At 61.0% G+C, this 111,855-nt stretch carries 112 protein-coding genes, 7 pseudogenes and 1 riboswitch (2 of these 120 only partly in view); of the genes and pseudogenes, 59 read left to right on the plus strand and 60 right to left on the minus strand.

The annotated features are described in order from the left end of the window. The 3 genes and pseudogenes from GA0061105_RS12635 to GA0061105_RS12645 form a co-directional block, all read right to left on the minus strand. On the minus strand, positions 1–282 hold the 5' portion of the coding sequence (locus GA0061105_RS12635) for a DUF1349 domain-containing protein (RefSeq protein WP_245304311.1). 243 nt of this gene lie to the left of the window's left edge; only the first 282 of its 525 coding nucleotides appear in the window; its start codon is at positions 280–282; its stop codon lies off the left edge, out of view. A gap of 417 nt (positions 283–699) precedes the next feature. Continuing rightward, positions 700–909: pseudogene (locus GA0061105_RS33355) on the minus strand (lipase family protein); the annotation flags it as partial. Positions 910–1,061: 152 nt separating this feature from the next. After that, on the minus strand, positions 1,062–1,352 hold the full coding sequence (locus GA0061105_RS12645; protein WP_092750426.1) for a DUF1330 domain-containing protein: 291 nt from the start codon (positions 1,350–1,352) through the stop codon (positions 1,062–1,064). Between the two features lie 115 nt (positions 1,353–1,467). On the opposite strand from GA0061105_RS12645, the gene GA0061105_RS12650 reads away from it, so the two are divergent. The 10 genes from GA0061105_RS12650 to GA0061105_RS12695 all read left to right on the plus strand — a co-directional run bounded on the left by GA0061105_RS12650 (position 1,468) and on the right by GA0061105_RS12695 (position 11,595). Then, entirely contained in the window at positions 1,468–2,067 is a 600-nt protein-coding gene (locus GA0061105_RS12650; RefSeq protein ID WP_167358548.1) for a TetR/AcrR family transcriptional regulator, read from the plus strand. A 196-nt stretch (positions 2,068–2,263) separates the two neighbouring features. Further along, positions 2,264–3,211: a LysR family transcriptional regulator gene (locus tag GA0061105_RS12655; protein WP_092750430.1), complete on the plus strand. Its 948-nt coding sequence runs from the start codon at positions 2,264–2,266 to the stop codon at positions 3,209–3,211. A 176-nt stretch (positions 3,212–3,387) separates the two neighbouring features. After that, a complete protein-coding gene (locus GA0061105_RS12660) occupies positions 3,388–4,215 on the plus strand; it encodes a shikimate dehydrogenase family protein (RefSeq protein ID WP_092750432.1) in 828 nt (275 codons plus the stop codon). 82 nt (positions 4,216–4,297) lie between these two features. Further along, the gene (locus tag GA0061105_RS12665; protein ID WP_064692892.1) at positions 4,298–5,434 is read left to right on the plus strand and encodes an ABC transporter substrate-binding protein; all 1,137 of its coding nucleotides are present in this window, start codon (positions 4,298–4,300) and stop codon (positions 5,432–5,434) included. A 58-nt stretch (positions 5,435–5,492) separates the two neighbouring features. Next, the gene (locus tag GA0061105_RS12670; RefSeq protein WP_064692891.1) at positions 5,493–6,371 is read left to right on the plus strand and encodes a branched-chain amino acid ABC transporter permease; all 879 of its coding nucleotides are present in this window, start codon (positions 5,493–5,495) and stop codon (positions 6,369–6,371) included. Then, the gene (locus tag GA0061105_RS12675; RefSeq protein ID WP_167358549.1) at positions 6,368–7,354 is read left to right on the plus strand and encodes a branched-chain amino acid ABC transporter permease; all 987 of its coding nucleotides are present in this window, start codon (positions 6,368–6,370) and stop codon (positions 7,352–7,354) included. The genes GA0061105_RS12670 and GA0061105_RS12675 overlap by 4 nt, the downstream gene beginning before the upstream one ends. After that, positions 7,351–8,097, plus strand: a complete 747-nt coding sequence (locus tag GA0061105_RS12680) for an ABC transporter ATP-binding protein (RefSeq protein WP_064692889.1) — start codon at positions 7,351–7,353, stop codon at positions 8,095–8,097. Before GA0061105_RS12675 ends, GA0061105_RS12680 begins: the two co-directional genes overlap by 4 nt. Before the next feature lie 2 nt (positions 8,098–8,099). Further along, positions 8,100–8,828, plus strand: a complete 729-nt coding sequence (locus GA0061105_RS12685; protein ID WP_064692888.1) for an ABC transporter ATP-binding protein — start codon at positions 8,100–8,102, stop codon at positions 8,826–8,828. Then, the gene (locus GA0061105_RS12690; protein ID WP_167358550.1) at positions 8,818–9,684 is read left to right on the plus strand and encodes an SMP-30/gluconolactonase/LRE family protein; all 867 of its coding nucleotides are present in this window, start codon (positions 8,818–8,820) and stop codon (positions 9,682–9,684) included. The genes GA0061105_RS12685 and GA0061105_RS12690 overlap by 11 nt, the downstream gene beginning before the upstream one ends. 21 nt (positions 9,685–9,705) lie before the next feature. Further along, positions 9,706–11,595, plus strand: a complete 1,890-nt coding sequence (locus tag GA0061105_RS12695) for a bifunctional sugar phosphate isomerase/epimerase/4-hydroxyphenylpyruvate dioxygenase family protein (RefSeq protein ID WP_092750436.1) — start codon at positions 9,706–9,708, stop codon at positions 11,593–11,595. Positions 11,596–11,763: 168 nt separating this feature from the next. Here GA0061105_RS12695 and GA0061105_RS12700 read toward each other — a convergent pair whose 3' ends face one another. From GA0061105_RS12700 to GA0061105_RS12745, 10 genes are all read right to left on the minus strand, one after another. Beyond that, positions 11,764–12,657, minus strand: coding sequence for an amidohydrolase family protein (locus GA0061105_RS12700; RefSeq protein WP_092750438.1), 894 nt, complete (start codon positions 12,655–12,657; stop codon positions 11,764–11,766). Positions 12,658–12,726: 69 nt separating this feature from the next. Continuing rightward, the gene (locus GA0061105_RS12705) at positions 12,727–13,704 is read right to left on the minus strand and encodes a substrate-binding domain-containing protein (protein ID WP_092750440.1); all 978 of its coding nucleotides are present in this window, start codon (positions 13,702–13,704) and stop codon (positions 12,727–12,729) included. 43 nt (positions 13,705–13,747) lie between these two features. After that, positions 13,748–14,758, minus strand: a complete 1,011-nt coding sequence (locus GA0061105_RS12710) for an ABC transporter permease (protein ID WP_092750442.1) — start codon at positions 14,756–14,758, stop codon at positions 13,748–13,750. Beyond that, complete coding sequence (locus GA0061105_RS12715) at positions 14,755–16,257, minus strand: ATP-binding cassette domain-containing protein (protein ID WP_092750444.1); 1,503 nt, start codon at positions 16,255–16,257, stop codon at positions 14,755–14,757. Before GA0061105_RS12715 ends, GA0061105_RS12710 begins: the two co-directional genes overlap by 4 nt. A 10-nt stretch (positions 16,258–16,267) precedes the next feature. Next, positions 16,268–17,527 carry a TRAP transporter large permease subunit gene (locus GA0061105_RS12720; RefSeq protein WP_092750446.1) on the minus strand — a complete coding sequence of 420 codons (1,260 nt, stop codon included), beginning with the start codon at positions 17,525–17,527 and terminating at the stop codon, positions 16,268–16,270. Beyond that, the gene (locus tag GA0061105_RS12725) at positions 17,524–18,054 is read right to left on the minus strand and encodes a TRAP transporter small permease (RefSeq protein WP_092750448.1); all 531 of its coding nucleotides are present in this window, start codon (positions 18,052–18,054) and stop codon (positions 17,524–17,526) included. Before GA0061105_RS12725 ends, GA0061105_RS12720 begins: the two co-directional genes overlap by 4 nt. Before the next feature lie 25 nt (positions 18,055–18,079). Further along, positions 18,080–19,087: a TRAP transporter substrate-binding protein gene (locus GA0061105_RS12730; protein WP_092750905.1), complete on the minus strand. Its 1,008-nt coding sequence runs from the start codon at positions 19,085–19,087 to the stop codon at positions 18,080–18,082. A 59-nt stretch (positions 19,088–19,146) separates the two neighbouring features. Further along, a complete protein-coding gene (locus GA0061105_RS12735) occupies positions 19,147–20,184 on the minus strand; it encodes a transketolase family protein (protein ID WP_092750450.1) in 1,038 nt (345 codons plus the stop codon). Further along, on the minus strand, positions 20,181–21,020 hold the full coding sequence (locus GA0061105_RS12740; protein WP_092750452.1) for a transketolase: 840 nt from the start codon (positions 21,018–21,020) through the stop codon (positions 20,181–20,183). The genes GA0061105_RS12735 and GA0061105_RS12740 overlap by 4 nt, the downstream gene beginning before the upstream one ends. A gap of 32 nt (positions 21,021–21,052) precedes the next feature. Then, complete coding sequence (locus GA0061105_RS12745; RefSeq protein WP_092750454.1) at positions 21,053–21,814, minus strand: SDR family NAD(P)-dependent oxidoreductase; 762 nt, start codon at positions 21,812–21,814, stop codon at positions 21,053–21,055. A 140-nt stretch (positions 21,815–21,954) separates the two neighbouring features. On the opposite strand from GA0061105_RS12745, the gene GA0061105_RS12750 reads away from it, so the two are divergent. Both GA0061105_RS12750 and GA0061105_RS34055 read left to right on the plus strand, forming a co-directional pair. Continuing rightward, positions 21,955–22,818, plus strand: a complete 864-nt coding sequence (locus GA0061105_RS12750) for a LysR substrate-binding domain-containing protein (protein WP_092750456.1) — start codon at positions 21,955–21,957, stop codon at positions 22,816–22,818. A gap of 71 nt (positions 22,819–22,889) precedes the next feature. After that, positions 22,890–23,036: pseudogene (locus tag GA0061105_RS34055) on the plus strand (hydrolase); the annotation flags it as partial. Between the two features lie 223 nt (positions 23,037–23,259). Here the strand turns inward: GA0061105_RS34055 and GA0061105_RS12760 are convergent. From GA0061105_RS12760 to GA0061105_RS12785, 6 genes are all read right to left on the minus strand, one after another. Further along, on the minus strand, positions 23,260–24,054 hold the full coding sequence (locus GA0061105_RS12760) for an inositol monophosphatase family protein (RefSeq protein ID WP_092750460.1): 795 nt from the start codon (positions 24,052–24,054) through the stop codon (positions 23,260–23,262). 97 nt (positions 24,055–24,151) lie between these two features. Continuing rightward, positions 24,152–24,793 carry an HAD family hydrolase gene (locus GA0061105_RS12765; RefSeq protein WP_141130203.1) on the minus strand — a complete coding sequence of 214 codons (642 nt, stop codon included), beginning with the start codon at positions 24,791–24,793 and terminating at the stop codon, positions 24,152–24,154. 109 nt (positions 24,794–24,902) lie between these two features. After that, positions 24,903–25,964, minus strand: a complete 1,062-nt coding sequence (locus tag GA0061105_RS12770; protein ID WP_092750462.1) for an ABC transporter ATP-binding protein — start codon at positions 25,962–25,964, stop codon at positions 24,903–24,905. Beyond that, positions 25,961–28,183 carry an ABC transporter permease gene (locus tag GA0061105_RS12775; protein WP_092750464.1) on the minus strand — a complete coding sequence of 741 codons (2,223 nt, stop codon included), beginning with the start codon at positions 28,181–28,183 and terminating at the stop codon, positions 25,961–25,963. The genes GA0061105_RS12770 and GA0061105_RS12775 overlap by 4 nt, the downstream gene beginning before the upstream one ends. A 68-nt stretch (positions 28,184–28,251) precedes the next feature. Beyond that, positions 28,252–29,280, minus strand: coding sequence for an ABC transporter substrate-binding protein (locus GA0061105_RS12780; protein ID WP_092750466.1), 1,029 nt, complete (start codon positions 29,278–29,280; stop codon positions 28,252–28,254). A gap of 118 nt (positions 29,281–29,398) precedes the next feature. Then, on the minus strand, positions 29,399–30,421 hold the full coding sequence (locus GA0061105_RS12785) for an ABC transporter substrate-binding protein (RefSeq protein ID WP_092750468.1): 1,023 nt from the start codon (positions 30,419–30,421) through the stop codon (positions 29,399–29,401). Positions 30,422–30,619: 198 nt separating this feature from the next. Here GA0061105_RS12785 and GA0061105_RS12790 point away from each other — a divergent pair, with 198 nt between their 5' ends. From GA0061105_RS12790 to GA0061105_RS12835, 10 genes are all read left to right on the plus strand, one after another. Continuing rightward, positions 30,620–31,378 carry a response regulator gene (locus tag GA0061105_RS12790; protein ID WP_425348765.1) on the plus strand — a complete coding sequence of 253 codons (759 nt, stop codon included), beginning with the start codon at positions 30,620–30,622 and terminating at the stop codon, positions 31,376–31,378. Then, positions 31,375–33,468 carry an ATP-binding protein gene (locus tag GA0061105_RS12795; protein WP_092750470.1) on the plus strand — a complete coding sequence of 698 codons (2,094 nt, stop codon included), beginning with the start codon at positions 31,375–31,377 and terminating at the stop codon, positions 33,466–33,468. The genes GA0061105_RS12790 and GA0061105_RS12795 overlap by 4 nt, the downstream gene beginning before the upstream one ends. Before the next feature lie 191 nt (positions 33,469–33,659). Further along, a riboswitch (guanidine-I (ykkC/yxkD leader) is annotated at positions 33,660–33,771 on the plus strand. A 74-nt stretch (positions 33,772–33,845) separates the two neighbouring features. Then, on the plus strand, positions 33,846–34,919 hold the full coding sequence (locus GA0061105_RS12800) for a putative urea ABC transporter substrate-binding protein (RefSeq protein WP_092750472.1): 1,074 nt from the start codon (positions 33,846–33,848) through the stop codon (positions 34,917–34,919). Positions 34,920–34,975: 56 nt separating this feature from the next. Continuing rightward, entirely contained in the window at positions 34,976–35,794 is an 819-nt protein-coding gene (locus GA0061105_RS12805) for an ABC transporter permease (protein ID WP_092750474.1), read from the plus strand. After that, complete coding sequence (locus GA0061105_RS12810; RefSeq protein ID WP_064692865.1) at positions 35,791–36,615, plus strand: ABC transporter ATP-binding protein; 825 nt, start codon at positions 35,791–35,793, stop codon at positions 36,613–36,615. The genes GA0061105_RS12805 and GA0061105_RS12810 overlap by 4 nt, the downstream gene beginning before the upstream one ends. Beyond that, a complete protein-coding gene (locus GA0061105_RS12815; protein WP_092750476.1) occupies positions 36,612–37,433 on the plus strand; it encodes an urea amidolyase associated protein UAAP1 in 822 nt (273 codons plus the stop codon). The genes GA0061105_RS12810 and GA0061105_RS12815 overlap by 4 nt, the downstream gene beginning before the upstream one ends. A gap of 10 nt (positions 37,434–37,443) precedes the next feature. Next, positions 37,444–38,094 (plus strand): urea amidolyase associated protein UAAP2, encoded by a 651-nt coding sequence (locus tag GA0061105_RS12820; protein ID WP_092750478.1) that lies wholly within the window; start codon positions 37,444–37,446, stop codon positions 38,092–38,094. A gap of 2 nt (positions 38,095–38,096) precedes the next feature. Continuing rightward, on the plus strand, positions 38,097–41,636 hold the full coding sequence (uca, locus tag GA0061105_RS12825; RefSeq protein WP_092750480.1) for an urea carboxylase: 3,540 nt from the start codon (positions 38,097–38,099) through the stop codon (positions 41,634–41,636). Between the two features lie 3 nt (positions 41,637–41,639). Then, complete coding sequence (gene atzF / locus GA0061105_RS12830) at positions 41,640–43,451, plus strand: allophanate hydrolase (RefSeq protein ID WP_092750482.1); 1,812 nt, start codon at positions 41,640–41,642, stop codon at positions 43,449–43,451. Between the two features lie 335 nt (positions 43,452–43,786). Further along, a complete protein-coding gene (locus tag GA0061105_RS12835; protein ID WP_092750484.1) occupies positions 43,787–44,584 on the plus strand; it encodes a creatininase family protein in 798 nt (265 codons plus the stop codon). Between the two features lie 21 nt (positions 44,585–44,605). On the opposite strand, the gene GA0061105_RS12840 is transcribed toward GA0061105_RS12835, so the two are convergent. Further along, a complete protein-coding gene (locus tag GA0061105_RS12840) occupies positions 44,606–45,556 on the minus strand; it encodes a LysR family transcriptional regulator (protein ID WP_064693207.1) in 951 nt (316 codons plus the stop codon). A gap of 182 nt (positions 45,557–45,738) precedes the next feature. On the opposite strand from GA0061105_RS12840, the gene GA0061105_RS12845 reads away from it, so the two are divergent. The 6 genes from GA0061105_RS12845 (at position 45,739) to GA0061105_RS12870 (ending at position 51,792) form a co-directional block, all read left to right on the plus strand. Continuing rightward, on the plus strand, positions 45,739–46,755 hold the full coding sequence (locus tag GA0061105_RS12845) for an ABC transporter substrate-binding protein (protein ID WP_092750486.1): 1,017 nt from the start codon (positions 45,739–45,741) through the stop codon (positions 46,753–46,755). Positions 46,756–46,823: 68 nt separating this feature from the next. After that, the gene (locus tag GA0061105_RS12850) at positions 46,824–47,651 is read left to right on the plus strand and encodes an ABC transporter ATP-binding protein (protein WP_092750488.1); all 828 of its coding nucleotides are present in this window, start codon (positions 46,824–46,826) and stop codon (positions 47,649–47,651) included. Beyond that, complete coding sequence (locus GA0061105_RS12855) at positions 47,648–48,490, plus strand: ABC transporter permease (RefSeq protein WP_092750490.1); 843 nt, start codon at positions 47,648–47,650, stop codon at positions 48,488–48,490. The genes GA0061105_RS12850 and GA0061105_RS12855 overlap by 4 nt, the downstream gene beginning before the upstream one ends. Further along, positions 48,490–49,803: a cytosine deaminase gene (locus tag GA0061105_RS12860; protein ID WP_092750492.1), complete on the plus strand. Its 1,314-nt coding sequence runs from the start codon at positions 48,490–48,492 to the stop codon at positions 49,801–49,803. The genes GA0061105_RS12855 and GA0061105_RS12860 overlap by 1 nt, the downstream gene beginning before the upstream one ends. Position 49,804: 1 nt before the next feature. Continuing rightward, on the plus strand, positions 49,805–51,214 hold the full coding sequence (locus GA0061105_RS12865) for an FAD-binding oxidoreductase (RefSeq protein ID WP_092750494.1): 1,410 nt from the start codon (positions 49,805–49,807) through the stop codon (positions 51,212–51,214). Beyond that, a complete protein-coding gene (locus GA0061105_RS12870; RefSeq protein ID WP_064692854.1) occupies positions 51,211–51,792 on the plus strand; it encodes an NAD(P)H-dependent oxidoreductase in 582 nt (193 codons plus the stop codon). The genes GA0061105_RS12865 and GA0061105_RS12870 overlap by 4 nt, the downstream gene beginning before the upstream one ends. An 18-nt stretch (positions 51,793–51,810) precedes the next feature. Here GA0061105_RS12870 and GA0061105_RS12875 read toward each other — a convergent pair whose 3' ends face one another. After that, positions 51,811–52,200 (minus strand): RidA family protein, encoded by a 390-nt coding sequence (locus GA0061105_RS12875; RefSeq protein ID WP_064692853.1) that lies wholly within the window; start codon positions 52,198–52,200, stop codon positions 51,811–51,813. 89 nt (positions 52,201–52,289) lie between these two features. After that, positions 52,290–52,982 (minus strand): GntR family transcriptional regulator, encoded by a 693-nt coding sequence (locus GA0061105_RS12880; RefSeq protein WP_092750496.1) that lies wholly within the window; start codon positions 52,980–52,982, stop codon positions 52,290–52,292. Positions 52,983–53,321: 339 nt separating this feature from the next. Here GA0061105_RS12880 and GA0061105_RS12885 point away from each other — a divergent pair, with 339 nt between their 5' ends. The 7 genes from GA0061105_RS12885 (at position 53,322) to GA0061105_RS12915 (ending at position 59,900) form a co-directional block, all read left to right on the plus strand. Further along, entirely contained in the window at positions 53,322–54,449 is a 1,128-nt protein-coding gene (locus GA0061105_RS12885) for a BMP family ABC transporter substrate-binding protein (RefSeq protein WP_092750498.1), read from the plus strand. A gap of 21 nt (positions 54,450–54,470) precedes the next feature. Beyond that, positions 54,471–55,601 carry an ABC transporter permease gene (locus GA0061105_RS12890; protein WP_092750500.1) on the plus strand — a complete coding sequence of 377 codons (1,131 nt, stop codon included), beginning with the start codon at positions 54,471–54,473 and terminating at the stop codon, positions 55,599–55,601. Further along, positions 55,601–56,527, plus strand: coding sequence for an ABC transporter permease (locus GA0061105_RS12895; RefSeq protein ID WP_064692849.1), 927 nt, complete (start codon positions 55,601–55,603; stop codon positions 56,525–56,527). The genes GA0061105_RS12890 and GA0061105_RS12895 overlap by 1 nt, the downstream gene beginning before the upstream one ends. Before the next feature lie 104 nt (positions 56,528–56,631). Further along, positions 56,632–57,333, plus strand: a complete 702-nt coding sequence (gene biuH, locus GA0061105_RS12900) for a biuret amidohydrolase (protein WP_064692848.1) — start codon at positions 56,632–56,634, stop codon at positions 57,331–57,333. Then, on the plus strand, positions 57,330–58,880 hold the full coding sequence (locus GA0061105_RS12905; protein WP_092750502.1) for an ABC transporter ATP-binding protein: 1,551 nt from the start codon (positions 57,330–57,332) through the stop codon (positions 58,878–58,880). Before biuH ends, GA0061105_RS12905 begins: the two co-directional genes overlap by 4 nt. Continuing rightward, a complete protein-coding gene (locus GA0061105_RS12910; RefSeq protein ID WP_092750504.1) occupies positions 58,880–59,548 on the plus strand; it encodes a cysteine hydrolase family protein in 669 nt (222 codons plus the stop codon). Before GA0061105_RS12905 ends, GA0061105_RS12910 begins: the two co-directional genes overlap by 1 nt. Then, the gene (locus tag GA0061105_RS12915) at positions 59,541–59,900 is read left to right on the plus strand and encodes a cupin domain-containing protein (RefSeq protein WP_064692845.1); all 360 of its coding nucleotides are present in this window, start codon (positions 59,541–59,543) and stop codon (positions 59,898–59,900) included. Before GA0061105_RS12910 ends, GA0061105_RS12915 begins: the two co-directional genes overlap by 8 nt. 196 nt (positions 59,901–60,096) lie before the next feature. On the opposite strand, the pseudogene GA0061105_RS12920 reads toward GA0061105_RS12915, so the two are convergent. From GA0061105_RS12920 to GA0061105_RS12955, 8 genes and pseudogenes are all read right to left on the minus strand, one after another. Beyond that, a pseudogene (locus GA0061105_RS12920) lies at positions 60,097–60,558 on the minus strand (electron transfer flavoprotein subunit alpha/FixB family protein); the annotation flags it as partial. A 249-nt stretch (positions 60,559–60,807) separates the two neighbouring features. Beyond that, entirely contained in the window at positions 60,808–61,794 is a 987-nt protein-coding gene (locus tag GA0061105_RS12925) for a sugar kinase (RefSeq protein WP_092750506.1), read from the minus strand. Positions 61,795–61,812: 18 nt separating this feature from the next. Further along, on the minus strand, positions 61,813–62,628 hold the full coding sequence (locus tag GA0061105_RS12930; RefSeq protein WP_033183241.1) for a carbohydrate ABC transporter permease: 816 nt from the start codon (positions 62,626–62,628) through the stop codon (positions 61,813–61,815). Beyond that, positions 62,628–63,566 (minus strand): carbohydrate ABC transporter permease, encoded by a 939-nt coding sequence (locus GA0061105_RS12935; RefSeq protein ID WP_092750508.1) that lies wholly within the window; start codon positions 63,564–63,566, stop codon positions 62,628–62,630. The genes GA0061105_RS12930 and GA0061105_RS12935 overlap by 1 nt, the downstream gene beginning before the upstream one ends. Next, positions 63,566–64,894, minus strand: coding sequence for an ABC transporter substrate-binding protein (locus GA0061105_RS12940; RefSeq protein ID WP_092750510.1), 1,329 nt, complete (start codon positions 64,892–64,894; stop codon positions 63,566–63,568). The genes GA0061105_RS12935 and GA0061105_RS12940 overlap by 1 nt, the downstream gene beginning before the upstream one ends. A gap of 58 nt (positions 64,895–64,952) precedes the next feature. Continuing rightward, entirely contained in the window at positions 64,953–65,630 is a 678-nt protein-coding gene (locus GA0061105_RS12945) for a GntR family transcriptional regulator (RefSeq protein WP_208601643.1), read from the minus strand. 7 nt (positions 65,631–65,637) lie between these two features. After that, complete coding sequence (locus tag GA0061105_RS12950; protein ID WP_064693206.1) at positions 65,638–66,522, minus strand: dihydrodipicolinate synthase family protein; 885 nt, start codon at positions 66,520–66,522, stop codon at positions 65,638–65,640. A 388-nt stretch (positions 66,523–66,910) separates the two neighbouring features. Next, positions 66,911–68,155 (minus strand): LysR family transcriptional regulator, encoded by a 1,245-nt coding sequence (locus GA0061105_RS12955; RefSeq protein WP_245304313.1) that lies wholly within the window; start codon positions 68,153–68,155, stop codon positions 66,911–66,913. Here GA0061105_RS12955 and GA0061105_RS33360 point away from each other — a divergent pair. Beyond that, positions 68,147–68,452 (plus strand): cupin domain-containing protein, encoded by a 306-nt coding sequence (locus tag GA0061105_RS33360; RefSeq protein WP_245304315.1) that lies wholly within the window; start codon positions 68,147–68,149, stop codon positions 68,450–68,452. The two genes, GA0061105_RS12955 and GA0061105_RS33360, sit on opposite strands and share 9 nt — an antisense overlap. A gap of 194 nt (positions 68,453–68,646) precedes the next feature. Further along, positions 68,647–68,784: pseudogene (locus GA0061105_RS33365) on the plus strand (IS481 family transposase); the annotation flags it as partial. Here the strand turns inward: GA0061105_RS33365 and GA0061105_RS12965 are convergent. From GA0061105_RS12965 to GA0061105_RS12980, 4 genes are all read right to left on the minus strand, one after another. Next, positions 68,781–69,626, minus strand: a complete 846-nt coding sequence (locus tag GA0061105_RS12965) for a metal ABC transporter permease (protein WP_092750516.1) — start codon at positions 69,624–69,626, stop codon at positions 68,781–68,783. The pseudogene GA0061105_RS33365 and the gene GA0061105_RS12965 sit on opposite strands and share 4 nt — an antisense overlap. Further along, complete coding sequence (sitC, locus tag GA0061105_RS12970; RefSeq protein ID WP_092750518.1) at positions 69,623–70,483, minus strand: iron/manganese ABC transporter permease subunit SitC; 861 nt, start codon at positions 70,481–70,483, stop codon at positions 69,623–69,625. Before sitC ends, GA0061105_RS12965 begins: the two co-directional genes overlap by 4 nt. Further along, on the minus strand, positions 70,480–71,385 hold the full coding sequence (locus GA0061105_RS12975; protein ID WP_064692836.1) for a manganese/iron ABC transporter ATP-binding protein: 906 nt from the start codon (positions 71,383–71,385) through the stop codon (positions 70,480–70,482). Before GA0061105_RS12975 ends, sitC begins: the two co-directional genes overlap by 4 nt. Positions 71,386–71,449: 64 nt before the next feature. Further along, the gene (locus GA0061105_RS12980) at positions 71,450–72,364 is read right to left on the minus strand and encodes a metal ABC transporter substrate-binding protein (RefSeq protein WP_092750520.1); all 915 of its coding nucleotides are present in this window, start codon (positions 72,362–72,364) and stop codon (positions 71,450–71,452) included. A 344-nt stretch (positions 72,365–72,708) separates the two neighbouring features. Here GA0061105_RS12980 and GA0061105_RS12985 point away from each other — a divergent pair, with 344 nt between their 5' ends. Beyond that, on the plus strand, positions 72,709–73,413 hold the full coding sequence (locus GA0061105_RS12985; protein WP_092750522.1) for an SDR family NAD(P)-dependent oxidoreductase: 705 nt from the start codon (positions 72,709–72,711) through the stop codon (positions 73,411–73,413). A 14-nt stretch (positions 73,414–73,427) separates the two neighbouring features. After that, positions 73,428–73,916 (plus strand): 2,4'-dihydroxyacetophenone dioxygenase family protein, encoded by a 489-nt coding sequence (locus tag GA0061105_RS12990; RefSeq protein WP_245304316.1) that lies wholly within the window; start codon positions 73,428–73,430, stop codon positions 73,914–73,916. A 72-nt stretch (positions 73,917–73,988) separates the two neighbouring features. Here the strand turns inward: GA0061105_RS12990 and GA0061105_RS12995 are convergent, their stop codons facing one another. The 6 genes from GA0061105_RS12995 to denD form a co-directional block, all read right to left on the minus strand. Beyond that, positions 73,989–74,888, minus strand: coding sequence for a carbohydrate ABC transporter permease (locus GA0061105_RS12995; protein WP_092750526.1), 900 nt, complete (start codon positions 74,886–74,888; stop codon positions 73,989–73,991). 10 nt (positions 74,889–74,898) lie between these two features. Further along, the gene (locus tag GA0061105_RS13000) at positions 74,899–75,825 is read right to left on the minus strand and encodes a carbohydrate ABC transporter permease (RefSeq protein ID WP_064692825.1); all 927 of its coding nucleotides are present in this window, start codon (positions 75,823–75,825) and stop codon (positions 74,899–74,901) included. 183 nt (positions 75,826–76,008) lie between these two features. Then, the gene (locus GA0061105_RS13005; protein WP_064692824.1) at positions 76,009–77,313 is read right to left on the minus strand and encodes an ABC transporter substrate-binding protein; all 1,305 of its coding nucleotides are present in this window, start codon (positions 77,311–77,313) and stop codon (positions 76,009–76,011) included. Between the two features lie 182 nt (positions 77,314–77,495). Then, positions 77,496–78,563: an ABC transporter ATP-binding protein gene (locus GA0061105_RS13010; protein WP_064692823.1), complete on the minus strand. Its 1,068-nt coding sequence runs from the start codon at positions 78,561–78,563 to the stop codon at positions 77,496–77,498. Between the two features lie 65 nt (positions 78,564–78,628). Further along, positions 78,629–79,402: an SDR family oxidoreductase gene (locus GA0061105_RS13015; protein ID WP_092750528.1), complete on the minus strand. Its 774-nt coding sequence runs from the start codon at positions 79,400–79,402 to the stop codon at positions 78,629–78,631. Further along, a complete protein-coding gene (gene denD, locus GA0061105_RS13020) occupies positions 79,399–80,385 on the minus strand; it encodes a D-erythronate dehydrogenase (RefSeq protein WP_092750530.1) in 987 nt (328 codons plus the stop codon). Before denD ends, GA0061105_RS13015 begins: the two co-directional genes overlap by 4 nt. 438 nt (positions 80,386–80,823) lie before the next feature. Between denD and GA0061105_RS13025 the strand changes: the two genes are divergently transcribed. Further along, positions 80,824–81,822: a LacI family DNA-binding transcriptional regulator gene (locus GA0061105_RS13025; RefSeq protein WP_082928941.1), complete on the plus strand. Its 999-nt coding sequence runs from the start codon at positions 80,824–80,826 to the stop codon at positions 81,820–81,822. Between the two features lie 10 nt (positions 81,823–81,832). Here the strand turns inward: GA0061105_RS13025 and GA0061105_RS13030 are convergent, their stop codons facing one another. Then, positions 81,833–82,306: an NUDIX hydrolase gene (locus GA0061105_RS13030; RefSeq protein ID WP_092750532.1), complete on the minus strand. Its 474-nt coding sequence runs from the start codon at positions 82,304–82,306 to the stop codon at positions 81,833–81,835. A 96-nt stretch (positions 82,307–82,402) separates the two neighbouring features. On the opposite strand from GA0061105_RS13030, the gene GA0061105_RS13035 reads away from it, so the two are divergent. The 5 genes from GA0061105_RS13035 (at position 82,403) to GA0061105_RS13055 (ending at position 86,061) form a co-directional block, all read left to right on the plus strand. Next, complete coding sequence (locus tag GA0061105_RS13035; RefSeq protein ID WP_092750534.1) at positions 82,403–83,224, plus strand: DUF1206 domain-containing protein; 822 nt, start codon at positions 82,403–82,405, stop codon at positions 83,222–83,224. 47 nt (positions 83,225–83,271) lie between these two features. Continuing rightward, positions 83,272–83,769 carry a metallophosphoesterase family protein gene (locus GA0061105_RS13040; RefSeq protein WP_064692818.1) on the plus strand — a complete coding sequence of 166 codons (498 nt, stop codon included), beginning with the start codon at positions 83,272–83,274 and terminating at the stop codon, positions 83,767–83,769. 90 nt (positions 83,770–83,859) lie between these two features. After that, a complete protein-coding gene (locus tag GA0061105_RS13045; protein WP_064692817.1) occupies positions 83,860–84,786 on the plus strand; it encodes a manganese catalase family protein in 927 nt (308 codons plus the stop codon). A 115-nt stretch (positions 84,787–84,901) separates the two neighbouring features. Then, entirely contained in the window at positions 84,902–85,441 is a 540-nt protein-coding gene (locus GA0061105_RS13050) for a GXWXG domain-containing protein (protein WP_064692816.1), read from the plus strand. A 101-nt stretch (positions 85,442–85,542) separates the two neighbouring features. Beyond that, positions 85,543–86,061 (plus strand): hypothetical protein, encoded by a 519-nt coding sequence (locus GA0061105_RS13055; protein ID WP_064692815.1) that lies wholly within the window; start codon positions 85,543–85,545, stop codon positions 86,059–86,061. A gap of 45 nt (positions 86,062–86,106) precedes the next feature. Here GA0061105_RS13055 and GA0061105_RS13060 read toward each other — a convergent pair whose 3' ends face one another. The 3 genes from GA0061105_RS13060 to GA0061105_RS13070 form a co-directional block, all read right to left on the minus strand. Next, positions 86,107–86,292, minus strand: a complete 186-nt coding sequence (locus GA0061105_RS13060; protein WP_064692814.1) for a hypothetical protein — start codon at positions 86,290–86,292, stop codon at positions 86,107–86,109. 100 nt (positions 86,293–86,392) lie between these two features. Further along, positions 86,393–86,749 (minus strand): response regulator, encoded by a 357-nt coding sequence (locus tag GA0061105_RS13065; RefSeq protein ID WP_064692813.1) that lies wholly within the window; start codon positions 86,747–86,749, stop codon positions 86,393–86,395. After that, entirely contained in the window at positions 86,746–88,440 is a 1,695-nt protein-coding gene (locus GA0061105_RS13070) for a sensor histidine kinase (protein ID WP_092750536.1), read from the minus strand. The genes GA0061105_RS13065 and GA0061105_RS13070 overlap by 4 nt, the downstream gene beginning before the upstream one ends. A gap of 152 nt (positions 88,441–88,592) precedes the next feature. Here GA0061105_RS13070 and GA0061105_RS13075 point away from each other — a divergent pair, with 152 nt between their 5' ends. Next, positions 88,593–89,894 carry a GGDEF domain-containing protein gene (locus GA0061105_RS13075; RefSeq protein ID WP_092750538.1) on the plus strand — a complete coding sequence of 434 codons (1,302 nt, stop codon included), beginning with the start codon at positions 88,593–88,595 and terminating at the stop codon, positions 89,892–89,894. 14 nt (positions 89,895–89,908) lie between these two features. Here GA0061105_RS13075 and GA0061105_RS13080 read toward each other — a convergent pair whose 3' ends face one another. Next, positions 89,909–90,394 carry a DUF2243 domain-containing protein gene (locus GA0061105_RS13080; protein WP_092750540.1) on the minus strand — a complete coding sequence of 162 codons (486 nt, stop codon included), beginning with the start codon at positions 90,392–90,394 and terminating at the stop codon, positions 89,909–89,911. Beyond that, positions 90,391–90,591: a hypothetical protein gene (locus GA0061105_RS13085; protein ID WP_064692809.1), complete on the minus strand. Its 201-nt coding sequence runs from the start codon at positions 90,589–90,591 to the stop codon at positions 90,391–90,393. Before GA0061105_RS13085 ends, GA0061105_RS13080 begins: the two co-directional genes overlap by 4 nt. 212 nt (positions 90,592–90,803) lie before the next feature. On the opposite strand from GA0061105_RS13085, the pseudogene GA0061105_RS33890 reads away from it, so the two are divergent. Then, a pseudogene (locus GA0061105_RS33890) lies at positions 90,804–90,905 on the plus strand (GntR family transcriptional regulator); the annotation flags it as partial. Position 90,906: 1 nt separating this feature from the next. Further along, positions 90,907–91,241 (plus strand): annotated as a pseudogene (locus tag GA0061105_RS13090) (FAD-dependent oxidoreductase); the annotation flags it as partial. 21 nt (positions 91,242–91,262) lie between these two features. Here GA0061105_RS13090 and GA0061105_RS13095 read toward each other — a convergent pair. The 5 genes from GA0061105_RS13095 to GA0061105_RS13115 all read right to left on the minus strand — a co-directional run bounded on the left by GA0061105_RS13095 (position 91,263) and on the right by GA0061105_RS13115 (position 96,270). Continuing rightward, the gene (locus tag GA0061105_RS13095; RefSeq protein WP_092750542.1) at positions 91,263–92,297 is read right to left on the minus strand and encodes an L-idonate 5-dehydrogenase; all 1,035 of its coding nucleotides are present in this window, start codon (positions 92,295–92,297) and stop codon (positions 91,263–91,265) included. Between the two features lie 9 nt (positions 92,298–92,306). Next, positions 92,307–93,713, minus strand: a complete 1,407-nt coding sequence (locus tag GA0061105_RS13100; protein WP_092750544.1) for a TRAP transporter large permease — start codon at positions 93,711–93,713, stop codon at positions 92,307–92,309. Between the two features lie 4 nt (positions 93,714–93,717). Then, the gene (locus tag GA0061105_RS13105; RefSeq protein WP_064692805.1) at positions 93,718–94,290 is read right to left on the minus strand and encodes a TRAP transporter small permease; all 573 of its coding nucleotides are present in this window, start codon (positions 94,288–94,290) and stop codon (positions 93,718–93,720) included. Between the two features lie 222 nt (positions 94,291–94,512). Next, a complete protein-coding gene (locus tag GA0061105_RS13110; protein WP_092750546.1) occupies positions 94,513–95,487 on the minus strand; it encodes a sialic acid TRAP transporter substrate-binding protein SiaP in 975 nt (324 codons plus the stop codon). Positions 95,488–95,511: 24 nt separating this feature from the next. Further along, the gene (locus tag GA0061105_RS13115; RefSeq protein ID WP_064692803.1) at positions 95,512–96,270 is read right to left on the minus strand and encodes a FadR/GntR family transcriptional regulator; all 759 of its coding nucleotides are present in this window, start codon (positions 96,268–96,270) and stop codon (positions 95,512–95,514) included. Positions 96,271–96,587: 317 nt separating this feature from the next. Between GA0061105_RS13115 and GA0061105_RS13120 the strand changes: the two genes are divergently transcribed. Continuing rightward, entirely contained in the window at positions 96,588–96,848 is a 261-nt protein-coding gene (locus GA0061105_RS13120) for a hypothetical protein (RefSeq protein WP_092750548.1), read from the plus strand. Positions 96,849–96,932: 84 nt separating this feature from the next. Next, positions 96,933–97,184, plus strand: coding sequence for a hypothetical protein (locus tag GA0061105_RS13125; RefSeq protein WP_245294314.1), 252 nt, complete (start codon positions 96,933–96,935; stop codon positions 97,182–97,184). Positions 97,185–97,207: 23 nt separating this feature from the next. Here the strand turns inward: GA0061105_RS13125 and GA0061105_RS13130 are convergent, their stop codons facing one another. Continuing rightward, the gene (locus tag GA0061105_RS13130; protein WP_092750550.1) at positions 97,208–97,939 is read right to left on the minus strand and encodes a Crp/Fnr family transcriptional regulator; all 732 of its coding nucleotides are present in this window, start codon (positions 97,937–97,939) and stop codon (positions 97,208–97,210) included. 234 nt (positions 97,940–98,173) lie between these two features. On the opposite strand from GA0061105_RS13130, the gene GA0061105_RS13135 reads away from it, so the two are divergent. Next, positions 98,174–99,544 (plus strand): sensor histidine kinase, encoded by a 1,371-nt coding sequence (locus GA0061105_RS13135; RefSeq protein WP_092750552.1) that lies wholly within the window; start codon positions 98,174–98,176, stop codon positions 99,542–99,544. A 471-nt stretch (positions 99,545–100,015) separates the two neighbouring features. Here GA0061105_RS13135 and GA0061105_RS33895 read toward each other — a convergent pair whose 3' ends face one another. Together GA0061105_RS33895 and GA0061105_RS13145 are read right to left on the minus strand one after the other, a co-directional pair. Next, complete coding sequence (locus GA0061105_RS33895) at positions 100,016–100,174, minus strand: DUF6894 family protein (RefSeq protein WP_342587645.1); 159 nt, start codon at positions 100,172–100,174, stop codon at positions 100,016–100,018. A gap of 131 nt (positions 100,175–100,305) precedes the next feature. Beyond that, the gene (locus GA0061105_RS13145) at positions 100,306–100,575 is read right to left on the minus strand and encodes a hypothetical protein (protein WP_092750554.1); all 270 of its coding nucleotides are present in this window, start codon (positions 100,573–100,575) and stop codon (positions 100,306–100,308) included. A gap of 278 nt (positions 100,576–100,853) precedes the next feature. On the opposite strand from GA0061105_RS13145, the gene GA0061105_RS13150 reads away from it, so the two are divergent. From GA0061105_RS13150 to GA0061105_RS13165, 3 genes are all read left to right on the plus strand, one after another. After that, complete coding sequence (locus tag GA0061105_RS13150; RefSeq protein ID WP_064692798.1) at positions 100,854–101,225, plus strand: hypothetical protein; 372 nt, start codon at positions 100,854–100,856, stop codon at positions 101,223–101,225. A gap of 98 nt (positions 101,226–101,323) precedes the next feature. Continuing rightward, positions 101,324–101,764: a hypothetical protein gene (locus tag GA0061105_RS33900; protein ID WP_342587646.1), complete on the plus strand. Its 441-nt coding sequence runs from the start codon at positions 101,324–101,326 to the stop codon at positions 101,762–101,764. A gap of 60 nt (positions 101,765–101,824) precedes the next feature. Beyond that, positions 101,825–102,253: a DUF983 domain-containing protein gene (locus GA0061105_RS13165; RefSeq protein ID WP_092750556.1), complete on the plus strand. Its 429-nt coding sequence runs from the start codon at positions 101,825–101,827 to the stop codon at positions 102,251–102,253. A gap of 28 nt (positions 102,254–102,281) precedes the next feature. Here GA0061105_RS13165 and GA0061105_RS13170 read toward each other — a convergent pair. From GA0061105_RS13170 to GA0061105_RS13180, 3 genes and pseudogenes are all read right to left on the minus strand, one after another. Further along, positions 102,282–103,002, minus strand: a pseudogene (locus GA0061105_RS13170) (Crp/Fnr family transcriptional regulator). 118 nt (positions 103,003–103,120) lie between these two features. Next, the gene (locus tag GA0061105_RS13175; protein WP_092750909.1) at positions 103,121–104,065 is read right to left on the minus strand and encodes an alpha/beta hydrolase; all 945 of its coding nucleotides are present in this window, start codon (positions 104,063–104,065) and stop codon (positions 103,121–103,123) included. A gap of 26 nt (positions 104,066–104,091) precedes the next feature. Further along, the gene (locus GA0061105_RS13180; RefSeq protein WP_092750558.1) at positions 104,092–104,589 is read right to left on the minus strand and encodes a DUF4142 domain-containing protein; all 498 of its coding nucleotides are present in this window, start codon (positions 104,587–104,589) and stop codon (positions 104,092–104,094) included. A gap of 147 nt (positions 104,590–104,736) precedes the next feature. Here GA0061105_RS13180 and GA0061105_RS13185 point away from each other — a divergent pair, with 147 nt between their 5' ends. The 4 genes from GA0061105_RS13185 to GA0061105_RS13200 all read left to right on the plus strand — a co-directional run bounded on the left by GA0061105_RS13185 (position 104,737) and on the right by GA0061105_RS13200 (position 107,554). After that, positions 104,737–105,249, plus strand: coding sequence for a ferritin-like domain-containing protein (locus GA0061105_RS13185; protein WP_092750560.1), 513 nt, complete (start codon positions 104,737–104,739; stop codon positions 105,247–105,249). Positions 105,250–105,433: 184 nt separating this feature from the next. Continuing rightward, positions 105,434–106,147 (plus strand): Crp/Fnr family transcriptional regulator, encoded by a 714-nt coding sequence (locus tag GA0061105_RS13190; protein WP_092750911.1) that lies wholly within the window; start codon positions 105,434–105,436, stop codon positions 106,145–106,147. Between the two features lie 217 nt (positions 106,148–106,364). After that, positions 106,365–106,913 carry a sigma-70 family RNA polymerase sigma factor gene (locus tag GA0061105_RS13195; protein ID WP_064693201.1) on the plus strand — a complete coding sequence of 183 codons (549 nt, stop codon included), beginning with the start codon at positions 106,365–106,367 and terminating at the stop codon, positions 106,911–106,913. Next, positions 106,910–107,554 carry an NrsF family protein gene (locus GA0061105_RS13200; RefSeq protein WP_092750563.1) on the plus strand — a complete coding sequence of 215 codons (645 nt, stop codon included), beginning with the start codon at positions 106,910–106,912 and terminating at the stop codon, positions 107,552–107,554. The genes GA0061105_RS13195 and GA0061105_RS13200 overlap by 4 nt, the downstream gene beginning before the upstream one ends. Positions 107,555–107,870: 316 nt before the next feature. On the opposite strand, the gene GA0061105_RS13205 is transcribed toward GA0061105_RS13200, so the two are convergent. Together GA0061105_RS13205 and GA0061105_RS13210 are read right to left on the minus strand one after the other, a co-directional pair. Then, entirely contained in the window at positions 107,871–109,208 is a 1,338-nt protein-coding gene (locus GA0061105_RS13205) for a cytochrome P450 (RefSeq protein WP_092750565.1), read from the minus strand. 133 nt (positions 109,209–109,341) lie between these two features. Next, a complete protein-coding gene (locus GA0061105_RS13210; protein ID WP_064692790.1) occupies positions 109,342–109,869 on the minus strand; it encodes a sigma-70 family RNA polymerase sigma factor in 528 nt (175 codons plus the stop codon). Between the two features lie 280 nt (positions 109,870–110,149). On the opposite strand from GA0061105_RS13210, the gene GA0061105_RS13215 reads away from it, so the two are divergent. Continuing rightward, complete coding sequence (locus GA0061105_RS13215) at positions 110,150–110,653, plus strand: YciE/YciF ferroxidase family protein (protein ID WP_064692789.1); 504 nt, start codon at positions 110,150–110,152, stop codon at positions 110,651–110,653. Between the two features lie 78 nt (positions 110,654–110,731). On the opposite strand, the gene GA0061105_RS13220 is transcribed toward GA0061105_RS13215, so the two are convergent. After that, positions 110,732–111,855 carry the 3' portion of a GH32 C-terminal domain-containing protein gene (locus tag GA0061105_RS13220; RefSeq protein ID WP_092750913.1) on the minus strand. The gene runs 589 nt beyond the window's last position, so 1,124 of the gene's 1,713 nt are visible here — the last part of the coding sequence; the start codon falls outside the window, past its right edge — the gene reads right to left on this strand; it ends in the stop codon at positions 110,732–110,734.

Here is a 111,855-nt window from a genome sequence, read left to right on the forward strand (position 1 = left end):
CGGTCCGTCACAATCGTCCGAGGTCGTCCTCGTAACGACGCTTACGATCGTCGGCTTCTTGGCAGCCGAATATTCGAACGCCAACTTTGCCCAGTTGTCGTCATCGACCTGCACAAAAATCGCGCCGGCGTCGTAAGGAGCTGCGAATTCGACAGAGACCCTGGCAGTGATTGCAAATGTCTCTTCGACGACTTCCGTAGCCAAGGAAAGTACGTCGTTTCGGCGAAAGTTGTCTGCGGGATGATGGAACCAATCGGTGCTTCCATTGGCAGTCAGCGTCAAGCTCCTATCGCCGAACACCGCCGTTCCGTAGTTTTCGCCCCTAATCTGCAATCTATTTACGTTCATGTATGACTTCCGCTCATTATAAAAGGTCTGCTGTATTCTGAAGGGCGACACGAACCTGGTCCAGAACCGCAGCGCTCCTTGCAGAGAGATTCAACCAACAAGACAAGATAATAATCACATGGACTTCCACGGCCACAATTTCGCAAAGCCGTTAAACCTGACGCGATGTGACGTTGACCGCTGGCCTGTTGCGAATGGCGGATTTTGTGACACCGGAATTGTCGGCATCGTGGACCAACCTACTCGAGACCGCCGATGGCGGCGGGCTATGTTTTTGATGGAGCCGGCGCCGCCTCTGTCGGATCTTCAAAGCTGTTGCGCGGCCCGCACAATGACGTCGGCGACGGCCTAACGCCGGGTGACTGCGACATCGTCGGCTAGTGAAGTCAGCGGGTTCTGCACTGCGGTGACATTGTAGCCCCTGGACTGAAGTAGCGGAATGATGTCTTTCCAACTTGACCCGTCAGAGAAGGCGCCATGGACTAAGACAATATTTCGTACCGCCTCGGGCTGCTCGGCAGCACGGACAGGGTCTGCCGAGGCAGCAGCCGCCAGGGCCATGGCAACACCGAGCGCTCTTCCAAATACCGGCAACCGCGTCTCACCGAAGCGAATGAGTTTGGGGGGTGTGAAATGCTCTGATGATGTTCCAGCCTTGGCCGCCAGACTGCCTTTCGCGTCGCTGATACGGCCCAGGGTCCTAAGCACGCGCCTCATCCGGCAACCTCGTACAGGCGAAAGCTCATGTCCGCGGCCTCTTCCCGGAGCGGCACGATCGCTTGGTACTCAGGGGACATAAACCAGTGTTTTGCCGCCTGCACGTCCGGAAAACGGATAATGCCGAGGCCATGCGCGGTCGTTGAACCGGAAAGCGCTTCAATGAATTTGCCCCGATCAACGAACTCACCGCCAAATGCAGCAATCGTAGGTCCTGCGGCGGCTGAATACTCTCCCAATTTCTCCGCCGCTCTGGGGCGGACTTCAACGATAACAAGCGCTGGCATTCGGATCTCCTGTAGACATAAGGGAATTTTGAACACATATGTACATAACGAAGGGCAATTGTTTTGTCCATAGGTGACCAAAATAAAAAACGAGGCTTTCGAGATGGCGCGACCGATGAAGTTTGACCTCGATCAGGCAATAGAGATCGCAACTGAGGCAATTCGCGCAGAGGGTTACGAGCAGGCCTCCGTGAAGGCGTTGTCGGAGCGATTGGGAATATCCCGCTCGAGTTTTTACAATACGTTTGGATCACGCGAGGAACTGTTCGCCGAAGTCATCCGTCGCTACGCCCCGTCGGCTCCCGATGCGCCGCTTTATGGTCGGGTAGAGGGGCGGATCCTTCCTTTGATTGAGGGCGTCGCTCGAAACATCTGCCGGGTTCGGAGCCGCGATAAGCAAGGTCACGGGTGCATTATTGTCAATTCGATCTGCGAGCTTTGCCCTTCGCCGGCGGGTCCGGCCCAAATGCTGGCGGACTTGGCCACCGCTTCGGTGGAGCGGATTGAGGAGCTGCTTGCAACGGCTCAGACCCAGAACGAGATCCCTCCGGAGGCCAACCTCCGTGCCCTGGCGCTTGCACTGCAAAACATGATGATCGGGTTGAACGTATTGTCCAAGGTGGTGAGATCGGAGGAAGAATTGTGGCTGCTGGCGGAGACCACTTTGAAAGGGCTGGGACTGTATCCAACGCCCGGAAACCGCCCGTCCGTCTGATCAGGCAGGGTAAGGTAAGCCTGGTGAGGAGGAATGCCCAGTAGCGAAACAGCTGAAGGCCACCATAGCAACCGCGTCGCTTTGGGCTGTTTGGGACAGGTAAAGGCAGACGACCGAATATGACGCTGGCCATGCCCTTGTCCGGCTGGTTACATCTGACGGTTTCAGCATTCAATGACGAGGAGATTGGATTGCGATGCTTACGCTGCGGCAGATCGAGGTAATACGCGCCATTATGGTCACCGGAAGCATTGCAGGCGCCGCTCGGCTGCTGAACGTCTCGGCACCAGGGCTCAGCCGGCTGATGAAATACACCGAGGATTCGCTCGGTATCAGGCTGTTCGACAGACGAGCCGGACGGTATGTGCCGACCTCACAGGCACGAAACATCTTCGACCTTCTCGACACAGTGCATCGAAAGATCGACGATCTTCAGTCAGCGGTCGCCGGTCTCGGGCGCGGGCAGAGCCAGGAGCTTTGCATTGCATCGGTGCCAAGTATCGCCAACGTCATGGTTCCCCGGGCGATTGCCAAGCTGCGACAACGCTTCCCGGATCTTGCCCTAGACGTAAACATTCTCAAGATCGAGGAGGCAATCGACTATCTGCTCCTCGGGCGCGGCGAATTGGTCGCCATTTCTTCCCGCTTCGATCATCCGCTGATCGAATTCGAGCCGCTGGCGAGCGGCAAGCTGTTGTGCATCGTTCCGGAAACGAGTCCGTTAGCCGCCAAGGACAAAATCACGCCCCGGGAAATGTCCGGACACCCCTTGATAGGGATCAATCCGAAGGATCCTTACGGAGCGATCATGGCCGCAATGTTTACGGACAATGGCATCGACTACCAGATGAACATCAAGGCCCGTTTCGGCACGACGGTTTGCAGCCTTGTCGCTGCCGGGCTCGGTATCGCCATCATTGACGAATTCACCGTGGCGCATGGCATGGTTCGGGGACTGAAGCGCATCGAGATCGACGCCGACAGTATCTTTCACACTTACATCGCCTACCGCAGGGACCTCCCCCTGTCTGCCTATGCCGAGCAGTTTCGCCAGCTTTTGCGTCATGAAATGAAAAGTGCGAGTTCGATCAAGGCGATCGACTCCTCGAAAGGAAGAAAGCCTCTTCAGCAACACCGCCGATAAGCGAAGCGGCTGCCCCGTCCGTTCACGCCGGCTCACCGGCACCATTAACATGATGTTACGGAAGGCTGCAAAAATGATACTCGATATACCGGTCAGCGACCGCTAGATTTGTCTCGGGAGTTACATCGGCAACCGCACATGGATCGATAAACTCCCTGGGATGAGATGGACGATCGATGACAGGTTTCATTCCTTCGGGAAGCACAAAGCTTTTTTCAGTGGTGGGTGACCCCATCGACCAGGTGCGTTCGCCTGGTGTGCTCACCCGTCTTCTGGCCGAGCGGGGTGAAGACGCCGTCGTCGTACCGATGCACGTGGCCTCCTCCGATCTCAGTGACCTTTTCAGCGTGCTGCACGCCGTTCGCAATGTCGGCGGCATCCTCGTTACCATTCCGCATAAGCAGCATGCCTTCGGCTTATGCGCGACGACAACGGATCGTGCTGCCTTCGTCGAGGCGGCTAATGTCTTACGGCGCACCGCAGATGGCTGGCACGGCGACAACACTGACGGGATGGGATATCTTGATGGGATCGAGAAGCAGGATTTCACCGTCGCCGGACGCAACTGCCTTCTGATCGGATGTGGGGGCGCGGGTTCGGCTATCGCTCTCGAGATCATGAGGCGCGGTGCCGCATTGCTTGCGATCCATGACATCGACAGCGCACGGCTCCACCATGTCATCGCAAAGCTTGATCGGCTTTATCCCGGCCGGGTGATCGTTGGCAGCGCCGATCCGACGGGTTACGACCTCGTGGCCAACGCCACTCCGCTTGGTATGCGCAGCGACGATCCGCTGCCGGTAGACATATCCAAGCTGGAATCGCCGCAGTTCGTGGCCTGTGTGGTAACGAAACCCGAAGTTCCGCCGCTGATCGAAGTAGCGCGACTCCGCGGATGCCGGACTATGACAGGTGCCGGAATGTTCGATGCACAGGCTGCGACACTTGTGGACTTCCTTCTGACACGACCGAACGGACGGGAAGGACACTTGAAAACAGACTAGCTTTCGTCTCCTGCTGACGAAGGGCCGGCGGCGCGTGGAGACGGCGCCTGGAGAACCGGTCTGCTTTTATTGGGAGGACTACATGTACCGCAATTATTTGCTCGCAATCTCGACCACCCTTCTTGTTGGGCTGGGCGCGGCCCAGGCCGAGGACACCGTGAAGCTCGGGATGGTCGCCGAATTGTCCGGGGCGGGGGCTCCCTCGGGCACCAATTGGCGCGACGGCGTCAAGATCGCCGTCGAGGAAATCAATGCCGAAGGCGGCATCCTCGGCAAGAAGATCGAACTCGGCGAATATGACACTCAAACCGATCCTCAGGTTTCCCGCGCACTCGTTCAAAAGGCGATCGACGAAGGCGCTTACGCGATCCTCGGTACGATCTATTCCGGCTCGACGATGGTGAACATGCTGGTCGCGCAGCAGAACAGTACGCCGCAATTCGTCGGCTCGGAGTCGCCAAGTATCGTTCAAAAGGGCAATCCATTCGTGTTCCGCACGTCCTCAGGGTCCCAGAAAGGCATTCCCGCGCTGACGACCTACTTCACCGAGACGCTCAAGGCCAAGAAAGTGGCTATTGCCTGGGTCAACAACGAGTTCGGCAAGGGTGGGCATGACGTTTTTGCCGCCGAGATGAAAAAGGCTGGCATCGATGTTATCGCCGATGTTTCCTCGGAGCAGGGCCAGGCAGATTATGCCGCCGACGTCGCCAAGCTGAAAGATGCCAAGCCGGATGCCGTCTTCGTCTACATGAATCAGGAGGAATCCGCCCGCTTCCTGATCGAGGCCAGGAAACAATCCCTGGCCATGCCGCTTGTCGGGGAGGTTACGCTTACCGAAGCCAAAGTCGTGGAACTGGCTGGGCCGGCCGCTGATGGAGCGATCGCCCATGTCGGCCTCACTGCTGCGGCGACGGACGTTCCGGGTATCGGGGCTTTCGATAAGAAGTTCGAGGAGACTTTCAAGCGCAAGCCCACTCATGACGCGATCAAGGGCTATATCGGCGCATGGACAACCAAGTACGTCACCGAGATGGTTGGCGAGCTGGACGGCGAAGCCTTCGCCGAAAAAATGCATGGCCTATGCTTGAAGGCGGCGGACTACCCGAAGATTCTTCTCGACACCTGCTGGGATGAGCACGGAGAAATGTCGCGCCCCAGCTTTATGGTGCAGGTGAAGGACGGCAAGGCTGCCGTTATCGGCACGGTCCCCGCCAACTGATCAACCTCCGCGTCGCCGCGGCGGCCTCGGCTGCCGCGGCCATCGAAAGAGTGGCACGATGTCCCAATTCCTACAGGTCCTCCTATCCGGTCTGGCGACCGGCTCCATTTACGCGCTCGTCGCCATCGGCTTCACGCTGGTATGGCAGGCCGCGCAAACCGTGAACTTCGCCCAAGGCGAGTTCGTGATGTTACCAGCCTTCTTTGTGCTCGCCTGTATCAGTATCCTCGGCATGCCGTTCTGGGCGGCTCTGGTTGCTGGCCTTGTTCTGTCGATGATCGTCCTCGGCCTCCTGTTCAAGAAGCTGATGGTGGAGCCTATCCTTCCCCACGGAGGAATAACCTTGATCATCGCCACCATGGCACTGGGCATCCTCCTCAAGGAAAGCGTCAAGGAGTTCTACTCGGCGGAAGCCCAGCCCTTCCCCGCCATGTTTCCGAACGATCCGGTCAACGTCTTCGGCGCAATCCTCTCGATGCAGGACATCCTCAACCTGGTGCTCTGCCTCGGAATCGTTGTTCTGCTAACCTTGTTCCTGAACCGCACGCGCACCGGGCGCTGCATGCAGGCCACGGCACAAAATCCCGCGGTCGCCGAGATCCTCGGTGTAAACGTCAAGCGGATGATCCTCTACACCTTCCTGATCAATGCTGCGCTCGCCGCACTCGCCTCCTACCTGATCACGCCGGTCTATCTTGCCAAATTTTCGAATGGCGAAACCCTCGGCCTGATCGCCTTCATCGCGGCTATCGTCGGCGGCTTCAACCAGATAAGGGGCGCAATGGTCGGAGGCCTGTTAATCGGCGTTCTCGACAATCTGACCGCCGCTTACGTAACGGCAGAGTACCGCGCCGCCTTGCCCCTCGTTCTCCTGATCGTGATCATCCTCGTTAGACCGCAGGGCATTCTCGGCACGTCGGAGGGAAGGACGGTATGACGATGGCTCCTAAACTGCGCACATTGGTCATCTTCGCTCTTCTGGCGCTCGCCATCGCCGCGCCGATTGGCCAGAAGAACTACATCATCTATGTCCTGACCTCTTGGATGATCTTTACGATAGCATCCATGGGCCTGAACCTCACTCTCGGCTACGCCGGCCAGATTTCCCTGGCGCAGGCGTCATTCATGGCGATCGGCGCCTATGTCACCGCGCTGCTAACCCTGGCGGGCTGGCACTGGATCGTTGCGATGCCGCTGGCGCTCCTGCTTTGCTTCGTCGTCGGCCTGTTGCTCGGCTATCCGGCGCTACGCGTCAAGGGTCACTTCCTCGCCTTCGTAACTCTCGCCTTCAACACGCTTGTTTTCCTCGTTCTTAGAAACGAGGACTGGTTGACCGGTGGCAGCATCGGCTTGGTCGGCATGCCCCGTCCTGACTTCGGCCTGTTCTCGACGATGAAGCAACTGCCGTTCTACTATTTCACACTCACGGTGACGGTGCTCGCGGGCCTTGCCATGTGGGGTATCGTTCGTTCGCCCTGGGGGCGCGCCTTCAAGGCGTTGCGCGAAAATCCCGTACGTGCCGAAAGCCTCGGCGTCGATACTCGCCGCATCACCCTGCTCGCCTTTGCCATCGGTTCCACCTATGGCGGGCTTGCCGGAACCTTGATCACTCCGCTTGTACAGTTCATCGAGCCCGGTTCATTCGCACTCGCACATTCTCTGCGCATTCTGCTGATGGTCATCGTCGGCGGGGCGGGCTACTTCTTCGGGCCGCTGGTGGGAGCCGGTGTGGTCATTCTGCTTCCGGAAATCCTTCGTTTTACTCAAGGTTACTATCTCATCATCTATTCGGCGCTGGTCATCGTCATGCTCATTTTCGTGCCTTCGGGACTGATCGGCGTCGGCTCCAGGATCCGCGATAAACTTTGGCCTAAGAAGCAGGTCCGTGCAGATATGGCGGAAGGAGCAACCCTGAAATGAACGCGCCCATCCTCTCCGTTCGCAATATCGGCAAGAGCTTCGGCGGGATCCGCGCCGTAGACGGTGTTTCCTTCGAAGTGAGCAAGGGCGAGATCCTCGGGCTCATCGGCCCGAACGGGTCCGGCAAGTCGACGCTCTTCAATTGCATCCTCGGCCAATTGACGCCGGATGCCGGCGAAGTGACGGTCAACGGCAAGAAGGTCTCCGGCATGCGCGCCTCCGACCTTAACAAGCTCGGGGTCGGGCGCACCTTTCAGCAATTGTCGGTGTTTCCGAAAATGTCCGTGCTCGACAATATCATCCTTGCCGGACAGGAACATCATGGCACGATGTTGTCGCGGCTGTTCGGACCGAATGATGCGGGCCTGACGGTAGAGGCGGAGAAGATGATTTCCTTCTTCCGACTCGCTCATCTGAAAGATGCGCTAGCCGGCTCTCTTTCTTACGGTCAGCAGAAGCTGGTTGATGCTGCCATGGCCTTTATGGCGGGCCCGAGCCTCGTCTTGCTCGACGAACCGGCCGGCGGCGTCAACCTGACCATGCTTGCCAACCTGAAGGACCGGCTTGTCGCCTACAATGCCGAGCATGGGACGACTTTCGTCGTCATCGAGCACAATATGGAATTCGTCATGAGCCTGTGTTCCCGCATCATCGTGCTGGCCGAAGGCAGCATAATCGCAGAGGGCACGCCCGACGAAATCCGCTCGAACCAGGCCGTCATCGACGCCTATCTCGGAGGCTGAGAATGCTTGAACTGAAAAACATCCAAGGCGGCTACGGCAAGATCACCATCCTGAACGGCGTGTCGTTTTCCATTCCGAAAGCTTCGATTACCACCGTCATCGGACCGAACGGCGCTGGCAAATCGACCGTCTTCAAGGCGATCTTCGGCCTCCTGAATATCCACTCCGGCCAGATTCTGCTCGACGGCCAGGATGTGACCAGGCAAACGCCGCGGCAGATGATCGCCCACGGCGTCACCTATGTTCCCCAGGGGCGCAACGTTGTTCCGCAGCTCTCGGTCTACCACAATCTGGAGCTCGGCGGCATTACTGCAAGCGACCAGACGCGGGTGCGGCGGCGCATCGACATGGTGATGGATCAGTTCCCGATGCTGCGCAAGTTCAGCAACCGCAAGGCGATCGAACTGTCCGGCGGACAACAGAAGCAATTGGAGGTGGCTCGTGCCCTGCTGCTCGACCCGAAGCTGATCCTCATTGACGAACCGTCGATCGGCTTGTCTCCCAATCTCGTCCAGGAGGTCTTTCAGACGCTGATCCGACTGCGTGACCAGGGGGTCACTATCCTGATGGTGGAGCAGAACGCTAAGTCGGCTCTTGCAATGTCAGACTACGGCCTCGTTCTCGAACTCGGCCAGACCCGCATGCATGACAGGGCAGCCGCCCTGCTTGCCGATCCGCGTGTCGGACAACTTTTTCTCGGCGGCCACGTCGAGGCTCAACATGCACATTGAAGCGCTTGGCACCGCCGCAAGATTGGGAGAATGTCCGATCTGGTGCGGCGCGAGCCAGCGGCTTTGGTGGGTGGATGTCCTGACGCCGGCGCTATGGAGTTACGATCAGAAACGAGGGGTGATTGCCGAACATAAGGTGGCAGCCCGACGTATCGGTTCGCTCGCTCTGCGCAAGAAAGGTGGCCTGCTGCTCGCCTGCGACGACGGCTTGTACCAGTACGATCCAGAAGCAGAAACGCAGCTTTTTCTCGTCGATCCAGAGCCGGGACGACCCGGTCACCGGAAGAACGACGGAAGGGCGGACTGGGCGGGGAACTTCTGGATCGGCACATTACGGGAAACTGACTACGCACCGGTCGGCGCGATCTACTTGGTATCCCCGGAACTTTCAGTCGCCAAGCAATTCAGCGGGCTAGCTATTCCGAACGCCCTGGCTTTCGACCAGGAGCGGAGACGGGTCTATTTCGCCGATACGCGCGCCTACACGATCTGGATGAGCGATTATGAAGCCGAAACAGGCCAAATCGGAGAGAGACGGGTCTTCGCGAGAACAGCAGCTCCTGCGCGCCCTGACGGAAGCTGTGTCGATGCCGAAGGGTTCCTCTGGAACGCTGAATATGCCGGGGGCCGGCTCGTGCGCTACAGCCCTGATGGAAGAATCGATCGTGTACTCGACTTGCCCGTCAGCCATCCCACCAGTTGCTGCTTTGGAGGCGAGAACCTGGAGCAGCTCTGGGTTACGTCGGCAAGCGAGCCTCTTTCGACGGCCGAACGGCTGGCTGAGCCGCTTTCGGGCCGGCTGCTGGTCCTCGACGTCGGACTTCGGGGCAGGCCTGAATATCTCACCGACTTATAGTCCATCGAGAGGAGCTGCCGGATGAAAACTTCGATTGCGACAGTGTCGATTAGCGGAGAACTCCCGGAAAAGCTAGAAGCGATCGCCAGAGCCGGGTTCGACGGTGTGGAAATCTTCGAGAATGACTTTCTTGCTTTCGCCGGCAGTCCGGGCGATGTCGGCCGGATGGTCCGCGATCGCGGACTGGAGATCACGCTCTTTCAGCCCTTCCGTGATTTCGAGGGCATGCCCGAACCCCTGCGCAGCCGCACCTTCGATCGCGCCGAGCGCAAATTCGACGTGATGCAGCAACTGGGCACCGAATTAATCCTCGTTTGTTCCAATGTTTCTTCCGCCGCGCTCGGCGGCATCGATCGGGCAGCGGCAGATTTTCACGAACTCGGCGAGCGGGCAGCCAAGCGTGGCTTGAAGATTGGCTATGAGGCCCTCGCCTGGGGAAAGCACATCAACGATCATCGCGATGCCTGGGAAATCGTGCGCAGGGCCGGTCACCCGAATGTCGGCCTGATCCTCGACAGTTTCCACACGCTCTCGCGCAAGATAGATATCAATTCGATCCGATCGATTCCCAGGGAAAAGATCGTCATGGTGCAGCTTGCCGACGCGCCCCTGATAGATATGGATCTGCTTTATTGGAGTCGGCATTTCCGCAATATGCCCGGCGAAGGCGATCTCCCTGTTGCGGCGTTCGCGGCCGCCGTCGCCGATACTGGCTATGACGGCTATTTTTCGCTGGAGATATTCAATGACCAGTTCCGCGGAGGCTCTACGCGTTCGATTGCCGCCGACGGACACCGTTCGCTGATCTTTCTCGGCGATCAAGTCCGGCGTTCAGGCGCCGCCCCGAGTCTTTCGGTACGGCCGATGCCCCCGCGCGCGACCGTCGAAGGCATTGCCTTCGTGGAGTTTTCGGCAGACGAGGAAGAGGCTGCCGCTCTGATCCGCATGTTGGAAACCTTAGGTTTCCACAAGGAAGCAATCCATCGGAGCAAAGACGTAATCCTTTACCGGCAAGGCGATATACGTCTTATCATCAATACCGATCGCGACGGTTATGCCGGCTCCTCATTTGCCATCCATGGAACGTCGGCCTACGCGATCGCACTGAAGGTCGACGATGCAACGGATGCTTTTGAAAGGGCCGTCGCGCTCGATGCTGAGCCCTTCAGCCAACCCGTCGTGCCGGGGGAGGTGGAAATACCGGCAATCCGCGGCGTAGGTGGAGGGGTGATCTACCTGATAGATGACAAAAGCAATCTCGGCCGTTTTTCGGAAATCGACTTCATGCCTGTTGAAGACGAAACCGAGCCTGCTTCCGCCCATTTGCTCTATGTCGACCACATTGCGCAGACGGTCGCCTATGACGATATGCTGACCTGGCTGTTATTCTACACCTCGATATTCGAAGCGCGGAAAACGCCGATGGTCGACATCATCGATCCCGCCGGCGTGGTACGCAGCCAAGTGGTCGAGAATACATCCGGCTCGTTGCGCATTACGCTGAACGGCGCGGAAAACCGGCGTACGCTGGCGGGCCATTTTATTGCCGAGACTTTCGGCTCCGGCGTGCAGCATCTTGCCTTCCATACCGACGACATTTTCGCAACAGCAGCCAGGCTGCGGCAGAACGGTTTCAAACCACTCGCGATTTCGCCGAATTATTATGACGACCTCGAAGCCCGCTTCGGCTTGGATACGCAACTCAGTGATCGCCTGAAGGCGGATAACATCCTGTACGACCGGGATGAACACGGAGAGTACTTCCAGCTGTATAGTCCGACCTTCGGCGACGGTTTCTTCTTCGAGATCGTACAACGCCGGGGCTATACGGGCTACGGAGCGGCCAATGCAATTTTTCGCATTGCAGCCCAGAAGAAGCATCTGAGGCCGGAAGGCATGCCAAGGCTTTAGTTTTTCGATCTGGCACAGGCTTCAAACCATTGAGACGGAAGCGCTCTGAAGCCATTCGACCCGCCGGCAGATGCATCGCTCTTGGCAAGATGTATGTTTGTGATGCTACGTTCAGCGAACCCTCGGACGCAAGAACTTACGGCGACATTTCGGCGGCTGCCGCCATTCCTATATCCGATAGACTCTTGCGGCGTTGTCGTGGAACAGCGCAATACGTTCGTCTTTAGAATAGCCGGCTGTGATGGACTTGAAGCTGTCCATAATCTTGTCATAGCTGCCGAACAGCTTGTCGACCGGGAAATTCGAAGCGAACATGCATCTTTCGACGCCGAAAGCCGCGAGTGCCTCTTCCACGTAAGGTCTGACGCTATCCACCGTCCACGTCCAATCTCCCATGCCGAGGCCGGAGATCTTGCAGGCAACGTTGGGCGCCTGGGCCAGCATGCGCATTCCTGTTCGCCACCCTTCGAAGTGGCTCGGGCCATCGACCTGCATACCGGTGTGATTGAGAATGATCTGCACGTCCGGAAAGTCCCGCGCGAGTTCGAGGAATTCTTCCATCTGCCAGTAGTAGATCTGAAGGTCGAAGCTGAGGCCTCGCCGCGCCAGTTCCTTGAAGCCTCTGCGCCAGCCCGGCGTCCGACTGACTTCCGGTTCGGTCAGATAGGTTTTTGCGGCATCGTCATGAAAGTTCATTGACTGTCGGATACCGCGGAAGTTCGCATACGACATGTGCTCGTCCAGGAGATCGCCGACGTCGCGCTTGCGCAAGTCGGCATATCCGACAATCCCGTGAGGGAAGCCGTGCTTGTCGGCGACATTTTGCAGCCAACGCGTCTCGCCTGCCGGATCCCTTGGATCATAACCAACATCCAGATGAACCGACTTCACAAGATTCTGGTTCTTCGCATCGGCAAGGAAGTCTTCGATGAGGTAGGTCTTGTTGATCGCAGTATAGTCGCCGAACGCGGATGGCTTCACGCCATCGGACAGCCATGGGTAATAGTTGTTGTCGAGATCCCAAATATGGAAATGCGGATCGATGATTGGTAGGTCGTCCATAATTGCTGCCCTTGAATATGATCACGCTTGGGAGGACGCCGGAGATGGTCGCCGGCGCCCGATCCCATGTTAGTTCGCCGGCGGGAACACACGCGCTATGACGGCCTTTGCTTCCGGCGTATCGACCTTATCGGCCGTTACGAGCGGCATGACGAGAGCGAGATCCTTTTTGACCGGGGTGCCGGAGATGGCGTTGAAGACCTGCTGCGTCCCATCTACTCCCTGCCCGACGGCTTCCTGGAAGAAGATGCCTTGAATGGCGTTCGATTTCAAAAGCGCGATCGTCGTCGGGCTGCCGTCCGCGACTGCGATGCCAACCTTGCCCGTCAGTCCACGGGTTTGCAGAACCTTCGCCGCACCAGTCCCGGCTTCGTCGTACATGCCGTAGATCGCCTTGATATCCGGATGTGCGGTGAGCATGTCGTTCGCTTGCGTGACAGCTTCATTCACCGTAAGGCCCCGCGTCTCCAGCATCTGCGCCAGATCGCATCCGCTTGCCTTGAGGGCCTCTTCCGCGCCCTTCAGATACTTCTGGGCGTTCTCGCGGTCCTGGGGCAGGGACAACATGCCGACCTGATTGCCGCCGCGTTCCTTGGCAAGCTTACAGACAAATTCTCCCTGCGCCTTGCCGGTCTCGTAATTGTTCGCCGTAACCGACGAGGTGTAGTCGGTCTGGCCGGGCTGCGGGCCGATGCCGGCAAAGGCGATCGGAATGTTCTGTGACTTGAGATAGGCCAAAAGCGGCGGTGTGCTGGTCGAGCTGACCGGGCCGATAACGATCGCGTCGACGCCCTTTGTCACCGCGGTACGCGCATTGTCCATTTGTTTCGCCGGCGAGTTCTCAGACGTGTACTCGACATAGTCCATGCCAAGTTCCTTCGCCTTTTCCTTCACGCCGTAACCGACCCACTGCCAGTACGAGATGTCGAGCGATGGGGCGAGATAGGCAACCGTTTTCTTGTCTTCCGCCTGCGCTGCCGAAAAAATTGACAGGGCTGCGATTGCGACACCCGCAGCGAGCCTCAGCCCCTGTTTAAGATTTTTCATTTTCGTTCCTCCTCCACGTGTCCGGCGACATGCCGGGTTAAGATCAAACGGCCCCCCGCCGCGATTTGCTGAAGCGGTCGATAAGCACCGCGATGAGAATGGCGACACCGGTGACGGAGCCCTGCCAGAAGCTGTTGATGCCGATGAGGTTGACGCCGTTCTGGATGACGGTGATCATCAAGGCGCCCAGCACGGCGCCGACCGCGGTTCCCGTGCCACCCAAAAGGCTCGCGCCGCCGATCACGACCGCGGCGATAGCCTGCAGCATAAGGCTCGATCCCGCCGTCGATTCCGCATTCAGGATGTACGAGATCGTAAGAAGTCCGGCAAATGACGCCAGCAGCGACGAGGCGACATAAGCCATGAACTTCGTGCGCTTGACGGGAATGCCGAGCAGGTACGCGGCCGTGAAACTGCTTCCGACCGCATAAAACCAGCGGCCTGCAACCATCTTCTTGAGGAAGAGCTCGATCAGGATCAGAAGAACGACGCAGAACAGGATGTAGTTCGGAACGCCGGGTATCATGCTGCCGCTGTTGAGCAGCCAGAAATCAGGATCGCCGATCGGCATCGACCTTCCGTTCGTAACGATGAAGGCCAAGGACCCGGCGACTGCGAACGTGATCAGCGTGACGACAAAAGGCGCCAGGCCTGCGATCGTCACCAAGAAGCCGTTGGTGGATCCAAACACGAGCCCGACGCAGAGCCCGATGAGACTTGCCGAGACGCCGCCGAAACCGCCCGCCATCGCCTGCGCTGTCACCATGCCGGTGAGCGAGAAGACCGATCCGACCGACAGATCGATGCCGCCGGTTACAACGACCAGAAGGACACCGAGCGACATGATGATTAGCGGTGCCCCGGCCTGGGTGATGTTCGCAAAATTGCCCCAGGTGAGCGCCTGGGGGACTTGAGAGCCCACCGCGAGCGCCAGGAGCACGATCGCAATGGCAATGGCGATCTCCGTCCGATAGCCGCTGACGAGGCTTTCCCGTCGTCTGATGTCCGGTGCCGGCGCCTCGGTCGGAACGATTTGTGCCTGTGTCCTGGTCATGCTGCCATTCCCGTCAATGTAACGAGTTTCTCTTCGCTGAAGTCGTCCTGTTCCATGACGCCGGCGCACCTTCCTTCGGTATCGAAGGCGACGACGCGGTCGCACACTTCCAGCAGTTCGGCATTCTCGGTCGACCACCAAACGATGACCGTACCGCTGGCAGCCATCTGCCTGATGAGCTGGTAGATCTCACGTTTCGTGCCGATGTCGACGCCTCTTGTCGGCTCCTCGAGTACCAGCAGTCGTGAGGGAACGCCCAGCCAGCGGGCGATCAGGAGCTTTTGCTGCGTCCCGCCGCTCAGCGTATTGGGCAGGTCCCATACCGAGGCCGCCTTGACCTTGAGAGCTTTCAAAAGATCAAGACACTCAGCTCCTTCGGCCCCGCCCGCGATCGCTGCACCGCGTACGACCCGTCGCGACGCCATGACGTTGTCGATGATGGGAAGGCTATGAAGAACGCCCTTATGCGCCCGGTCGCCCGTGATGTAACCGGCGCCCAGACGTGCAGCCCGCCTGGGCGACTGAAGGCGATCCGGCCATCCGGCGCGGACAACCGTCCACCTTTTCGTCCCTGCAGCCCCGGTCAATTCCTCGATCAACGCTGCGGGTCCGGCGGGGGCTCCGGCCACTCCGAGAATTGTGCCCGGCCGCAGCTCCAGACTGAAGCCCGGCTCCTGGACAGTGATGCTGTCCGTTGCGGCGAAGGCCTCGAGGATCATCGCTGACACACGCGTGGGTTCAGTCGCGTGAGAAGCCGTCACCTGCCCCATCTTCTCGATGATTTCTACGTCGGACAGCTCTCGGATCGCCTGCCGATCAACCACGGTCCGTCCGTCACGAATAATGGTACATACGCTCGCAATCTGCCTGATCTCCTTCATGCGATGGGAGACGAACACCACCGACAAGCCGTTTTCCTGAGTGAGCTTGCGCAGGACCGCAAAGAGCCTTTCGGTCTCGAGAGCTGTGAGGTTCGCTGTCGGTTCATCGAGGAGGATCAGTTCCGCGCCTGACGAGAGCGCCCTGGCGATCTCCACCATCTGGGCCTCGTGAAGGCTCAGGCTCCCGACCAGCCGGTGCAACGAGGTGGCCGCGGAGTCCTGGTCGATCATCCGCAAAGCATCGAAAGCCTGTCTCACGGCGGCCGAGCGTCTGAACAGACCCATGCCTTTCCGGTGATGCGGCAGGGCTATGTTTTCGGCGACGGTCAGATGGGGCAAAAGCGCCAGCTCCTGGTGCACGACCGCGACCTTCGCCCTACCCTCGCTCTCGCTGCGCTGCCCGCCCTCGCCGTCGAAGAAGTGGATTTCGCCGTCGTTCTTCGACGCCGCGCCGGTGATGATCTTGATCATCGTCGACTTCCCGGCGCCGTTCCCGCCAAGCAGTGCATGAACTTCTCCACGCGCAACCGAGAACTCCACGCCCTTGAGTACCGACGTCGCACCATAGGACTTTGTAAGTCCCCGCACCGTCATGACGTTTGTTGAAGTTTCGCTCACCGAACACTCCTCAGTAGATCGTCAGCGCAGGCACGAAACTGACCGCCAGCAGGAGAAGCATGGCCATGCCGAAGTATGGCCACAGCTCGTTGGTTGTCTTTCCCAGAGGGGTTTGTGCGATGGATGAGGAGATGAACAAGGTCGTCCCGATCGGCGGCGTGTAGAGACCGATCCCGAGATTGATCACCATCATCAGGCCGAGCTGTACCCGGTCGAGACCAATAGAGTCGGCGAGAGGAACGAAGATCGGTCCGAGCAGGAGGATGGCGGGAGGCATGTCGAGCGGCATACCGACGACCAGCATGATCACGTTCATCATGAGAATGATGATGATCGGACTGGAAATATGAGCAGAAACCCACTCCGCCATATGCTGCGGCGCCTGGTCGAATGTGAGCACCCAGCCCACCGCCGCGCTTCCCATGATCACAAGCATGACTACGCCCGTCGCGACGCCCGCCTCGACCATGTTGTCGCAGAAGCGCTGCCAGGTCAGGTCGCGGTAAAAAAGAATGCTCAGCAGGAGCGAGTAGACCACCGAGAGCACCGAGACCTCGGTCGGCGTCGCAAGTCCGAAACGAAGGAAGACGATGATCAGGATCGGCAGTAGGATCGCCGGAAGGCTCTGGAGAGCCAGTCGCGCCAGCTCGCGCTTGCGGACCTTCACGGCCGCTGCGGCATAACCTCGCCTGACGGAGATGTACCAGCATACGAACACGAAGCTCGTCGCCATTATAAGACCCGGAATGATGCCCGAGATAAAGAGGTCGCCGACGCTGACGCCACTGATCAGCGCGTAGAGGATCATCGGAATTGATGGGGGTATCAGCACATCGATTACGGCTGAGGTCGCGTTATTGGCGGCACAAAGCGCGGGAGGAAAGCCGTGCTTCTTCTGCCAGGGGATAAGCACGGATCCCAGAGCGCTCGCATTCGCGACGGCGGAGCCGGAAACGCCGCCAAACACGACCGAAGACACGACCGTAGTCGAGAGCGGTCCGCCCCTCCAGCGCTGCATCGCACGAGAAGCGAGCTCCAATAACTGACGGCCGAGTTCGCCGCCCAGCATCAATGTTCCCGCCAGCATGAAGAATGGAAGCGCCAGCATCGGGAAAGACTGAGTCTGATCGTAGACCTGCTGCGCAACGACCGACAGCGGAACGTAGCCGTTGAACAGCACCCCGAGACCGGCTGCGATGATGAGCCCATATCCGACAGGAACTGCCAGAACCATCAGGATGCAGAAGGAAATGATCATGACGAGGGTCATAGCGCGATCTCCTCGGGCTTGATTTCAAGTCGATGTTCCCAGCCCAGTCGGAGAACACGCGCGGTCGCAGCGATCGTCACGATGGAGACGAGAACCGCACCGATGGAAAGCGAGTAGTAACCAATGCTGTTCGGAAGCTGCAGCACGGCGCTGTGTTCGGCCCCAGCGATTTCTGCCACCAGGGTCGCCTGGTAAGCCAGCACGAGAAATGCGGCGACGCTGATGCCGTTCGCCACGATCAAGGCCGACGTCCGGACACCGCCATCCAGCTTTTCGTACAGCCACTCGACGGCCATGTGCCCGCCGACATGGGCGGCCATGACGATCCCCGCTATGATGAACCATGGGAACATCAGCATCGGCAGTTCCTGGGCGAAGGAAAGGCCTCCGCTTGTCGATATGTATCGAATGACGACATTGGCCGTGGTGACCACCGTCAGGGCGATGCCGCTGACGATGATAACCAGACGTGCAAATACGACGATGATGCCGGCGACCAGATCGATGGCCGAATATAACCTGCTCATGAGGCCTCCATGTCGTAAGAGGGCGTCAGCCCTTCGCTGCAGCTTCAACCTGAGCGACAAATTCGCCGAACGGCTTCTTCTTCCAGATGTCCGCGACAGAGGCGGTGGCCTTCACAAATGCATCGTGGTCGACTTCCACGACTTCGACAGCGGTGTTCTTCTTGAAGTTTTGAAGCACTTCGGCGGCCTTCTCGCTCGAGAGCTTCCGCTGCAGGTCCCCGGCTTCCTTAGCCGCCGACTTCACAGCTTCCAGGTCGGCTCCGAGCCGCGCCTGAGCGATCTTCGACATCAGGAAAGGCGTCGATTCCCACTTGTGGGCCGTTAGGCTGATGTACTTGTTGACTTCATGAAGCTTCGAACTTTCGATATTGGCGAGTGGGTTCTCCTGCCCGTCCACGACGCCCTGCTGCAAGGCGATGTAGAGTTCGCCGAAGGCGATCTGTTCGGTCCCCGCACCCAGGGTCTTGAAGATGTCGATCGTCATCGGATCAGCAGGCGTCCGGATCTTCATGCCGGCAAGGTCTGCCGGCGCTGCCACCTTCCGCTTCGAATTGGTGAGGTGGCGGATACCATTGTCCCACCAGTCGAGCGGAACGACGCCGACGGCTTCGAAGCGCTTGTTAAGCTCAGCACCTACCGGCCCGCTGAGGACGTCCATCGCTTTGTCGGTATTCTCGAAGAGGAACGGCAGTCCGAGCGCGCTCAGCTCCGGAACGATCGCCGAAGTGGCGCCCTGGCTGTTGGCAGTAAAGTCGAGCGCGCCGGTCCGCAGGCTCGTCAGCATGGCGGAATCGCTACCGAGCGTCTCCGCACCCGCGACGTTGATCTGGATGCGCCCTTCGGTCTTTTCCTTGACGAGCTGGGCGAATTTGTCGGCCGCGATGGTTCTGGGGTTGCCTGGCGCTGCCCCGTGACCGAGTGTGAGTGTCGTTGCGGCCGCGCTGGTGGATCGGCTCGATAGCACGATCGCCGGGGCTGCAAGAGCCACGGCGGCAGTCGCCAGGAAAGTGCGTCTCTTTAATTGAAAGCTCATATCATCCTCCGTCATAAGCTTATCCTTGCCGGCCGGCTCTCCTCAGCCGACCATTGTCGTCACGTCGAAAGCCAGGCTTTCACCGCCTCCGTGACCTTGAGCGTCGAGAGGCCGTACTGGTCGTGGAGAGTGGGCAGAGCGCCTGCCTCCAGAAACTGGTCCGGCAAGCCGATCTGGCGGAAGGCCGGGGGTGCGACGCCGGCGCGCATCAGTGTCCCGGCCACGGCTTCACCGAGCCCGCCGATAACAGTGTGGTTCTCCGCTACAACCACGAGGCGCCCGCTTTTCCGGCATTCGGCGATGATCGTTGCCTCGTCGAGAGGCTTGATTGTCGGAACGTGCAGTACGGCGGCATCGACGCCGTCCTTCTCAAGCTGCCTGGCAGCCTCGAGCGCCCTCATCGTCATCAGGCCAGACGAGATGATCAGAGTATCCTTGCCGTCTCGGATGAGCTTCGCCTTGCCGAGCTCGAACTTGTAGCCGTACTCCTCCAGAACCAACGGCACGTTGCCGCGCAGAAGACGCATGTAGACCGGCCCCTTATGGGCGGCGATCGCCGGAACGGCTTGCTCGATTTCGCTTGCGTCGCAGGGATCCAGGATCGTCAGGTTCGGCATTCCTCGGAACATCGCTAGATCTTCCGTCGCCTGGTGGCTCGGGCCATAGCCCGTGGTCAGGCCAGGAAGAGCGCAGACGATCTTCACGTCGAGCATCTCCTCGGCGATCGCCAAACAGATGAAGTCGTAGGCTCGTCGAGACGCGAAGACGGCGTAAGTCGTCACCCAGGGCTGAAAGCCTTCGCGCGCCATTCCAGCCGCTGACATCATCAATAGCTGTTCCGCCATGCCCATTTGGTAGAAGCGGTCCGGATGCGCTGCACGGAACACATGCAGGTCGGTGTATTTTGCGAGGTCGGCAGACATGCCGACAATACGCTCGTCCTTCCGCGCCAAGGCGGCAAGCGCGTTGCCGAAGGGTGCCGGTCTCGTCGGCTGATCGGGTCCGGCGATCGATGCGATCATCGCCGACGTCGTCAGGCGGGGCTTGTCGCTGCCGCTTACAAGATGCGCCGGCCGAATGTATTTTGAACGCCTCATGCTTCCACTCCCGCATCGATGATCCTGAGGGCCTCAGCCCATTCGTGGGGTTCCACGCGCAGGAAGTGGTTTCGATCGCGCGCCTCGAGGAATGGCACACCCTTGGCCATCTTCGTGTCGCATATGATGATGCGAGGCTTTGCCTCTGTGTGGTGACGAGCGGCGTCGAATGCCCTTACGAGCGCGTCGATATCGTTGCCGTCGACCCGCTGGACGAACCACCCGAAGGCTTCGAATTTGGGGCCCAGCGGTTCGAAGTTGAGTACGCCAACAGATGGGCCGTCAGCCTGCATCTGGTTGACGTCGACGATGCCGATCAGGTTGTCGAGCTTGTACGATCCGGCCGACATCGCTGCTTCCCATGTCGAGCCTTCGTCAAGTTCGCCGTCGGAAAACAGGTTATAGACGAAGGACGACGACTTCTTCCGCTTCAGAGCGAGAGCCATTCCGACGGCGATACCGAGGCCATGTCCGAGCGAGCCTCCGGTGATCTCCATGCCGGGCGTGTATGCCGCCATGCCGGACATGGGTAGGCGGCTGTCGTCCGTGCCGTAGGTCTCCAACTCGTCCTCAGGAACGATCTTGGCCTCGATCAACGCTGCATAGAGCGCGATGGCATAGTGACCGATCGACAGCAGGAACCTGTCGCGTCCTTCCCATTCCGGGTCCTCCGGCCGGTAGTTCGTTGCATGGAAATATGAGACGGCGAGCACGTCGGCGACGCCGAGCGCCTGCGCGATATAGCCCTGCCCCTGAACTTCACCCATGCGGAGCGCATGATGTCGGATGCGGCGGGCCCGCTCGGCTAGGCTGATGTTATGTCCAATCTGGGTCATGTGGGTGTTCCCTGGTCGGTTGGCGGCGGATCTCAGTGGATGAGCATGCCGCCGTTGACGTCGATCACCGCACCCGTGACGTAGGCCGACAGGTCTGATGCGAGGAACAGGTAGATGTTGGCGACGTCGATCGCCTCGCCGAGCCGACTTAAGGGAATGCCCTTGATGATGTCAGCACGCATCTGGTCGGTGAGCTTGCCGCCGGTGATGTCCGTCTGGATGAGGCCGGGTGTTACCGAGTTGACGCGGATTCCCGCCGGCCCGAACTCGCGCGCCATTGCCTTGGCGAGGCCAAGGACGCCTGCCTTGGCGGCGGAATAGTGAGGGCCGCCGAAGATCCCGCCGCCACGCTGCGCCGAGACCGAAGACATGCAGGCGATCGATCCGCCGCCGTTGTCGCGCATATAGGGAATGAAAGCCTGACTCAGGAACAGCACACCGGTCATATTGACGGCGACAATCCGTTGCCAATCAGCATCCGTGATATCCAACGTCGTGACTGGCTGAGTGATGCCAGCGTTGTTGATCAGCGCGTTGACGGCTCCGAAGGATGCAATGACCTCGGAGGCAGCCCTCATGCAGGAGTCCTTGTCGGCGACGTCGCAGCGGAGGCCAATGTGAGAGCCGGCGTCAACCGCTGGCAACGCGGCAGCGGCTTCCGCAGCGGCTTCTGCGTCAATGTCGAGGATCGCGACGCGGGCGCCGTGCTCGGCGAAAAGCTGTGCGGTCGCACGGCCGATACCGCGCTTGCTCGCCGCGCCCGAAACGACCGCGGTTTTCCCATTCAGTAACATGTAATCTCCTCCCGATGCTTCCCGAGCATCTGGCAAATCATGAACAAGTCAGTCGGCTTGCGAGGCCGAAACTGCCGGAGTTGATGACGTTCGACAAACGCGAAGTTTACAACGGTAGGTGAATCTGGTTCACTAATCAGATGTTGCAGATGGCTTCCCTCTCCGCAGTCCGCATTTTTGAAGCTGCGGCCCGACTTGCTTCTTTCCGGGCTGCTGCGGAAGAGCTGCATCTGTCGCCAAGTGCCGTCAGCCACGCTATTGCAAAGCTGGAGCGGGATCTGGGCACATCTCTCTTTGAACGCAGCACACGCAAGGTCACCCTTACGCTCGCAGGGCAGACACTCCTCTCCCATGCATCCAACGCGTTCGAGGAGCTCCGGCGTGGTGTTGAGATGATTTCATCGAACAAGGCGCATCTTTTGCGGGTTCATTGCGCGCCGAGCTATGCAGCACAGGTGCTGTCGGCACGGCTTCCTGACTTTCTCAGCAAGAACGAAGGGGTAGAAGTCAGAGTGGCGGCGAGCACGAATTACGCACGGTTCGTCGACGGTCTTTTCGACGTTGATATTGTTTACGGCGAGCCTTCTAACCGAGAGGATCTCATCGTCGTGCCTTTGGGGGAAGAAATAGTGTCGCCCCTGTGCAGTCCAAAAATGGCAGAACGGCTGAAAACGCCCCGCGATCTTGAGCGCTTGCCGCTCATCAGAAGCGATCTAAAACGCATTCAGTGGATCGACTGGTTCGAGCTCAACAATCTCGGCCCCCCTCCTCTTCCCGCGATGAGCTTCGACCGCAGTTTTCTTGCGGTTGACGCGGCGGCAAATGGTCTGGGGGTCACTTTGGAATCCAATACTCTCGCAAATCGGGAATTGAAAAGTGGTCGGCTCGTGCGCCCCTTCGGCAACAGCAGGGACAATCGTTACATTGGGCATTATTTGGCTTATCCGAAAGCTGGTAGCCAACGGCGGCTCTCGAAGATCTTTGCGGACTGGATCACGTCGTAGTTATCACTGCACTGCAGTGACGAAGTGCCGCTCATCATAACCGGTCTTAGGGAGCACAGGTGAATTCTTACAATGCACCGATGTTTGGTCTCATCCGGAACTTTTTCAGCGTCAGCGATCTTTCCGTTCTTGCCCATCTGCAACATGCGCCGAAATGGATCTCCTCCGAGCTCGCGGGACTTGGTTTCGCCGACATGGCAAGGACGATCTTGAGTGCCAGGCCCCTCCGGCGAATGAAGCGCGATCTCTCCCGCGCGCCGCATGCCGGCCGTCAGTTACCATCTAGTTCGGTTCCGACTTTCTTGCGGCTGTGCCAATTTTCGACGGTCTGCATGAAGGCGTCCATGGAAACGCCTCCCTTCTTGCCTCATACCGGACCGCGTGTTTTCGGTCCGCCTTGAGTGATCGAGCCAGAATCCTGCGCCGGGCTGTATAAAAGGTTCAGCCGGTATGGATTCCCAGCAACTCGGCATAGACCGTCTGATTGCTCGCCAGCACCGGATGGCCCTGCAGCAAGGCTTCACCTTCAGCCGGGAAGGCCAGATGGGTTCCACCGGCCTCCTTGACAAGGCAATAGCCGGCCATGCAGTCCCAGGCACGCATGTGGGGCTCGTAATAGCCGACAAGCCGGCCAGCGGCCACATAGGCGAGCATCAGCGCACCGGAACCATTGCGGATGAAGTTCCCACCTTTGCCGAGCAGGGCAGAAACGATCGCGCCTACCCGTTCGGGGGTGACATAGGCGTTGCAGCCAATGCCGGTCATCGCATTCTGCAAAGTCCGTGACGGATCGAGGCTGAGGGTTTTGCCGTTCAAGCTCGCGCCCATGCCCGCTGCCGCTGCATAGAGCTCATCATCGCATGGCACATGGATGACACCGATCACCGGCACGCCGCGATAGAGCACTGCAATCGACACACACCATGTCGGCATGCCGTTGACGAAGGGTGCCGTTCCGTCAATCGGATCGACTACCCATGTCAATCCTGACTGCCCCTCCTGATACCCGTGTTCCTCGCCAAGAAATCCGTCTGTCCCAAAAGCTTCCGCCACGCGCTGTCCGATGAACGTCTCGACGTTGCGGTCCGCAATGGACACGACATCCTGCAAATCACGCTTCGTTTCGATCACGAGCCTGTCGCGACCGTTGAAATAATCGAGCGCCATGGCACCTGCCTCCTGTGCAATCGCTTTGGCAAAGGCGAAGCGTGTATCAATTTCCGTCTCGTGCGACATAGTGCTAGTACTCCGTATAATGGTTCTGGTCGTTGGCTGCTTTAGAGGTCGGCGCCGCAGGCGAAGGGGAGCGAAAGCCCCCGCACCGACCGAATTCTCAGGCATTTATCCGCAAGCTGTCGCGCCCGTTCATCTCGCATTGCTGCCCATCAAGTTCGATCTGGCTTACGTCGATGGCGCTCATACCCGCCCGTCGCGCTGCTTCAAGGCCCTGTTCGCTGTCTTCGAACACGACACAACGGGCTGGTGTTATTCCCAACAAAGCGGCTGCCTGCAGAAACAGGTCTGGCGCCGGCTTTGGATTTGTCACGTCTTCGATCGTGACGACGTGATCGAAATACGCCCGCAGTCCCGTTGCTTGCAGCGTCGCTGTTACAATTTCTCGCGAACCGCCGGATGCAACAGCCATGGGAAGGAAGCCGGCCAACCGGCGAACGGTTGCAGCAACCGCACGAGTTTCACGCACCTTGTGTACATTCTGGAGAAAGTTCGATCGCATGGTGGCGATGACGGCTTCGCGATCGAGCACAACCTCAAATTCCCGCTCGAAGGCCTCCATGAGAACCCCTTCGGACATCCCCGCCCGAACCAAATACCAGGCCGGGTTCAACGGTTTGCCGGAGAGTGAAAAGCCGGCGGCCCATGCGTCGGCAAAGATCGGCGGCGTGTCGACAAGTGTGCCATCGCAATCAAAAATCACGGCCTCGAAATCTTTTTCGAGCGACAGAATATCAATCATACTTACTCCTTCAGGCGAGCGGGACGTCGGCTTGAGGGTCCCATATGGGCGCAACCGTGGTGGACCGACATCGAACGCCGACCGGCCCAGAGCTTTGCCTTAGAGGCTCTCACATGCTGATAAGGGCGATACCGCGGCTTCGAAAGCCGAGCGTGGCATCGGAGGCGACCGGCAGGATGCGGTCGACGGCGTGGTCGACGATAAAAAGCGTGCCGACGTCGGTTTCGACCTCGTACTCGACATGATCTCCGAGATAGGCTGAATGCAGGATGCGGCCGGCAAGCCCGTGCCCTCGCCCCTCGGACAGCGCGATGGCGCCTGGACGGACGGCAAGGCTCGCCGCACCCGCCGTCGCCCGGCCCGCCGGCACGCGATGCTTAAAACCACCGATGCGGATTTCAGCATCGGCGCCATCGATGCCGACCACCTCGCAGGGGATGACGTTCGCCTCCCCCATGAAATCGGCGATGAAGGCGGAAGCCGGGGCTTCATAGAGATCGCGCGGGGCGCCGGACTGGGCGATTTCGCCATCCTTCATGACGATGATGCGGTCGGACACGGCAAGCGCCTCGTCCTGATCGTGCGTGACATAGACAGCCGTGAAGCCCAGACGTTGCTGGAGCTGGCGGATATCCGTTCGCACCTTGCGGCGCAAGCGCGCATCGAGGTTGGAGAGCGGCTCATCGAGCAGCAGCACCTGCGGCTCCAGCACCAGCGCGCGGGCGACGGCGACGCGCTGCTGCTGGCCGCCGGAGAGTTCGGCGGGAAGGCGATAACCCATGCCGGCAAGGCCGACGAGCGCCAGCCCCTCTTCTGCCTTCTCGCGCGCTTCCTTGCGGCTGAGGCCGGAGGATTCCAGGCCATAGGCGACATTTTCGCGCGCATTCATATGCGGAAACAGCGCATAGGACTGGAAGACCATCGAAACGTCGCGCTCGTTGGCCGGCAGCATGGTGACGTCCTTGCCGCCGATCAGGATTTTTCCGGCCGAAGGATGTTCGAGGCCGGCAAGCATGCGCAGCGTCGTCGTCTTGCCGCAGCCGGAGGGGCCAAGCAGGGTAACGAGTGTACCGGGCTCGATGGTGAGCGAGAGGTCGGAAATGGCGGTGAAGGCGCCGAACGTTTTCCGCACGTTCTGGAAGACGACGGAACCGGCTTTCTGGTTGATCATGCGATTTTCTCCTGACGAGAGGAAGCGGGGGTGGCGAGGCCGGCGACGCGGTTTTCACGGCGCAGGCGCCGTTCGCCCACGATGAGCTGGAAGCCGGCGATGACGGTGATCATCACGACGATGAGCATGGAGGAATAGGCGATCGCCACGCCGTATTCGCCATTCTCGACGAGGCCGACGATGTAGGAGGTCGCCATGTTGTACTCGGCGCTGACGAGGAAGATGACGGCGCTAATGGAGGTGATGGCACGCACGAAGGAATAGACGAGCGCGGCGGTGATGGCAGGACGCAAGAGCGGCAAAATGACCTTGCGGATCGTGCGGAAGCTGTTGGCTCGGAGCGTCAGCGACGCTTCGTCCAGGCTCTTGTCGAGCTGGCTCATCGCGGCAATGCCGCCGCGCACGCCGACCGGCATGTTGCGGAAGACGAAGCAGGCGATCAGGATTAGCGCCGAACCGGTCATTTCCAGCGGCGGCAGGTTGAAGGCCATGATGTAGCTGACGCCGATGACTGTGCCCGGAATGGCAAAGCTCATCATCAGGGCGAATTCGAAGGCATTCTTGCCGGCGAATTTTTGACGCACGATGATGTAGGCTGTCAGCAGACCGACGACGGCCGTCAGCGGGGCGGAGATCAGCGCGATCTCCATCGTCGTCCAGAACGAATTCCAGGCGACACCCGTCCAGGCGATCCCGTTTTCGAAGCTGATCGAGAAGGCCTTGGCGTAGTGGTCGAGCGTCAGCGAATTGTCGAGGCCCCAGGTCTTCACGAAGCCGCCGATCAGGATCATGCCATAGATGACGAGGGTGAAGAGGATCCACGGGATGACGACGGCGTGAACGCCGATCGACAGCGCCCGCGGCAGGGCGATATGCGATCCGCTATCGCCCTTGCCGGTGACGGTGGCAAAGTTCTTGCCCGACAGCCAGACGCGCTGGGCAAGAAAGGCAGAAAGCGTGAAGGCGAGCAGCACCATGGCGAGCACGGCGGCGCGCGAGGGATCGTTCTGCGACCCGACCACGGCGAAGAAGATTTCCGTCGAGAGCACGCCGTGGCTGCCGCCGAGTACCAGCGGATTGCCGAAATCGGCCATGCTTTCGATGAAGCCGATGAGGAAGGCGTTGGCGAGACCGGGCTTCATCAGGGGCAGCGAGACGCGCCAGAAGGTGCGCCAACGGTCAGCACGCAGTGTCGTGGAGGCCTCCTCCATCGATGGGCTGACGCCTTCGACGACGCCGATCAGCACGAGAAAGGCGATCGGCGTGAAGGACAGCACCTGCGCGATCCAGATCCCGGTGAGACCATAGAGCCAGCGGCCGGGCTCAAGGCCGAACACTTGTGACAGCCCCTGCGTGACGACACCGGCGCGGCCGAAGAGCAGCGTCAGCGCCAGACCGATGACGAAGGGCGGCGTGATGATCGGCAGGATCGTCAGCAGCCGCAGGCCCTTCTTGAAGGGAAAGCGCGTACGGGTAGCGACGAGCGCGAAGGCAAGGCCGAGCAGGGTCGAGCCGAGGCCGGTCATGACGGCAAGCCACAGCGTGCGCCAGGCGACCCCGCAGCGGCCTGTGCCGATCACGCAGTTGAGGCTCCAGAGGCTCGGATCCTGTATATTGCGGATGAAGTTATCCGCATTGAACGAGCCGTCGAAATCCTGCACCGAACCGACGAACATGCTGCCGATGGGGTAGAAGACGAAGACGGTGACGAGGAAGACGAGCAGCGCGATCGCGCTGACGACGAAGGCATCGCCCTTCATAACACCGCGCTCGGCAAGGCCGAAGGCGAAGAGCAGCACGAAGGTGATGGAAGAGAGGACCGCACCCGCCCCCATGGCGGGCTGGCCGTTCGAGAGCGGGCCGAAGAGCGTGTCGCTCACCGTCCAGTTCCAGCCGGAAAAACCGATGGCGAGGCCCTGGAGCGAGAGGAAGAGAACGCCGATCGCACCGGACCATGCGAGCACGGCGCCGCGGCGCATGGGGTCTGCCATGCGGCGAGCCGCGAGAGCCAGGAGAAGGAGCAAGAGCGCACCGGCAAGCCACAGCCGGCCATGCACGAAAATCTGCACGAGACCTGGGGCGGCCTCCGGGGAAAGGGGGAAACCGGCCAGCCAACCGAGTTCGAAGAAGCCGTTCTCGATCCTATACCAGGGCAATAGGGTCAATGCGACCACGCCGAGGATCAGGACCACGTCCAGCCTGCGATTGCCATGTCTCATGGCTGACCTCGCTGTTTTTGAGTGTGGGGAGGCGGCGCCCGGGGAGACAGGCGCCGCCGGTCAGAACATCAGTTGGCGGTGGCGCCGATTTCGCGGTCCCAGCGTTCCAGCAGCCCCTTGCGTTTTGCCGGGTCACCATAGGTCTTGAAGTCGTAGTCGATCAGCTTGATGTCCTCGAAGCGGGGCGCCTCCTTCGGAATGACCGCGCTCTTGTTGGAAGGCAGCTGGAAGGACTTCGCATCCTTCATGCGGGACTGGACCTCTGCCGTCAGCGCCCAGTCGTACCAGATCTTCGCATTGTCGAGGTTCCGCGCCCCCTTGATGATCGACATCGAGCCGATCTCATAGCCGGTGCCTTCGCAAGGCGTGATCGACTTGACGGGGAAACCTTCTGCCGTCTGCGCCACCGCGTCGTGAACGAAGACGATGCCGAGCGCCGTCTCGCCGCGTGCGGCCGCCTTGACGGGTGCCGAACCGGACTTGGTATATTGCGAGATGTTGCCGTTCAGCTTCTTCAGGTAGTCGAAGGCCTGGTCCTCGCCCATGATCTGCACGAGAGAGGCGAGCGCCGTATAGGCGGTGCCGGAAGAATTCGGGTTGGCGATCTGGATCTCACCCTTCAATTCCGGCGCCAGAAGGTCGGCCCAGCAGACCGGCTCCTTGTAGCCCTTGGTCTTAAAGATTTCCGTGTTGTAGCCCCAGCCGAGCGCGCCGGCATAGACGCCGACCGTCTTGTAACCGGAGCTTTCGGCCTGCTTCTTCGCCCAATCGTTGAGTTCATCGAGCTTCGGCGACTTGTATTCCAGCGTCAGATTTTCCGACGCTGCCTGAAGATGCGGGTCTCCCGTGCCCGCCCACCAGATGTCGGTCTTGGGGTTGCGAGCCTCGGCGCGCACCTTGGCATAGGTCTCGCCGGACGAGAGGCGAACCATGTTCACCTTGATGTCGCTGTGCGCCTTCTCGAAATCGCCTTTCATCTGCTCACAGATGACGACGTCGGCTGAGCAGATCAGATTGAGTTCGCCAGCGGCCTGAGCCGGTAGCGCCCCGAGCGCCGTGCCGGCGAAGAGCATGAGGGAAAGGGTGTTGATTTTCATGGGGGCATCCTCCTGTTGCCTGGGTTTGATTTCGCATGACCAAGACGCAGCGGGGCCTCCGGCCTGCCCGCGGCGGCGCGTTCACGATTTCGCATTTCGCTTTGTCTAAAGGGCTCGATCAGTTCGTTGCGGCGATTTCCGCACCGAACCTGCGGAGCAGTCGACTTCGTTCTTCCGGCGACCCGAAGGTGGCGAAGTCATAGTCCACCATCTTGATCATCGAAATGTCAGGGGCTGCTAGCGGCAGCCTGGATTTCGCGTTGGATGGCACCTGGTTCTGCCCGGACGCCGCGCCCGTCCCCTGGCCTTCCGGGCTCAGCGCGAAATCGACGAAGCGCTTTGCTTCCTCGATGTTCTTCGCGCCTTTGACGATGCTGACGGCACCGATCTCGTAGCCGGTGCCTTCGCAGGGTGCGACGATCACAAGCGGAAAGCCCGCCTGCTTCTGCGTGACGGCGTCATGCATGAAGGAAATGCCGATAAGCGTCTCTCCGCGCGCCGCCGCCTTGATGGGCGCAGATCCGGAGGGAGTGTAGCGCTCGATATTGCGGTTGAGCGCAGCGAGATAGCGGAAAGCCTCATCCTCGCCGAAGAGCTGCACCAGCGTCGCAAGCGTCGTGAAGGCGGTGCCGGACGAATTCGGATTGGCGCTCTGGACGCGGCCGCGATAGGCGACGTCCGTCAGGTCCTTCCAGCAGGTCGGGGCCGGCAACTTCAGCTCGCGCAGCAGATCGGCATTGTAGGCAAAGCCGAGTGCTCCGGCGTAGATGCCGGCCGAGCGGCCGCCGGACATGGCGAAGAAATTCTGCGCCCAGGGCAGCATGTCGCGCTGATGGGCGGGTTGGTAGGGTTCGAGGAGGTTTTCAGAGCCGGCCTGCAGATGGGTGTCGCCCGTGCCGCCCCACCAGACATCGACGGTCGGCGCTGATTTCTCCGCGCGAATCTGATTGAGGATATCGCCGGTGCTCTTGCGCGTCACCGAAATTTCCAGCCCGCTCTTCGTCTCATAGGCCGTCTTCATCGCGGCACACCACATCTCGTCCACACCGCACAGAACGGTGAGCGACGAGGCCGCCATGCCGGTGCCGGCGCTCGCCAGCCACAATGCCGCGACCGCGCTGAAAGCGGTGATGCTTCTCACGATTTCCTCCCAGTGGACCTTGCGTCCTGATCTCCGCAGTCAGGATGTCACATCTGCCGCCCTGCGCAATCGAAGAATGGTTACGGTTCTTACAGCTTTGCCGGCGACGAGCCCCTCAAAAATGACAAAGGTTACAATTGTGACAAAGCGCATAACACGAGCCCGCTTTGAAGATCGTGACGGCCCTGCCTATAATGGATGCGGGAGGACGTGCATGTGTTGAATGAGAGGATCAGCATTCTGATCGTCGAGGACGATCCGGACATGGCGGAGCTCATATCCGACCTCGTGGAAGCGGAAGGCTGGACGCCGCTCACCGCGCCGTCGGCGGAGGAGGCGGCGATCGTGCTTTCGCGCGAAACGGTGCACCTCGTGCTCGTCGACCATAATCTGCCCGGGACCTCCGGCCGCACCTTCGCACAGCGCCTGCGGGCGCAGACCAATATCGGCATCGTCATGGTGACGGCTGCCGGCAGCGCCGCGGACCGGGTGCTCGGCCTCGAAACAGCGGCCGACGACTATGTCGTCAAACCCTTCGAACCCATCGAACTGACGGCCCGTATCAAGGCCGTGCTGCGCCGGACGATCCCCTCGCTGAAGCCGGAGCGGGACAGTGAGCGGGACCACGATCCAACATCCCTGAAGCTCGGCGACTGGTCTGTGGACCTCAAGAGCCGTCGTGCCGTCTGCCGCACCGACCCCGCCAAGTCGCTCACCAGCGCCGAATTCGCGCTGCTCGAAATCCTCGCCGAAACACCCAACACTCCCGTCAGCCGCGCGCATATCCTCGACCGGCTGGGCGCGGAAAGCGAGCGCTATATCGACCGCAATGTGGACGTGCTCGTGCTGCGCCTGCGTCGCAAGATCGAGCGCAATCCTGACCTGCCGCGCCATATCAAGACGCGCCGCGGCAAGGGCTATGTTCTCGACACCGACGATGGCGAGATCGCGCCGTGATCAGCCGTCCCTTCCTCTCCTCCATCGCCTTTCGCCTGCCTTTCGCAATCGCCTTCATCTGCGTGCTCGTCTTCAGCCTGGCGACCATCGCCATCTACGGCCTGCAGCGGGCGCGCCAGGAGATGACCGCCTATGGCCTGCAGGCATTTTCGAGTCTCGCCAGGGCCTCGCTGGTCTCGCGGCAGGTTTCCGACCTCGTTTCCAGCGCGCCCTTTCTGATGAACGCGACCTCGCCCTATCGGGTCTCCAGCGAAAGTCGCTCGGTCGTGGTGCAGGTCGATGCGTTGCTGCACGCTATGCAACCTGAAAACGACGCGGCTGCCATAAAGGGTTTTGCCAGCGGTCGCATCGTCGAGCTGCTGGAAACGATCCGCACGCAGACGACGGCGCTTGCAGGCGACGCGGAATCCGCCCAGCAGCACAAGGCTGAGGCTGCGGCAGCGCTCGGCGAGATCGCGACCGGCAGCGGCATTGCGGACGCCGATTTCCGCGGCCGGCTGAACGCCGTCGTGCAATCCGCCTCCAATTCGGACAGCCTCTTCCAGCTCGGGGAGTTGCGCCGGCGCTACGTCTCCGAAACCGCCCCGCGCCTCGAACCCGCCGCGACGGACAACCGGATCGCCGCCGCCGAGCTTGCCCCTTACGAACGGGTGTTCGAGGCGCAGACGCGCTATCTCCTCGAAATGTTCGCCATTCGCGCCGCCGTCTCGCGCTTGCATACCGTCTCGCGCGATCTGTCGCATGCGACGGAAACCCAAAGCGAGGCCGTTGCCCGCAGCCTCAGCGACGACCTCGTCTCTACCTCCGATGCCTTGAGCCGCATCCTCGTCATCGTCGCCGCCGCTTCGCTGCTCGTGCTGGCTATGGCCGTCGTCTCCATCCGCTCCGTCATGCGCGTCTCACGTGGCATCGTCTCCCTCTCGAACGGCATGAACGCACTGGCCGAAGGGCGCAAGGACGTTGACGCGCCGCGCTACGAAGGCACCGAAACCGAGCTGGTGCGCCTGCTCGAAGCCTTCCGTGCATTCCGCGAGAGCGTCGAGCGCGTGACGCGGTTGCGGCGCACGGCGGAGGCCGCCGCCCGCACCATCCGCTCCACCTTCCGCAGCATGAACGAGGGTATTGCGCTGTTCGATGCCAGCGGTCGGCCGATCACCATGAACCGGCGCGTCATCGAGCTCGTCGGCTGGTCTGGTTCGGCCAGGAAATTGCCGCTCCGCAGTTTTGTGACGCCGCTGCCGGAGATCGATCCGGCACTCCTGCCGGCCGAAAACGATCCCGGCCTGCTCTCCGACCGGTCCGTGCTACGCCACCGCTCCGACGCCGGGCGGGTGACGGAAGTGTCGCTCTCGCGCCAGCCCGACGGTGGCATCGTGCTGCTGGCGCGCGATATCACCGACATGGACCGGCAGGAGGCGGAGGCAGCAAAGATCCAACGCCTCGACGGCATCATGCGGATGACCCACCAGGTGAGCCACGAGGTCGGCAACATGATCGGCATCATCACCGGCAGTCTCGGCCTGCTGGAGCGCGAAACCGGCTTTAACGACCGGCAGAAGCGGCACCTGGCCCGCATCCGCAAGGCTGCCGACCGCGGCAGGTCGCTGGCCGGGAGCATGCTTTCCATTGGCAGCCAGCAGCCGATCCATCCAGGCCCGGTGGAGATCGGCGCGGTACTGCGCGGCATGGCCGACGTACTGGAAATCGCCATTGGCGAAAAATGTCGGCTTGCCTTCGAGATAGCCGACGACCTGCCCACCGTCGTCATTGATACAGCGCTCTTCGAACAATCGATCCTCAACCTCTGCCTCAACGCCGCCGCAGCCATGCCGGCTGGCGGAACCATCGTCATCCGTGGTTCCCGCAGCGAAGCCGGCGTGAGCGTCAGCGTGACGGACAGCGGTATCGGCATGACACCCGAGGCCGTAGACAAGGCTTTCGAGCCCTATTTTACCACGCGCAACGCCGAGGGCGGCGCGGGCCTTGGCCTGGCCATGGTCTATGGCTTCGTCCGCCAAAGCGGCGGCGACGCCCGAATTGCCTCGCTACCGGGCAAGGGAACGGTTGTTGAACTTCTGTTTCCGGTGTGAATCTGCGTTTTACGCCAGCTTGTCAGGAATCGGATTACGCCCCAGCTTTTCATGGCCCGTCGTTCGCCCTAGGTCGACGCTCAGATATTGGGCAAAATGCTGCAAGTGTACACAATGCCAAACCACTCAAGGAACTGAGACCAGAAAAATCAACACGTTAAAAGCTGGCACACCTCTTGCAAGGATTGTGCTGAGTTGGTGGCTAGGGTTCCGGCGCTTTTCAGAAGTGCGGCTGGTCCGAGAGCCACCACCGGCGGGGGAGAAATCCTGTCGGGTGCACGGCGGGACAAAAGCCCGGGAGACCTCGTAAGCCAAGGGATTGGCGGCACGATGGTCATTGCCGATCCCTTTTGAAGAAAAGCAGAAGGGGAATTTCAATGCAGACTTTTTCGAAGATTGTTTCCGCCACAGCGCTAACGGTATCCTTGGTCTTTGGGCTTGCTTCCGTCGCGAAGGCTGAACCGAAGACTGATTTCAAGGTCGCCTGGTCCATCTACGTCGGCTGGATGCCCTGGGGCTATGCGGCCGACCACGGCATCGTCAAGAAGTGGGCCGACAAATACGGCATCAACATCGAGGTCACGCAGTTCAACGACTATGTGGAGTCGATGAACCAGTACACGGCCGGCGCCTTCGACGCCGTGACCCTGACCAACATGGACGGCCTGTCGATCCCGGCAGCCGGCGGCGTCGATACGACGGCCGTGATCGTCGGTGACTTCTCAAACGGCAATGACGCCGTGATCCTGAAGGACAAGGCGAGCCTTGCTGATATCGCGGGTCAGACCGTCAATCTCGTCGAATTCTCCGTCTCGCATTATCTGCTCGCCCGTGCGCTCGAAAGCATCAAGCTGACGGAACGCGACGTGAAGGTGGTCAACACGTCTGACGCCGACATGGTCGCGGCCTACAAGACGCCTGATGTCACCGCCGTCGTCACCTGGAACCCGCTGGTCTCCACCATTCTCGAACATCCCTCGGCCAAGAAGGTTTTCGACAGCTCTCAGGTGCCGGGCGAAATCATCGACCTGATGGTCGCCAATAGCGGCGTACTGAAAGACAATCCGAACTTCGGCAAGGCGCTCGCAGGCATCTGGTATGAGACCGCCGCACTGCTGCGCGCCGACACCGCGGAAGGCAAGGCAGCCCGCGAGGCCATGGGCTCGGCTTCCGGCACCGATCTCGCCGGCTTCGAAGCCCAGCTTGCCGCCACCGAGCTCTTCGACAAGCCGGCCGATGCCGTTGCCTTCACCGCTTCGCCGAATCTGCCGAAGACCATGGATCTGGTGCGCAACTTCCTTTTCGAGAAGGGACTGCTCGGCAATGGGGCGCCGTCGGCTGACGTCATCGGCATCGAAATGCCGGATGGCAAGGTGCTGGGCGACACCGGCAATGTGAAGCTGCGCTTCACCGAGACCTACATGAAGGCAGCCGCCGACGGTTCGCTCTGATCGCAAGGAGGCGCGGTCTGCCCGCGCTCCCTCCCCTCATCAGCGGAGCACATCCCATGCGTTGGATCAACACGAGGCCGAGCCGGGGCACGCAGTTCGCCTTGATGATGCTGCCCTTCGTGCTGCTCGCCCTTGCCTATGCCTTCGGCTCGGCCGCGCGACTGGCGGATAACGCCAATGACAAGCTTCTGCCGAGCCTTGCCGGCTTTGCCGATGCGATCAATCGTTTGGCCTTCGTCGCCGACCAGCGCACCGGCGAATTTCTGCTCTGGTCGGATACGGGCGCAAGCTTGGTCCGCCTGCTCTCCGGCCTCGGCATCTCGACGGCGACCGCGCTCGTTATCGGCATGCTGATTGGCATGCTGCCTTATCTGAGGGCGCTACTTGCCCCTTTCATCGCTGTCATTTCCATGGTGCCGCCGCTGGCGCTGCTGCCGATCCTCTTCATCGTCATGGGGCTTGGCGAGACGTCGAAGATCGCCCTCATCGTCATCGGCGTTGCGCCGACGATGATCCGCGATCTGGCGTTGAAGGCGCTGGAATTGCCGCGTGAGCAGATCGTCAAGGCCGAAACGCTTGGCGGCTCCTCCTGGCAGATCGGCCTGCGTGTCGTGCTGCCGCAGATCCTGCCGCGGCTGATCACCTGCCTCAGGCTGCAGCTCGGCCCGGCCTGGCTGTTCCTGATCGCGGCCGAGGCGATCTCGTCGGACTCCGGCCTCGGCTATCGCATCTTCCTCGTCCGCCGCTATCTCTCGATGGATATCATCTTTCCCTATGTCGTCTGGATCACCCTGCTTGCCGTGGTCATGAACGCCCTGCTCGATCGCCTGCGCATCGCCGTCTTCCCCTGGTCGGAGCTGGAGAAGCAGGCATGAGCGAACTGAAGATCGAAAGGGTCTGGAAGGAATATGGCGACCAGATCGTGCTCGAAAACGTGTCCTTGACCGTCGCCTCGCGCGCCTTCGTCGCCCTCGTCGGCCCTTCCGGCTGCGGCAAGACCACCTTCCTGCGCATGCTGCTCGGCCAGGAGCAACCGACGAAGGGCAAGATCCTGCTCGACGGCGAGCCGCTGCCGGCGGAGCCGGGACCGGATCGCGGCGTCGTCTTCCAGCGCTATTCCGTCTTTCCGCACCTGACGGTGCTCGGCAACGTGCTGCTCGGCAAGGAATTTTCCGCTGCGCGGTACAAGGCTAGGCTTGTCGGCGCGGCACGCCGCAACGCCATTGAGGAAGCAGGCGAACTGATCGCCGAGGTTGGGCTCGCCGGTTCGGAGAGCAAATATCCCGCGCAGCTTTCCGGCGGCATGCAGCAGCGCCTGGCGCTCGCCCAGGCGCTCATCATGAAGCCGAAGGTGCTGCTGCTCGATGAACCGTTTGGCGCGCTCGATCCTGGCATCCGCGCCGAGATCCACGCGCTGATGAAGCGGCTCTGGCACGAAACGCAGATGACCGTCGTCATGGTCACGCATGACATGCGGGAGGCTTTCACGCTGGCCAACCGCGTCGTCGCCTTCGAGCGCCGCCGCGACCGGCCGGAAGAGAAGGAGCGCTACGGCGCCACCATCACCAACGATATTTCCATCTGGCCGCCGCGCCTTGCCGGCCAGCCATCGATCTTCAGCCCTGACCGGGACGGCCCGGTCTCTTCCCTGGGGCACGGCCGGGACGACCTGGCATCATCAGGAGAGACGCTATGATGCATGTGAGACGATCGCCCGAAGAAATCGCCGCTAATCGCGCACGCTACGAGGAGCACCAGAAGAAGGGTCTGGAATTCGCGCCCAAGTCCCTGCCCGGCCCAAGCCCACTGCCGGCACCGGCCGTCGATGCCGCTGCCGTCATCCATCAGGAGACCATTCCCGGCGGCTGGTACTGGTCGACGAAACTCTTGCGCGGCGAGGCGATCCGCATCGATCAGGCGGAGGGCAATTCCACCGTGGCGCTCGTCGCCTGGAATGCCGAGGATACGAGCGAGCGGATCAATCTCGTCGACACCGCCAAGGTCCAGTGGACGACCGCACTCGGCAAGGGGCGCGTGATCTTCTCCGATATGGGCCGCGTCATGTTCTCGATGATCGAAGACAGTTCCGGCGCCCATGATTGCTTGATGGGCGGCTCGACGGCCGTCTCGAACGCAACGAAATATCCTGGCGAGAAGACCCGCAACACCCGCGACAATCTGATCCTTGTCGCCGTCAAGCTCGGCCTCGACAGACGCGATATCCCTGGCATTCTCAACCTTTTCGCGCCCGTCCGGCTGGCCGAGGACGGAGGTTTCGGCTGGCAGGGCAAGCGCTCCAACAGCGGCGATTACGTCGAGCTGCGCGCCGAGATGGACATGTTGGTCGGCTTTTCCACCTGCCCGCATCCGCTCGATCCCGATCCCAGCTATCAGCCGAAGCCTGTCGTCATCACACGCTACCGGGCGACCGTCCCTGCTGCCGATGATCTTTGCCGCACGGCGACGGCCGAGGCCGTGCGCGGTTTCGAAAACAACACCTTGATGCAGGCCTGAGGAGACGACGATGACCGATTTCATCCAAACCTCGCCTGCCCGCAATGTTCAAAATGCCGCGCAGGAGCACTTCATTCCGGCCGAAGCTCCATGGTCCGGCATCGTGCGCAAGGGCCAGACGATCCGCATCGAAGACAGTCTTGGCCAGCAGGCGATCGATACGCTCTTCTACCGTGCCGATGATTTTTCCGAGCGTTATTCCAATCAGGATACGATGCGCCTGCAAGGCGCTGCCTATATTGGCAGCGGCACGAAAATCATGTCGAACGAAGGCAATGTCATGCTGACCATGACGGCCGATAGCTGCGGTCGCCATGACACATCCGCCGGTGCCTGCTCCTGCGAGAGCAATACGGTGCGCTTCGGCCATGGCACGAAATACCTGCATGCCTGCCGCGACAACTTCATCCTCGAGGTCAGCAAACACGGGATGAGCAAGCGCGACATCGTGCCGAACATCAATTTCTTCATGAACGTGCCGATCAAGCCGAATGGCGAAATGACGATCGTCGACGGCATTTCCGCACCGGGCGACTATGTCGAACTCGTCGCGGAGATGGACGTGCTCTGTGTCATCTCCAACTGCCCGCAGATCAACAATCCCTGCAACGGTTTCGATCCGACTCCGATCCGGGTGCTGATCTGGGATGGCGAGGACTGAGCATGTTCAAGAAAGTCCTGATCGCCAACCGGGGCGAAATCGCCATCCGGGTCATCAAGACGCTGCGACGGATGGGCATCGCCTCGGTCGCCGTCTATTCCGATGCCGACCGTTTCGCTAGGCCTGCGATGATGGCTGATGAAGCGGTGCGTCTGGGCCCGGCGCCGGCCATCGAAAGCTATCTCAATATCGACGCCGTCATTGCCGCCTGCAAGGCGACGGGGGCCGAGGCAGTACATCCCGGATACGGCTTCCTGTCAGAGAATATCAGTTTCGCAGAGCGCCTCGCCGCCGAAGGCATCGCCTTCATCGGCCCTCGGCCCGAACACCTCTCCGCCTTCGGCCTGAAACATACGGCGCGGGAACTGGCCAGGTTAAGCGGCGTGCCGCTGCTGCCCGGCACCGGCCTGCTGTCGAACACCGATGAAGCACTTTCGGCAGCAGAGACGATCGGCTATCCCGTCATGCTGAAAAGCACGGCCGGCGGCGGCGGCATCGGTATGCAACTCTGCGCCGATGCCGAGGGCCTCAAGGCGTCCTTCGAAAGCGTGCAGCGCACTGCGCGGGCAAGCTTTGGCGATGCGCGCGTCTATATCGAGCGGTTCGTAGCCGAGGCCCGGCACGTCGAGGTGCAGATTTTCGGCAATGGCAAGGGCAGAGTGATCGCGCTCGGCGAACGCGACTGCTCGCTGCAGCGGCGAAACCAGAAGGTGGTCGAGGAAACCCCCGCGCCCGGCCTTTCCGACGCAATCCGCGCCCGCCTGCACCAGGCGGCTGTCGATCTTGGTGCTGCGGTTTCCTACGAATCCGCTGGCACCGTCGAGTTCATCTATGATCCGCTACGCGAGGAATTCTATTTCCTTGAGGTCAATACCCGCCTGCAGGTCGAACATCCCGTCACCGAAGCTGTCTTCGGGATCGATCTGGTCGAGTGGATGATCCGCCAGGCCGCAGGCGAGGATGTGCTGTCCGGTTCGGAGGCTCTGCAGCCGAAAGGGGCCGCGATCGAAGTGCGCGTCTATGCCGAGATGCCTCACGCCGATTTCCGCCCGAGTGCCGGCCTGCTGACAGAGGTGGCGTTCTCCAGGGACGCACGCATCGACGGCTGGATCGAGACCGGCACGGAGATCACACCCTTCTACGATCCGATGCTCGCCAAGGTGATCGTGTCGGCCGAGGACCGCCTGGCGGCGATCGAAAAGTTGAAGGCGGCCCTTGCGGGCACATCGATATCGGGCATCGAAACCAATCTCGACTATCTCAAGGCCATCGCCAGCTCCGAGCTTCTGGCGAGCGGCAAGGTGGCAACCACTGCACTGCGGGATTTTTCCTTCGTGCCTGACGTCATCGAAGTGATCGCGCCGGGCGCCCAATCGAGCCTTCAGGAACTGCCTGGCCGGCTTGGTCTTTGGCATGTCGGCGTGCCGCCGAGCGGCCCGATGGACGAGAGGTCCTTCCGTCACGCCAACCGTCTCGTCGGCAATCGCGACATGGTCGCAGCACTGGAGCTGACGGTTTCCGGCCCAGTGCTGAAATTTCATACCGACACAGTGGTCGCCCTTGCCGGCGCCAGGATGGTGATGACCGTCGACGGGATAAGAATGCCGCATGACAAAGCCGTCACCGTCCGCGCCGGCCAGATCCTCGTGATCGGCACCATCGATGGACCGGGTCAGCGTGCCTATCTCGCCGTGGCGGGCGGTTTTGCCGCTCCCGTCGTACTCGGCTCGCGTGCCACCTTCGGCCTCGGCCAGTTCGGCGGCAATGCCACCGGCACGCTGAAAACCGGCCATGTCCTTCATCTCGCTCGTCAGGCCACCGCCGATGTGCCTAAGCCGGCGACCGAGCCGGCAGAGCTGACGCGCGAATGGGAAGTCGGCCTCGTCTACGGTCCGCATGGTGCGCCCGATTTCTTTCAGGAGGACGATATCGAGATACTGTTCTCGACCGGCTATGAGGTGCATTTCAACAGCGCGCGAACCGGAGTGCGCCTGATCGGCCCTGCGCCAAAATGGGCGCGCAGCGATGGCGGCGAGGCTGGACTCCATCCCTCCAACCTGCATGACAATGCCTATGCGATCGGCGCGATCGATTTCACCGGCGATATGCCGATCATTCTCGGGCCCGATGGTCCAAGCCTCGGCGGCTTCGTCTGCCCGGCAGTCATTGCTCGCGACGAACAGTGGAAGATGGGCCAGTTCAAGCCGGGTGATCGTATCCGCTTCCATCCAATCGCGCGACCTGACGATCCGATTGCCGGCCCGGTCGTGCATCGCGGGAAGCAAGAAGCGGGATCGCCGATCATCGGCAAACGTGACGACGGGCTTGTCTCGGTCGTCTACCGCCGGCAGGGCGATGACAATCTGCTGGTCGAATATGGACCGATGACGCTCGATGTCGCCCTGCGGCTGAGGGTGCATCTATTGATGGAGGCCGTCTTGCAGGCGCGCCTGCCGGGTATCATCGATCTCACCCCCGGCATCCGCTCGCTGCAGATTCACTACGACGGGACGACGCTGACCCGTAAACGCCTGCTCGGCCTGCTGGCCGAAATCGAAGCGAGCCTGCCCGCAGCCCAGGACGTCAAGGTGCCGAGCCGCATCGTGCATCTGCCGCTTTCCTGGAACGATCCGGATGCGGAACTTGCCATGCGCAAGTATCAGGAACTCGTGCGGCCGAATGCGCCCTGGTGCCCTGATAATATCGAGTTCATCCGCCGCATCAACGGGCTGGCAGACGAACAGGCCGTGCGCGACGTCGTCTTCGATGCGAGCTACCTCGTGCTCGGCCTCGGCGACGTCTATCTCGGCGCACCGGTGGCGACCCCGGTCGATCCGCGCCATCGACTGGTGACGACGAAGTACAATCCGGCCCGCACATGGACGCCTGAAAATGCCGTCGGCATCGGTGGGGCCTATATGTGCATCTATGGCATGGAAGGCCCGGGCGGCTACCAGCTCTTCGGCCGCACCATTCAAGTATGGAACACCTGGCGCCAGACGCCGGTCTTCGCCAAGGGCAAGCCCTGGCTGCTCGATTTCTTCGATCAGATCCGCTTCTTTCCGGTCAGCCACCAGGAATTGGCGGAAGCCCGCAGCGCCTTCCCGCATGGCGGTTATCCCGTCAAGATCGAGGAGACGGAATTTTCCTATGCCACCTATGAGCAGGAATTGCAGGCGAATGCCGCCTCGATCGCGACCTTCAAGGTGCGCCAGCAGGCCGCCTTCGATGCCGAGCGCCAGCGCTGGAAGGAGGCAGGCCTCGACAGCTTTGTCACCGACGAAGGCTCCGGCGAAAGCCCGGACGGGGACATTCCCGAAGGCTGCTTTGGGGTTGCCACCTCGGTGCCCGGCAATATCTGGAAACTGCTGGTGGAGCCGGGCGCACCGGTTATGGCCGGTGATACGCTTGCCATCATCGAATCCATGAAAATGGAAATCAACGTTACCGCACATGCGCCAGGCCGAGTCCGCCACCTGCGCGCCGGCCCCGGACGAAACGTCAAAGCGGGCGATATCATTGTTGTTCTGGAGGAGTGCTGAACCATGCTGCCGACCATTCTTGATCTGACCAGCCTTCGTGCAGCATATGAGGCAGGCAAAAGCCCGCTCGATGTCATGGAGATCGTCATCGCCCGCCGGGCCGCCTCGACGGATCCCGCTATCTTCATCACCCCGACGCCTGACGAGATATTGCGGGCCGAAGCGCGCGCTCTGACGGAGCGTGCACCGGAGCCGAACAGCCTGCCGCTTTGGGGCATTCCCTTTGCGGTAAAGGACAATATCGACGTGGCGGGCCTGCCGACGACAGCTGCCTGCCCTGCCTATTCCTACCAGCCGCAGAAGGACGCAACTGTCGTTGCGAGGCTTAGGGCCGCGGGCGCAATCGTCATCGGCAAGACTAATCTCGATCAGTTCGCGACCGGCCTCAACGGCACACGCTCGCCCTATGGAGCGCCGCGCTCGGTCTTCGACAAGAATTATGTGTCGGGCGGCTCGAGCTCCGGCTCGGCAGTTGCCGTCGCCTCGGGCCTGGCGAGCTTCGCGCTAGGCACCGACACAGCCGGCTCCGGCCGTGTGCCGGCGGCTTTCAACAATCTCGTCGGCATTAAACCGACACCCGGACTGGTGCCGAATGTCGGGGTCGTGCCTGCCTGCCGCAGCGTCGATGTCGTCACCGTCTTTGCCCCAACGGTCGGCGACGGCGTCGCGATCCGCAAGGTGATGGAAGGCTATGATGCCGCCGATCCCTTTTCGCGCAAAGCGGTTCCAGCAAGCCTGCCCGCCTCCGGTCTGCGGATCGGTGTGCTCGACGCAGGCGAGCGGGAATTCTTCGGCAACAGGCAGGTCGAAGCTCTCTACGACGCCGCGATCGAAAGAGCGCGCGCGCTCGGCGCCACCATCGTTCCCTTCGACTACGCGCCGTTCCGGCAGGCGGCTGAACTGCTCTACAACGGCCCCTGGGTCGCCGAACGGCTTGCGGCGGTCAAAGAGTTCCTGGCAACAAATGGCGATGACTTTGAACCCACGGTACGGGCGATCATCGAAGCGGCCAGAGCTTATGATGCCGTCGACGCCTTCGAAGGCCGGTACAGGCTGGAAGCGCTGCGGCAGAAAACCCGGTCCGAATGGGAGAAAGTTGATTTCCTGGTGCTGCCGACCTCCCCCACAACCTACACCGTCGAGGAAATGCAGACGGACCCGATCGTCAAAAACAGCCATTTCGGCCGTTATACCAACTTTGCCAACTTGCTTGACTGCGCGGCGATTGCCATTCCCGCCGGTTTTGACGCCGACGGCCATCTGCCCGCAGGTGTAATGCTGGTGGGGCCTGCCTTCACCGACGATGCGATGGCGGCCTTTGCCGACGCCCTGCACCGGGCGGCAGAGACCGGCATGGGTAAGGACCGCAAAGCCGCGCTGCCGGAGGCAAGCCACGTGATACCTCCTGCTGATGACTTCGTTCCGATCGTGGTCGTCGGCGCGCATCTGACGGATATGCCGCTGAACCATGAGCTGACGCGCGCGGGCGGATACATGTTGAAAGCAGCCCGGACGGAGGGCAGCTATCGGCTCTTTGCCCTCAATGGCACGATCCCGCCCAAGCCGGGGCTGGTGCGAGATCCGGACTTTTCCGGCAATGGCGTGGAAGTTGAAGTTTGGGCCCTGCCACCGGCGGCATTCGCCCATTTCGTCCAGAACATTCCGGCTCCGCTTGGTGTGGGCAAGATCACCCTCAGTGATGGAACTTGCGTAACCGGATTTCTCTGCGAGGGGCATGCGGTGAGCGGTGGACGAGAGATCACCGAGTTCGGCGGCTGGCGCAACTATATCAGGGCGGCCAGCCCGGTGGCCTGAAGGGAGATCGGATGCAAAAACTTCTATCAAAGGTAAAGCAGCTGGTTTTTGCCGGTCTGATTGCCAGGACCCGCGCGGTCTGGACGGGCAGGCGATAGGAACAGCGTGCATCCGCCCGCCCCAGTTCATTGATTTCTGTGCGCCGTTGTCTGAAACCGACGCACACTTTCTTACGGCATGCCCTCATTTCATAAATTGCCGCGATAGGCAGAGGCGCTAAAGCGCGATAAGGCCTCACTAGCCTCTAAAAGGCATCGGTATGGGCGCAAATTGATGCTTTTCGTGCGCAATGATTTTCCCTACTCACTGCTAGATGAGCAATGAGAGGTGCGGCGATGGCAATGCCATTCTACTGGAATGAACTGAACACCTACGACTTTGCCGGACTTTCCGCTGACACCACGATCGCCGTGCTTCCCATCGCCTCGACCGAACAGCATGGCCCCCATCTGCCTGTTGCAACCGATGTCGCCATCGCCAACGGCATGCTTGCCGAGTTGCGGAAGCAGAAGCCCGCCGACCTCGATTGTCTGGTCCTGCCGACACAGGAGATCGGCAAGGCCAACGAACATATTTACGGACCGGGAACGCTATCGCTCGGCGCCGAACTGCTCATTCCGGTCTGGACCGCGATCGGCGCCAAGGTTGCCGAAGCCGGCATCCGCAAGATGGTGATCGTCAATTCGCATGGGGGCAATGTCGATATCATGAGCATCGTCGCGCGAGAGCTGCGCGTGCGCTACGCAATGGCGGTCGTCTCCACGCAATGGGGTCGCTTCGGCCATCCCCAAGGCATGATCAGCGAACATGAACTGAAATACGGCATCCATGGCGGTGAGGTGGAAACGTCGCTCATGCTCTACTTCCGGCCCGATCTGGTACGGATGGACAAGGCTGAGAATTTCACGTCCAAAGGGGAACGGATGCGCGAACACTCGAAATACATGCAGCCGTTGCCGCCGCATTCGCTGGCCTGGATCGCCCACGACCTTAATCCTTATGGCGTCGTCGGCGACGCATCGCTCGGCACGGCCGAAAAAGGCGAAGCCATCTGCCGCCATCAAGTCAAGGGTTTTGTCGATCTGCTTCATGACCTGAAGAGCTATCCGCTTTCCAATCTTTATTCGAAGTAAAGCCTTGTCGTGAACCGTGGCTCACATCGCGACGGACGTATCCGCCGCGATGTGGCCCTTGGCCTGCAGCTCCTGCACCAGGCCGGCCAGTTCGGCCAGCAGATATTCGACGAACAGGCTGGTGGCGGAATCAAGCGGCGCCCGTGCGCGGGCAAAAAGCTTCATCGGCTGACGGCGCGCATGCGGCTCCGCGATCGGTCGGAAGACCAATTCGCCCTGCCGGCATTCGTTGATGACATCGAGCGGGTTGAGGATCGTCAGCCCGGCCCCCGACTTAACCAGCTTTTTCAGCATCTCCGATGCATTGGTTTCGAGGACCGGTTCGACATGCACGTCCAAGCGCGCCAAGGCCAGATTGATCACGTCACGCAGGCTGGTCCCCTGCTGGGCCAGCACCAGGCGCTCCTGGACGATATCGGCCAGGTTGATCGGGCCGGGGCCGATCAGATGATGCCCGGGCGGCAGAACCACGCCGATCGGAATGTCGAAGTTGCCGAGGGTGCGGATGCCGGGCGTTGCCGGAATATTGAAGCCGAGGCCGATATCCACCTCGCCTGACAGCACCGGATTGACCGTCATCGTGCCGGCGTCGTTGCGCAATTGCATGAAGACGCGCGGATGCTCCGACTGGAACCGCGCAATGATTTCCGGCAGCGGCCCTGCCGCCAGGCCGACCGTCGTCACCAGCCGCACCTTGCCCGCCTGTTGCATCTTCAGGCTGCGGATGCGCCCCTCCAGCCGCTCGTAATTCTTCAAGACGTCGCGAATATGCTCGATGCAGAGTTCGCCTGCTGCCGTCAGGCGCAGACCGCGCGGCAGCCGCTCGAACAGCGGCGCTCCCATTTCTTCTTCCAAAGCGAGAATCTGCCGGTTGATCGCCGAAGACGCCACATTCAGCCGCGCCGCTGCTTTGCGGATTGAGCCCGAGCGTGCGATCTCGTTGATATAGAGAAGTTTTCTGGAGTGCAGCATCACAACCTCGTTGCACAAAAATAAAGCACGCAGCGTAAAATAGGCACAGGCATTCTTTGAGATGCCGAAAAGGCATCGTTGCGCACGAAATTTGATGCTTTTCAAAGAGCAAAGCAATCGCTCCTATGAAGAAAATCGAGCGTCGCCTCAGACGTTGCGAATTCAGAAGGGGAACGTCGACAATGTCCAATATATTGAAGCACAGCGTCTCTTCCGCACTTATAGGTCTTGGCGGAATGTTGGCCTGCATTGCTGGCGCGCACGCGGCCGATAAAGTCAGCTATGGCACCAACTGGCTGGCGCAGGCCGAACATGGCGGGTTCTATCAGGCGGTTGCCGATGGCACTTATGCGAAACACGGCCTCGATGTGACGATCGTCCAGGGAGGCCCGAATGCGGCGAACAGCGCACTGCTGATCTCCGGCAAGATCGATTTCTACATGGGTGGGCCACAGGGCGAGATCTCGGCCGTCGAACAGGGCATTCCGCTCGTTGATGTCGCAGCGATCTTCCAGAAAGATCCGCAAGTGCTGATCGCGCATCCCGATGCCGGCATCGAAAAATTCGAAGACCTTGCGAAGCTCACGACGCTGTTTCTCGGCAAGGACGGCTATCTCACCTACTTCGAGTGGATGAAGGCGAACTTCAAAGGCTTCAGGGACGAGCAGTACAAGCCTTACAATTTCAGCCCCGCGCCGTTCCTCGCGGACGAGGAGTCTGCGCAGCAGGGCTACCTCACCTCCGAGCCCTATGAGATCCAGAAACAGGCCGGCTTCGAGCCAAAAGTCTTCCTGCTCGCCGACAACGGATACTCGCCATATTCGACGATGATCACCACGACGCAGGCGATGATCGACGGCAGGCCCGATGTCGTCCAACGCTTCGTCGATGCCTCGATCGAAGGCTGGTACCACTATCTATACGGCGACAACACCAAGGCCAACGAGCTGATCAAGAAGGACAATCCTGAAATGACGGATGGCCAGATCGCCTACTCCATCGCCAAGATGAAGGAATACGGCATCATCGAATCCGGCGACAGCCTCGACAAGGGCATCGGCTGCCTGACGGACGCACACTACAAGGCGTTCTTCGATGAGATGGTAGCGATCAAGGTGTTCAAGCCAGAGACGGATTACACCAAGGCTTTCACGACGAAATTCGTCTGCAAAGGCACCGGAATGGCGATGAAGAAGTAAGCCGCAAATGCCATCTGGATCCGCTGCGAACGCGGCGGATCCCGTTCTTTGGATGAATGAGACAGGCAATGCCCCCAGCAGAAGCTCAGGCCCTATCCCCGAAAGAGATGCGCAAGCGGCCGTTGGTCGTCATGCAATCGGTCTCGAAAGCCTTCTCCAGCGGAACCATCGCCCTTTCGGACATGTCGCTCATGGTGGAAAGCGGCGAGTTCATCAGCCTGCTGGGTCCTTCCGGCTGCGGCAAGTCGACGGCGCTGCGCATCATCGCCGGCCTCGGCGATGTTACCTCGGGCTCGATCGACTGGCCGAGTTCACGCATCAATCCCAAAGGGCTCCCGGAGGGCGATATCGGCTTCGTCTTTCAGGAGCCGACGCTGATGCCCTGGAAGAACGTGTTCGACAATGTGCATCTGCCGCTGAAGCTGAGGCATATTTCGAAGACGGCGGCGCACGACCAGATCCTGGAGGTGCTGACAACCGTCGGTTTGCAGGATTTCGCCAACGCCTATCCGCGCGAACTATCAGGCGGCATGAAGATGCGTGTATCGATCGCTCGCGCGCTGGTGACGAAACCGAAACTGCTGCTGATGGACGAACCCTTCGCGGCCCTTGACGAGATCACCCGCCAGAAGCTGAACGACGATGTGCTCCGGCTTTGGAAGATGACCGGCATCACCGTCATCTTCGTCACCCATTCGGTCTTCGAATCCGCCTATCTCTCGAACCGCATCGTCGTGATGAAGGCAAGGCCGGGGCGCGTGCATGCCGACCTGCCGCTGACGACCAGGCTTGAGCGCGACGCCCATTACCGCACTTCGGAAGAATACCGCAAAGCCTGCGAGACGGTCTCGCATTCGCTGATCGGGGCGATCAATGCGGTGGAGGACTACCGATGAGTGACGAAAAATCCGCGGCGCCGCTGTTTGTCAAGGCGACAGCAAGCGCCCGACGCCGCGATCTGGCACTACGCATCTTGATCCCCCTCCTGGTCATCGCGGCGCTGATCCTCATCTGGTATGCCTATGTGGCGCTGTCCGGCGTTCCGCCCTATATCCTGCCGGGTCCGGCGGCGGTCGCCGATGCTTTCGTGACCGACTGGGGCACGCTTGCCCCTGCGCTCTGGGTCACCACCAAGATCACGCTGATATCGCTGCTGTTGGCGCTCGTCGGCGGCGTCGGGTTTGCGATCTTCCTCGTTCAGTCGCGCTGGATCGAACTCGCCTTCTATCCGCTCGCGGTCATCCTGCAGGTAACGCCAGTCGTGGCGATCTCGCCGCTGATCCTGATCTATGCGCCGTCGACCCAGGTTGCGCTGCTGATCTGCGCGTTCCTCGTCGCCTTCTTCCCGATCCTTTCCAATATGGCCCAGGGGCTGAAGAGCGTCGACCACAACCTCATCAACCTGTTCGAGCTCTATGGCGCCTCCCACTGGCAGACGCTGTTCTTTCTCAAGCTGCCGGCGGCCCAGCCCTATTTCATGACCGGCCTTCGTATCGGCGGTGGCCTTGCACTGATTGCCGCCGTCGTCGCCGAATTTGCCGCTGGCTCGGCGGGCGCCGGCTCCGGCCTTGCCTTCCGGCTGCTCGAAGCACAATACCGGCTCAATATTCCGCGCCTCTTTGCGGCGCTGCTGATGCTCTCGCTGCTCGGCGTGGCGATCTTCGCTGTCACCTCCTTCATTTCGTGGCTTGCCCTGCACCGCTGGCACGAGAGCAGCCTGAAACGGGAAAACTGATGACCTATTCCTTCATCTCCCCGCCCAATGCCGGTCGCTTCGTGCTGAGCAACGCAACCCTGCCTGCCGCCGCCGTCGCCAGTTATGAGGCGCCCGTTGTCGAGGGGCTCGTCCGAGCCGATATCGTCATCGCCGACGGCATCATTGCTGGTATACTGCCGCCCGGGGACGCGCCCGTGGAACTGGCGAAGTCCGACCTGAAGGAGGGCATGGTCTGGCCCTGCTTCGCAGACATGCACACGCACCTCGACAAGGGCCACATCTGGCCGCGCAACGCCAATCCGGACGGCACATTCCCGGGAGCGCTGGAGGCCGTGCGCGCAGACCGCGAAGCGAATTGGTCGGCTGGCGACGTGAAGAAGCGCATGGAGTTTTCCCTGCGTTCTGCCTATGCGCACGGCACCAGCCTCATTCGAACCCATCTCGATTCCCTTGCGCCGCAGCACCGCATTTCCTTCGAAGTCTTTGCCGAAATGCGCGAGACCTGGAAGGACAGGATCGCCTTGCAGGCGGTGGCGCTCTTTCCGATGGAAAACATGGCGGACGCGGCCTATTTCGCCGATCTCGTTACGGTGGTCCGCGAAAAGGGCGGGCTGATCGGCGGCGTTACCCGGATGAGCGCCGATATCGACAGCCAGCTCGACATGCTGTTCAGAACCGCAGCCGATCACGGCCTCGATGTCGATCTTCATGTCGATGAGACCGATAATCCGACTGCCGAAACCCTGAAGGCCATTGCGCGGGCCGTGCTGCGCAACCGCTTCGGCGGCAAGGTGACGGCCGGCCATTGCTGCTCGCTCGCCCGCCAGGACGAGGAAACGGCAAAGCGCACCGTCGATCTCGTCGCGGAAGCCCGCCTCGCCATTGTCTCACCGCCGATGTGCAACCTGTATCTGCAGGACCGCTATCCCGGCCGCACACCGCGCTGGCGCGGCGTAACGCTTTTCCATGAATTGACGGCAGCCGGCGTCGTAACCGCTGTCGCCTCCGACAATACCCGCGATCCCTTCTATGCCTATGGTGATCTGGATCCGGTGGAAGTGTTCCGCGAGGCGGTCCGCACCCTGCATCTCGACCATCCGCTGGATACGGCCGCGCGTGTCGTCACCACCTCCCCCGCCAGTATTCTCGGCCGGCCGGATATGGGGCGCATCGCCGTCGGCTCCGCGGCCGATCTCGTGCTCTTTAGCGCCAGGCGCTGGAGCGAATTTCTTTCCCGTCCGCAGTCCGACCGCGTCGTCCTTCGCCGCGGCAAGGTGATCGACCGCAGCCTGCCGGACTATCGTGAACTCGACAGCGTCGTTGGAGCCTGACATGCCGGATTATCAGACGATCAGACAAGAACTCGAAGGCATCGCCATCGAAGACAATCCGGCGCTGGTGCGCCAGAAGAGCCGCGATTTCTACTGGTATTCGCCGATACTGAAGGCGCAGCTCGACAACGTCACCGCCGATCTCATCGTCACGCCGAAAAACGAAGAAGAGGTCATCCGGACGTTGAAGGTCGCCTTCGCGCACGGCGTGCCGGTCACGCCCCGCGGCGGCGGCACCGGCAATTACGGCCAGGCGATGCCGCTTTCCGGCGGGATCGTGCTGAACCTTGCCGCCATGGACAAGATCAAGGAAATCCATCCTGGCCGGGTGATCTGCGAGCCCGGCATCATTATTGCCCAGCTCGACAAGCAGACAAAGGCTCATTCCGGCCAGGAGCTGCGGTTCCATCCCTCGACGGCGCAGATGGCGACCGTCGGCGGTTTCGTCGCCGGCGGCTCCGGCGGCGTCGGCTCGATCACCTGGGGTGGCTTGCGCGATCTCGGCAATATTCTACGCCTGCGCGTCGTCACCATGGAAGCCGAGCCACGCGTGCTCGATCTCACCGGCTGGGATCTGCAGAAGGTCAGCCATGCCTACGGCACCAACGGCGTTATCACCGAGATCGAAATGCCGCTGGCGCCCGCCTATGACTGGGTCGACGTTCTCGTCGGCTATGACGACTTCATGGCGTGCGTGCGCTTTTCGGATGCGCTCGCCAAATGCAACGGCATCCTCGTCAAGGAAATCGCGCCGATCGCCGCTCCGATCCCGCACGACTATTTCACCCGCCACAGGCCCTATATTCGCAATGGGCAGTCGGTGGTGGTGCTGATGATCGCGCCGCATGCGATGGATGCCTTCCTCGCCTTCACCTCAGCCCACAAGGGCGAGGTGATCTTCCGCTCCGACAAGGTCGAGAGCATGAAGGGTATCCCGCATGCCTATGAACTCGCCTGGAACCATACGACGCTGCGGGCGCTGAAGGTCGATCCCGGCTTCACCTATCTGCAGGTCCAGTACCCGGGCCCGGATCACGTGGCCAAGGTCGCCAAGATGGTGGAGATCTTCGGCGACGAGGTCCCCGGTCATCTCGAATTCATCCGGTTCGACGGGCAGATCCAGTGCTCCGGCCTGCCGCTGGTGCGCTACACCACAGAGGAGCGGCTCGAAGAGATCATCAAGATCCATCAGGATCACGGCTGCCCGATCTTCAATCCGCACCGTTACACGCTGGAGGAAGGCGGCATGAAGCGCACCGACAAGGTGCAGCTCGCCTTCAAGCACGAGACCGACCCCAAGGGGCTCCTGAACCCCGGCAAGATGATCGCCTGGGAGAACCCGGACTTCGATTTCGATGCCGGCAAGAACTATCTCTTCCCAGGCCTTGCGGCTGTCATGGAGGCCTCATGAGGGTTCTCGTGCTGCATTCGCATCCGGTCGAGGAAAGCTACGGCAAGGCGCTCTACCAACAGACGCTGGAAAGCCTCCGGAGAGGCGGCCACGAGGTGGATGCCTGCGATCTCTATGCCGAGAATTTCGATCCCGTGCTCTCTCGCCACGACCGGCTCACCTATCACGACTATCCCGGCAATACCGATCTGGTGAAACCCTATGTTGAGCGGCTGAAACGGGCCGAAGGGCTGGTGCTGGTGACGCCGGTCTGGAATTTCGGTTTCCCGGCAATCCTCAAAGGCTATTTCGACCGCGTGTGGCTTCCGGGCGTCTCCTTCGAACTCGTCGACGGCAAGGTGGAATCGCGGCTACGCCATATCAGCAAGCTCGCGGCCGTGCTGACTTATGGAGCAACGCCATTCCGTGCCTTCGTCGCCGGGAACCCGCCTAAGAAGATCGTCAAGCGCGTGCTGAGAGCACAGATCAACCCGCTGCGGCCCGTCACCTTCCTTGCTCATTATGACATGAACAACTGTACGCAGGAAACGCGGGCAAGGTTTCTGACGAAGGTGAAGACGTCGATGGAACGGTTCTGAAGCATCGCGCCACCGACATCATAATACTTTGGCGGCTGTGACCTCGACTTCGACGAGGAAATCCGGCCGGGTGAACCCGCTGACGATGATCAAGGTCGAGACGGGCTTCGGGTCGAGCGTGTAGCGATCGCGCACCGCCATATAGGCTCGAAAATCCTCCCGTTTCGTCACGAACCCTGAAATGCGGATGACGTCCGCAAAACTCATCTGCGCATCGGCAAGAATGGCCTTGATCGCTTCGAAGCATAGCTCGGCCTGTTTGCCGATATCTTCCGGCACCTCGTCGTCGAGACTGATACCGAGCTGACCTGAGGTGACCAGCAGCGAAGCGCCCGGCGGCACAAGCAACCCATGATTATAATTTCCGAACGGACGGCGGACCGAGGGCGGATTGAAAATTTTCTTCATCGGCATTTCCTCGTCTGAGCGGAAGACGACGCGTCATTGCATCTGTTGGGTAACGAGATCGGGAATCGTCGCGATGAGCGTGCACGACCTCAGGTACTTCGCCCGCTCGGCTCGCCAGTTGCGGCAAACACCGCGCTCGCATCACTGACCGTCTCCACATGAGAATAGGCTGCCTGTGCGGCGGCAGTGCCGTCTGCTCGCATGATTGCGATCACGATCCGGCCATGCTCCTCGTAGGATTTCGCCAACCGGCCGGGCAGCCGAAACTGCGCGCGTCGAAATGGAGCGAGCCGTGCCCGCGTCTGCGTCACCATCTCGAAAACATGATCGTTATGCGCGCCGCGATAAAGGCGGGTATGGAATTCGATGTTGTGAGCCGCATAGTCCTCTTCCGCGCAGGTATGTACCAGCTTCATCGATGCCTTGTGCTCCAGCTCCAGCGTGCGCCGCTCATCGACCGTCATGCGCTCGGCCGAGAGCCTGGCGCAGATCGCTTCGAGTTCCGCCATCGCCTCGAACATGGAATGCAGATAGGTTTCGGTCACGGTGGTGACGACGGCGCTGCGGTTCGGCTCCCGGTCGACAAGCCCCATCGCCCCAAGTTCACGGAGCGCCTCGCGCACAGGTGTGCGCGACACTTCGAAACGAGCAGCCAGCGAAACTTCATCGAGCTTCTCGCCCGGCAGCATCTGCCCGGTGACGATCATGTCGGCGATCGCCCGCACCATCTGCTCGACGGTTGTCCCCGCCCTGATGATTTCTCTGCGCCTGACTTGCTTCAAGGAATGATTCTACATTGTTACGGCTGCATACACATGCCCGCTCAAGCCTGTAAAGTCAAACATGAGTATACATTGTTGATGTCACTAGCAAAAATGTATCTCAGACTGTCGGCCTTGTCAGCCCTTCAAGAACAGTGACACAGATATCCGACAATTTTATAGGCTGTGCATATTTTTTCATCTAACTTCAAGATGAAATTGCATGCACTTCTCGTATCTTTGCCGGGGGGGGTGACAAGGTCATCAATAAAAGCAACGACATAGAATCTGGCATAATCATTGCATACACTTTGCCGTAACCAATTGAACCGGCAGAACCGCCGTCAGGGGAGCATTCCTATGACCAAACTCCTTTCCATGAAACGCCGCCATTTCCTTCAGGCTTCCGCCGCCGCCACTCTCGTCGGCGCGGCGCACGGCCTTCTCTCCTCGCGCGCGCTTGCGCAGACGGCTCTCACCGTCGGCTTCATTTATGTAGGCCCCAAGGATGACTACGGCTACAACCAGGCGCATGCCGAGGGAGCCGCTGCCATCAAGGCGATGCCTGGCATCACCGTCGTCGAAGAAGAGAACGTGCCCGAAACGGTCGACGTGCAGAAGACGATGGAATCGATGATCAATCTCGATAGCGCCACGCTGCTCTTCCCGACCTCCTTCGGCTATTTCGATCCGCACATGCTGGCCATGGCTGCCAAATATCCCGATATCCAATTCCGTCATTGCGGCGGGATGTGGCAGGAGGGCAAGCATCCGGCCAATACCGGCTCCTATTTCGGGTATATTTTCCAAGGGCAATATCTAAACGGCATCGCCGCCGGCCATGCGACGAAGAGCAAGAAGATCGGCTTCGTGGCCGCCAAGCCGATCCCGCAGGTGCTGCAGAACATCAATGCATTCCTGCTCGGCGCGCGGACAGTCGATCCTGGTATCACCTGCCAGGTGATCTTCACCGGCGAGTGGTCGCTCGCCGTCAAGGAAGCCGAAGCCACCAATGCGCTGGTCGACCAGGGCGCCGACGTCATCACCTGCCATGTCGACAGTCCGAAGGTTGTGGTCGAAACGGCCGCCGGCCGCGGTGCTTTCGTCTGCGGCTACCATGCCAACCAGAGCCCTCTTGCGCCGGAGAAATATCTCACAGGCGCTGAATGGGCCTGGGGCAATGTCTATAGCGACTCCGTCAAGAAGGCGCAGGCCGGCGAGAAGCTTGGCAACTTCGTGCGTGGCGGCCTGAAGGACGGTTTCGTGAAGATGAGTGCCCTCGGCCCCGGCGTTTCCGAGGCAGGCCGCAAGGCATTCGAAGCGACCCATGCCGACATGATGAAGGGCGGCTTCTCGGTCTTCAAGGGCCCGCTGAAGGACAACAAGGGCGACGCTGTCGTCACGGCCGACAAGGCTTACGCGGAAGATGCGATCGAACTCGAGAGCATGAACTACCTGGTTGAGGGCGTCGTCGGGTCGACGGCTTAAACCGGGCGAGGGAGAGGCGCCATGACCGTTGAGGCCAATGATCCCGCAATATCAGTCGTCTCCGGCAACGCGGCCTCGCTGCGTCCGCTGCTCGAATGGTCGGCGCGCAGGACCGAACCCGTGGTCATCGGCCTTGCGGCCATCCTGATCGGGCTCGGGCTTTTTTCCCTCTTCATCCTGGCGATCGGCAAATCGCCGGGCATGCTCTTCCAGCTCATGTATACCGGCGGCTTCGGCAGCTGGTTTTCGGTGCAGAACAGCTTAAGCCGTGCCGCACCCCTTCTCCTGACGGCACTCTGCGTCGCCCTGCCCGCCCGCCTCGGCCTCGTCATCATTGGCGGGGAAGGAGCGGTCGTGCTGGGCGGCGTTGCCGCTGCGGCCATGGCCATGCCGCTTGCCGGCACCGCCCCTGTGTTTCCCACCCTTATCTTGATGGCGATTGCCGCCATGGTCGTCGGTGGTATCTGGATCGGCCTTGCCGGTTTCCTGCGCCATTACCGCGGCGTCAACGAGACCATCTCCTCCTTGCTGCTTTCCTATATTGCCATCGCCCTGATGAACCAGTTCGTGGAAGGGGCGCTGCGCGATCCCGCCAGTCTGAACAAGCCCTCGACCAAGCCGTTGCCGGCCGAATACATGCTCGGCAACATTCCCAGTATGGATGTGCATTGGGGTCTCGTCATCGGCATCCTCGCCTGCATCCTCTCCTGGATCCTGATCGAGGCGACGAGCTACGGTTTTGCGGCGCGCATCGCTGGCGGTAACATGCGCGCCGCCCAGATCCAAGGCTTGCCGGTCGGCAGGCTGATCGCCGGCTTCACCGCGATCGCCGGCGGCTTCGCAGGGCTTGCCGGCATGATCGAGGTCGTGGCAGTCCAGGGAAGCGCCAATGCCTCGCTCGCTGCGGGTTACGGCTATACCGGCATCCTCGTTGCCTTCCTCGCCCGCCACAATCCGCTGGCGATCATCCCTGTTGCGATCCTGCTTGGGGGCATCGATGCTTCCGGCGGCCTCATCCAGCGCCGAATGGGCCTGCCCGATGCCACGGTGCTGGTGCTGCAGGGCACGCTCTTCATCGTCATCCTCTTCTGCGAAACCTTCTACGGGCGCTTCAAGATCTTCAATCCCGACCTGTGGAAAAGGAGCCTCTGATGGAAGAAGCGGGCATCGGCATCTGGGGCGTCCCACTCGCGATCCTCGCGGGCGCCATCCGCGTCTCCACCCCCTTCATCTTCGTCAGCCTCGGCGAGACGATCACCGAGCGCTCCGGCCGCATCAATCTCGGCCTTGAAGGCACGCTCGTGTTCGGTGCGATGACGGCTTACGCCGTCGCCGTCATGACCAATTCGCCCTGGCTCGGCGTGCTCGCCGCCATGGCGACGGGAGCCGTCTTCGGTCTCGTTCACGGCTGGATCTGCAAATGGCCGAAGGTGAACGACATTGCGATCGGCATCGCCATGATGCAGTTCGGCCTCGGCCTGGCCTTCTTCCTTGGCAAATCCTTCATTCAGCCTGCCGCGCCGCATCTGCCGTCCATCCCCTTCGGTTTCTGGTCGAGCCTGCCGCAACTACAGGCCGCGCTGAACATCAATGTGCTCTTCATCCTGGGCGCCTTTCTTGCCTTCGTCCTCTGGTGGGCCTTTGGCAATACGCGGGTGGGTCTCATCCTGCGTGTCGTCGGCGACAGCACGGATGCCGCCCGGGCGATGGGCATCAGCCCGGATCGGGTGCGTCTGCTGGCTACCGCCGTCGGCGGTTCGTTGGCGGCAATCGGCGGCGCATATCTCTCGCTCTATTATCCCGGCTCCTGGAACGAGGGTATTTCTTCAGGTCAGGGCCTGATGGCCGTGGCGCTCGTCATCTTCGCCCGCTGGAATCCGATCGGCTGTTTCCTGGCTGCCTTGCTTTTCGGCGGCGCCGGCGCGCTCGGTCCGGCGCTGCAATCGATCGGCGTGACCCAGGGCTACTATCTGTTCTACGCCGCGCCCTACGTGCTCACCCTCGTCATCATGGTCGCAACCTCCTCGCCGACACGTTCGCTTGCCGGTGCGCCGGGCGCGTTGTCGCTGACGAAATGATGAAGGAGCAGCTGATGTCCAGCCTCGGCGCATTGAAAGGACGACAACGGTCCAACCGCGACGGCAAAACATTCAGTCTTGCGGGTGAATAGGAGAAGAAGACGATGGACGCCATGGTCGAGACCAAAGGACATTATGTCGACGCCGATCCCTATCCCTGGCCCTATAATGGCGCCCTGCGGCCGGACAATACGGCCCTCATCATCATCGACATGCAGACCGATTTCTGTGGCAAGGGCGGCTATGTCGATCACATGGGTTACGACCTGTCGCTTGTTCAGGCGCCTATCGAGCCGATCAAACGCGTGTTGGCCGCCATGCGCGCCAAGGGCTATCACATCATCCACACCCGCGAGGGTCATCGACCCGATCTCGCCGACTTGCCGGCCAATAAACGCTGGCGTTCGCAGCGCATCGGCGCAGGCATCGGCGATCCGGGCCCATGCGGGCGCATCCTCACCCGCGGCGAACCCGGTTGGGACATCATTCCAGAACTCTATCCGATCGAAGGCGAGACGATCATCGACAAGCCCGGCAAGGGTTCTTTCTGTGCCACTGACCTGGAGCTGATCCTCAATCAGAAGCGCATCGAGAACATCATCCTGACCGGCATCACCACCGATGTCTGCGTTTCCACCACCATGCGCGAGGCGAACGACCGCGGCTTCGAATGCCTGTTGCTGGAAGACTGCTGCGGCGCGACCGATTACGGCAACCATCTCGCCGCCATCAAGATGGTGAAGATGCAGGGCGGCGTCTTCGGCTCCGTCTCGAACGCCGAAAAGCTCGTGGGCCAGCTGCCATGAGCACGATCCGCGACACGCCACTCCCGCAGGCCGGCAAGGCCGTCGGCATCGATACGATCGACATGACGATGCGCTTCGGCAGTTTCACCGCACTCGACCAGGTCTCGATCAAGGTGCCCGCCGGCACCTTCCATGCCCTGCTCGGTGAAAATGGCGCCGGCAAATCGACGCTCGTCAAATGCATCATGGGTTTCTATCACGCGACCTCGGGCTCGCTCTCCGTCGATGGTCGCGAAGTGGCGATCGCTTCGCCCAAGGACGCTGCGACCTATGGCCTCGGCATGGTCTATCAGCATTTCACGCTGGTTCCCTCGCTGACAGGTGCCGAAAACCTCGTCATCAGCCGCGCTGAAGTCCCCGCTGTCATCAACTGGGTGAAGGAGCGGAAGGATCTTGCCGCCTTCATGGAGCGGATGCCCTTCAAGATCCCGCTCGACCGGCCGGTGAGCGAGCTTGCCGCTGGCGAAAGGCAGAAGCTCGAAATCGTCAAGCAGCTCTATCTCGGCCGCTCCTTCCTGGTTCTCGATGAGCCGACCTCGGTGCTGACGCCTGCAGAAGCCGAAGAGATGCTCGGCCTCGTGCGCGGAATGACGGAGCGCAGCGAGCTGACCGTGCTGATGATCTCCCACAAGTTCCACGAGGTGACGAAATTTGCCGATGCCGTCTCGATACTGCGGCGCGGCAAGCTTGCCGGCACTGGAAAAGTCGGCGAACTTTCCACAGCCGAGATGGCGGCGATGATGATTGGTGACGTCAAACTCGCCGAACTCGACACCCGCGTCCCCGTCCCGGAAACTGCAAAGCCGGTGCTCGAAGTGGAGCAGGTCAAAGCGCCGGATCGTTCCGGCCTCAAAACCATTGAGATCGACAATCTCATGGTGCGCGCAGGCGAGATCGTCGGCATTGCCGGCATCTCCGGCAATGGCCAGAAGGAGCTGACGGAAATCCTTGCCGGCCAGCGACCCACCTATACCGGCCGTGTCAGCGTCAAAGGCGAGGCTTATAGCGCAACGCGTCGCGAGACCCGCAAGAACAATGTCCGTTTCATCCCAGAGGAGCCGCTGCAGAATGCCTGCGCTCCGAGGATGAGCGTCAGCGAAAACCTCGCCTTCCGCACCTTTGACCTGAAAACGGGCAGCAAGAATGCGATCTGGCTGAACAAGGGCAAGATGAAGAAGCGCGCCATGGCGTTGATCGCCGATTTCAAGGTGAAGACCGCTTCCTCCTCATCGCCGATCGCCGCACTCTCGGGCGGCAATGTGCAGCGCGCGGTGCTCGCCCGCGAGCTCACCGGCGACGTGGACCTGCTGATTGTCTCTAACCCCTGCTTCGGTCTCGATTTCTCGGCGGTCGCCGAAATCCGCGCCCGCATCATGAAGGCTCGCAATTCCGGAACTGCGGTCTTGCTGCTTTCCGAGGACCTCGATGAGTTACTCGAAATATCCGATCGCATCATCGTCATCTCCGACGGCAGGCTGGTCTACGAGACACCGGCGCGTTCGGCCGACGTCGGCGTGATCGGCGCCCATATGGCGGGGCATCACTGATGGCGGAGATCAAAGCGGAACCCTTTGCGTTTCCGGTGAAGCACGACCAGCTTGCGCTTATCGTCATCGACATGCAGCGTGATTTCGCCGAACCAGGCGGCTTCGGCGCCAGCCTCGGCAACGACGTCAGCCGCATCACCCGGATCGTGCCTGATGTCAGACGCCTCATCCAGGGCTTCCGTGATGCTGGGCTGCCGGTTATTCACACGATGGAATGCCACAGGCCCGACCTTTCGGATCTGCCGCCGGCGAAACGCAACCGCGGCAATCCCATACTCAGGATCGGCGACGCAGGCCCGATGGGCCGCGTCCTCATCGCCGGCGAGCCCGGCACCGCTATTTTGCCTGAGCTTGCTCCAGTCAAAGGCGAGGTGGTTATCGAAAAACCCGGCAAGGGCGCCTTCTATGCGACCGAACTCGCAGAAGTACTGCAGCGGAAGGGTATCAAACAGCTTGTTTTCGCAGGTGTGACGACCGAAGTTTGCGTGCAGACCACCATGCGCGAGGCAAACGACCGCGGTTATGAGTGCCTGCTCGCCGAGGAGGCGACGGAAAGCTATTTTCCGGAGTTCAGAGCAGCCGCGATCGCCATGATCCGCGCCCAGGGAGCGATCGTCGGCTGGACGGCCCGTGTCGACGACATATTGCAAAGCATCGCCCATGCCTGAAACCACTCGCGAACTTCTGACTTCAGGCGGCTGGAGGGATCTGCAATTCGGCCCGTTCCGCGATCAGGTGACTATCCACTGGATCCGGCCCTTCGAGGGCGACCAGCCCGGCGTGGCGCTCCTGAAATACGAAGCCGGTGCCGGCGTTCCCCGCCATCGGCATGAGGGGTTGGAAACAATTCTCGTGCTCGACGGAGTGCAATCGGATGAAGCAGGAAATTACGGCCGCGGCAGCTACATCGTCAACGCAGCCGGTACCGAGCACTCGGTCTGGAGCGATACCGGCTGCGTCGTGCTCATCCAATGGGATCGGCCTGTGACAATATTGGAAGAGCGTGAGCGTAACGCCTGACCGGACTCCCAATCGCGTTAACGGCTGGCGACAAGAAAGCCCGGCGATCCGCGATGAGAAGGAAGCGGTCAGCGGATCGAGGCGCTCTGTGCCGGCGCATTCGAGCCAGACAAGGGCTGACCACACCTTTCACATCATTGTTTTGAGGGACCTTTATTCGCCGCTGGCCGATGGTGGATTCCAAGGATGATCCCCGTTAAAGCGCCTTTTGCAATTCCGGCAGTGCGTTGAAGAGATCGGCGACGAGGCCGTAATCGGCGACCTGGAAGATCGGCGCTTCCTCGTCCTTGTTGATGGCGACGATCACCTTCGAATCCTTCATGCCGGCGAGATGCTGGATGGCGCCGGAGATGCCGCAGGCGATATAAAGATCGGGCGCCACCACCTTGCCGGTCTGGCCGACCTGCCAGTCGTTCGGCGCATAACCGGCATCGACAGCGGCACGGCTGGCGCCGACGGCAGCCCCGAGCTTGTCGGCAACCGGCAGGATGACTTCCTTGAACTTCTCGGCCGAGCCGAGCGCCCGGCCGCCGGAGATGATGACCTTGGCCGAGGTCAGCTCCGGACGTTCCGAGGCCGACAGCGCATCGGAGACGAAACGCGACAGACCCGGAGCGGAGACAGCCGGGATTGCCTCGACAGAGGCAGAACCGCCTTCATCAGGAGCGGGCTTCTCGACAGTCCCTGCGGCCAATGCTGAAGTGGAACAAGTTGCGATGTGAAGGTGGCGGCTATGGATGCCTGGTATCCCAAATCGACATTGATCAGGATCCGAACGGACCGAATAGAAGGCGCCCCAGCTCCACCCGCCGTTTAGTTGGAAGGATCGTTCCCCTTCAAATATCAGCACTCGGTTCGACAGAGCCGACTGGGCAATACTCACATTGGCTGCCGCCCTGCGCCGGACTCAATGTCCTCGATTTCGCGTACCTGCCGACACGGCGCTAATGTTCCAACCCCGCAGGGCAGCGAAGACGTCGGCTCTGGTGGGGGCGCCGATGCGTCCGCCGAAGACCTGGCATTTGAGAGCCGCCGCCATGGACGACAATCGCATCGTCTCTTCGATCGGCATGCCTTCTGCGATCGCCAGCGCGAAAGCCCCGTGGAAGATGTCACCCGCTGCAAGGGTGTCGACCGCTTTCACCTTTGGGGCGGCAAGCTGACGGATCTCGCGGCTCGCATCATCGAACCACAGGGAGCCGGTTTCGCCAGCCGTGACGCTGATGAAGGCATGTTCGAATTTCCGCTTGAGAAGGCCGACGCTCTCCACCAGATCCGCCGTTCCGGCAAGGCGCTCGGCGGCCGGCTGTGAGAAGACGATGTGGCTTGCCGCCGGCGCCAGCATCTCGATCACGCCGTCGCCGGCGACATCGCCGTCGAGAATGGCCGGCTTGCCCGCCCCTCTCGCCGCCGATAGCGTTGCCAGCGCGAGCTTCGGCCATCGCACGTCGACGAGCACCGCATCGAAGGAGGAGACATCCCGCTCTGTGACCGGCTTGACCGTCTCGTGCAGCCGAGCATCGTAGAAGGGCACGATCAGGCGCTCGCCTTCATCATCGATGAGGATCGTCGAGACGGCCGAGCGGGCGCCCTGCGCAACCACCATGCCGCTCGTGTCTATGCCGCTGGCGCTAAGATCCGCGATTATGCGTTCGCCGGTGGCGTCGTCGCCGACCGCACCCCAGAGGCTGGCATGGCCGCCGAGGCGGGCGACGGCGAATGCCGCGCTTGACGCCATGCCTTCGGCGACCTGCAGCATTTCGTAGGGCAGGATCTTGCCCTGGCCGGTGGGTAGTGAGCGCACACGGAACAAGGTATCAAGCACCGCCGCGCCGACTGAGAGTACGCGGCGTGCAGGACCGGAAGGCGGCTCGAGGGCGGAAGAAGCCGTCAAAATCTTTGTCTCACCCGCTCACTTGACGGCACCGGCCGTTAGGCCCGCCACGATCTGCCGCTGCGCAAACACCGTCAGGATCAGCACCGGCAAGGTGACGATCAATGCGGCTGCGGCGAGCGGCCCCCAGCTGACCTGTTCGAAAGACAGCATATTGTAGACCGCGACTGGAAGCGTGCGCGTCTCACGGCTGGCGAGCACGATGCCGAAGACGAAGTTGTTCCAGGAAAAGATCACCGAGAGGATGAAGGCGACGACAATGCCTGGCCTTGCGATCGGCAGGGCGACCAGGCGGAAGACCTGCCAAGGTGTCGCGCCGTCGATGCTCGCGGCCTCTTCCAGCTCCATCGGCGTCGTCTCGAAGTAGCCGATCATGATCCACACGACGATCGGTACGGTGACGACGAGATGAATGATGATCTGCGGCATCAGCGTGCCGAGCAGGTTCAGCCACTGGAACAGCAGGAAGAGCGGGATCAGGAAGGAGAGGCCCGGCGTCATGCGCGCGATCATGATGACCATCGCGGATTTCTCCGCCTTCAGACGGGCGATGCCATAGCCGGCCGGCACGCCGATCAGCAACGCCAGAAGCGTGGCCGCCCCCGTCACTAGCACCGAATTCCAGAGATAGAGGAAGAAGTTGTTCTCCTCGAAGACCTTCAAATAATTCGACCAGGCGAAGCGTTCCGGGATGAAAATCGGCGGATAGGCGCCGTTGTCGATCTCATATTTCAGCGACAGCGAGATCATCCAGAGGAAGAACAGCACGACCGGCGAGATCATCACCAGCGCGACGAACAGCAGTCCGATGCGGTCGAGCGTCTTGCGCTTCATCAGCGTGCCTCCCCGTCGGACCAGTTCACGCGCTGCCGGATCATCATCAGGACGAAGGAGAGCAGCACGATGAGGATGAAGAAGACGACCGCCATGGCCGAGCCATAGCCGATGTCGTAATAGGCGAAGGCGGTATTGTAGAGATAGATGTTGATCGTTTCCGACGCCGTGCCGGGACCACCCTGGGTCATGGCATAGATGATATCGAAGCTCTTCACCGCATCGATGCTGCGGATGATCACCGCGATCATCAGGAAGGGCGCGATCATCGGCAGCGTCAGATAGCGGAATTTCTGCCAGACATTGGCGCCGTCGATCTCAGCGCTCTCATAGGGCTCGCGCGGCACCGCCGCGAGACCCCCGAGCACGATCAGCATGACAAGCGGCGTCCACTGCCAGCTTTCGACCAGCACCAGAGAGGGAATGACGCTGCTCTGATTGTAGATCCATTCCTGCGGACCGATGCCGACGAAGGAGAGGAGATAGTTGAGAACGCCGAGCTGCGGATGGTACATCATGGTCCAGACGAGGGCGATGGCGACCGGGGTCGCCATCATCGGCATCACGAATATGCCGCGAATGAGACCGCGCAGCGGAAATTGGGCATCGAAGATCAGCGCGGCGAGCGTCCCCAGGAAAAGCGGAACCACCACCGATAGCGTCGTATAGAGCACCGTATGCCACAGCGACTCCCAGAAGCGCATGTCGGTGGCGAGTCTGATATAATTGTCCAGCCCGGCAAAGACCTGCGACTGGCCGAGCGTCCAGCTGTTGACGCTCATCCACACCGTAAACACCCATGGAAAGACGATCACGGCTGATATGACGATGAGCGCCGGGATGACGAAGGGCCAGTAGTTGGGAGCAAACCGGTCCGGTTTGCTCCTTGCTTTCGACGCCTTGGCCATAGCGGCCGTTTCGATGCCTGCCGAGGCCATTATCCCTCGCTCTTCGCCAGGACGGGTTCGAACTGTGCCGTCGCCGTCTTCAGTTCGGTTTCAGGATCGGCGCCGCCGATCATGTTGGTGAGGCCGACGCCATAGATGTCGCGGAACTCGGTCACCGGAATGATGACCGGCAGCGCGAGCTTCGAAATCTTGCCCGAGCCGACGACGGCATCCAGCCATGCGGCCGGCATCTTGACGCCTTCGCGGACCTTCGCATCTTCGAGCACCGACTGGCGGAAAGGAACGCCGGCGCCGGCCTGCAGCAGGCGTGCGCCCATTTCATGCGAAATCGCCCATTGGCAGAAAAGATAGGCGGCCTCCTTCTTCTGGCTGGCCGCGACGACGCCGAGACCGTCGCCGAAAGTGCCGGCGGCTTGTGCCTTGGGGCCCTTCGGCATGATGCCGTAACCGACCTGGCCGACAACGCGCGATTTTTCCGGATTTTCGATCGGCGGCGCAAAGCCGACGCCATCGAGCCACATGCCGATCTTGCCCTGCAGGAAGGCCGACTGCGCCTCGGCCCAGTTGAAGCCGGAAACGCCGGGAGGGGCGGTCTTGGTCATCAGCTTCTGGTAAAGCTTGGCGGCGTCGATCGCTTCCGGCGACGTCGTGCGCAACTTGCCGTCAGGGCCGAGCGGGCTCGAATCATAGCCGAGCAACAGCGACGTCCAGACCGGCGTATTGGCGTTCTTCAGGCCGCGGGCGACGAAGCCATAGGTGTTGGTCGAGGGATCGGTCAGCGCTTCAGCAGCACTTGCCAGCTCTTCGAAGTTCGTGGGATAGGCGAGCCCCTTCTTCTCGAACAGGGTCTTGTTCCAATAGATGATCCAGTAATCGACCGAGAAGGGAAGAGAGCGCAGAACGCCATCGCCATCCTTGGCGAAGGCGAGGCCGGCTTCGGCGAAATCGCTTTCCGTCAGCGATGGGTCGGTCAGCGAAGCATCCTTGAGGAAGCCGCTGATATCGGCAAGCCATCCGCCCTTTTCGAACTGCCGCTTCTGGACATGGTAACTCATGTGCACCACATCGAAGCTCGGCTTGCCGGAGCTGAGCTCGATCGTCGTTTTCTGGCGCTGCTGCTGTTCCGGCGTCGCTTCGGCATTGACCTTGATGCCGGTCAGTTCCTCGAATTCAGGCAGGTATTTCAGCAGGATTTCGCTGCGCGGGCTCTTGACCAGGTTGACTTCCAGCGTCGTGCCGGTGAAGCGCTTCCAGTCGACCGCGGCCGATGCCGCGCGCATGCCGAGCATGCTGCTCGCCCCAAGCGCGGCCGTGCCGGCCAGAAATCCTCTGCGCGTCGGATTGAAGAATGATGGCATGTGACTCCTCCTCCTTTATGTGCCGGCGATCTCCTCATCTCCGGCGGCTTATTCCCGATTATATACCTAGCGCACGATCCCTCGCATGATTGATGTGTGCGACAAGGCTGTTGACGGCGTCCTCCGCCGATCGTCGTTCGATCGCCTCAAGCACCTTCAGATGCTCGCCCATGACAGGCCCGACGTGACCGTCGATGCGGAAACGATCCTGGCTGATCAGACGCATCTTGATCGAGTTCACGCGGTAGGCGTTCGAGATGATGGTATTTTCAAGCGCATCGATAAAGGCGTCGTGCATGCCCCAGTCGACGGCCTGCGCACGCAGTTCCAGCTCATGCGATCCGTCGCCGCTGCGAATGGCGTCGGCGATATCCCGATGCTGCTTCAGGAGCTTCGCGATCGTCTCGTCCGAGGCCGACTTGGTAAACAGCGCCACGGCTTCCTTCTCCAGGAACACGCGCAGCTGGAAGGCCTCGCGAATGAGGTTGAGATCGATATGGGCGATCTGCAAACCCCGCTGCGGCACGGTCTTGATCAGTCCTTCGGCTTCGAGCCGGGGGATGAGCTCGCGGATGGCGCCGAGCGGCAGTCCCGTCAGTTCTACGAGGCGGCGCTGCGAAACGAACTGGCCGGGGCGCACGTCACGTGCAAGGAGATGGCGCGTGAAGCTCGCATACGCCTTTTCCCGCAGTGTCGGCTGCTCGTCCGTTCCGTCCATCGCCTCCTCCATAAGCATGCCCGACCTATGCGGCTTTCGAGTGGAAAAGTCTATCGAAAGCCCGAGCGAGCTGCGCCTGCGCTTCGCCTGAAATTGACACAAGCGGCGGACGAACCGCAATCCAGGACTCCTCCGACGTCGAGCGCGCGACCATCGCCTTCACGGCAGGGATGACGGGATGCTTCAGCAATTCGACCACGAAATCCTCGACGCGGGCGTCGTCCATGCCCTCCTCGGCCATGGGCTTGAGTTCGCGAGGCACAAAATTCGCCATGCCCGATATCGCGCCCTGGCCGCCAAGGCGCACTGCCCTGGCGAGATGCCGTTCGTCTCCGACCAGGATGATGAGATCGCTATGGGCCGTGAGAAGCGCTTCGGTGTAAGGCCAGTCGCCGGAGGAATCCTTCACGCCTATGACGATCTGGGGAAAGGCGGTTCGTAGTCGGCCGATCAGCGATACGCTCAGCGGCACCATGGTCACCGAAGGAAGATTGTAGACGATGATATCGCGCGCCTTGCCGCCCAGCAGGGCGAATACGGCGGAAAACCACTGAAAGACGCCGTCGTCGCTGACGTTCTTGAAATAAGACGGCGGGGCAAGAAGGATATTGCGAGCGCCGAGGGAAAGAGCCTGACCGGCCTGCGTCGCCGCATCCTCGGCGGCATCGACCAGCACGCCGACGATGATGTTGTTGGGCGCAATTCCCGAACCGAGAAAGGCGGTCAGCACGCGCTCCCGTTCGCCATTACCGATGGAGGAACCTTCACCCGTCGTCCCGAACAGCGTCACGCTGGAGCATCCGGCAGCAAGGCAGCGCCGTGCCTGCGCGATCATCGCCTCGATCGCGATATTGCCGTTCTCGTCGAACGGCGTGGCGAGGGCGACGGAAAGCCCGAATTTTGATGTCAACTTCATTCCTCCCAGCTAACGGGTCAGGTGTAGCAGGCTGACATGTTAGTTGTAAAGGGATAACCGTGATCTTTGGACGCACGGCAGCCGACGATGAGAGTCTTCGCGAGAAAGAGCCTAGTGGCGCGCACGCTCCTATCGAAGCGGTCCTCAGTCCCGCTCAGGATTGTTATTTCGGCCAGGGCAGGAACCCGGTAGCCGAGCTTGGTAACGATTCAACGGTTCCGCTAATCGTGAACAAGGGTTTGACGTGTTCGGCTCGTTTCCAGTGCGGTTCGTCCTCTGTTCGCGCCGCACGCCGAGAAAGGTGTTGCAGGCTTAAGGATCGATGTCTCAAGCGACGCCGGCACCGGTCAGTGCCGCGTCCAGATGGAGTGCGGTCTCGGTGCTAGCTCAGCTCGACTGACGTAGCGATACCCCTTTCGTCGATCGGAAATTTCAGCGCGGCCACCGCTTTGAGGATCTGGTCTCGCATCCAGCGGTGGGCGAGATCTTCGTCGTAGCGCGAGTGCCAGTAGAGATTGACATCTGGCACCGGCACGTCGATCGGCGGCAAGAAGCAGCGTAGGCGGAGATTTGTCTTAACCGCATCGGCGAATTGGAGCGGAACGGCAGCTATGTGCGCGCTTTGCGCGATCGCCGATGCAACGGCATGGAAATGCGGCAAGGCAAGCGTGACCTGACGCTTCAGGCCATAGGTCGCCAGCGCGTCGTCGACCATACCCCTGAAGGTGCCGTCTATCGAGCGGATCACATGTGGTAGCGACGAGAAGATTGATATAGGCATAACCGCTCCTTCCGGCAGGTCTGCGATTGCAGAATTGTCCGCGGAAGCGATGATGACGAATGGCGAGCGGAACAGCAGTTCCTTCGATATCCATCCCGGCATCTCCAAAGGCCGTTCAAGCGCCATATCCACAGCGTTATCCTGTAGCAGGCGGGCGACTTCGCCGCGCGCACTATCAAGCAGACGCATCTTCACCGCCGGCGCCTGCATATAGACCTTGTGCGACAGAAAGGGCATGAGCAGGGTCGAGAAGAAATCGGCGCCCATCAGCGTGAACGTGCGGTCGAGTTCACCCAATTCCAGCCCGCGCACCGTGCGAACCATGCCTTCGATCTCCGCTAAGGCCAGGCGCGCGCGCTCGCCTAATTCCGATGCCAGCGGCGTCGGCTGCATTTCGCTTCCGTGTCGAACGAACAGGTTGTCATTGAAAACATGCCGCAGGCGGTTCAGCGCCGCGCTTACTGCCGGCTGCGACAGTCCAATCCGATCGCCCGCCCGCGTCACGCTTCGCTCGCGCATCAGCGCGTCGAAGACGCGGATTAGGTTGAGATCGAGAGCGTTGAAATTCATGGCTTGGATTGGCTCCATAAGATCATTCGATTGGATCAATGCCGAGACGGATCGTACGTCCAGTGCATTCGCAATCGAAATCATTGAGGAACGCACATGAGCATGCATATCGATCCCCAGGCAACCGGCAATCTGCTGTGGTTCGGCAATACGGTTGTCTCTGTCAAGCTTTCGAGCAAATCCGGATCGGATGGCATTTCTGTCATCGAGCACTGGATGCCCTTTGACGAGGCGCCACCATTGCACATTCATCAGCGCGAAGATGAGGTGTTTCATATTCTCGGCGGCGTGATGCGCTTCCGGGTCGGCGACCAGGAGATCACTGCTGGCACAGGCGATACTGTCATGGCGCCCAAGGGCGTGCCGCACGCCTTCCGCGTCGAAAGCACGGAGGGCGCCCACTGCCTGACGATCATGCAAGGCTCGGACTTCGAGACCATGCTGCGCCAGGCAAGTCGTACCGCGGAAAGGCCAAATCTGCCGGAGGCGATGGCGCCAAGCTCCGAAATGATCGAGAGACTGGTTGCGATCTGTGCGGCCAACAAGATCGATATCGTCGGGCCGCCGGTCTAATGAGTAGGTCGCTCATCAGCCCCCTGGACACTCGAAATTCGCGATAAGTCGAAGCGGACTTCAGCCGATGGCGAACCACGGACGTTGGCGCGAGAGAGGCCCATGCGTCTTCGGCAAAGTCGCCGTCGGCGGCACCGGCAATGACCTCCGCTGGCGCGAGGGGCCGTGCAACGGCGCTAGCACCAGGCCGACTTCTCACCGCTTGCAATTTCGGCCGTAGACGAAAGACCCTCAAGGGGCTCACACCCTACGACTTCATCTGCAAAGCATGGGCTTCACAGCCCGAACGCTTGATCCTCGATCCGCTCAGAAAGCCCGCCCTAAACAGCTAAACCGTTTCGGTAGCGTCGACCCGCGCCGCCTGACGCGTGGCATGGATGAAGGCGAGGACGAAAATGATTGAGAGCACGAGCACGATGGTCGGTGCGGGGGCGCTGTCGATGAAGAAGGACAGGTAGACGCCGGCGAAGGAGCCGGTGACGGCGATGGCGACCGACAGGACGAGCATCGTGCTGAACTTGCGGGTCAGCAGGAATGCGATGGCGCCCGGCGCGATCAGCATGGCGATCGACAGGATGATGCCGACCGCCTGCAGGGCGCCGACGATCGTAAGCGAGATGAGCGCGAGCAGGCCGTAATGCAGGAGGCCGGTCCCGAGCCCCACGGCCTTTGCCTGCGTCGGGTCGAAAGCGTGCAGCAGGAAGTCTTTCCACTTGACCCCGAGAATGCCCGCCGTGACCGCGGCGATCGCGGCCGCCTGCGCAATGTCGGCCCAGGAGACGCCGAGCATGTCGCCGAATAGGATATGGTCGAGATGCACGTCGGTTTGGATTTTGACGTAGAGCACCAGGCCAAATCCGAACATGCCGGAGAAGACGATGCCCATTACAGTATCCTGCTTGATACGGCTGTTGTCCCTGAGGAAGCCTGTGGCGATGGCGCAGAACATGCCGGCTGCGAAGGCGCCGACGGCGTAGGGAAAGCCGACGATATAGGCGATGACCACGCCGGGAAAGACCGCGTGGCTGATCGCATCGCCCATCAGCGACCAGCCCTTCAGCACCACGAAGCAGGACAGAAGCGCCATCGGAACGGCGACCAGCATCGAGATCACAAGCGCGTTGACCATGAATTCGAACTGGAAAGGCGAAAGCAGCGTATCGATGATACTCATCGCGCCGCCTCCAGGGCTTGTGCGGCCCTTCTGCGCGCGGCGAGCATTCCGTGCTTGGGGGCGAAAAAGAAGGCGAGCAGGAAGATCGCTGTCTGCAGCACGACGATGATGCCGCCGGTTGCTCCGTCGAGAAAGTAGCTCGCATAGGCGCCTGCGAAGCTGGTGATCGAGCCGATCACGACCGCGATGAGCAGGAGCCGCGGGAAACGATCGGTCAGCAGATAGGCGGTCGCGCCCGGGGTTACCACCATGCAGATGACCAGGAACGCGCCGACCGTCTGCAGTGCCGCGACGGTCGAGGCGGAAAGCAGCGTGAAGAACATGATCTTGAGCACGGTCGGATTGAGGCCGATCGACCGGGCATGGTTCTCGTCGAAGAAGGTGACCATCAGGTCCTTCCATTTGACGAGCAGGATGGCCAGCGACACGAAGCCGATAATGGCCAGTTGCAGCGTATCCTCAGGTGTGATGGCGAGAATGTTGCCGAGCACGATCGTCTGGATGTTCACCGCCGTCGGCTTCAGCGACACCATGAACAGGCCGAGCCCGAAGAAGGAGGAAAAGATCAGGCCGATGATGGCGTCTTCCTTCAGCTTGGTACGCTGATTTAGGAAAAGCATTGCGGCGGCGGCAAGCCCGCCGGAAAAGAAGGCGCCGATCGAGAAGGGAAGCCCGAGCATATAGGCGCCCGCCACGCCGGGAACGATCGAATGCGAGAGCGCATCGCCGATCAGCGACCAGCCCTTGAGCATCAGGTAACAGGAGAGAAAGGCGCAGACGCCGCCGACGAGGGCCGAGACCCACATGGCGTTCAGCATGTAGTTGTAGGTGAAGGGTTCGGTGAGAATGGCCGTCATTCCCAGCCTCCGTCTTCCCCATCCGATGCGCCCGCGGTCGCCTTGCCTTCGCGAAACACCAGGGGCCGTTCGTCGTCGCTGATCAGCCCGATCGATGTCGGCCTGCCGCTTGGTGCTTCGTTCAGCACGAAATGGCGCAGCACGCCGCCGAAGGCCTTCTCCAGGTTTTCCTGGGTGAAGGTCTCGAAGGTCGGCCCAAAGGCGAGCACCGTGCCCTTGATCAGGATCGTCCGGTCGCAGAATTCCGGCACGGAACCGAGATTATGCGTCGAAACCAGCATCACGCGACCCTCGTCGCGCAGTTCGCGGAGCAGCTTGATGATCTGTTCCTCGGTCTTGACGTCGACGCCGGTGAACGGCTCGTCGAGCAGGATGACCTTTCCGTCCTGCGCCAGCGCGCGGGCGAGGAACACCCGCTTCTTCTGGCCGCCGGAGAGTTCGCCGATCTGGCGCTTGCGGAATTCGCTCATGTTGACGCGGACAAGTGCCGCGGTCACCGCCTGATGATCGGCGGCTTTCGGAATGCGCATCATGCCCATATGGCCGTAGCGGCCCATCATCACGACGTCCTCGACCAGAACCGGAAAATTCCAGTCGACCTCTTCCGACTGCGGCACATAAGCGACGAGGTTCTTTCGCAGCGCCTCCTTGACCGGCATGCCGAGGACACGGATCTCGCCCCTGGCCAAACGTAGGAAGCCCATGATCGACTTGAAGAGAGTGGATTTTCCCGAGCCGTTGACGCCGACCAGTGCGGTGATCGTGCCGGTCGGGGTGACGAAACTCGCATCCCGCAGCGCCGTGTGGCCATTGCGATAAGTGACGGTCGCGCCGTCCACCAGAATCCCGGCCCCATCGAAGCCTGATGTGGCATGTTTCTGCCGGCCGGGTTCAGCACTCATCGAAAAATACCCCCATGAACAAATTCATGGACCCCGCCCGAGGGCGAGGCCCTTGATTGGCCGATCAAGACGAAGACGCCAAGCCCTTGGCGATGGTTTCCGACGTGACCCTGAGCAGATCGAGATAGGTCGGAACCGGACCATCGGCCTCGCTTAGCGAATCGACATAGAGAACGCCGCCATATTTGGCGCCTGTCTCACGCGCCACCTGTTCGGCGGGCTTGGAAGAGATCGTGCTCTCGGAGAAGACGACGGTGATAGCGTTCTTGCGTACGGCGTCGATCACCTTGCGCACCTGCTGTGGCGTGCCCTGCTGGTCGGCATTGATCGGCCACAGGTACAGTTCCTTCAAACCGAAATCGCGGGCGAGATAGGAGAAGGCGCCTTCACTCGACACTAGCCAGCGCTTGGCCTCGGGCACGGCGGCAAGCCGTGTCTTGATGGGCTCGATAGTTGCCTTGATCTTCTCTTTGTAAGCCTCGGCATTGGCCTTGTAGGTCTCGGCATTGGCGGGATCGTACTTGACGAAGGCGTCGCGGATATTGTCGACATAGATCAGTGCTGCCGCCGGCGACATCCAGGCATGCGGGTTCGGCTTGCCCTCATAGGGTCCCTCGGCAATGCCCATCGGTTCGACGCCGCTGGAGACGACGACGTCAGGCACATCGTCCAGGTTCTGGAAGAATTTCTCGAACCACCGCTCGAGATTGAGCCCGTTCCACAGAATGAGCTTCGCGCCCTGGGCGCGCTGGATATCGCCCGGCGTCGGCTGATAATTGTGGATCTCGGCTCCCGGCTTGGTGATGGACTCGACGACCGCCGCGTCACCCGCAACGTTCTTGGCGATGTCGGCGATGACGGTGAATGTCGTCACCGCCTTGAATTTTTCCTGCGCCGATGCCGGAACGACTGACAGCACGGCCGCAAACGCCGCTCCCATCATCCCCGTCAGGATCGACCGTCTTACCTTATCGAGCATGAATATCTCCGGTGCTATTAAGCGTGAATTGCAATTGGCGGTTCGAGCCTTCCTCGTGACGCTGCAAAGAGATGACTCCAGTCCCTCCATATTCTGCAATTGCGAATGAATTGCAATAAAGATTTCGCGTCCGACGCAAAATGATTGCGACGCCGCCTTCAGGATGGTTTTAAATTGCCAGTGACGCGGCTCGATCCTCATGCGCGCGGACTTCTTTCGGATCGAGACGCGAGCCCAATGATATGCCAATGCGGCCGCGGCACTTTCGACGCGGGGCTATGGCGCGATAGCGTCTATTCCCGTGAGAAAAGAGGTTCTGGCATGTCTGAGCAAGAGGTTGACGGATGAAACATGCGTTGGTGACGGGTGGCGGTCGCGGTATCGGTCTTGCGGCCGCCCTGGCGCTTCGGGACGCAGGCTATCGTGTGACGGCGACCGGGATCGATGCCGCCGAAATCGATGTCATGCCGAAGAGGGAAGGCCTTGCCGGCGTCGTGCTCGACGTGCGTGACCAGGCCTCCGTCGATAGGCTGGTCGGTTCCTTCGACAGGCTCGATGCGGTGGTCAACTGTGCCGGCCTCATCCGGCGTGGCGGCGCGGAGTTTGATCCCGCCACATTCGCGGAGGTCATCGACGTCAATCTCTCGGGCACGATGCGGGTTTGCGTCGCGGCCAGGCCGCTGCTGGCGCGAGAGGGCGGCGCGATCGTCAATACCGCTTCCATGCTGTCCTTCTTCGGCGGACCTGCCGTGCCTGCCTACACTGCCAGCAAGGGCGGCATAGCACAGCTCACCAAATCGCTGGCCGTCGCCTGGGCGGCGGACAAGATCAGGGTCAACGCGGTGGCGCCCGGCTGGATCGCCACCGAGCTGACACGTCCCCTCTACGAAGACGCAAGCCGAGCAGAGCCTATCCTGCAGCGCACCCCGATGCGCCGCTGGGGCAAACCGGAAGACGTCGCCGGCCCGATCGTCTTCCTGTGCTCGGAAGCGGCCGGCTTCACGACCGGCGTCATCCTGCCGGTCGATGGCGGCTATGCCGCAGCATGAAAAAGAGAGGTTCCATGGCCTACCAATCTGTCCACCCTATGTCGCCGCCCGAAATCGTCGTCGCTGCGGTTCCCGAAGATGAACGGATCTGGGTTCCCCAGGCCCCCGATGTCTGGTTCCGCCCCCTGATGCTGAACACGCTGCAGGGCGGGTGGTGCAATCTCCTGCGGGTGCGGCGCGCGGGCATTCTCAGCCGTCATCGGCACCCCGGACCAGTCCACGGCTATGTCATCAAGGGCCGCTGGCGCTACCTCGAACATGATTGGATCGCCACCGAAGGATCCTACGTCTTCGAACCGCCGGGCGAGACCCATACGCTGACCGTGCCTGACGATGTCGAGGAGATGATCACCTTCTTCAACATTTCAGGCTGCATGTATTATGTCGATGAAAACGGCGAGCACACCGGCTTCGAGGACGTCTTCACCAAGATCGACATGTGCGCCGCCCATTATCAAAAGGTCGGCCTCGGCGCCGATTTCGTGAACCAGTTCGTCCGATAGCGTGATGAGCCGATCGGCATCCTTCCGGCGGGCGGGATGACATCCTCACCACCCGCCGCCGAAACGTTATTGCTACTCCTTCACCGCGCCTGTCATCGAAGACACGTAATAGTCGACGAAGAAGGAATAGAGGATGACCACAGGCAGCGAGCCGAACAGTGCCCCCGCCATCAGCGATCCCCATTCGAAGACGTCACCGCGCACCAGTTCGGTGAGGACGCCGACCGGTATGGTCTTGTTCTCCGAGGACTGAATGAATGTCAGCGCGTAGATGAACTCGTTCCACGAGAGCGTGAAGGCGAAGATGCCGGCCGAGATCAGGCCTGGTACCGCAAGCGGCAGAATGATCTTGACGAGGATCTGCCAGCGGTTGGCGCCGTCAACCAGCGCGCTTTCCTCGAGCTCGAACGGGATCGAGCGGAAATAGCCCATCAGCAGCCAGGTGCAGAAGGGAATGAGGAAGGTCGGATAGGTGAAGATCAGCGCCAGGCGCGAGTCGTAGATGCCGAGCTTGAAGACGATGAAAGCAAGCGGGATGAACAGGATCGACGGCGGAATGAGATAGGCGAGAAAGATGACGAGGCCGATCTGCCGCGAGCCGGTGAAACGCACCCGCTCGATCGCATAGGCGCCGAACACCGAGGCCACCAGCGACAGCGCCGTCGACCCCACGGCCACCAGCATCGTGTTCCACAGCCAGCCGGGATAGGATGTTTCGAGGAACAGGTATTGGATGTGGTCGAGCGTCGGGCCGACCACCCAGAAGGGGCTGTAGTTGTTGTAGTCCGTCAGCTGCTCGTTCGGCTTCACGGCGGTGATCGCCATCCAGTAAAAGGGAAAGAGCAGCACGAAAACGAAGACCGCCATCGGCAGGTAAAGCATCACTACGCGCCGCGGCAGGCGGTTCAGATAGCTCATGCCCTCGGCATTGTCGGTCAGGACCTCATCGGCCGTTTTGAGATTGGTCGACATTGTTTCCTCCTTAATCCTGGCCGCCCTGCTGCCATTTGCGGCGTTGCAGACCGAAGAAGCTGAACATGATGGCTCCGAGCAGGAAGGGCACCATGGCGACGGCGATGGCCGCGCCCTCGCCGAGCTGCCCGCCCGGAATACCGCGCTGGAAGGAGAGTGTGGCCATCAGATGGGTGGCGTTGACCGGCCCGCCCTTGGTCAGCACGTAGATCAGCTGGAAATCCGTGAAGGTGAAGAGCACCGAGAAGGTCATGACGACGGCGATGATCGGCGTCAGCATCGGCAGTGTGACATAGCGGAAACGCTGCCAGCTCGTCGCACCGTCGAGCGAGGCTGCCTCCTGCAGCGAGGCCGGAATGGTCTGCAGACCGGCGAGCAGGGAGATCGCCACAAAGGGGATGCCGCGCCAGACATTGGCGACGATGACCGATATGCGTGCATTCGTGGGATCACCGAGGAAGTTGATCGGCGCGTCGATCAGCCCAAGCTTCATCAGCGACCACGAGACGATCGAGAACTGGGAATCGTAGATCCACCAGAAGGCCAGCGCCGAAAGAACCGTCGGAACCACCCAGGGCAACAGCACAATCGCCCGGAAGAAGGATTTGAACGGAAGATGCTGGTTCAGGAGCAGCGCCAGCCAGAGGCCGAGCGCGAATTTCAGCGCCGAGGCGATGACTGTGTAAAGGATGGTGTTGAAGACCGACAGCCAGAAAACCGCGTCGTCTGCCAGGAACTGGTAGTTCTCCAGGCCTATGAAGATGCCGTCCCGGCCGATCCGCGTGTCGGTAAAACCAAGCCAGACGCCAAGCCCCAGGGGATAGGTGAGAAAGCAGACGAGGAACACGGCAGCCGGCAGCATGAAGAGGAAGCCGAGCACGTTGTTGTTCTGCATCAGCGAGGGGCCGCGCGTATCCCCTGATTTCAAGGTCGACATTGCTTGTCTCCAGATTGCATTCAGTCCTGATGCATGTCGCCTGGAAGTGTGCAGCGGTTCCGGGACAACGACATGCATGAAAACAAGGAACTAAAGCGCGGCATGGATCAAATCTGATGTGACGCGCTTTAGAGGCTCGCGGCATGCCCGGATATCGGGCATGCCGCATGTCCCGGCTCCGGATCAGACGCGGTAGTAGCGGTTCGCCCGGCGTTCGGCTTCCTTCATCGCGTCCTCGGGCGACTTCTGGCCGGTGACGGCGGCGGCATACATGTCGACCAGCACGTAGTCGGCCATGGTTGCCGCCGAGGCGTAGCCGAGCGGGCCGGCATAGCCGTTCGGGCGCAGCCTTTCCGAGGCGCGCGCATAGGGCGCGTGAACCGGATCGGCGGTCCAGACCGGGTTCTTGGCGAAGGCCTTGAGGGGCTGGCAGCAATAGGCGCTGGAGCCCTGGATCCAGGCATTCATCTGATCGGCTTCCATCATGAACTTGATGTAGGCCTTGGCCGCTTCCGGATATTTGCTGTGCTTGAAGAGCAGCAGCGAGCTCGTCTGGAAAAGCTCGACGCTCTTGCCGACCGGTCCGATCGGGAAGTTCGTCGTGCGCATGTCCTTGGCGATGTCGGCGAGCTTCGGGTCGTTCTTCGCGGTGTAGTAGACCGAAACCCCGTTGGCGATCAGCGATACCTGGCCAGCGAGGAAGGCGCGGTTGTTGTTGACGTCCTGCCAGCTTTCCGTGCCCGGAATGAAGGTTGCATAGAGCTCCTTGGCGTAGTTGATCGAGGCGAGCGTTTCCGGGCTGTTGATCGTGACCGTGCCGCTTTCATCGACCATTTTGCCGCCATGGCTCCAGAGCAGCCAATGGGCATAGTTGTTGCCGTCGCCGACGGCCTTGCCGTGCGGGAAGCCGGCGGGCGTGCCCTTTGCCTTCATCGCCTTGCAAAGCTCGAGGAAGCCTGCGGTATCGTTCGGGAATTCGTTGAAGCCGGCCGCCTTCACATGGCTGTCGCGATAGACGACGGCATTGCCGATCGCCGTCAGCGGCATGGCGATGAAGGTGTCGCCACGCGTGGCATAACCCTTTACGCCGTCGTACCAGCCCTCGTACTTGTTGCCGAGATAGTTGCCAAGTTCGGTGAGATCGACCAGCTTTTCCGGATATTGATGCGCGTCGTCGAACCAGCACATGATGAGGTCCGGGCCGGAGCCGACATTGGCGGCAACCGCTGCCTTCGGACGGATGTCCTCCCAGCTCTCCTTGTCGATGCGCACTTCCACACCGGTCGCTTCCGTGAACTTCTTGGTATTGGCGATCCAGGCATCCTCGTCGCCCTTCACGAAAGGCGTCCAGCGCAGCAGCCGCAGGCTCGCGCCGCTTTCCGGCGTATAGGTCGGTTCGGCCTGGGCCAGGGATGGCTTGATGCCGAGGCCGGCGACACCGGCAACGGCTGCCGATGCAGCAAGAAATTCACGTCTCTTGATCGTCATGAGATTCCTCCTCATAGAAACAGCGGGAGCAATTCTCCGGCATTCACCTCCCGCTTGGTGAACGGCGGTCTGGCATCCCGGCGGCGCAAGCTCCCAGGGAGGCTTGTGCCCCCCGTGGGTCGAATGCTTGCGCTCCGGCGGAACGGGAGACTCCTCCTCTCCGGTCATCCCGCCGGATGGCGTCAGTCGGTCAATCGCATGCCGCCTTCGGCGTCGAAGAGATGGACATGCTTGGCGTCGATCGCGACCCGGATGGCTTCGCCCGGGCGGGCATTGACTCGCTCTCGGAAGACGCAGCTGACATCGCTGCCGCCGAGGCGGACAGTCAGATGGGTCTCATAACCGGTCGGCTCGATCACCACGATCTCGGCCGGCAGGCCGTTGGGATCGAGCGAGATATATTCGGGGCGCAATCCGTAGACGAGGTCGCGGCCGACCGCACTCGCCGGTGGATTTGAGACGGGCAGCCGCGTGCCGTTGGCGGCGACGAACTGGCCGGGGTTTTCCGGATCGAGCCTGCCGTGGATCATGTTCATCGCCGGCGAGCCGATGAAACCGCCGACGAAGAGATTGGCAGGGCGGTCGTAAAGCTCGAGCGGTGTGCCGATCTGCTCGACGATGCCGTCATGCATGACGACGATCTTGTCGGCCATCGTCATCGCCTCGATCTGGTCATGGGTGACGTAGACGGTCGTCGTCCCCAGGCGCTGGTGCAGTTCCTTGATCTCGGCACGCATGGCGACGCGCAGCTTCGCATCGAGGTTGGACAGCGGCTCGTCGAACAGGAATACCTCGGGATTGCGCACGATGGCCCGACCCATGGCGACGCGCTGGCGCTGGCCGCCGGAAAGCTGGCGCGGATAACGATCGAGCAACTTGTCGAGGCCGAGAATGCCGGCGGCATATTTCACCCGCTTTTCGGCTTCTGCCTTCGGTGCCTTGTTGAGCATGAGCGAGAAGCCCATGTTCTGCTCCACCGTCATATGCGGGTAGAGGGCATAATTCTGGAACACCATCGCAATGTCGCGGTCCTTAGGCGGCAGCGTATTGACGACACGCCCGCCGATCTTGATTTCGCCGCCAGAAATGTTCTCGAGCCCCGCCAGCATCCTCAGAAGCGTGGACTTGCCGCAGCCCGAGGGGCCGACGAGAATGACGAATTCGCCGTCGGCGATATCGATGTCCACTCCCTTGATGACAGGATGCGCACCGAATGATTTCCGGACATCCGCGAATTGAACGTTTGCCATACTCCCTCCTCCCAGATCATGAGCACTGCATATATGTCGTTTTCAGCCGGCGGCAGCCCGCCTCCTCACCCTCGCCCGACGAAGGGCATTTTCGTCGCCATGACAGTCATGGTCAGCACGTTGGCGCTGAGCGGCAGGCCGGCCATGTAGACGACCGCGTCGGCAATATGGGCCGGGTCGATCGTCGCCTCCGCCGCGATGCTGCCGTTGGCCTGCAGCACGCCGGCAGCGATCCTCGTCGTCATGTCGCTTGCGGCATTGCCGATATCGATCTGGCCGCAGGCGATGTCGAATTCGCGCCCGTCGAGGGCGGTGGATTTCGTCAGCCCTGTTATGGCGTGCTTGGTCGCCGTATAGGGCGCCGAATTCGGGCGCGGCGTGGTGGCCGAGACCGAGCCGTTGTTGATGATGCGGCCGCCCCGCGGGTTCTGGCTCTTCATCAGACGGAAGGCCTGCTGGGTGCAGAGGAAGGCGCCGGTTAGATTGGCGGCGACGATGGCGCTCCACTGCTCGAAGGAAACCTCTTCGAGCGGCACCCCCGGAACCGTGACGCCGGCGTTGTTGACCAAGAGGTCGAGCCGTCCGTATTTTTCCGCGATTGAATCGAACAGAGCCCGCACCGAAGCGGGATCGCCGACATCGGCGGGAACCGCGAAAAACTCAGCCTGCGTTTCACTGCCAAGCTCGCTCGCTGCCCTTTCAAGCACATCGGCCCGCCGTCCTGAAATGACCACCCTGTAACCGGCGGCGCCAAGTCCGCGTGATATGGCACGCCCGACGCCGGTGCCGCCGCCGGTAACAAGCGCTATCCTTGCTTCTCCGCTCACCGACATGCTCATGGAATTCTCCCGCCGAGTTCATCCTCGATATGCACCTGCAGAATCTCGTCGAAACTTGTCTCCGCCTTGAAGCCCAGGGAAGATGCTCTCTCGGCATCAAACTGGGTCGGCCAGCCGGCGACAATGCGTTCGATCACCGGATCGGGCACGCGCTTGATGAGGGCGACCGCCTTGTCGCCGGCCACGCGGCGCAAGGCTTCGATCTCTTCGGAGACCAGTGCGGAGAGGCCCGGCATGGTGAGGTTGCGCCGCGCGCCGATCCTTGCCGTATCGATCGTCGCCGCATGGACGAAGAAGCCGACGGCCGCGCGCGGGCTTGCAAACCAGTGCCGCACACTGTCGCTGACGGGCAAGATGGCTTCCTTGCCGGCCAGCGGCTCACGCAGGATGTTGGAGAAGAAACCGGAGGCCGCCTTGTTCGGCGCGCCGGGGCGCACGCAGATCGTCGGCAGCCTGATGCCGATGCCGTCGAAGATGCCGCGGCGCGAATAGTCGGCGAGCAGCAGTTCGGCGATTGCCTTCTGCGTGCCGTAGCTCGTCAGCGGCGTGGTGAAGAATTCGTCCGGAATGACCTCCGGAAACGGCGTGCCAAAGACGGCGATCGAGGAGGCAAAGACGACGCGCGGCACATAGGCGCTCTTCAGGCCGAGCTGACGGATCGCATCGAACAGGGCGCGCGTGCCGTCGAGATTGACGGCGTAACCCTTATCGAAATCCGCCTCAGCCTCGCCGGAGACGATGGCGGCAAGATGGAAGATCAGTTCCGGCCGGCTTTCGACCAGCCTGTCGGCCGCGCCAGTGGCAGCCAGGTCGACCGTCAGTGCCGTGGAGACGTGCCGCAGCGCTTCCGGCAACGGCGGCTGAAAGGCGTCCACCAGCGTCAGCCGGGTGACGGGCCGGCCGAACGCGAGCGGCTCGCGCGCAATCCTGTCAACCAACTTGCGGCCGACCATACCGGCCGCGCCTATAATCATCACATGCATATCGGCTCTTCCTCCTGTCGGCCGGTGTCTTCGGTCAAGAACGCGCTGCTCGTCCTATTGTCCTTGCGGATGCTAGCCCGGCCCGGCGATCTGGAACCGCCCGCTCCGAATATGCCGGATGGAATTCAGACAGGTTTGCAACCTGTGGGTCAAGTCACCTTTCCTGATCCGCCGATGATAGGGTCGAACACTTTCGGGTGGAGGCTGCTCCGAAGCCTTGCCCACGCCCGTTACTTCCGGTCCGATGATCATGGCCCTTGCCTGTCTCCCGCATGGCTTTTTCTCCCGATGTCGAATGCTGTTATCGATACCGGTATCGGTAACAACGCCTATTTTAGCCCTTTATGTCAAGTAGGGAGTGTTTTCCTTTTTTGAAAAAGAGCCTATGAATCTGACGTTGCCCGCTGGCGGGACAGTTCGACTATGGGGTCCGGTGCGATGCGTAAATCCACACTGGAAGAGGTTGCGGCTGCGGCCGGCGTCAGCAAGATGACGGCATCGCGCGCTCTTCGCGGCGCCGCCGACGTCTCCAAGGAGACTCGCGAAAAAGTGCTTCAGCAGGCCGAGCGCTTGAGCTATGTCGGCAATCGGCTGGCGCTCTCACTGTCGTCGCAGCGCACCAACCTCGTCGCCGTCGTCGTTCCCAGCATGTCCAATATCGTTTTTCCCGAAATGCTCGCCGGCATTTCCGCCGGGCTGCGAGGATCCGGAATGCAGGCGGTGTTCGGCATCTCCGATTACGATATGGCGAAGGAACGCGAGATCATCCGCGACATGCTCTCCTGGCGGCCCGCCGCCATCATCGTGACCGGTCTCGATCAGCCGGCAGAAACGGTCAGGATGCTGCAGAATGCGGCCATCCCCGTGATCCAGCTGATGGACCTCGACGGCACGCCCGTCGATTTCAACGTCGGCCTCTCGCATGGCAAGGCCGGAGAAGAGATGGCAAAAGCGCTATTGGCCGCCGGCCGGCGGCGGTTCGGCTATATCGGCAGCGCGATCGATAGGGATCTGCGGGCCGGCAAGCGGAAAGCCGGCTTCCAGAAGATCCTGCGCGAGAGCGGTCTTTCTTTCGTCGACGAGCGGTTCAACGCCGCCTATTCCTCGGTGGCGCACGGCAAGCGGCTGTCGATGTCGATGCTTGCGGCGACCAGGGATCTGGATTGCATCTATTATTCCAATGACGACATGGCGACGGGCGGCGTCTTTGCCTGTCTGGAGCTCGGCATTGCCAGCCCTGCGGAAATCCTCATTGCCGGATTCAACGGACTGGATGTCGCCAGCGCCCTGCCCGTCAGGATCGCGACCTCGATTTCGCCACGGCGTCAGATGGGCGAGGTCGCCGCCGCGCTTCTGCTCGCTGCCAGCAACGGAGACGGAAGCCAGATATCCGAAAAAATTATTGCCTTCACTCCCGAGATCACCGGCGTCGATTGATTTCTCCCAGTTACTGGTCTCGATCGAGCTGTTTTAAGAGATCGGCAAGCATTGCGAGCTGGCCCTTGAGGATCTTGACCTCAGCCTCTGCGGTAGGAAACCATCCGGCACGGTCGACTTCGGGAAAACTTTGGATGCGGCCCGATCTCGGTGGCCATTCGATCTGAAACCTTGAACTTCGCACCGTCTCGACATCAAGCGCTGCGTCCGCCTCCACCGACCAGACGACCACCACTTTTCCGCCTGGTTGGCGATATTCTCCAAGCCGGGCGAAGGTTCCTCGAATTTCGTATCCGAGTTCCTCCTGCGCCTCCCGGATCGCTGCCGACCGTTCGTCTTCACCGGCTTCGATCAATCCTTTCGGGATCGACCAGGCGCCCTCGTCTTTCTTCGCCCAGAACGGACCGCCGGGATGGACGAGCAGGACCTCCAGCCTCGTCTCGCATAGACGGTAGATGAGGAGCCCGGCGCTACGGACAGGCATCGGCAGCTCCCGGGCTGATCATGGTCTCCTCCTCGACGACAACTTTCCGCGCGGTGGCGCGTTAGGGGTGACAGTCCCACAGACGCGGAGAATACCATGCCCAAAGGATTTCGTTTCGACCTGCTTGCCAAGAGCGGCTATGTGGCGCGCGGCGCCGTGTTCCTCCTCGTGGCGGGCCTCGCCCTCTTCTCCGGCGTCGCCGGGGGAAAGCCGGAAACGAAGTCAGCACTTTCGACGCTTCTCGAACAGCCCTTCGGCCGCGTCTGGGTTGGGCTCATCGGCATTGGACTTCTTGGTTTCGTCGGCTGGCGACTGGCACAGTCCTTGGCGGACAGCGACGGCCATGGCAGCGACACCAAGGCCATCGCCACCCGCACAGTTCTCTTCGGCAGCGCCGTCGTCTACCTCGGGCTTGCCGGATACGCGCTGGGACACGCACTCTTCAGCGGCGGCGGAAACCAAGGATCGGCTGAGAAGGGCTTGGCTGAATGGATCATGTCGCAGCCGTTCGGCGCCTATCTTGCCGTAGCCGTCGGCCTCGGCTTCATCATTGGTGGGGTCGTGACGGCAGCAAAGGGTATCACCAAGAAATTCGAGCGCTATCTCAGGCTCGCCGACGCCAGCGGCGTCGTGACCACGGTCTGCGTCTACGGTCTTGTCGCGCGCGGCGTCGTCTTCGTGATCACCGGAATCTTCTTCGCCTATGCGGGTTTTCGCGTTGACCCTGAGCAGGCGGGCAGCATGGCGGACGCGCTTGAGTGGGTGAGACGGCTTCCCTTCGGCTCGATCCTCTATGTCGCCGTCGCGATCGGACTGGCGGCCTTCGGGATCTATAACCTTGTCGAGGCGCGCTATCGCGTCGTGCGCAGCCCCTCCCTGGACGACGTGAAACACTCGATTCCGACACCTGGCCATTAGCCAACACATCGGCTTTCCAACCGGGCGGGCTGCGCCATCTCTGTCAGATGATCTATTTCACCGGCGATACCCACTTTGCAGATCCTCGCGTCCTTCGCATCGACCGACGCCCCTTTCCTGACATGACCTCCCACGACGTGACGCTGATCCGGAACTGGAACGAGATTGTTGATGCGCAGGACGACATCTGGCATCTCGGCGACTTCATGTCTTTCCGCGGCGGGGACTGTGACCAGCTCCTTTCGATGCTGAACGGGCGAAAGCACCTCATCATCGGCAATAATGACCCTCCGACGACGACAGAGGCGACGGGGTGGGCGAGCGTCCAGCACTATAGCGAGATGACGCTGGACGATCATCTGCTGATCCTGTGCCACTATCCGTTTCGCACATGGAATAAGATGGGCAAGAAATCGATCAATCTGCACGGACACTCCCATGGGCGCCTGAAGCCCCTGCCCCGCCAGTTCGATGTCGGCGTCGATGCCCAGGGCCTCAGGCCCGTATCGCTGGAATCCATATTGTCAACGAAGCGAGGGCCGTGATCCCGCGCGATCGGGAACATTCCATATGGGCGGGAACCGGCGCCGCCCGGCGAGGTTGGGCAGTGTTTTCTCAACCAAAGGAACTTTCTGATGTTCATGCGCGTCGATCAATTGCAGGCGGAATTGCCCGCGCCAAAGGCGGCTGACCCAAATGCCGCTGCAGCCCTCCAGGAGCTGCTGGGCGGCAAATATGGCGAGATGTCCACTCTCGGCAACTACATGTTTCAAAGTTTCAACTTCCGCTCCAAATCCAAGCTCCGGCCGTTCTACAGTCTGGTCGCCAGCATCACCGCGGAAGAGCTCGGCCATGTCGAGCTGGTCAGCAACGGCGTCGCCATGCTTGCCAACGGCCCTGATATGCCCGACGGCGACGCAGGCGATGGCGGCGACATTTCCGGCGCGCCCTTCGAGGACATGAAGGACATCCGCCTTGCCGCGAGCTTCCTGTCCGGCGGCGGCGGGGCAATGCCGGTCAACAGCAACGGCGCCTCGTGGAACAACGACTTCATCACCACGACGGGCAATATCGTCTTCGACCTGCTGCACAATTTCCATCTGGAGTGCGGCGCCAGGCTTCATAAGCTCAGGGTCTACGAGACGGTCACGGACCCGACGGGGCGCGAAGTCTGCGGCTATCTGCTTGTCCGCGGCTCCGTGCATGCGCACGCCTATGCGCTTGCGCTGAAGAAGATCACCGGCGTCGAGATCGAGAAATTTCTCCCCTGCCCCAATATCCCACTCGCCAACATCCCGGAGGCGCAGAAATATCTCGACGAAGGATCGCATCGCCGCCTCTACACCTGGAGCCCAAACGATTACAAGGAAATCGCCGGCATCTGGAGCAATGACGAGGTCGCGCTGCCGGACGATCCGCCGGGCGAGCTCGAAGTCATCGAGGGCATGCCGGAAGGCGGTAAGATCCACCAGCTTGTCGGTGTTCCCTCCGCCTTCACTCCGGACTATGCGCCGGAAGAGATGTTCGAGATCGCCCAGAAGCTCTATAACAAATCCCGGTAGGCAGACGGCTGGCAGCTAATGCCATTCGATGTGAACAAACGGTTTGAGGCCGACCCGGTGTCGGCCTCTTCTTTCGTCGGGGTGAGAAGTTCGATCGCGTGGCTGGGGAAAATGCATGAAAAGGACGGAGCGGCAGAAGGAGATGACGGCCTGGTTCTCGTCGCTGGTGCCTGTCCAGCCGATCGAGATGATCGGCCTGTGGCAAGGTGCAGGCATCCCGTCGGACCACCCGCTCGACGGCGTCCTCGAGAACCTTGGCTGGTTCGGCAAGCGCTTTCACCCCGATATGCGCGCGGATGCCCTCCTCTTTCAGTGGCGGTCCGGCCGTCTGGTAGCCATCGAACCCGGTATTTTTCCGATCAGCCTGGCGATAAGGGTGGCGCCGTTTGGGCGCACTCGGATCGCGCGGAACTGGTTCTCCTATTTGCAAAAGGCACTCCGGGCGCGCGGGACGACTGCGTCGCTGAAGCTTCAGACCTTCGAGAACGTTGCCACTGCCGCAATGATCTACGACCGGCAGCCGATCGCCGACTACTTCCGCAGGACGGGAGACGACGAGGTAGCCGGTATGATGTGCGTCGACGGGGATGCACGTCGTTATTTCTTCAAGCTGCGCAGGATCGACGTCGCCTCACAGCGACCGGGCGGCAACTGAGGAAGTCAGCTCCTCCATGTCCAAGGGTGCTGCGCCCCGGCGTCGTGGAACAATCTGCCGCTCTCGCCTGTTGTTAGGGCACGCAACCGCGGGGGGATTTCATGCGTGCTGTTCTGATCGCAACTCTGTTCCTGCTTCCTAGCTTGCCGGCGAAGGCGACGGCGTCGGAGTCGGGATTTTTACAGTCCTTAGCAGGTGACTGGAGCGGAACCGGGATGGTGCTCACCAAGATAGGCGGCACGAATCTCAAAGTCTCCTGCACGCTGCGATCCGATGCGGGCGCCACTGCTGTCTCGATGAACGGTAAGTGTCGGGGCCTTGCGGTTTTCACCAGAACCTTCTCGGCGACCGTAAAGGCCGCCGGCGCTCGTTATACCGGCAATTATGTCGGTCCGTCAGGGCTGCCGTCGAAGCTTGCAGGGACGAGGAAAGGCGCCGCCCTCAACCTGCGTGTGACCTGGGCGCGGCTGGTCAACGGCGATCGGGATGCGATTTTGCTGATCGAGAAAGTCGGGGAGAACAGGCTTCGACTGCAGACCGTCGACCAGGACCCGGCTTCCGGCCAGCCGGTCGTGACCAGTCGCATCGATTTGCAGCGGCCCTCCATGGCGGAAAGATAGCGCCGGGCCGCTGCCTCAGCGGAGGCGGCGGCGCGATCGCTGCCTTCAGTGCTTTTTGGCGTGATGATCGCCGCGATCGCCTTCTCCGGGTTTCGCATCATGTTTTGCCTGGCGCCGCTTGTCCACCGAGAGCGAGCGACTGACGTCGGCTGACTCGGTGAAGCGGCCCTGATCGTCGCGGCGGACGTAGCGCTTGTCGGTGCCTGTATCGATGAGTTCGCGTTTGGACATGGTGGTCTCCTGATGTTGGAGCAGGGAAAACGCACGAGATTCCAAAAGGATGCATTGTCCGGCGTCATTTCAGACGCGCAGCCTGTGCAGCGGACGCAGCCTACGCGGCCATCCTGACGAGCGCGTCGGAAAGCTGTCGGGTATCGTAAGGCTTGGAGAAGAAAAGGCCGCGCTCGGGCAAAGCACCCGCGTCCGGCTGTTTCATGCCGGACACGATGATGATTTCCACGGGCGGCCAGCGATCACGGACGGCCCTTGCGAGCATCAAACCGTCCATGCTCCCAGGCATGTCGATGTCCGTAAACAGGATCCGGATGCCGGGCACTCTTTCGAACAGCATCAGCGCCTCGTCCGCATTGCGTGCCTCGAGCGCTTCAAAGCCAACCTGCTCGACGATGCCTACCGCCATCATCAGCAGCAGAGCTTCGTCCTCGACCACGACCACCTTGGTTTTCATGTTGCGCTCGTATGCTTTACATCCCGGCTTAGAGGGTCAACTTCGCCTTCGACAACCGGTTCCCCGATCGAAAAGATAACTTGGAAGACTAGGCCTTCTGCCCGGTAATCGGCGCGCGACCGCGCTTGCGCCTTCGACGGAAAGGCACGTTCTATAAGCACGGAGCCAAAGCCCTTTTTCGCGGGCATCGAGACGGGCGGCCCGCCCGCTTCCGTCCACAGGAGATGGACGCGGCCATCACCGTGCTTCCACTCGATGCTGACTGTCCCATTTTCGCTTCCGAGGCTTCCATACTTGGTTGCATTGGTCGCCAGCTCATGAATGACGAGCGAGAGCGGCAAGGCGGTGTCTGCGGGAAGAACCAGGTCCGGGCCATCGAGACGAATGCGATCGGCCTGCGAGGCGACATGCGCGCGCAGGGCTGCGAAGACGATGTCGCGGATGGGCGAAGCCGACCCCTCCCGCGACAGGATGAGGTCATAGGTGCCGGCGAGGGCTGCGAGCCTTTCGACGAAGGAGCCGTATTTCTCTGGATCGGAGCGCGAGAAGGTTTGCCGGGCGATCGCCTGCACGAGCGCAAAGCCATTCTTGACGCGATGTGCCAACTCCCGGACGAGAAGGCTCCGTTCTTCCTCCGCCTCCTGGCTTTGGCGTCTGCGCTCTTCGAGTTCGTTGAGCAGCCGATCGAAGGTCGCGCCGACGAGTCCCAGCTCGTCCGGTCCAGTCATGCCGGTTCGCGCCGTCGTCTGGCCGCGGCGCCACTTCTCCATCACATCCGCGATCCTGGAGATCGGCACCAGGATGAAACGGTTGCCGATAAAGATCGCGGCGACAAAGGCGAAAAGCGCACCGCCGATGATGGCGAGCGTGTTCATCAACGTCGCCCGGTCGATTGGCGCGAAGGCTTCCGGTTTCGAGAAGCCCGCGCTGACATAGAGGGGGCTGGAAGGCAAGGCTATTGGCCGATAACCCAGGATGTGCTCCGTTCCGTCCCGGCTGGTGACCTCCGTCACGTCGGGCTGTTCGGCGTGGATCAGCCGCCGGAATTCCTCGGGCACGACACTGCCCACGAATTGTTCGGGAGACGGAACATGTGCGACGATGGTTCCCTTGCCGTCGGCGATGGTCACCGCATTGCCGGGAGCAACGCCGCGCTCGGTGATGCGGTTCTGCAGCCAGTCCAGCCGGATCCCGCTGATAATGACGGCCTTGACCGTATCGCCGTCCATCAGGGGCGTCGCAAGCGGCAGCACCGGCCGATCGGAGAGGCGGCTCTGCGTGTAGGTGCCGACGGAGAAGTCTTTCGTCTCCAGAGTCTGCCTGAAGTAATCGCGATCGGAAAAGCCCACGCCCTCGGGAAAAGCCATGCTGCCGCAGATGGGACGCCCATCGAGCCCGGCGACGAAGATGGTGCGGATGTTCGGAATATTTTCGGCAACCGACTTCAGGGCGTCATCGCAAGCCTCGACGTCGAGGTGCCTGACGGAAGGCATGGCAGACACCGAGACAAGAAGGGCATGCAGGCCTTCGATGATCCGTTCGACTTCCGACGATGCTTGCCTCGCTGCCTGTGCCGCGGAGGTGCGCACTTCCTCGTTGCGCTGACGGCGGAGCGCGACCTCGTTGTAGAAGAGCATCGCAACCACCGGCGCCAGCGCCGCGACCGCAACCGCAACCAGCTTGAGTCTCATCCTCTCCCCTCTCGTAAAGGGGTTGGTAGCATGATCGAGACGATCTGGCCCAGACCACGCGCGGAATCTTGTTTACAAAATATCAACATACGAATCCCGATGCCTGCGCGTAAACCTTGCCGAGCTTTGCATCGCGGCTAGATAAGCCAAGGATGAGTGATGCCAAAAGCACTTCCTCCGAAACATCTTCAGCCGGGTCTTTCCCGCCGCGGCCGCTGACTGGCGCAATCGCGGATGAGGTCGAACGTCTTTTATCGGGCCGGACCCGCGATATCAGCCTAAAGGGCGAACTGCTCCGCCGGTTTGAAGAAAGGGTATGGCGTCAGACCGCGAAAGTCATCCGTTCCTGGATGATCTGGGTGGCATTTGTCGATGTTCTGACGCTGGCGCTGAACGCCCTCCTGCTTCCCCCGCAAGTGGTCCTGTCGATGATCGTCCCCGCCTGCCTTTTGCCGCCGGCGGCGATTTTGACCGCGGTCGTTTGGAACAAACCGCGTTCGGCAACAGCTCAGCGGGCAGCGCTGCTTGTTGGCATGTGCCTCATTCTCCTTTCGGTCGCGCTTGTCGGGGTTTTTGCCGGCGGCGAATATTACGAGCGGCATCTAAGCATCATGCTGTTCGTCGCCACCAGCGCAATCACCATCTTCAGCGTGCCGTTGGCCTGGACGATGGCGATCGCCTGTTATGCCCTTTGCCTGTATTTTATCCTTCAATGGCACAACCCGATGCTGGACGCAGGCAGCGTTGTCGCCGCGACCCTGTTCTTCTCCTGCGGGATCATCGCGACCGTGGTTGCCAGGCGAACGATGAACATCCTGGCGCAGAAGACATTTCTGCTGGACTGCAGGGATCAGCGCCGTGTCGCCGAGCTTGCGGACGCCAATGCCCGCTTGGAGCGGCTGGCCAGAACCGACCCGCTGACGGGCATTGCCAACCGCCGTTGGATGATGGAAACCCTGGAAGGTCTCTGGCGCAATGGCCGTGGAACCGGGGTCGTCGCAGCCGTTCTGATGTGCGACATCGATCATTTCAAGGCGTTGAACGATCGCCTCGGGCATAGCGAAGGCGATCGCTGCCTCGTCAAGGTTGCGGGCATTATCCAGAGCTGCGTGCGCGCCGACCGCGATCTCGTCTCACGACATGGCGGCGAAGAGTTTCTCATCGTTCTGCCGGATGTCGACGAAGAAGAGGCCGTCGCGGTCGCCAAGCGAATCCGCGAAAGCGTGGAAGCCGCCGCCCTGCCGAACCCATCCTCCGGCGTCGGCCCCTCGGTGACGCTGAGTGTCGGCGTGGCGTTTAAATCGGCTGTGGACACGGACGTTTCGTTGGCCACTCTCCAGCATGAAGCCGACATGGCGCTTTATCACGCCAAGGAAGCGGGCCGCAACCAGGTCTCAGTCTTTCATCGCCCGCCTGCTGCCACCGAGCAGGTCGCCGCGCGGCGCCAGGGGTAGCAATAGCAGATCGATCAGCGCTGTTTCTCCCGAACGATCATCCAGCCCGCCACCAACATGATCGCGCCCCACGCCAAAAAACCGATATCCCAGTAGAGCCACGCCGAACGGTCGACCGTTTCATTCACGTGATGGATGCCGAGCAGCTGATGATCGACAAGTCCCTCGACCAGGTTGAACAGGCCGAAGCCGATGAACATCGTGCCGACCAACTCCCTCGTCGACCAGCGGAAATGCGGGCGGCGTGCGTGGCGCCAGAGAATAGACAGGCCGGCAAGGAAAAACAGGTAGGTGGCGGAGTGGAAAACCCCATCCCAGAAGGTGTTGGACTGAAGGTTCTCGATTGAATCGGCCGGATACCACCCGCTGAACATGTGATGCCACTGCAGAAGCTGGTGGAAGACAATGCCGTCAAAGAAACCGCCGAGCCCGAGGCCAAACAGGACGCCCGACGATCGCGGGAAGGTCCGGTCTATGCCGGCGCGGGTGGTTGAGCTCATCGGATTATCAGGATCAATGCCATCACGATGGCGGAGACAAAGCCGGCTGCGCTTAGGCCCAACGTCAGATACTCGGCCGTTTTTTGCCCGTGACGGCCAAGCTCCACGTTTCCAAGCACGGCCGCGAGGCCTCCAGCTATCCAGCTCGCTAACGTCAATATGCCGAGGAGAAAGGCCCAGTGCGTTGCTGTGTCCATCGTTTTGCTCTCGTTAAGGCTACTTTCCCCGAAAGGGGAACGCTTTGCGCGTGTCTTTCCGTAACACCACAGCCGCCATTTTGTTTCCGTGCGGTGTCGCACTCCGCTCTGAAGCCTCTTCGCGGCGTCGTGACATGGGGTCACTTTCTTCAGCAAGCTTGCTTGTTATTGTCTGCTTTTTGTCTCCAAAAAGAACTATAGAGCGGATGTGCATGGGCACTGAGATCGCGGGTCTGGATCGCAAGGGCAGTCTCGCGCTCGCCTTGCGCAGACGAATCCTGACAATGGAATTGCCTCCCGGAGCGGTGCTTGATCGGCATTGAAATCAGCAATGCGGCCATCCGCCGCGCCGGCCGCCTGCATGACGTCAAGTTCGCCCATCGCATTCCTGATCTTGCCGATGTCGGCATGCAATACCGCTGGCGCGGGGCGATGGGCGCTGACGCACAATCATGTGCCGGCCTTCGGAGAAATTGAGCGCGGTGTTTTAGCCGCCTGCGGCTGCAATGGGCTCGGTGCATCCAACGCGGCTGCCGCCGACATCGCCCCGGCCGAATGCGTGCCGGGGCGCGATACCGAACTCGGCCGCGGACGACGATCGGGGCGAAGATCCATCTCGCCTACGCGAATGGCGTGCAGGAACGGAGTGATGGCGTGCCGGCGCCACGCGTCTAAAACGTAAGCTGCACCTTACAGGCAGCCGTGCGGTCGCCGGCGAGTGTGAAGGCCGCGTTCGCCTCTTCCAGTGGCAGGCTGTGGCTGATGATCGGCCGGACATCGATCTTGCGGCTTGAGATCAGCTCGACCGCTGTGGCGAATTCCTCGTGGAAGCGCTGCGTGCCGTGGATATGCAACTCCTTGCCGACGATGGCGTTGAGCGGGATCGGGATTTCGCCCGTCACGCCGACCTGGACGATCGTGCCGCGCGGCCGGATCGCGGCAATCGCGCTGCGGATCGCGGGGGCTGCGGCCGAGCATTCGAAGACGAGATTAAAATAGCCTTTTCCTGCCTCGAATTCGGCAAGCGCTGCCGCATCCCGGGAAACATTGATCGTGCGTGTGGCGCCCACCGCCTTCGCCCTTGCGAGCGCCGCATCGGCAAGATCGGTCACGACGATCTCGGCAGCATCATGATAACGGGCGGCGGCAACCATCAGGCAGCCGATTGGGCCGGCGCCAGTGACGAGGACGCGTTTGCCCGAGATCTCCCCGGCTCGTGATGCCGCATGCAGGCAGACGGAGAGCGGCTCGCTGCAGGCCGCTTCCGCAGCCGTCGTCGCCGCTCCCACTTCAAAACATTGCCTGGCCGGCACGACCAGCCACTCCCGGAACATGCCCTGCTCATGCGGCAGGCGCATCGCGCTGCCCATGAAGCGCATGTCGAGGCAGTGGATCGGCAGACCCGTGGCGCAATATTCGCAATGGCCGCAGGGCTGGCTCGGATTGACCGCGACCAGCGTGCCGGCTGTGAGGTCGACCGCCTCGCCCGCCTGGCTGACAATGCCCGAGGCCTCGTGGCCCGGTATGATCGGCTCGCGTACCCTGACCGGCCCAAAACCGCCATCCTGATAATAATGCAGGTCGGAGCCGCAGATGCCTGCAGCCGCCATTTTGAGAAGCACCTCGCCCGGACCGGGAGCGGGAACGCTGTCGTTTTCGACCCTGAGATCGCCCTTCTGGTAAAGCCGCGCCAGACGCGTCTGCATCGTGTTCTCCTATCTCAAGAGCCCGACCTGCTCCGGCAGCCACAGCGATATGGCCGGCACGAAAGTGATCAGGATCAGCGCCAGGAAGAGCGGCAGCAGCCAGGGCAGGATCGCCATGGTCGTGCGTTCGACCGAGAGTTTCGCGACCCGCGACAGCACGAAGAGCACCATGCCGAGCGGCGGATGCAACAGACCGATCATCAGGTTCAGCGTCATGATGAGGCCGAATTGAACCGGGTCGATGCCGAACCTCGCCACGATTGGCAGAAGGATCGGCACGAGGATGGTGATCGCGGCGATCGTATCCAGGAAGCAGCCGACGAAGAGCATCAAGAGGTTCACCAGGATCAGGAAGACCCATTTATTGTCGGTGATCGATAGGATCGCATCGGAGAGCAGCTGCGCGGCTTGGCTCACCGTCAGCAGCCATGCGAAGACGGACGCCGCCGTGACGATGAAGAGCACCGACGCCGTCGTCTCGATCGTATCGAAGCTTGCCTTGGCGAGCGTCGACAGCGTCATCGTGCGGTAGCGCACGAGGCCGAGGAACAGCGACCAGAGGACGGCGGCAACGGCTGCTTCGGTCGGCGTGAACCAGCCCATCGTCATGCCGCCGATCAGGATGACCGGAGTCATTAGCGCCATGACGGCGGAAAAGCTGAAATACCAGTCGAGCGCCAGAAGCACGAGAAGGGCGATGCCGGCCGCGGCGTTCATCGAGACGCCGGCGCGCATCATCAGATAGATCGCCACGGGCACCATCAGGACGACGATGATTTCCATGCCCGCCGACAGCAGCTGACGCACGTCGAAGGGCGCATCGGAGCCCCAGCGCTTCTTGTAGGCGAAGGTGGCGACGGTGATCATCATCAGGAGCGTCATGACGACGCCCGGCACGATGCCGGCCATGAAGAGAGCGCCGATCGAGACATTTGCCATCATGCCGTAAATCACGAAAGGCAGGGACGGCGGGAAGATCGGCCCGAGTGTCGCCGAGGCCGCCGTCACCCCGACCGCCGCCTCGACCGGATAGCCGTGATCCTTCATCGCCTTGATCTCGATCGTGCCGATGCCGGCGGCATCGGCAAGTGCGGTGCCGGACATACCGGAGAAGATGACCGAGCCGATAATGTTGACCTGCGCGAGACCGCCCTTCATCCAACCGACGAGAGCGACCGCGAATGCATAGATGCGACCGGTGACGCCGGCGGAATTCATCAGGTTGCCGGCCAGGATGAAGAAGGGCACGGCGAGCAGCGGGAAGCTTTCGACGCCGGCGATCATGCGCTGGGCGACGATGATGTCGGGCGCGACGCCGTAAAGGACGATATAAAGCACGGATGCGACGGCCATCGAGATGGCGACGGGCACGCCGACCAGCATCAGAACCAGAAACGAGCCAAGAAGCAGCAGCATCGGATCACCCTTCCACGGTCTGGAATTCTTCCGGCCGTTCCAGAACGGAATAGCCGCGGCGCATATTGGCGATGAAGACGATGACCGCGCGGATCAGCATCAGCACAAAGGCGATGAGAACGGAGTAGAAGACGATGTTGCGCGGCAGCTCGACGGTGACCATCTGCTCGTCGGCGACGATTTCGACGTAGCGCCACATCAGATAGCAGCCATAGGCGAAGAAGCCGATGCGGACGATATCGACGAAGGTGGCGAGCACGCGCGCCAGCCCCGCCGGCATATAGTGATAGAAGACATCCACCTGGATATGCCGCGAGGTGCGCACGCACATGGCGGAACCGAGGAAGACCACGCCGATCAGGCAGTTGATGGCGATCTCCTCCGTCCAGGCATAGCTGTCGTTCAGCACATAACGCGTGAAGAACTGCAGGAAGACGCAGCCGGCCATCAGCCAGAAGACGATCAGCGTGATCCAGTCCTCGACGGCATAATCCGCGACTTTGGCCGTCGGCGCATGCCCTTCGAATTCGTGACCGATTTCCTCGGCCGTGATTGGCGTGTGAATTTCTTGCGACATGATCGGCCTTGTTCCGGTTGGGAGAAGGAGGGCGCGGCGCGGGCGCGCTGCCCCTCACCCTAGCCCTCTCCCCGTTCTGACGGGGAAAGGGGACGTGCCCCGCGAGAGGTTGGCGGTGGATGGAGAGATCGCCGCTTGTCCCTTCTCCCCACAGGCGGGGAGAAGGTGGCGGCAGCCGGATGAGGGGCATACCGGCGACGCCTGGCAATGCCCCGGTGGCTCTTACTGGATCGCCCGGATCGCTTCCCAGTCGGACTTCTCGTAGCCGAAATCTTCGAACTTCACCTTTTCCATCACGTTCTTCTCGAAGTCGGCTTTGTCGACCTCCGTGACGTTGAGGCCCTTCTCCTTGAAGGTCGCAACGAGGCTGTTCTCCTTGCCGGCGATCGTCTTGGTCGTGCGCTCGGCGGCCTCCTGCATGACCTCGCCGAAGATTTTCTTGTCCTCGTCGGAGAGGCTTGCCCACCGCGTCTTGGAGATCACGGTGTTCAGATGATCGACGATGTGGCCGGTGAGGATGATGTTCTTCTGAACTTCGAAGAATTTCTTTGCCTCGATCGTCGTCAGCGGATTTTCCTGCGCCTCGACCGTGCCGTTCTGCAAGGCGAGATAGACCTCGGCGAAAGCGATCGGCGTCGTGTTGGCGCCGCAGGCGCGCGGCATGGCGAGGTAGGCCGGCACGTCGGGCACGCGGATCTTCAGGCCCTGCATGTCGGCGCATTTGGCGATCGGCTTGTTCGAGGTCGTATGGCGCGTGCCGTAATAGCTGACGGCGGTGATGTGGTTGCCGGTCTTGTCCTCATAGCCCTTGGCGAGACGCTTGAAGACATCGCTCTTCGTATAGGCGATCAGATGATCGGGATTACGGAAGATATAGGGAAAGTAGGTGACACCGATCGGCTTGTAATCACGGGCCGCAAAGCTCGATCCCGAGATGATGATGTCGACCGTGCCGAGCTTGAGGCCCTGGTTGATGTCGGCCTCCTTGCCAAGCTGCGAGGCGGGATAGACCTCGATCTTGTAGCGCCCGTCGGTGCGCTTGGCGATCTCCTCCGCGGCCCAGACGGAATCCGTGTGGAAGGGTTCCGAAGTTTCATAGACGTGCGCCCATTTCAATACGGTCTCAGCATGCGCGACCGCCGTCGTCGCCATGAGCGCGGCTGCGGTGCAAAGTATCGTTGCCAGTCTCATCTTCATTGCTCTCTCCTCCCGAGCTCGGGTTTAGGTCTTGATGGCTCCTTTCGCGGCCGCCTTGTCGCGGCCGCGCTCCTCCTCTCCCGAAAACTCCTCCCCGAAGCTCTCGGAAAATCTCTTCTGCGACAGGGTGAGATGGCTGCGCATCGCAGCCTTCGCGCCTGCCGCGTCGCCGGCGGCGATCGCATCGCGGATCGCCCGGTGCTCGTCGACGGCGCTGCGCCATGTCGTCGGCCCCTCGAAATGGCTCGCAAGTTTCGCGAAATAAGGGGTCATGCGCATGTCGAACATCTGGCCCGTCACGCGGGTCAGCGTCGCATTGCCGATGATCGCGGCAATGCCGGTGTGGAAGGCGCGGTCGGCGGCGAGCACGGTCGCCGCATCGTTGACGCCGCTGCTCATGCGCATCAGCGCTTCATCGAGCACCGCGATATCTTCCGGCCGGGCACGGCTTGCCGCCTCTTCAGCGATGGCGCATTCGATGATGGCGCGCGCCTGCAAGAGTTCGAAAGGCCCCTCTACCGGCTCGCTTTCGCTGGCCGCCATGCTGACGGCATGCCGACGCACAACGTAGATGCCGGAACCCATGCGGATGTTGACCAGACCTTCGACCTCGAGAACGATCAGCGCCTCGCGCACCGTTGGGCGTGACACGGACAGTTGCTCCGCCAGCTCGCGCTCGGCCGGCAGCTTCTGGCCGACGACAAGCTCGCCGCCGGCAATCATCGAACGAATTTGATCCGCCACCTGCCTGTAGAGGCGGCGCGATTCGATGGGCGAAAACATTTCCGGCCTCCCGGGCGGCTTCTCCTCAAGCGCGCAGCTGGTCAATTGGCCTGACCAATTAGTGTATGGATAGCACCGCTTTCGTTGTGCGTCAATGCGCCGCAGAAAACTCCGGCGCGAATGTCAACGTCGTAGTAGGCCGGACGTTTTGGAGGGATCGACTGTCGCCGGATCAAGCACGACGCCTTTGCCGTTACGCACAGCCGCAACCGTCGGATGCCAGGGTCACCTCAGCCCTGCGCGCCCGTAAAGGGCGGAAATCGTGGGAACCTTCGCGATTTTTCCGGGTTCGGCAGTCTGATATCGGGAGAAAGAGGATGAATTATATCTGGCTTTTTGCCGTCGCGGGAGGCGCAGCCCTTCTCGGATTTGCACTCGCTTTCGGGATGATCAAGCAGGATGGCCGACGATCGATCGTCGCCATCGCCGGTGCCTTTATCGTTGCCATCGGCGCGCTGGGGCTTGGTGTCTATGTCTCCAGCGAACCGACGGCTCCGCTGCGCGCCTCCGACCGGGAGGGCTCGCAGAACAGGCTTCCGGGTGCAGCGACGACGGAAAAAGATCTGCCGGGACGGTGACGGGACGGTGACGCATGTGGAAATCGCCGAGCCTGCTACCCGCCCTGTCGAGGGGTGGGCACGGTAATCGGCAGGAGGTGCAATGTGACAAGTCTCACCGCTGTCTCGGAGCGCGCCTTCGCCTCGGCTCTCGAGACGATGACCGATGAGGGGCTTTTCGAGCTGATGGCCGAGCTGGAAATCCGCAGTGGAGCCATGGGCCGTCTTTCGCCGGCAGACGAGATCTTCGCTCAGATCGTGTTGACCGAAAGCGCCATTGAAAGACGCTTCCCGGGTAGGATGTTAAAGCCTTACAGGGACTGGCAAGTTCGGCGGATGCGCCGCGATTGCGCGTGATGGCGGGTATCACAGGCGTTCGGCTATATGACTAGCGCGGCCGGGGGATGGCGGCTGGTGTGCGGCCAATCGTGCCCCGTTGTCCCGCGCACGTTATAAGCGTCGGCCGCGAAAGCTTCGAGCGAGGCGCGGTTACGGATGATCACGAGACCGCGGGTGGAATAGATAAGATGCTTGCCTTCGAGAACGTGCAGCGCGTCGGTAACACTGGAGCGCCGGACGCCGAGCATGGTCGCCATATATTCGTGGGTAATTTCAATCTCCTCGCCTTCCAGACGGTCGTGGCACATCAGGATCCATTTCGCCAGGCGAACATCGATTTTGTGAACCGCGTTGGAAAGCGCAGTGTTGGCGACCTGCAAGATGAAGGTGTGGAGAGAATGCGAAAGCAGCCGGCGGACCGCGGGCCGATCTGTCAGAAAACATGCCAGGGCGCCTGCATCGACACGGCGTCCATGGCCGCCGACCTGCATCATCACGTCGAACGGAAATCGCTCCGTCCCCGTCGTCAGAGCAGGCGGCGACATTCCATCCCTGCCAAGCATGCCGATCTCGGCCTTCCTCCCCTCGGGACTCGTCGCCACCATGGAAGCGATGCCGTTTTCCAGGAAGTAGTAGTAGCTGACCGGCACGCCAAGATGAACAAGCTCGAAACCGCGCGGGAGAGGAAGTGGCTCCAGTATGCGATCCAGAGCCAGGAGCTCCGGATCCGCCAATTGCGACAGAATGAGATTTCCGCTTTCGAACGCTCGCATCGCTCCGCCCTTTGTTTGGCAAGAGGACACTGTCTCCCGGCCAGCGCCACAAGATCCGCTCGACCGTCATCCTGAATTATGAACTCCGGAACGGGCGGGTGCAAGGCACTCGGGCTTAAACTCCCTTCGTCGAAAGAAGGTTCCTCGGCCGCGTTTTGTACGCAACCGCACGCGGCGCAGAAAATGCTGTAGCAAGTGCTAATGTAACTGACGGTAATTCCATGGGGCGCTGGCATGGATCAATTTCCCCTTCCGAGCAACGAGACCGAAATCTACCGGCATATCGTCGAGAGCGCTCGGGACTACGCCATTTTTGCGATGGATCGCGACGGCACCGTCGTGACTTGGAGCGCCGGTGCGGAGAACCTTTTCGGTTACATGGCGGGCGAAATCATCGGGCAGAACGGCGCCGTCATTTTTTCCTTCGAGGATCAGCTCGCCGGAATCCCGCTCAAGGAGATCAGGCTTGCGCTTACCGCCGGCCGTGCCGGCGACAATCGCTGGCACGTCAGGAAGGACGGCAGTTCGTTCTGGGCATCCGGGTTGATGATGCCGCTTCGCAACGATGCCGGAGAGATCTACGGCCTTTTGAAAATCGTCCGCGACCGGACGCAGACGCTTCAAGAGGACGAAGCTCTGCGCGCCAGCGCCGAGCGGCTCCAGCTCATTCTCAAAAGCGCGATCGATTATGCGATCTTCGCTTTCGATCGGGATGGCCGGATCATCAGCTGGAACACCGGCGCCTGCCGGATTTTCGGCTATGAGGATTGCGAGATCATCGGTTGCGACGCACGTGTTCTGTTTGTTCCCGAGGACCGGGACGACGGCGCCCTGGAACGCGAGATGAAGACGGCGGCCGAGCGGGGCCGCGCCGAGAACGAGCGATTTCACTTGCGGAAAGATGGCACGACATTCTGGGGCAGCGGCTTAACCATGCCGCTACGCGCCCAGCGCGCCGGTTATCTCAAAGTGCTCCGCGATGACACCGAACGTCATTTCGCCGACGAGCACCAGCAGATCATGCTGCGGGAGATGAGCCATCGCGTCAAGAACAGCCTGGCCCTGGTTGCGGCTATGCTCGCCATGCAGGCCCGTACGACCAAGCAGGAGGAGGTCGGACAGGCACTTCGCGATGCCGAGGCGCGTGTCGGAACCATTGCCGAAGTGCACGATCAGTTGTGGCGCCAGCCGCAGATCGAAACGGTGGATCTGGCCGGTTTCCTGTCGAGCCTCTGCCATCGCCTGCAGCAAACGACCACCCACCACACGCTATCCGTCGATGCCGATCCCTGCACGGTCGATGCCGACCGTGCCATCCAGATCGCGCTCCTCGTCAACGAATTGGTGACGAATGCCTTCAAGCACGCCTACCCCGAGGCCACCGGCACCGTCACCGTTAGCGCCCGCAGCTTCGGTGAGGATATCCATCTGGAGGTCGCGGACTGCGGAAAAGGCCTGCCGGACGAAGTGCTCTCGTGTGACAAAGACGGAAAAAGCCTGGGAATGAAGATCATCCGTGCCCTTGTGCAGCAGCTGAAAGCCGAGCTTCACGTCGAAAACCAAGAGCCCGGCACGCGGTTCTTGATCCGGTTGCCGAGGGAGTGAGGTCACGCCTTGATGTGCCGTGCAGCCCCTTGCATTTCAATCGGCGTCAAATGAACATGGCAAGGGATGTATGCGCCCAGCTTTTCTTCACAAAGTAGCTGCGCCTGCAATGTTGACGCACCAACTGATCATAACCCGCGATCGCGAGGGCGGGCGGTAGGAGCGCGCGCGCTAGTTCCCGACGGGGTTATGGGCAGACGTTCTGCCGTGCCTTTGAGATGCTCGTCGCTGATGTTGAAGCAAAATGCTGTGCTGGGCGAGGTACAATCAGTCGTCGGGAAGAAATCGCTGCTGACGCTATCGAATTCCGGAGCAAGAGCACGAATGGTTGATCGGATTGCAAATCGCGGCCGCGCTACTCGCAGCTGAACGTCTCGTTAAAGCGCACGATCAGGAGGATATTCCCGTCGTCGTCGCAGATGTGCATTTCTCTATTCGAAATGTTCCTACCTTCAAGCACGGCTTGGCTCATCAGCGCCCTCGCATCTGCACGGCTTCCCACCGGGCGTGCTCCAGCGATGCCAGTGCCGAGCCTTCCAGATCAACAACCGTACCTGCATCTGAGACGACATTGAAATAGAATCTTGGCATAAGAGGCCCCACCGCTGCAGAATCGATGGCATAGCTCATGGTTGGTTCATCGCGCGACCAGCACCAGCAACAATCTCGTCTTCTTCAGGCAGTCACCCTCTGCAGGGGTGGCGGTCAATAGGAAGATCGGCTGCGCGGGCGCGGGGGTGCCGTTTTTACCACGCGGCGGATCAAGCGGTCATGGCCGCGCAAGGCGACGCATCCGCAGCGATCGCCGGGCTCTCCACATCCAGATGCAGATGCCTCATCAGACCGGCCAGCTTTTGCCTGTCCCGAATGCCGCATTCGAACCAGGATATGAGTTCTCTCGCCACATGCAGGGCCTCGGAGCTTGCGATCCCGCATGATTTTTCCCGGCACCATTCGTCAAGGACAGCAGTCAGCATCGCCACGTCATCTGGCTGCAGGGCCGGCTTGGTGATTCCCGAGTGCTGTATCATCCGCATTCCTCCCGGTTATATGCAGTAATCCTAAACTTCGGATCTTCGATTTCAACAGCTCGTGCGGAAGCGTACGAACCGGAGGGCCGACGCCCCGTCCAAGCCGCGCCGGGGGAACAAGGCGGCCCGGTCGGGGTTCGGCGGACACGACGAAATGAACGTCGCATGACAGGGTCGAATCTGGTAGGCACGGTGCAGGCGCGGACCAGCCTGAATTTCTGAAGCGCCGTTGAGCAGCATGATCACCCTAAAACCAGGATCACAGTAGGCAGTTCGCCATGAAGTCGCTCAGCCCCGTTGCCGGCAAGACGATCCTTATCATCGGTGAAGCTGGCTTCCTTTCAGAGGATGCCCGGAAGCGGTTCGTTGCGCTAAAGGCGCTGCTCGCTGGTCCTGTCGTCGTCTCCAGCGCCATGGAGTGCTTGAGCGAAGGTCTCGTCTTCGATGCCGTGATCATCGACGTGTCGATATCAGACGAGGCCATGCTCTGGATGAACGAATGGCTGGAGACGCGTCGCATTCCCTTCATCTTCGCCCATGATGAGCGGTTCGAAACTGCTCCCGGCGGCTTTGTCGTCAGCGGGCGCTCTTCCGACATCGAGGCGATGATCGCCGCTTTGTTCGGGCGGGACCCGTCATATTTTCACTAGTCTTGTCCGTTTCCGTACAATTGTCGACGACGAGTTGTTTCCGCCTCAATCGAGTCCCATTATTCAAATGCATAACGTTGCGGACCAGGGCAGACGCCATGCTCGACTCTCAGTCGATCCATCTGAAAGCGCTCAATTCGACGGATCTTCATCATCTGCAGACCGTTGTGAACGTGATCTGTGGTGAGGCGCGCAAGCCACTCAGCGCACCCGAAATGCAGGTTATTGCGGCGCTGCTGATCCGCCTCTATCGCCACGGCGTGACCGAGGAGGAGAAGCTACTGTCGGTCGGCCGTCTGGCATTGACGCAGCCCGGGCGGCTTAGCCGGCCAATTCGTCAAGATGAGGAGCAACCCATGAACGACGATGAAAAGGCCCGGGCCGACGTCGAGGGAACCGATAGGAAAACGTCCGATGCGAGGAAAAACCCGCCGGCCGGTCCTCACGCCAAGGATCATCTCACAGATCAAAGCAAAACGCCGGGCGCCGGCTCGCTGCCTGAGGCGGACGAGAAAAGCACTATGCCCGGATCGGGCTGACGGGCAGGCTGCAAAACCCGGATCTGCGGAACCTCGGCCCACGGGCGGAGTTCAAGGAGAATGGAATCTGATGACCATACCTCCGAACATCAGGTAACGACGAACCCGGCGTTGACGGGATTTCTGGGGCGTTGCCCGCGGTGCCAGCGGGGCCACCTGTTTTCCGGCTACCTTAAACTCGCTCATGGCTGCGAGGTCTGTGGGCTCGACTACGCCTTTGCCGACCCGGCCGACGGTCCGGCTTTCTTCGGGATGTCGATCGTCGCCGTTCCGGCGCTCGCCTTCGCTCTCTGGTTCCAGTTCACGTTCGAGCCGCCGCTCTGGATGCACCTCTTCGTTTCCCTGCCGGTCACCGTCATTGCCTGCGTCCTCATTCTGCGGCCGCTGAAAGGCTGGCTCGTCTGCTCACAATTTTTTCACAAGGCGGAAGAAGGCAGTATCGACACCGCCTGGCATGCGTCCGAGAAGGAGCGGAAGGCGCGCCTTTGACGCACACTTCGCTTTGGCGGCATGCCTCTCAACGCGCGAGGTCTTTGCCGATCAGCCGCCGGTATTCCTCCTCGGCTGCTCCGTAGGACCCATGCGCCTCTTCGATCAACCCCGGCCGGTTGAGGATTACGATCTGGCGCCGCGTGGATCGGATCAGACCTTTGGCATTGAGCAGGTGCAGCGCGACCGTGACGCCGGCGCGGCGCACGCCGAGCATCACGGCCAGAAATTCATGGGTTAGCCAGACGGTCGGTCGCGCCGTCGGTCCGGTCATGAACCATCAGCAGCCATCGCGCCAACCGCTCCTCGAGCTTGGCATGGCCGTTGGCGAGCACCGTCGATGTCGTCTGCGCGAGCAATGCCTGGACATAAGCGAGAAGTAGGCTGCGCAGCGGGCGGATTTCCTCCATCGCAGCTAATAGGACCGATGCCGGCAATTTGAAGCCATGGCCGGAGACCTGCATGAATGTCCGGTTCGTGGACTGGTTGCCGCCGAGGATGACTGCGGCCCTGTCATGCCCTCTCGGCCGACGATGCCGACCTCGATATCGCGCCCGCCCGGAAATCTCGCCACGATCGAGGCAAGTCCCGATTCGAGTATAGACGTCGCTGACTGGGTTGTTCTCCATTTCAAGGACCAAAGGGACCTCGAGATCGACGGGCTCCAGATGCGGCAGCAGCAGTTCCCGCTCTTGCGGCCCCATGGCGCGCAAAAGTTCATTCCGAAAGTTCAGTTGTTGATTATCCATGTCCATCCGCGCATCAGTGATAATGCGGCCCTTGCTGCGGGCGAACCTAACCATCTAGAATCGTTGAGCAATATATTGTGCAATAGCGTACAGACTGGCGGCCCAGGCGGCTGGTCAGTCAAAGCCCGCGCGCGTTCTGGTCGAGCGTCTGAGACGTCCATGCCCTGACCAGGCCGTTTGCCCTTGCCGCCAGGTTCGTCGGCAGTCGGTTGAAGCCGTGCGGCGCCTCCGGAAAGACGACGCAGCAGGCATTGCCGCCTTGGCTCTGCCATCGCCGAGACATCAAGATGCTGTCGTCGACGATAGGATCGAGCGACCCCGCAACCAGCAAGGCGGACGGAAGGCCCGAGAGATCGGCAAACAATGGGCCTTTCGCTTCACGTGCGGAGAGGCTTGGCGTCAATCGCTGAAGATTGCGGAGCGCCGATGGTCCGTCGATCACCAGGCTTTTACCGGTCGACAGCTGCAGGCTTTGCGAACCGCCGAGGTCGAAAGCGCCGCACATCGAAACGAATCCCGCAACGGCCTTCGCCTTGCCGCGCGCTCTGAGATGAAGAAGCGCTTCCGCGGCGAGATGCGCGCCGGAGGACTCGCCGCCGAGGATGATCCGCTCGACTGCGAACTCGGCAAGATGATCGACCAGCCATTCGACGGATGCCTTGCTGTCCTGAAGAGCAAGGTCCAGCCGGTCGTCGACGGCATTGTGAAAATCTATCCCGGCCACGAGCACCCGGCAGTCTCTGGCGATCGGGCGGGTGATGCCGTCATCGAGGCGGGCATTACCCATCACCCACGCGCCACCATGAAAATGGACATAGAGGCCGCGGCGGGTGCCGGCTGGACGGATCAGCCTCAGGCCAATCCGTCTGCCGCCGGCGGTGATGGTGCGGCTCGCCACCTCATTGCTGTGCGACGGCCGGTCTGGACCCAGGAACTGGATCGCACGAACCACGGTCTGCACCACCCTGGCATTCCAGCGCCGGTCGGTGTGGTAACGCGGAAGGAGGTTGAGGAGCGCGTTCAGTCTGCGCGCACCGGCGAGTTCTTCGGGGGTGAAGGCCATCTCGCCTTCGCCTGCGGGCGGCGCCTTCACTTCGAGGTCAGTCCCTGGATCTTGGTCAGATGCATTCTGAGATCCGGCAGAATCTTCTGCGATGCGCGCTTCAGGGCGCCGTCGGGGCCTTTTTGCGAATAATCCGCGAAAAGGGCTACGGCCTCCTGATGTGCCGTCAATTGCGTCGAGAGATAGGCTTGGTCAAGGTTTTCCTGATCGCTCTGGTTGAGCGCCTCGAGCTTCTTATTGTACTCGTCGGCGAGTGCCGAGGGCAGCGCGATGCCATCCTCCTTGGCGGCGTCGGCAAGGGTCGAACCCGCGCGCCCGTGATCCTTCAGCATGTCACCGGCGAATTGTTTGGCCTCTGCGGCCTTGCCTTTGGCAAGTTCGATCTTTGCCGCTTCGACCTCAAACATGTTCGACATGGCGGCGCGCGCTGCAAAATCGGTCGCCTTTTGCCGCGCAGCGTCGTCGGCCGCGAAAGCCGGAGCCGCAAGCAGTAAGAGAAGACAAAGCTTGGATATCAATCTCATTATCATTCTCCACGTTTGTCGGATGGGCGGATGATTCCGGAGTAGCCCCCAACAACCGGACCGCGCGCCGGTTCCCGGCTCTTTCGGAAGGCCGGGGGAACCAACGCGACGAATTTCGGTTAGACGCTGCGAAAAAGGAGGCCCGACATGGCAGAGAATGAAATTCGAGAAATCTTCGTCATTGGTCTGAGGAACGCCCACGCCATGGAAAACCAGGCGCTGAGCATCATGAAGCCGCAGCTGAAACGGATCGAGAATTACCCTGAAGTCGCCGAAAAGCTCGATCGGCATATCCGCGAAACCGACGGGCAGATCGTTCGCCTGGAGGAAATTCTTGACGGCCTGAACGAGGACAAGTCGACGCTCAAGGACCTGGCGCTCTCCTTCACCGGCTCCATGGCCGCACTCGGTCATACGGCTGCCGGCGACGAAATCCTGAAGAATGCCTTCGCAAATTACGCCTTCGAGAATTTCGAGGCTGCGGCCTACAAGTCGCTGCTGACAATGGCCGAAGCCGGCGGTCACGGCGCTGCCCTGTCCGGCCTTCAGGCAAATCTGGCCGAAGAGCAGGCGATGGCGGAATGGATCAACGACAATCTGGTGGCCCTTACGACGAAATTCCTCTCGCTGCGCCAAGCGGGCGAAACCGCAAAGGTTTAGAAGAATTCAGGCGTTTCCGGCGCAACGGAGCCGTCGGGCCGCGTGGACCGCGCGATACGGCAGGGCGGAACTAAAGCGGATTCTATGAGTTCGATAGGGTCGGCCGGCTGGCGAGCCGGCGAACCCGATCTGATACCCCGCGACGCCCGCACTTGCCGGAGAGTGAGAGTTGGCAGAAACTATCATGCGGCCGAAGGAGAATCGTCTGCTCGCGCTCCTTCCGGAGAACGAGTACTCGGCGGTTGCCGCTCATCTCGAGCCCTGCGCGACACCGCGCGGGTTCATCATCGTCGAGGCAGGTGCGGCGATCGAGCATGTCTACTTTCCCTGTTCAGGAATAGGTTCGGTCATCAATGTCTCCTCGGAGGGTAACCGGGTTGAAGCAGGATTGTTCGGTCGGGATGGATTTGCTCCGACCGCGGCAGCCGTAGACGCGCCGCTCAGTATCTTGGAAGTCGCGGTCCAGGTGCCAGGCTTCTCCTACCGCCTGCCACAAACCAAGCTGTGGGACTTGATGCAGACCCAGCCGATGTTTGCCAACCTGCTCCACAAATCCACGCATGTTCTCGCGATTCAAGCAGGGTTCACCGCCCTCTCCAATGCGGTCCACGAGATAGACGAACGATTGGCCCGCTGGATCTTGATGTGCCACGACAGGATCGACGGCGATGAGCTCGCCCTGACGCATGAGTTCATCGCCTTGATGTTGGCGGTGCGGCGGCCGAGCGTTACCACGGCGTTGCACCTCCTTGAAGGCGACCGATTCATCCGTTCTCTCCGCGGCCTGGTGATCATCAGGGATCGCGCCGGACTGGAAGAGTTCGCCTCCGATGCATACGGCAAGGCGGAGGAGGAATATGAGCGGTTGCTTGGACCTCTCAGGAAATCGCCCCGTTGAAGTCGTCGGTTGGATCCACCCGGGCGGCCTGTCCATTTGCCGCTGGCGCTGCAGCATTTGACGCCATTGAAGTCAGGCGATCTGCGTGCACGAGGGCATCGCTGCAAGGCGTCGGAACGCGTTACAGCTTCACATGCATGTGATAGAGCTTTGGTGCAAAAATCTTGGTTTTTGCTGTAACCGATTGGCTGCTTTTGCGAATGAGCTCTCTGACAGCATGACAACCGCCCATTCGGAAGAAGCCCTGAAAGCATTGATGCTTCTATCCCTTGACGGGGACGAGGCTGCCTATCGGCGTTTGCTGACGGCTTTGCGCGTGCTGCTCGTCGGCTATTACAGCCGCAGGATGGCTGCGGCGACGAGAGCGGACATGGAAGATCTGGTCCAGGAGACGTTGCTGGCACTGCATTCCCGCCGATCAACCTATGACCGGAAGAGACCTTTTACCGCATGGTTCTTCTCGATCGCCCGCTACAAGCTGGTTGACCATCATAGAGGCCGCGGCGGACGCAGGCTGGCCGAGACCGAGCTTGACGACGAGATCGAAAGCGACTTCAGCGAGGAGAGGCTGACGGCCCGAATGGATGTCGAGCGGTTGCTCGACGGCTTGCCACGGCGACAGCAGGAGCTGATCCGGCAGGTGAAGCTCGAGGGCGGCTCGGTCGCCGACGCCGCAAACCGCACCGGCCAATCCGAATCGGCGGTGAAAGTCAGCATCCATCGGGCGCTCAAGGCGCTCGGGGAGAGATTGCGAGGCACATCGTGACAAAGACGGACGACATCATCGAGCGCTTGGCAAGCGACCTGAAGCCGGTGCCGCGCAATGCGCTATGGCGCGTCTTTGCGCTCGGTATTGCGCCGGCCCTCGGGCTCTCCCTGCTGCTGATGCTGGTTATTCTTGGTCCCCGGACCGATATGGCGGACGTGTTGACGCTGCCGGTCTTCTGGATCAAATCGGCCTATAACGCCCTGATTGCGGCCGCCGCCTTTGCAGCCGTCTTTAGGCTTTCCCGCCCAGATGGTTCCGAGGGAAGCTTTTTCGGTTTGCTTGCCGTAATCTTCGCCGCCATGGCGGCCGTCGCAGCGATCCAGCTGTTGACGGAGCCGGTCCAGGCCTATCGATTGCTGATCCTCGGCTCCTCGACGTTGCATTGCCCGCCGCTTATCGTCGGCTTTGCGATCCCGGTCTATGCCGGCACGGTCTGGGCACTGCGCCGCGCGGCGCCAGTGGATATGCGGTTGACGGGCTTCGTTGCCGGGATTGCCGCGGGAGGGGCCGGCGCTTGGGTCTATTCCTGGTTCTGCACCGAAAACGGAATGCCTTTCGTATTGATCTGGTATTCGCTCGGCATCCTGCTCACCGGCGCTCTCGGCGCCGTAACCGGCCCTCGTCTGCTCCGTTGGTAGATCCCCTCTCGATCCCTGACCGGAACATTCCCGGTTTCTCCTGGTTCGATGGCCGAAGGAGAGAAAGATGAACCACGAGTCGGATCGTCGCGCTTTGGTGATCTATATAGGAGCCATCGTATTGGTGGGGCTTTTGATCGTGCTCGGCGCTGCCCTCTCCTGGAACTACTAGAGCGATCAATCCCCGCCCTTTTAGGGAAGCCGAGCCTTGTGAAATGGTCCGACGATTCGGCTCTACGTCTCCATCCTTGGCTACGTCGTGACGCCAAGGATATGCGCAGGAGCGGACGGGACATTCGTCCCGCTGCGGCCGCATCTACTTCTCTTTGCGTCGCGCGGTCAGCCTTAACCGAATATCGAAGTGATTGAGCGTGCCGGGCAGGTTACCGACGGTTAAGGACGGTTGCAGCAGCACAATATCGGCCGCCGATAGGAACGTGCCGACGGCAAGGCTTGCAATCGTCGGCACGAGATTATGTGCCGGGCAAATGATGGGGCCGGCGCTGAAGGGCACGAGTCCCGCGCTCGGCAACGCGTCATTTCGTCCCCAGATGCTCGGTTCCATTCGATTGGCGTAGACAAGCGCGGGGTCCCGATGGAAGAAGGGGGCGAAGATAATGACGCCCGTGCCGCGAGCGATGATCCTGCCGCCCGCCTTGATATCTTTGGTCAGCTGCCTGAGGATTACGGGCGTCGTCGGCCAGAGCCGCAGGACCTCGAGCAGGCAACTGCGGGTGAAGGGGCGATCGAGATCCGCGCCCGTGGCTTCTTCCACAGCTTTGACCCAGCAGCTTACATGGCAGGCCAGCACCGCCAGCGTCCTCATAACGGTAATCCCGGCCGCATCGAAGGCGAACAGCCACTGGGCCACCTGGTTCTCCGGAGCAAGCTCGTCGCCGTCGGGAAGCCGGCTGATGAGACTGTGCTTCTCCGGCTCTGCGAGATAGCCACCCACCTGCCGATGAAACAGGGCAAGCTTGCGCTGATCGACCGGGGCGGCAAATGCCCAGTTTGCCCTGCCTCGAAGTTCGTTCAAGGTCTCGGTCAATGTGATGTCATTGCGCGCTCGCTCGCCGAGGACGATTTGCCTGATGACCCGGTACCAGGCCTGCGAAAACGCGGGCCAATCGAGCTCATCCGGCCGGTTGAATCCGATGCCGTTCAGGACCTGCCGGAATTCGGCGTCGACGACACTCTTGAAATGCAGTGAATAGGGGTGCAGGCGGTTGGCGGTTGCCAAAGCGTGTTCATGGGCCGGCCGAAGCTTCGCCCGCCTGGGACCCGACGAGATAAGGACGTTCTTCGGTTCGAAGTGAGCAAGGGCCGCGTGCTTTTCCGCGGTCGCAGCGGCAAATGGTTCGGGCGAGGACTGAAGCACAGTGGCGACATCGGCCGGATCCAGTATCAGCAGCTGTGGTCGGAATGGGATAGGCAGCAGAAGAGGCGCCGCGCCGTATTTGTTTTTCAGCCGCTGCATCTGTTTCACGGCGCTTGTATCGAAGCCCCGCCGCTCCGCCAGGCGCTCCATTGCCGGACGGCGAATGATGACGCCCTTGGCGACCGTCGGAGCCATGACCGTCGTGATCACTCGAAACGTATCGATCCAGCCGGCGCGGTTTACTTTGGGAAAGATGGCGTGGCTTCGCGCGTTCATGACTCTCCAGCCTGCCCGGCGGGGTAGCCCCATACCGGTTCATCGGCTGATTTATCCACTTGGGTTTGGAACCAGGACGACGACCATTTGTTCCGCTCGCCGGTCGAGGCGAGTGGGGTCGGCGCAAGGTCGCTCAATCGACGAGATGGTTTCCGAGCATCGCAGCCAGGCACTCGCGGGCGCGGCTCACCCGGCTTTTCAAGGTGCCGATCCTGCAGCCGCACATTTTGGCGGCATCCTCATAGCTCGTTCCGGCAGCCACCAGTGTCAGAGCCCGCCGCCGGTCGTCGGAAAGACGCGTCAATGCCCGCTGCAGCTCGTGCTCCCGCAGCACCCACTCCTGGGTCGGCGCGATCGCGACCTGTTCCATCGCTGCGTCCATTCCAGCCGGCTCGCGTTTCTGCCGGCGGTAGTTGGTGCAGAACGTGTTTCGCAGGATGGTGAAAAGCCAGGATTTGAGCGAGGTACCGGGTTGGTAGAGATGAAGCGAGTTCAGCGCCTTCAGCAAGGTTTCCTGGACGAGATCATCGATGTCATCATCGCTGCGCAGGAAGCGTCGGGCAAAGGCGCGCAATGCTGGCGTCAGTTCGACGATCTCCAGCTCGATTGCGGATTTTTCTTTACAATTGGACGCTGAGCGTACTGAAGACGAGGAAGCCATTTTTCTCTCCTGGAATGCAAAGGAAAGTCGCTGGCTTCCTATTCGTTGCCGTACGATATCGGACAAAAGCCGCGGTTTGGTCGGCAAAGTCTCCGCCGCTCCAAATGGGAACAACCTCCTCGCGCAATCGTTCGGTGATCGCCGTCTCGATGCTGTCGGGCGGCCTCTTCCTTGGCCGGATAGAGATGACGCCTCCGGCCACGGGGGCGTCATCTACCAATCGGAACATCCGCCCCATGCGAGAGTTGATCGTTGTTACGACACGCCATAGGAGGACTAAATGGCAACCGAGAAGACTCTGAACGACCTGTTTCTCGATACTCTCAAGGACATCTACTACGCCGAAAAGCAGATCCTGAAGGCCCTGCCGAAAATGGCCCGCGCCGCGCAATCGGAAGAGGGCAAGGCCGGCTTCCTGCAGCATCGCGACGAGACCCAGGCTCAGGTCGAACGCCTCGAGCAGGTTTTCGAGATGATCGGCAAACCGGCGCGCGGCAAGACCTGCGAAGCCATCCAGGGCATCATTGCCGAAGCCGAAGAGATCATGGACGAGTTCAAGGGCACTGTCGCTCTCGACGCCGGCCTGATTTCATCGGCGCAATCCGTCGAGCATTATGAGATCGCCCGCTACGGCACGCTGATCGCCTGGGCAAAGCAGCTCGGCCTCAAGGACGCCGTGCCCCTGCTACAGGCAACGCTTGCCGAGGAAGAGGCAACCGACAAGAAGCTCACGCGGCTTGCCGAGTCTTCCGCCAATGTGAAAGGCAAGGGCAAGGCGGCCTGAATCCGCCAACATCGCTATGCTCCTTTGCAACGGCCGCCGCCCCCGGCGGCCGTGCTTTTGTCCGAGTTGCCGCGGAGATCAAAGACCGAGTTGCCATATTTCGGCGGCGCGCACATTGCCCTCGGGCGCGGAAAGACGCATCGAGCTTATCCCCTTGAAGCCAGGCAGTCTTTTGGTTCCGGTCCAGCGGCCATCGTCGGCGAAGACCTCGATCGAACCTACATCAAGGAATATCCGGATGTTCGACGGACGCGCGCAGGCGGCGATGTAGCGTGGCGACGCTTTGGTATTCGTCACTGAAAAGAGAATGCTCAGCCCGTCGTCGTTCAGTTCAACCGCGACCGCCGCCTCGGGATGTTCGAATGCAAGGCGGAACGCGTTGCCCGCCTCATGGAGGGTGAGCAGGATTTCGACAGCGCCGTTGGCAAGATCGACGGTCCCGCCGACCAGAAGACCGTCGGCATTCAGCCTGCGCTGCCGCAGGCTCTCGACACCGGTGATCGGCGGCGTGATCAGCGCGCCGCCACGCAATGCCAATCGGCGCGGCAGCGTCATGGCTGTCGCCATGTCGAAGTCCTTGGAGACGTCAGTCCAGTTCGCCAGCCATGCGATGCCGACCGGACCGCTGCCATCGAGGAAGGCCTGGAAGGCGTAGGCGTCTGTGCCGAAATCCAGCTCCTGTTCGAATTCCACGGAGAAGCTGCGGCCATCGAAACGGCCGACACTCGCAAGCGTCATGTTGCGCCGGCCCGTTGCCGGATCGCGGCTGGTCAGAAGACCGAATATCAAGGCCCAGCGCGTCGACGGATCGCTCGCGGGACCGTGGAGAGGCACCAGGCAGGGGCACTCCGCCGCCGTCATCCCGAATCGGTTCTCGCGATGGAGCATGCCGAGGAAGGTCCATCCCGTCGCCGCGGTCGGATCGTCCGTTTCGTAGAGCAGGATGACGCCGCCCTCGCGATCCCGCGTGCCGAGCAGCATCTTCCATTTGCCGTCGGGACCCATGAAGACATAGGGATCGCGGAAGTCGGTCGTCAGGCCGAGCCCCGCGGGCCGCGCAGGGAGGATCAGGCTCGCCGGTTCGACGGTGACAAGATCGCGGCTGGTGGCCGTGCACTGGACCTGCTCCTCCGGTTCCCGGTCCTTCATGTGCTCGGTGAAAAAGATGCGAATGCCGGCGCCATCGAGTGCGATCGCCGAGC

This window comes from Rhizobium aethiopicum, from assembly GCF_900094625.1.
GTDB lineage: Bacteria > Pseudomonadota > Alphaproteobacteria > Rhizobiales > Rhizobiaceae > Rhizobium > Rhizobium aethiopicum.

Coding starts and splice junctions, on each gene's coding strand:
- GA0061105_RS13110 (WP_092750546.1), bottom strand. CDS start 95,487: ATGAAGATGAGACTGGCAACGATACTTTGCACCGCAGCCGCGCTCATG.
- GA0061105_RS12965 (WP_092750516.1), bottom strand. CDS start 69,626: ATGAGTATCATCGATACGCTGCTTTCGCCTTTCCAGTTCGAATTCATG.
- GA0061105_RS12875 (WP_064692853.1), bottom strand. CDS start 52,200: ATGAAGAAAATTTTCAATCCGCCCTCGGTCCGCCGTCCGTTCGGAAAT.
- GA0061105_RS13060 (WP_064692814.1), bottom strand. CDS start 86,292: ATGTCCAAACGCGAACTCATCGATACAGGCACCGACAAGCGCTACGTC.
- GA0061105_RS12720 (WP_092750446.1), bottom strand. CDS start 17,527: ATGACCCTCGTCATGATCATTTCCTTCTGCATCCTGATGGTTCTGGCA.
- GA0061105_RS12805 (WP_092750474.1), top strand. CDS start 34,976: ATGCGTTGGATCAACACGAGGCCGAGCCGGGGCACGCAGTTCGCCTTG.
- GA0061105_RS13065 (WP_064692813.1), bottom strand. CDS start 86,749: ATGAAAACCAAGGTGGTCGTGGTCGAGGACGAAGCTCTGCTGCTGATG.
- GA0061105_RS12885 (WP_092750498.1), top strand. CDS start 53,322: ATGACCAAACTCCTTTCCATGAAACGCCGCCATTTCCTTCAGGCTTCC.
- GA0061105_RS13050 (WP_064692816.1), top strand. CDS start 84,902: ATGAAAAGGACGGAGCGGCAGAAGGAGATGACGGCCTGGTTCTCGTCG.
- biuH (WP_064692848.1), top strand. CDS start 56,632: ATGGACGCCATGGTCGAGACCAAAGGACATTATGTCGACGCCGATCCC.
- GA0061105_RS12835 (WP_092750484.1), top strand. CDS start 43,787: ATGGCAATGCCATTCTACTGGAATGAACTGAACACCTACGACTTTGCC.
- GA0061105_RS12735 (WP_092750450.1), bottom strand. CDS start 20,184: ATGAGGCGTTCAAAATACATTCGGCCGGCGCATCTTGTAAGCGGCAGC.
- GA0061105_RS12840 (WP_064693207.1), bottom strand. CDS start 45,556: ATGCTGCACTCCAGAAAACTTCTCTATATCAACGAGATCGCACGCTCG.
- GA0061105_RS13165 (WP_092750556.1), top strand. CDS start 101,825: ATGGAATCTGATGACCATACCTCCGAACATCAGGTAACGACGAACCCG.
- denD (WP_092750530.1), bottom strand. CDS start 80,385: ATGCATGTGATGATTATAGGCGCGGCCGGTATGGTCGGCCGCAAGTTG.
- GA0061105_RS12915 (WP_064692845.1), top strand. CDS start 59,541: ATGCCTGAAACCACTCGCGAACTTCTGACTTCAGGCGGCTGGAGGGAT.
- GA0061105_RS12995 (WP_092750526.1), bottom strand. CDS start 74,888: ATGTCGACCAATCTCAAAACGGCCGATGAGGTCCTGACCGACAATGCC.
- GA0061105_RS12725 (WP_092750448.1), bottom strand. CDS start 18,054: ATGAGCAGGTTATATTCGGCCATCGATCTGGTCGCCGGCATCATCGTC.
- GA0061105_RS13025 (WP_082928941.1), top strand. CDS start 80,824: ATGCGTAAATCCACACTGGAAGAGGTTGCGGCTGCGGCCGGCGTCAGC.
- GA0061105_RS12665 (WP_064692892.1), top strand. CDS start 4,298: ATGTACCGCAATTATTTGCTCGCAATCTCGACCACCCTTCTTGTTGGG.
- GA0061105_RS12800 (WP_092750472.1), top strand. CDS start 33,846: ATGCAGACTTTTTCGAAGATTGTTTCCGCCACAGCGCTAACGGTATCC.
- GA0061105_RS12750 (WP_092750456.1), top strand. CDS start 21,955: ATGTTGCAGATGGCTTCCCTCTCCGCAGTCCGCATTTTTGAAGCTGCG.
- GA0061105_RS12930 (WP_033183241.1), bottom strand. CDS start 62,628: ATGAAGCGCAAGACGCTCGACCGCATCGGACTGCTGTTCGTCGCGCTG.
- GA0061105_RS12690 (WP_167358550.1), top strand. CDS start 8,818: ATGCACATTGAAGCGCTTGGCACCGCCGCAAGATTGGGAGAATGTCCG.
- GA0061105_RS33895 (WP_342587645.1), bottom strand. CDS start 100,174: ATGAGCTATGCCATCGATTCTGCAGCGGTGGGGCCTCTTATGCCAAGA.
- GA0061105_RS13080 (WP_092750540.1), bottom strand. CDS start 90,394: ATGAGCTCAACCACCCGCGCCGGCATAGACCGGACCTTCCCGCGATCG.
- GA0061105_RS12655 (WP_092750430.1), top strand. CDS start 2,264: ATGCTTACGCTGCGGCAGATCGAGGTAATACGCGCCATTATGGTCACC.
- GA0061105_RS12685 (WP_064692888.1), top strand. CDS start 8,100: ATGCTTGAACTGAAAAACATCCAAGGCGGCTACGGCAAGATCACCATC.
- GA0061105_RS13175 (WP_092750909.1), bottom strand. CDS start 104,065: ATGGCCTTCACCCCCGAAGAACTCGCCGGTGCGCGCAGACTGAACGCG.
- GA0061105_RS13115 (WP_064692803.1), bottom strand. CDS start 96,270: ATGTTTTCGCCCATCGAATCGCGCCGCCTCTACAGGCAGGTGGCGGAT.
- GA0061105_RS12955 (WP_245304313.1), bottom strand. CDS start 68,155: ATGAAACACCTCATCTTCGCGCTGATGAATGTGCAATGGTGGCGCCTC.
- GA0061105_RS12810 (WP_064692865.1), top strand. CDS start 35,791: ATGAGCGAACTGAAGATCGAAAGGGTCTGGAAGGAATATGGCGACCAG.
- GA0061105_RS13185 (WP_092750560.1), top strand. CDS start 104,737: ATGGCAGAGAATGAAATTCGAGAAATCTTCGTCATTGGTCTGAGGAAC.
- GA0061105_RS13145 (WP_092750554.1), bottom strand. CDS start 100,575: ATGATACAGCACTCGGGAATCACCAAGCCGGCCCTGCAGCCAGATGAC.
- GA0061105_RS12985 (WP_092750522.1), top strand. CDS start 72,709: ATGAAACATGCGTTGGTGACGGGTGGCGGTCGCGGTATCGGTCTTGCG.
- GA0061105_RS13075 (WP_092750538.1), top strand. CDS start 88,593: ATGAGTGATGCCAAAAGCACTTCCTCCGAAACATCTTCAGCCGGGTCT.
- GA0061105_RS13040 (WP_064692818.1), top strand. CDS start 83,272: ATGATCTATTTCACCGGCGATACCCACTTTGCAGATCCTCGCGTCCTT.
- GA0061105_RS12695 (WP_092750436.1), top strand. CDS start 9,706: ATGAAAACTTCGATTGCGACAGTGTCGATTAGCGGAGAACTCCCGGAA.
- GA0061105_RS12975 (WP_064692836.1), bottom strand. CDS start 71,385: ATGAGTGCTGAACCCGGCCGGCAGAAACATGCCACATCAGGCTTCGAT.
- GA0061105_RS12870 (WP_064692854.1), top strand. CDS start 51,211: ATGAGGGTTCTCGTGCTGCATTCGCATCCGGTCGAGGAAAGCTACGGC.
- sitC (WP_092750518.1), bottom strand. CDS start 70,483: ATGACGGCCATTCTCACCGAACCCTTCACCTACAACTACATGCTGAAC.
- uca (WP_092750480.1), top strand. CDS start 38,097: ATGTTCAAGAAAGTCCTGATCGCCAACCGGGGCGAAATCGCCATCCGG.
- GA0061105_RS12765 (WP_141130203.1), bottom strand. CDS start 24,793: ATGATTGATATTCTGTCGCTCGAAAAAGATTTCGAGGCCGTGATTTTT.
- GA0061105_RS12770 (WP_092750462.1), bottom strand. CDS start 25,964: ATGATCAACCAGAAAGCCGGTTCCGTCGTCTTCCAGAACGTGCGGAAA.
- GA0061105_RS12990 (WP_245304316.1), top strand. CDS start 73,428: ATGGCCTACCAATCTGTCCACCCTATGTCGCCGCCCGAAATCGTCGTC.
- GA0061105_RS12710 (WP_092750442.1), bottom strand. CDS start 14,758: ATGACCAGGACACAGGCACAAATCGTTCCGACCGAGGCGCCGGCACCG.
- GA0061105_RS13035 (WP_092750534.1), top strand. CDS start 82,403: ATGCCCAAAGGATTTCGTTTCGACCTGCTTGCCAAGAGCGGCTATGTG.
- GA0061105_RS12670 (WP_064692891.1), top strand. CDS start 5,493: ATGTCCCAATTCCTACAGGTCCTCCTATCCGGTCTGGCGACCGGCTCC.
- GA0061105_RS12890 (WP_092750500.1), top strand. CDS start 54,471: ATGACCGTTGAGGCCAATGATCCCGCAATATCAGTCGTCTCCGGCAAC.
- GA0061105_RS13085 (WP_064692809.1), bottom strand. CDS start 90,591: ATGGACACAGCAACGCACTGGGCCTTTCTCCTCGGCATATTGACGTTA.
- GA0061105_RS12660 (WP_092750432.1), top strand. CDS start 3,388: ATGACAGGTTTCATTCCTTCGGGAAGCACAAAGCTTTTTTCAGTGGTG.
- GA0061105_RS13055 (WP_064692815.1), top strand. CDS start 85,543: ATGCGTGCTGTTCTGATCGCAACTCTGTTCCTGCTTCCTAGCTTGCCG.
- GA0061105_RS13150 (WP_064692798.1), top strand. CDS start 100,854: ATGAAGTCGCTCAGCCCCGTTGCCGGCAAGACGATCCTTATCATCGGT.
- GA0061105_RS12775 (WP_092750464.1), bottom strand. CDS start 28,183: ATGAGACATGGCAATCGCAGGCTGGACGTGGTCCTGATCCTCGGCGTG.
- GA0061105_RS33900 (WP_342587646.1), top strand. CDS start 101,324: ATGCTCGACTCTCAGTCGATCCATCTGAAAGCGCTCAATTCGACGGAT.
- GA0061105_RS12905 (WP_092750502.1), top strand. CDS start 57,330: ATGAGCACGATCCGCGACACGCCACTCCCGCAGGCCGGCAAGGCCGTC.
- GA0061105_RS12845 (WP_092750486.1), top strand. CDS start 45,739: ATGTCCAATATATTGAAGCACAGCGTCTCTTCCGCACTTATAGGTCTT.
- GA0061105_RS13210 (WP_064692790.1), bottom strand. CDS start 109,869: ATGGCTTCCTCGTCTTCAGTACGCTCAGCGTCCAATTGTAAAGAAAAA.
- atzF (WP_092750482.1), top strand. CDS start 41,640: ATGCTGCCGACCATTCTTGATCTGACCAGCCTTCGTGCAGCATATGAG.
- GA0061105_RS12910 (WP_092750504.1), top strand. CDS start 58,880: ATGGCGGAGATCAAAGCGGAACCCTTTGCGTTTCCGGTGAAGCACGAC.
- GA0061105_RS13180 (WP_092750558.1), bottom strand. CDS start 104,589: ATGAGATTGATATCCAAGCTTTGTCTTCTCTTACTGCTTGCGGCTCCG.
- GA0061105_RS12700 (WP_092750438.1), bottom strand. CDS start 12,657: ATGGACGACCTACCAATCATCGATCCGCATTTCCATATTTGGGATCTC.
- GA0061105_RS12855 (WP_092750490.1), top strand. CDS start 47,648: ATGAGTGACGAAAAATCCGCGGCGCCGCTGTTTGTCAAGGCGACAGCA.
- GA0061105_RS12935 (WP_092750508.1), bottom strand. CDS start 63,566: ATGGCCTCGGCAGGCATCGAAACGGCCGCTATGGCCAAGGCGTCGAAA.
- GA0061105_RS13215 (WP_064692789.1), top strand. CDS start 110,150: ATGGCAACCGAGAAGACTCTGAACGACCTGTTTCTCGATACTCTCAAG.
- GA0061105_RS13130 (WP_092750550.1), bottom strand. CDS start 97,939: ATGCGAGCGTTCGAAAGCGGAAATCTCATTCTGTCGCAATTGGCGGAT.
- GA0061105_RS12760 (WP_092750460.1), bottom strand. CDS start 24,054: ATGTCGCACGAGACGGAAATTGATACACGCTTCGCCTTTGCCAAAGCG.
- GA0061105_RS12650 (WP_167358548.1), top strand. CDS start 1,468: ATGAAGTTTGACCTCGATCAGGCAATAGAGATCGCAACTGAGGCAATT.
- GA0061105_RS12675 (WP_167358549.1), top strand. CDS start 6,368: ATGACGATGGCTCCTAAACTGCGCACATTGGTCATCTTCGCTCTTCTG.
- GA0061105_RS13030 (WP_092750532.1), bottom strand. CDS start 82,306: ATGCCTGTCCGTAGCGCCGGGCTCCTCATCTACCGTCTATGCGAGACG.
- GA0061105_RS12850 (WP_092750488.1), top strand. CDS start 46,824: ATGCCCCCAGCAGAAGCTCAGGCCCTATCCCCGAAAGAGATGCGCAAG.
- GA0061105_RS13010 (WP_064692823.1), bottom strand. CDS start 78,563: ATGGCAAACGTTCAATTCGCGGATGTCCGGAAATCATTCGGTGCGCAT.
- GA0061105_RS12780 (WP_092750466.1), bottom strand. CDS start 29,280: ATGAAAATCAACACCCTTTCCCTCATGCTCTTCGCCGGCACGGCGCTC.
- GA0061105_RS13195 (WP_064693201.1), top strand. CDS start 106,365: ATGACAACCGCCCATTCGGAAGAAGCCCTGAAAGCATTGATGCTTCTA.
- GA0061105_RS12815 (WP_092750476.1), top strand. CDS start 36,612: ATGATGCATGTGAGACGATCGCCCGAAGAAATCGCCGCTAATCGCGCA.
- GA0061105_RS13000 (WP_064692825.1), bottom strand. CDS start 75,825: ATGTCGACCTTGAAATCAGGGGATACGCGCGGCCCCTCGCTGATGCAG.
- GA0061105_RS12820 (WP_092750478.1), top strand. CDS start 37,444: ATGACCGATTTCATCCAAACCTCGCCTGCCCGCAATGTTCAAAATGCC.
- GA0061105_RS12705 (WP_092750440.1), bottom strand. CDS start 13,704: ATGAAAAATCTTAAACAGGGGCTGAGGCTCGCTGCGGGTGTCGCAATC.
- GA0061105_RS12745 (WP_092750454.1), bottom strand. CDS start 21,814: ATGTTACTGAATGGGAAAACCGCGGTCGTTTCGGGCGCGGCGAGCAAG.
- GA0061105_RS13045 (WP_064692817.1), top strand. CDS start 83,860: ATGTTCATGCGCGTCGATCAATTGCAGGCGGAATTGCCCGCGCCAAAG.
- GA0061105_RS13190 (WP_092750911.1), top strand. CDS start 105,434: ATGCGGCCGAAGGAGAATCGTCTGCTCGCGCTCCTTCCGGAGAACGAG.
- GA0061105_RS13100 (WP_092750544.1), bottom strand. CDS start 93,713: ATGCTGCTGCTTCTTGGCTCGTTTCTGGTTCTGATGCTGGTCGGCGTG.
- GA0061105_RS12945 (WP_208601643.1), bottom strand. CDS start 65,630: ATGCTTATGGAGGAGGCGATGGACGGAACGGACGAGCAGCCGACACTG.
- GA0061105_RS13070 (WP_092750536.1), bottom strand. CDS start 88,440: ATGAGACTCAAGCTGGTTGCGGTTGCGGTCGCGGCGCTGGCGCCGGTG.
- GA0061105_RS13105 (WP_064692805.1), bottom strand. CDS start 94,290: ATGTCGCAAGAAATTCACACGCCAATCACGGCCGAGGAAATCGGTCAC.
- GA0061105_RS12730 (WP_092750905.1), bottom strand. CDS start 19,087: ATGAGCTTTCAATTAAAGAGACGCACTTTCCTGGCGACTGCCGCCGTG.
- GA0061105_RS13015 (WP_092750528.1), bottom strand. CDS start 79,402: ATGAGCATGTCGGTGAGCGGAGAAGCAAGGATAGCGCTTGTTACCGGC.
- GA0061105_RS12980 (WP_092750520.1), bottom strand. CDS start 72,364: ATGCTCGATAAGGTAAGACGGTCGATCCTGACGGGGATGATGGGAGCG.
- GA0061105_RS12790 (WP_425348765.1), top strand. CDS start 30,620: ATGCGGGAGGACGTGCATGTGTTGAATGAGAGGATCAGCATTCTGATC.
- GA0061105_RS12860 (WP_092750492.1), top strand. CDS start 48,490: ATGACCTATTCCTTCATCTCCCCGCCCAATGCCGGTCGCTTCGTGCTG.
- GA0061105_RS12865 (WP_092750494.1), top strand. CDS start 49,805: ATGCCGGATTATCAGACGATCAGACAAGAACTCGAAGGCATCGCCATC.
- GA0061105_RS12740 (WP_092750452.1), bottom strand. CDS start 21,020: ATGACCCAGATTGGACATAACATCAGCCTAGCCGAGCGGGCCCGCCGC.
- GA0061105_RS12940 (WP_092750510.1), bottom strand. CDS start 64,894: ATGCCATCATTCTTCAATCCGACGCGCAGAGGATTTCTGGCCGGCACG.
- GA0061105_RS13005 (WP_064692824.1), bottom strand. CDS start 77,313: ATGACGATCAAGAGACGTGAATTTCTTGCTGCATCGGCAGCCGTTGCC.
- GA0061105_RS13120 (WP_092750548.1), top strand. CDS start 96,588: ATGAATTATATCTGGCTTTTTGCCGTCGCGGGAGGCGCAGCCCTTCTC.
- GA0061105_RS13205 (WP_092750565.1), bottom strand. CDS start 109,208: ATGAACGCGCGAAGCCACGCCATCTTTCCCAAAGTAAACCGCGCCGGC.
- GA0061105_RS12680 (WP_064692889.1), top strand. CDS start 7,351: ATGAACGCGCCCATCCTCTCCGTTCGCAATATCGGCAAGAGCTTCGGC.
- GA0061105_RS12645 (WP_092750426.1), bottom strand. CDS start 1,352: ATGCCAGCGCTTGTTATCGTTGAAGTCCGCCCCAGAGCGGCGGAGAAA.
- GA0061105_RS13135 (WP_092750552.1), top strand. CDS start 98,174: ATGGATCAATTTCCCCTTCCGAGCAACGAGACCGAAATCTACCGGCAT.
- GA0061105_RS13095 (WP_092750542.1), bottom strand. CDS start 92,297: ATGCAGACGCGTCTGGCGCGGCTTTACCAGAAGGGCGATCTCAGGGTC.
- GA0061105_RS12895 (WP_064692849.1), top strand. CDS start 55,601: ATGGAAGAAGCGGGCATCGGCATCTGGGGCGTCCCACTCGCGATCCTC.